Below are 111924 nucleotides of genomic sequence, written 5' to 3'. Positions count from 1 at the left end.
CAGGGCAGCGTCCCGCACCGGGTTGGACGCACCGAGCAGCAGCTGGTCGCCCTCGCACAGCGCGTCCATCACCACCTTGGCCACGTGCAGACCGGTCGGCTTCGGATGCGCCGAGAGCTGTTGCCGCACAGCCTTGTCCGCATGCTCGGTGAGGTGCCGGCAACGCTCGAGCCAGGCCGCGTCGGGGGCGCCGGACACGACGGCGCGGGTGCCGGTGGCCAGCACGTTGCCGGACACGTCGGGCCAGCGCGGGCCGGTGGTGAGCGCGAACACCGACACCCGGGGGTCGGCGAGCAGCTTGGCCACCGGACGGTGCAGCGTCGGCCTGCCGGTGATCACCGCCTGCCGGGGCTTGAGCTGGGGCAGCGCAAGCGGGTGCAGCGGGATGCCGTGCATCGGCGCGGTCGGCTCGGCGACCGTCGGCAGACCGGCGAGCTCCGGCCGATGACCCGAACCGTGGCCGGAGATCACCACGGTGTCCGGCGTCAGGTCCAGCTCGAGCGGCACGTCGAGGGTCGCGTGCGTTGTGGTCGTCCACGGGGCGCCGTCGGGCCTGCCCTCCGGCACGGGGCCCTGGACGTGCGCGCCGGGCACCAGCGGTTCCCGCAGCGGCACGTCGAAATGCACAGGTCCCGCGTTGCCGGACCGTGCACCCCTGGCAGCGGCGAGGACCCGGCAGACCGCCGACCGCCACTGACTGTTCTGGTCGACGCCCTCCTCGGCGAGGCCGAGGCTGATGGTGGCCCGCACCTGGCTACCGAACAGGCCCAGCTGCTCGATGGTCTGGTTGGCGCCCGTCCCGAGGAGTTCGTAGGGGCGGTTCGCGCTGAGCACCACGAGCGGGACCCGGGCGTAGTTCGCCTCCAGCACCGCGGGGCCGAGATTCGCCACGGCGGTGCCGGAGGTCATCACGATCGGCACCGGATGTCCGCTGCCGATGGCAAGGCCGACCGCGAGGAATCCGGCGGTGCGCTCGTCGATCCGCATGTGCAGCCGCAGCCGTCCGGCCGTGTCCGCGGCCTGCAGCGCGAAGGCCAACGGCGCGTTGCGCGAACCCGGGCAGAGCACCACGTCGCGCACCCCGCCGCGGATCAATTCGTCGACGACGGCGGTGGCCTGGGCTGTGGACGGATTCACGGTTCCAGGGTGTCAGACGGCCGCCCGCCGACGGGCGGCGGTCCGGGCACACCGTCAGTTAGGATTGCCTGAGCTAACCACCCCGCGAGGAACGAGACCATGGCCAAGCGCAGCAAGTTCGTCAAACCCGAGGACCGGCACATCACCAGGGCCCGGGTGCTCGGCAGCAAACAGGTGAGCCCCAACTTCATCCGCGTCACCATCGGCGGCGAGGAGCTGCGCAGCTTCACCCCCATGGGGTTCGATCAGTGGTTCCGCATGTTCATCCCGCAGGATGGCCAGACCACGCTGCGGGTGCCGAGCGCGACCAACAACCTGTGGTACGCCCAGTACCTGGCGATGTCGAAGAGCACCCGGCCGGTGGTCAGGAACTACACGGTCCGCGGATTCCGCGGCGCGGACGAGGCGGTGTTCGGTGAGAACATCCCCGAACTGGACATCGATTTCGTCTCGCACGGCGACACCGGACCGGCGTCGGCGTGGGCCGGGTCGGCGACGCCGGGGGACGAGGTCGCGCTGCTCGACGAGGGCCTGATCTACAACCCGACCCCGGAAGCGCAGTGGCAGCTGTTGGTAGGCGACGAGAGCGCGCTGCCCGCCATCATGGGCGTCCTGGGCTCGGCGCCTGCCGATCTGCGCGCCGAGGTCTTCGTGGAGATCCCGCACGCCGAGGACGCCCAGCAGGTGACGACGCCCGAGGACGTGAACCTGCACTGGCTCGTCCGCTCCGACCCGCACGATCGGCCCGGGGTCCTCGCCCTGGAGACGGTGCGGGAGGCGGAGCTGCCCACGGGGCCGTCCTACACGTTCGTCGCGGGCGAGAGCGATCTGTCGACGGGCCTGCGACGGCATCTGGTCAACGACCGCAAGGTGCCCAAGTCCGATATCGCCTTCACCGGCTACTGGCGCCACGGGAAGTCCGCACCCTAGGCGGCTGCGCCGCCTGTGAGTCTTTCTGGCCCCGTGAAGGACCAGAAAGACTCACAGGGGTGGCTACGGACGCCCGGTCAGGTACATCCCGCTGTGGTCCTGCCCCGCCGTGTTGCGGCAGGTGAAGTTGCCACTCGGCTTGGCGTACAGCAGGTCGATGCAGCGGCCGAGCGCGAGCTGGCCGAAGTAGTTCGGGTGCATCGACTCCTGACGGTTGCCCTGCGTGGTCCATCCCATGTCCAGCCAGCGCATCCACTCGCTGGTCGCCCCTGACGGCGCCGACGAGGCGCTCACCTGCTTGGCCGCCTTGGCGCAGACCTCATGCCCGTCGAAGGCATCGCCGAGGTCGAGGAACTGCACACCCTTCGCGGCAGCGACACCGGCGAGGCGGTTGGAAATCTGCGGCACCAAGGAATCTCGGGCCCAGTTGGCGTCGCCGTCCCAGAGCGGGCAGCCGCCGGTGTTCGCCCGCGCCCAGCCGCTTTCCGAGTACCGGTTATCCGCCGCGCGGGGGGTCGGCGAGGGCGCCGACTGCAGCACCACGCGATAGTCGGCGGCCGCGTAACCGGCACCGGACATCACGGCACGGATCTCGTCGATGGACTTGGCGACACCGTCCATCGCGGCATTCATCTTGCCGTCCACCGCCGCCTGCTGGTCGTCGTTGCAGTAGGAGTACCAGACCAGGTAGTCCTGAACGCAGGTCGAGATGACGTCGGCGAATCCGAGGTCGTTCCCGCCGATCGAGAGGGTGATCAGCTTGACCTTGTTGGCCGCGGCGACCGCGGCCAACTGATCGGCCTGCGGCGCCTCACCCTTGAAGGCCTGGCCGCCGTTGGCGGCCCGGAAGATGTTGGCGGTGACGGCGCCCGAGCAGGCCAGGTTGATCCTGGTCTGCGCGACGGACGCGGCACTGTTCACCTCGGCCGAATCGGAGCGGTCGCAGCCGTTGGCGTAGGTGCTGCCGTACACACGGGTGGGGTCGTAACCGCTGCCCGTCCAGGCCCGGTCGGTGCCGTCGCGGCTGCCGGAGGTGGTGAGGCTGTTGCCCTTCCACCGTCCCGCCTCGCCGGACATGTAGCTGTCGCCCATCGACACGCTCGCCGTCGGCCCGGCGGGAGCAGCAACCGCGGGTGTGGCGAGCACCGACAGACCGGCGGCGGCCAGGGGTACCGCCAGCAGGGCGGCGAGCAGACTCCTGGCGCTGCGGCCGGCGGCAGATTTGTTGCATGTTTCGACCAACACGGGCTCCTGGGGATGGGCACACCTGTCCTACGAGGACAGGCACGCATTCGTACGTGGGGAGGTCGCCGGCCGGTGACGCGAGGGAGTCTGGCACGGGCCAGCTTGCTACCGCCGGGTAATCGCAATTTTTGCGTTAAACACTTCGGCGACGACCCGACGGCGCCGAGCCCACATACGACAGGTGGGCCGGATCCCCCAGGGATCCGGCCCACCGTCTACCACTGTGGCGTGGTGACTAGCTTGCGTGCTTCTCCACGAGCGCACCGAGACGCGGGAGCGCCTCGATGACGTTCTTCTTCGCCGACGGGCGCATCGTCGAGTAGACCTTCTTGATGGCGGACTTGCTGGTGCCCTCGATCTTCTCGTCGGTCACGCCGAGGAGCGCGTCCGCAACCTGCTCGCTTCGCGCGCTGAGGAAGTCGCCGAAGCCGGCGCCACCGGCCGCGCCGAAGTCCTGCCAGAACGGCTCGAGGCGGGAGATGAATCCGGGCAGCAGTCCCTCGACGGCCTCCGGCACGATCGACGGTCCGACCTTCTTCACGGCTCCGTAGCCGCCCTTGACCGCGAGGCCCGAGGCGCCCGTCTTCTCCGAAACCTCGGCGTCGATCAGCTCCTGCACGTCCGCGACCACGGCGGGCAGCCGGGACGGGTCGAGAAGGGTGTCATTCAGTGCTGCAACCACTTTCAATGCCTCCGATGTTGACTTGGGTGTCGCGCCAGACCTTATACGACGCGGAGCCCAACCGGCTTACTCAGCATCCGCCGAGAGCAGCTCGTGACACCGCTCGAGCCTCGCGAGCCACCACCGTGTGCGCTCCGGTGAGGCTGACAGCCCGGCCACCCGCTCCGGGTCCGGCACGACCGCAGAGGCAGGCAGCGCCCCGTCCACCATCGCGCGTGGCGCCGCGACATCGGCCTCGAACAGTCCGCCGGTGCCGAGCCCGCAGGCGTACTCCAGCTCGGGCAGCGCGGCCGCCGCCGCCAGCCCCGCACCCATCCCCACCGCGGAGTCCAGCGCGCTCGAGACCACCACCGGCACACCGTGCTCCGCCAATTCGGCGGCGAGACTCAGCAGTGCCCGCATGCCGCCGAGGGGCGCGACCTTGACCACCGCCACGTCGGCACCGCCCGCGCGCACGACCCTCATCGGATCCTCCGCCCGGCGGATGCTCTCGTCCGCGGCGATCCGCACCCGCGCGCGACCGGACGCCGCCGCGTGATCGGCCAGGCGCCTACGCAATTCGACCAGTTCGGGGACGGAGGCGCACGGCTGCTCCGCGTACTGGAGCGGTCCATCCGAGGACAGCGCCAGCAATGCCTCCTCCGCCTCGTCGAGACCCCACCCACCGTTCGCGTCGACCCGCACGTGCTCGATCTGCGCACGGACCGCCTCGACCCGCGCGAGGTCCTCGGCGAGCGACCGCCCCCGCTCGGCGACCTTCACCTTCGCCGTCCCCGCGCCGGGGAACCGGGACAGGATCTCGGGCACCCGCGCCGCCTCCACCGCGGGCACGGTCGCGTTGACGGGCACCATCGCGCGCAGCGGCGCGGGCGGGCCCAGCCAGGCGGCCTCGATCGCGGAGCGGAGCCAGGAGGCGGCCTCGGCGTCGGCGTATTCGGGGAATGGGGCGAACTCGCCGAAGCCTGCGGGCCCGCGCAACAACAGCACCTCGCGAGTGGTGATGCCGCGGAAGCGGACTCGCATCGGAAGGCTCACCACGACGGCGCCCTCGCGAAGCTCGGACAGTGGCGGCAGCGGCACCGGTTCGCCGCTCATGACGCGGCGTCCACGAACGCCTCGCCCCGCAGCAGCGGGACCACGGCGCTGGTGTCGAGCTCGGCGGCGATGTCGACGTCCTCGCCGAATCCCTTGTCGACGAGCTCCCGGCCGCTCGCGCAGTCACGCAGCCTGTCCCTCAGGTCGCCCTCGGCCGCGGCGAAGGCCTCGGCGGCCGCGCGGGCCTCCGGAGACGCCGCCCCCGCACCCAACGCCCCGAGCGCACGGAGCACCGCGCCCGCACCCCACAGATCCTCCAGGCCAGGGCGGATGTCCCCATCCGGCCAGCGCTCCCCCGCCGCGATCACCGCCACCCGCGGCGGCCGGGCCGCTCCGCCCCGAGCCGAGAGCCAGTGCGCCACGGCGGTGGCGTTGCGCAGCGAGGCCCCCACCACCTCGACCCCGGCCTCGGCCAGCCCGAAGGACAGCGCGGATCCGTTCGGGGACGGCAGCACCAGCCTGTGCCCGCGCGTATCCGGCAGCCGACCAGGGCCGAAGGCGGCCCGGACCGAACCGGGCGAGAGGCTCACGTCGCCCGGCACCGCCCGTGATCGGCCGACCGCAACGGTCGCACCGCGTTCGGCGGCGTAGCCGGCGGCGGACGCGGGGTCCCATCGATAGGGGTACACGCCCACGCCGCCGTCCAGCGCGACGGTCAGCGTGGTGGTGAACGACAGCACGTCGACGACGACCGCGACGTCGCAGTCCTCGATCAGGGCAGCGGCGCCCGCCGGTCCCCAGTCGAACCGGAGTCGGTACGCACCCTGACGGTGAGCGGGAAGCATGCCGTCATCCTCGCACCTGACCTCATGGCCGGCCCGGCAGCAACACCACCATCGGCGCCTCGCGGTCGGGCGGGGCCTATCCTTGGCGATCGTGACCTTCAATCCGCAGCTGTGGCGTCCGGTTCCCGGGTTCGAGAACCTCACCGATATCACCTATCACCGGCACATCACGCAGGGCACCGTCCGCGTCGCCTTCAACCGTCCGGAGGTGCGCAATGCGTTCCGGCCGCACACGGTCGACGAGCTGTACGCCGCCCTCGACCATGCCCGGATGACCTCCGATGTGGGCGCGGTGCTGCTGACCGGCAACGGTCCCAGCCCCAAGGACGGCGGCTGGGCGTTCTGCTCGGGAGGCGACCAGCGCATCCGCGGACGCAGCGGCTACCAGTACGCCGCGGGCGAGACCGCCGACACCGTGGACAAGGCGCGCGCGGGCCGGCTGCACATCCTGGAGGTGCAGCGCCTGATCCGTTTCATGCCGAAGGTGGTGATCTGCCTCGTCAACGGCTGGGCCGCGGGCGGCGGGCACTCGCTGCACGTGGTCTGCGACCTGACACTGGCCAGCCGCGAACACGCACGGTTCAAGCAGACCGATGCGGACGTCGGCAGCTTCGACGGCGGATACGGCAGCGCCTATCTCGCGAAGATGGTGGGGCAGAAGTTCGCCCGCGAGATCTTCTTCCTCGGTGATGCGTACACCGCCGAGCAGATGCATCAGATGGGCGCGGTCAACAAGGTCGTCGACCACGCCGAGCTCGAGGACGTCGCGCTGGAGTGGGCCGAGAAGATCAACGGCAAGTCCCCGCAGGCGCAGCGGATGCTCAAGTACGCGTTCAACCTGGCCGACGACGGCCTGGTCGGCCAGCAGCTGTTCGCCGGCGAGGCCACCCGGATGGCCTACATGACCGACGAGGCCGTCGAGGGCCGGGATGCGTTCCTGGAGAAGCGCGATCCCGACTGGTCGCCGTACCCCTGGTACTTCTAGGCGGCCTACAGCCCGAGCGCCTGACGCAACGTGGGCCATGCCTTGGGCAGCTGGTCCTTCCAGTACGCCCAGGCGTGGACGCCGGTGGGCTCGTAGTCGACGGTGGCCGGGATGCCCAACTCCCGCAGCTTTCGGTCGAGCCGCTTGGTGCACTGGTTCGCCGCCGCCTCGATGGCCCCGCCGACCACGATCCGCTCGGCATCGGTGCCTGGGCCCTCGTGCCTGCCTGCGATACCCGTGGCGACCGACATGTAGATGGGCTTGCCGCGCAACGCCTCCGCGTGACGCACCGTGTCGTGCGCTTCCCACTCGGGACCACCAGGAACACCCCACAGGTTGGCCGGGTCCCCGCCACGCGAGGACACCGTGACCTGCGTGCTCAGCCGACCGATGTCGTCGGTGGTCGAGTAGCAGCCGCTGAAGACCGCGATGCCGCGGTACAGGTCGGGGTGCCGGTGCGCGAGCATCATCGCACCCTGGGCGCCCATCGAGTTGCCCGCGATCGCGTTGACGCCGTTGGTCTTCAGCCGGGCGTTGATCAGTGGCGGCAGCTCCTTGGTGATGAAGGTCTCCCACTTGTGCAGCCCGATCTTCGGATCGCGCTTGTCCCAGTCGGTGTAGAGGCTGGCCACCCCGCCGTTGGTCATGACCACGTTGGCGTTCTTGTCGGCGAAGAACTTCGGGGCATCGGTCATGTACATCCACCCGCTCTGGTTCTCGTCGGCACCGACGCCCTCGAGCATGTACAGGGTGGGCCGCGGGACGCTGCCGTCCGCGGGGAGCAGCACGTCCACGCCGACCTCGCGGTGCAGCGCGGGCGAGGCGATGAGGAACCGCGCGACCCGTTCCGAGGTGAACTTCTCCGAGACGATCGACGGGGTGACGATGTCGTCGCGCAGCGGGGGTATCGGCCCCGGATCGTCGCGCCCCCACTCGGGCATCGTCGATCCGGAGGTGACGCTGCCCGAGTCCGAGCTGCCGCCCGCGCTGCCCGAATCCGAGCTGCCCGAACTGCCCGCGCTACCCGAGTCACTGCCCGTGCCCGGTGCCGCGACGGCCTCGCCCGAGCCTGCCAACACCGCGATCGCGACCAGGGCCACACCCATTGCCCGGCCCAACGCAGGACGACGACACGCGAAATTCATGGACTCCCCCAGCCTCGACGTTGTCGATCGGATGCGGGCACCAGACGGCCCGGACCGCCGGCCTCCTTGGCGGCGGCACCGATCGCCGAGACGGTACCGCGTTCGGGTGGGCCGCGCAGGGGAATTCGTTCGCCACTGTCACGAATCTCGCGCCCGCGACCGACACCGGATCGGGCACACTGAACGCATGGGCGTCGACCGCGAAGAGCCTGCACCCGAACACCGTCGGCCCGACGGTGTCACCGACGCCGAGATCGCCGCCGCCGGGCGGGTCTCCGAGGCCCTCGAGACGGTCGAGCGGGCCCGCGGGCACCTGTACGGGTTCCACCAACTCATCGGGCACGCGCACCTGCAGCTCGCCGAGGCGGTCGATATGCTGCGCGCGGCCGGCCACGGTGAGCGGGCCGACAAGCTCCTCGAGGAGCTGGTCGGCCGGAACGTGCTGGCGGGCCGCTGGACCTTTCAGGTGGTGGAGGAGTTCGACGACGGGTACTGGTCGGAATTCCGCGAGCACGAGCAGGCGGTGCGCGAGGAGCTGCTCGGCGGGCGCAGGCACCTGTACGAGGCGGAGATGAAGCAGCGCAGACGGACACCGGGCAGGCCCGGGCACGAGGCCCGACCCGCGGAGCAGGAGTGAGCATGGAGATTCTGAGCAGCCGGACGATCCTGCGGCCGGCCGACTATCCGACCACCCTGGCGTTTTACGCGCAGACCCTGGAGCTCGCGGTCGCGCGCGAGTATCCGGGCGGCACGGTGTTCTTCGCCGGGCAGGGATTGATCGAGGTCGCCGCCCACGGCGCATCCGGGGTGAGCACCCGCTTCGACGGTGCCCTCTGGTTTCAGGTTCGCGACCTCACGGCCACGCAGACGGAACTGGTGCTCAAGGGCGTGCAGATCATCCGGGAGGCGCGGCAGGAACCGTGGGGCCTGCACGAGTTGTGGATAGCCGACCCCGACGGCGTCCCGATCGTGTTGGTGCAGATCCCGGCGGACCACCCGATCCGGAGGGACGGCCGCCCGGCCCCCTAGCCGGTTGCGGCACCGATTCTCTCGGCGCGGCGCCGTTGACGACCGAGGCCCTCGCAGCGGACGATTCGTGCACGCGGAACCCATCGACCCCGAGGTCACCGATGAGCACAGCTGCTCGGCACACGTCCTCCACCCGAACCGGCAGCGGCCTGGTGCTCGCGGTGCTGGCCTCCGGCCAGTTCCTGATGACGCTGGACAGCTCCGTCATGAACGTCTCGATGGCCACCGTGGCCGCAGACCTGAACACCACGATCACCGGGATCCAGACGGCGATCACGCTGTACACCCTCGTCATGGCCACGCTGATGATCACGGGCGGCAAGGTGGGCAGCATCCTGGGCCGTCGCCGCGCCTTCGGCATCGGGCTGGTCATCTATGCAGCAGGGTCCTTCACCACGGCCGTGGCACCGAACCTGGCCGTGCTGCTGATCGGCTGGTCACTCCTGGAGGGCATCGGCGCCGCGCTGATCATGCCCGCGATCGTCGCCCTGGTGGCGAGCAACTTCCCGGCGGAACGTCGCCCTGCGGCCTACGGCCTGGTCGCCGCGGCCGGGGCGATGGCCGTCGCCGCGGGCCCCCTCATCGGCGGCGCGGTCACCACGTACGCGTCCTGGCGCTACGTCTTCCTCGGCGAGGTCGTCATCGTCGTGTTGATCCTGTTGGTGCTCAGGAGGATCGAGGACACCCCGCCGGCCAAGGTGCACCTCGACCTGGTGGGATCGGCCCTGTCGGTGCTGGGGTTGGGCATGCTCGTGTTCGGGGTGCTCCGCTCGAGCGAATGGGGCTGGATCCGGCCAACGCCCGACGGCGTCCAGTTGATGGGAGTGTCCGCGACCCTGTGGTTGATCCTCGCCGGATTGCTGGTCGCCTATGTGTTCCTGCTCTGGGAAACCCGGCTGTCCAAGGCGGGCGCCGAGCCACTGCTCGATCCACGGCTCCTGCAGAACCGTCAGCTCAGCGGCGGCCTGACGATGTTCTTCGCGCAGTTCATGGTGCAGGCCGGGATCTTCTTCGCGGTCCCGCTGTTCCTCTCGGTGGTCCTCGAACTCGACTCGCTGCAGACCGGTCTGCGGCTGCTCCCGCTCTCGGTGGCTCTCCTGCTCGCCGCAGCGGGCATACCCAAGCTCTGGCCTCGTGCGGCTCCCCGCCGGGTGGTGCGGTGCGGTCTCGGTTCGATGATCGTCGGGATCCTGGTCCTCGTCGCCGGGTTGGACCCCGGCGCCAATGCCGCGATCGTCGCCGTCCCGATGCTCCTGATGGGACTCGGGCTTGGTGCGTTGGCGTCCCAGCTCGGCGCGGTCACCGTGTCCGCGGTGCCGGACTCGCAGAGCGCCGAGGTCGGCGGGCTGCAGAACACGGCGACCAACCTCGGCGCGTCACTGGGGACAGCACTGATCGGTGCGGTGCTCATCACGACGTTGAGCGCCGCGACCGTCGACGGGATCCAGGACAACCCCGACGTGCCCGTCGCCGTGCAGCAGCAGGCCACCACCGAGCTGGCCGCCGGGGTCCCGTTCCTGTCCGACACCCAGCTGACCGCGGCGATGGACGAGGCCGGGGTGAGCGGCCCGACCGCCGACGCCGTTCTCGCGGTCAACGCGGACGCACGACTGGAGGCGCTGCGGGTGGCATGCGGCCTCGCCGCGCTCCTCGCCGTCCTCGCGCTGTTCTTCACCGCGAACATCCCCCGCGAACCGGTCGGGTCGAGCGGCCCATCGCGGCGCGAGGAGTGACGGGTCCTGGCCCGGTGAGCTTCGACACATTTCGTTCCTGACCCTGACGGTTCGCATGGCGACAGGGCGGTGCGCACGCCGTTCGGGGCCCGCCCGAACCGCCAGGACCTGGCCCGACGGGCGGCGGCGCGGCGTGCTCGAAAGCACGCGCGAACAGCGGGTACAGACTCGACTTTTACGCGTTCGTAACGGAGGATCGAGGCCGTGAACGCGGAACTCATCGTTCTTCTTGTCGTAGTTGTCACAGCCCTCGGGTTCGACTTCACCAACGGCTTCCATGACACCGGCAACGCGATGGCGACGTCGATTGCGACCGGGGCACTCAAACCCAAAGTCGCGGTTGCGCTTTCCGCAATCCTCAATCTGGTGGGCGCGTTCCTCTCGGTGGAGGTCGCGGCCACCGTCGCGAAGGGCGTGGTCAACCTCAACTCCGTCGGCGGCGAGGATCTGCTGTTCATCGTCTTCGCCGGACTTGTCGGCGGAATCATCTGGAACCTGGCCACCTGGCTGTTCGGCATCCCCTCGAGTTCCTCGCACGCGCTGTTCGGCGGCCTGATCGGCGCGGCCCTCGCCTCCCTCGGGATGAACGGCGTGGAGTGGGGCGGCGTGCTGAGCAAGGTGGTCATCCCGGCACTGCTGGCGCCGGTCGTCGCCGGCCTCGTCGCCACGGCAGGAACCTGGATGATCTACCGGATCACCCGCGGCGTCAGCGACGAGACCAAGGATTCCGGGTTCCGGCTCGGCCAGGTCGGCTCCGCGTCGCTGGTGTCCCTCGCTCACGGCACCAACGACGCGCAGAAGACGATGGGCGTGATCTTCCTGGCCCTGGTCGCCCACGGCACCCTCAACGCCGACTCCGACATGCCGTTCTGGGTGAAGCTGAGCTGCGCGGTCGCGATCGCCCTCGGTACCTACCTCGGCGGCTGGCGCGTGATCCGCACCCTCGGCAAGGGTCTGGTGGAGATCGCGGCGCCGCAGGGCATGGCCGCGGAGGCGTCCTCGGCCGCCATCATCCTGACCTCCAGCCACCTCGGGCTGCCGCTGTCCACGACGCACGTCGCCACCGGCTCGATCATGGGTACCGGCGTCGGCCGCCGCGGCGCCGAGGTGCGCTGGGGCGTCGCGGGCCGGATGGCGGTCGCCTGGCTGATCACCCTGCCGTCGGCCGCGCTTGTCGGCGCCGTGTGCTGGGGCATCGCGCAGCTGATCGGCGGCCTGCCCGGCGTGCTGGCGGTCTTCGCGATCCTGCTGCTGCTGGCGGGCTGGATGTATGCGCGTTCGCGCAGGCAGCCGATCGACTCGAGCAACGTCAACGCGGAATGGGACGGCGGCCTGATCCCCGCCGAGGACATCCCCGGCCCGCCGGCGAACCCGACCCCCGCGCCCGCACCGGCCGCGGAGCCTGCCCCGCGCGACAACGTGACAGCCTGAGGAATACAGCACCATGGATCTTCTCTCGAAAACCGTCGATTCGCTGTGGCAGGTCGTCGCGGTGGGGCTACTGCTCGGGGCAGGCCTGCCCGCGATCTTCGCGCTCGGCCTGCGGGCACTGGACTCCGGTTCGACCACCGATCCCGCCGCGGCGACGACCACCCGCAAGCCGGCTGCCGTCATCGCAGCCGGTACATGCTTCGCCGTGGTGGTCGTGGCGATCATCACCGGCATCCTGTTCGTCATGCAGGGCTTCCTCAGCCACACCTTCGGCATCGAGATCTTCTAGCGTCGGCCCACGAGTCGAGAGGCAACAGTTCGTGTCCTCAGCAAAATCAACGTTCCCACTATCCGTGCTGACCTGGCTGCAGGACGGGTACCCGCAGGGCGTCCCGCCGAAGGACCGCATCCCCTTGGTGGCCCTGCTCCACCACGAGCTGACCGCCGAGCAGATCAAGGACGTGGCCGTCGCGCTCGCCGAATCGCGGGGCGAGGGCGAGGACCCGACCGTCACCCACGCCGAGATCGGCGAGCTGATCGAACAGATCACCCACGAGGCCCCGTCGGATCACGACATCGCCCGGGTCCGGTCCGTGCTCGCCGCGGCCGGGTGGCCGCTCGGCGACGAGCCGTAGGGACGCACCGTCGTGGCCCTTCCACCGTTCCTCACCTCGATACTCGGGTGGCTGCGTGCCGGGTATCCCAACGGTGTGCCCGAACAGGACTACATCCCGTTGATCGCCCTGCTCCGCAGGCGCCTGTCCGACGAAGAGGTCCATGCGGTCACCGACGCACTGGTCGAGCAGTTCCCGCCGCCGATCGACAAGATCGACATCCAGGTGCTCATCACCAAGGTCACGGACGAGATGCCCGTCGAGTCCGATGTGGAGCGGGTGCGCGCACACCTCGCGGCCGGGGGCTGGCCGCTCGCCGACGAACCCGGTGACGGGCCGAACGGGGCGACGACCCTGCGCGCGCTCGACCGTGACGCCGAGTCGGCCACCGGCGACGGGGCATCGGCGGACGGGGACACTCCCCCGGAATCCGGCTAGGCGATCAGCCCATCGATGATCCCGCGGGCGATCGGCGCCGCCTCCGATTCCCCCATCTGTAGGGCGGTGTTGACCGCACTCATCAGCGCCTCGATCTCGAAGGCCAGCGCCGCGGCGTCCCTCCCCTCCGCCGCGCCCTGATCCTTGGCCCGCCGGATCTCGCGGGTGAGCAGTTCGCGCAAGTCCCGCTGATCGGCCGCGATCGCGTCACGCACCGGCCCCGGCCTGCTGTCGAACTCGGATACGGTCGCGACCCGGAAGCAGCCGCCGGGGAACACCGGCGCCGACACGAAGTCGAACCAACGGTCGATCAGGGCCCGTAGCCGGGGCAGCCCGCCGGGCTCCTTCAGGCTCGGCCGGACGACGTGCTCGATGAACACCTCCCTGGCCGACTGCACCGCGGCGACCTGAAGGTTCTCCTTGGTGCCGAAGAGAGTCGCGACGCCACTCTTGCTCAGCCCGAGATCGGTGGCGAGCCTGCCGATGCTCAGACCGGTCAGTCCCTCGACCGAGGCGACGTCCGCCGCGTGCCGGGCGATCGAGGCGCGGGCCAGCGCCCCCTTGATCAACCGCTGATCGGAAGTCTGAGCCGTATCCACCATCGCTTCATTCTCTACGAGATCTTGCGATTGCACGAACGGTCGTACGTTCGACATGACGGCCTGAGGCCCACACCTGGCGATCGTCGTCGCAACCGCGCTGCGGGGGGACGTGACACCTCAGTCGTGGTTCGCGCCGTGATCGGCGAACTCGGCAAAGCTCCCCACCTGGTCTACGTCCGGATCGAGGGCGCGGGCTAGCCAGAGTTCGTACCAGTCGAGGAACGTCAGCGGCTCGCGGGTGTCTGGGTGAAGCACCGGCAGCGCGGCGGCGTGCTCGTAGCTGTGCCACCACACCTGCCCCGCGGCCGGGCCGCGCAGGATCAGGAGGTCGTACATGCCGCACCCCTCGTTCGCGAGGAAGGTCGCGCCTCGGTGGATCCGGCCGATGTTCTCTGACCACTGGAACTCGGAGTCCTCAGCGGCGGGCGCGCAGGGTCGCTCGGCGGTGAAGGGGAAGTCCGCGGCGTAGTCGATCGCGGCGTCTTCGGCCTCCTGCGCCAGCGGGAGCAGTCCGAGCATCGGTCCGGCTCCGCCGTCGCCCACCCGGGTGATCCACTCGAAATAGTCGGCAGGAAGGCCGACGCCGAGCCGGTTCTCGAATGCCGCCAGAACGTCCGGGTCCGCGGGAGCAGCGTGCTCGTAGCGATGCACGGCTGCCCCGTGGATGCCGCATCTGTAGCCGATGACCTCCCGGTCGCCGAGCGAGACGACCGTGGTCCTCAGATCGGCTACTCGAAGTCGGTCGAGGCCGGTCAGGATCCCGGCGATCCGGTCCGCGTGCATTTGCGCGTGTTTCATAGTCACATCCTGACGGATGCGACGACGTGTCTCTGGGTTCGGTGACACACCTACATTGACAGGCGCGACCTACACGCCCGACCTCGGTCAAAGTAGCCAGGCGCGTCCTGTCGATCTTCGCTGCAACTCGACACGGCCGGACGCTACGGGAGACCGTCTGAGGCCGATCCTTCGCCCCGCGCATCTCCCCACGGCCATGACCCATCCCGCCTGCGCATGCCGGTCTCCCTGCGGGCGTTGGCCTTTCGTCGGGCGCGGTCGAGGAGCTCTTTCGGGTGGTGGCGGTGGTTGACGCGGGGTTTCTGTTCGGGGTCGATGTGCGTTGGTGGGCTCCATTCGGTGCGTCCGGCGTATTCGGAGTCTTTGGGTGCGGTGCGGGTTTTCCAGTCGCCGGGCCCGTCGTGGATGAGGGCGTGGCAGCCATCGCATCCGAGGGTCAGCGCGCCGATGTCGGTGGTGCCGCCCTTGGACCAGTCGTGGACGTGGTGGACGGCGGTCATGGTGGCGGGGGCGTCGCAGCCGGGTCTGGTGCAGCCGCGATCGGCGGCGATCAGAGCCAGTCGTTGGTCGGCGGTGGCGAGGCGTTTGCTCCGTCCGAGGTGCAGTGGTCGGCCGTTGTGGTCGAAGAGCACCAGCACCGGATGTGACCGTTCGGCGAGCTTGAGGGCGTCCTTGATGGGGACGATCCTGCCGGAGGCGGTGGTGACCACACCTGTCTGTTGTTCGAGTTGATCTATCGTCATCGTCAGGATCGTCGTCACCGGCAACCCGCGGTGCGAGCCGAGGACTCCGGAACCGAGGAGGGCGCGCAGCGCTTCCTTGACGGCGTCGTGGTTGCGTTGCGCGGCGGTGCGGGTGTCGCGGCCCGCGGCGGCGGCAAGCTGGTCGCGGTCGACACCGGGGTGTTCGGCGGCGCCGGTGGGTGATTCGGGGTCGTCGGGATTGTTCATCCCTGGCCGCGCCCATTTCGCGAGGATCGGGTCGAGCAACGCGCGGGCCTGGGGGTCGAGGTGCCCGGAGATCGGTGTCGTCAAATTCTGATCCTGCCGGCCGAGGCGGATCCCGCGAAGACGCTTGCGGTCCTTGTCGTCTGTGAGGTTGCCGTCAGGGTTCAGGTGCGCCAGCAACTCGTGCCCGGCTTTCTCGACGTCCTCGGGCGTGGCCGAGCGCGCCAGTTCCGCGAGGATCTGCTCCGCGACTGCGACGTCGGAACTGCTGACGGTGTGGGGGATCTTGCGGATGACTTCGCGTATCGCGCGTGCGTGGTCGGCGCCGATGTCTCCGTCGCGTTGCGCGGTAGCGGTTTCGGGCAGGTCCACGGGAAGCGGCTGGCCGGAGAGCGCATGCCAGGTGCCGAGCGATTTCGCCGCGGTGATCCGCGCGGAGGCGTCGGCCGCGGAGATCCGCAGCACTCCGATGAGTAGCTTGTTGAAGGTTTTGTGGCCGAGCTTCCCGGGTAGGGAACGTTCGGCCGTTTCGACGATCAGGTTGTGGCCGACCGCCGAGGCCCGGCGCAGCGTTTTCTCCAACCGGCGCATGGTGTCGGTCAGCTCGGCGTCGGAGAGCCCGGTCAGATCGCTGTCGCACAGTCCCTCGATGGCATCGGCGATCGTGGACAGGTGTTCCTGCACTTGTCCCGAAGCCCCGACCTTGTCGATCGAACTCATGTTCGAATTCTACCGCCGGGGTCCGACACACTCCCCGGGCCGAGGATCGCACCTCACACAGAGGTAATACGGAGCACCGCCGCGGCGACTGCCGCCAGTCCCAGCACGACCGCCGGCGCGATCGCATAGTCGCGGGCTCGCACGTGCGCGACGACGGCGCCGAGAAAGTACAGGGCGACACCGATCGCCGCCGCTACGCCGATCACCGGCACCACGAGCCCGATCAGCAACCCGGCGGCGCCTGCAGCCTTGGCGAGGGCTAGACGCGGCAGCCACGCATCGGGAACACCGAGTTCCGCGAAGCCCCCGACCAACTTCTCGTTGCGAGTGAAGGTGAGAAATGCCGAGGTACCGAGGGCCAGGGCGAGGACCACAGCGATGGCGGCATAGGCGATGAACATGAGCGACCTCCAATGGTTAATAAGGCAAGATCGTTGAAGCGTAACAATGATTGACGAGGCTCCAAAATGTAGGTGCTGATACGGTGACTGAATGGCTGCAGAACGGGTCGACGGCGCCCCCACCGACCGCCTCGGGTTCCTCCTCGCCTGGCGCGGCGAGGCCACCAGCGCCCGGATTCGCGGTGCCCTCGGGGTAACCGGACTGCACCCGCGCCACGCGATGACCCTGATGCACCTCGGCACCGGCCCGGTGAGCCAGCGAGCGCTCGCCGACATGCTCGAGGTCGACCCCAGCCAACTCGTCGCGATCCTCAACGAACTGGAGAGCGACGGCCTGGCCGAGCGGCGCCGCGATCCGGCCGACCGGCGGCGACACATCGTGGAGATCACCGAGGCAGGCACGGCGGCGCTCCGGAAGGTCGACTCCGCACTGAACGAGGCCGAACGCGAACTGTTTGCCGCCTTCTCCGAGCGCGACCTCGTGTCACTGAGGACCATGCTCGACCGGGTCGACGTGGCGTCCGTGCAGCACGAGTGCTCGGAAGACTGAGACGGTGACCGGCACGCTCGAGGTCCTACCCGTCCGATCCGGCCCGGCCACCCGAGAGACACTCCCCCAGCTCGAACGCGCGCTCGCGGGCGACGGCCCGGCGCTGCTCCCCGTGCCCGCCGACGACGACCGCGAGATCCGGCGCCTGACCGATGCCCTGCACCCGGGTGAGCCGATCGACGGATCAACCGCTCTGGTCGTCGCGACATCGGGGACCACCGGGACCCCCAAGGGCGCTCTGCTCACCGCCGCCGCGCTGCGCGCCAGCGGCGAGGCCACCCACGCCCGCCTCGGCGGTCCCGGGTCGTGGTTGCTGGCGCTCCCCGCACACCACATCGCGGGGATCCAGGTGCTGCTGCGCAGCCTGCTCGCCGGCACCGAGCCAGTAATAGTCGACGTCGCAACGGGTTTCGACCCCACCCTGCTGCCGGGCGCGATCGCGGCGATGACCGGACCGCGCCGCTACACCTCGCTGGTGCCGACCCAGTTGATCAAGGCGCTCGAGCACCCGGCGGCGACGGCCGCGCTGGCCGAGCTCGACGCGGTACTGCTCGGGGGTGCCGCGACCCCGGCGCCGGTGCTCGAACGGGCACGCACCGCGGGCATCAACGTCGTCCGTACCTACGGAATGAGCGAGACCTGCGGCGGCTGCGTGTACGACGGGGTACCGCTCGACGGGGTACTGGTGCGGATCGAGAACTCCCGCGTGCTGTTGGGTGGACCGGTGCTGGCCTCGGGGTACCGCGGACTGCCCGACCATCCGGCGTTCGCGGAACCGGGATGGTTCCGCACCGACGACGCGGGCCTGTTGTCGGACGGCGTGCTCTCGATCACGGGCCGGCTGGACGAGGCGATCTCGACGGGCGGGCTGACGGTCGTCCCGCAGGTGGTGGAGGCGGCATTGTCCGCCCATCCCGCGGTTGCCGAATGCGCGGTGTTCGGGGTTCCCGACGCGCGGCTCGGCCAGCGCGTGGTGGCGGCGGTCGTGCCTGCCGCGGGCACCGCGCCCACCCTCGTGGATCTGCGCGCCCACGTGGAGCGGACCGTGGACTCGACCGCGGCACCCCGCGAACTGCACCTGATGCCGGCGCTGCCGCTACGCGGACCCGGCAAGGTGGACCGCCGGGCACTGGCCGAGCAGTTCACCGGCCCCGCGACGGTATAGCGCTCTCACTCGGCGCGCTCCGATCCCGTCGAGGACTGCTCGCACCAGCTCGTCGACCAGGGTTGAGTCACCGGCCTTGCACCGCGACAGCAACGACTGTCGCGCCCCGGCAGTCCCCGCATGCGCGACGCAAGGCCCGTGCAAGGGCGGCCCCGCACTGTTGTGTCATTCGAATTCCACGAAAGGACACCGCATGAACCTCTCGGTTCCCCCCGCCATCGAAGCGGTTGGGTTGGTCAAACGATTCGGAGACGCCACGGCCGTCGACGGCGTCAGCCTCACCGTCCCGACCGGTTCCGTCTACGGCGTGCTCGGACCCAACGGCGCAGGCAAGACCACCACCGTCCGGATGCTCGCCACCCTGCTGCGACCCGACGGCGGGCAGGCCCGGGTCTTCGGCCACGACGTGGTGCGCGAACCCACCGCCGTCCGCTCCCTGGTGGGGGTCACCGGCCAGTACGCCTCCGTCGACGAGGACCTCACCGCCACCGAGAACCTGATGATCTTCTCCAGGCTGCTCGGACTCTCCCGATCGGACGCCCGCCGCAAGTCCGCCGAACTGCTGGAGGAGTTCGACCTCGTCGAGGCCGCAACCAAGCCACTGAAGAACTTCTCCGGCGGCATGCGCAGGCGTCTCGACCTGGCCGCCAGCCTGATCGCACACCCGCCGCTGCTGTTCCTCGACGAGCCCACCACCGGCCTCGACCCGCGCACCCGCGCCCAGATGTGGGAGACCATCCGCCGGCTCGTCGCGGAGGGCTCCACCGTCCTGCTCACCACGCAGTACCTCGACGAGGCCGACCAACTGGCCGACCGGATCGCGGTCATCGACCGCGGCAAGGTCATCGCCGACGGCACCGCCGACGAACTCAAGGCCTCGGTCGGGATGTCCGCGCTGCAACTCAAGCTCGTCGACAAGACGCGCGTCGAGCAGACCCGATCGCTGCTCGCCGAATCGCTCGGCGTCGAGGTCGCGATCACCCCGGAGGCGGGCAGGCTCACAGCCCCGCTGACCGACCCGTCGGTCATCCCCGAACTGCTGATCAGGCTGCGCGAGCACGGGATCGCGGTCGACGAGATCACGGTCAGCAAGCCCAGCCTCGACGAGGTCTTCCTCACCATCACCGGCCACGGAACCGACGAATCCGATTCCGCCGCAGCCGAGTCCGACACCGAACGGAGCGTCGCATGACCACCGCCACCCTCGCGCCCGACACCAGGAGCACCCATCCCGGACCGCCGCCCGCGGCTCGGTCGATCAGCCTGAGCGAGACCGTCGCACAGTCGATCACCATGGCCCACCGTGGCCTGATCAAGCTCAAGCACAATCCCGAGCAGCTGTTCGACGTGGTGATCCAGCCGCTGATCTTCACGGTGATGTTCACCTACATCTTCGGCGGCGCCATCTCCGGCGACGTCAAGTCCTACCTGCCGATCATCATTCCAGGCATCCTCGTGCAGACCGTCATCACGGCCTCGATCGTCACCGGCACCCAACTGCGCGAGGACATGGACAAGGGTGTGTTCGACCGGTTCAAATCCCTTCCCATCGCCCGCATCTCACCGCTCGCGGGCGCGCTGCTCTCGGACATGGTCCGCTACTTCATCGCCACCACCATCACCTTCGCCATGGGCCTGGCGATGGGCTACCGACCGGGCGGCGGCGTGATCGGCGTCGTCACGGCCGGACTGCTGGTGATGGTGTGCGCCTTCGCCATCAGCTGGATCTTCGCACTGATGGGCGTGCTGATGAACAAGGCCTCGTCGGTGCAGGGCATCTCGATGCTCATCCTGTTCCCGCTGACCTTCATGTCCAACGCGTTCGTGCCCTCCCACACCATGCCCGGCTGGATGCAGGCCTTCGTGAACGTGAACCCGGTCTCGCACCTGGTGACCGCGGTGCGCGATCTGGCCAACGACGGCCACTTCGGCATCCAGGTCGTATGGGCCCTGCTCGGTGCCGCGATCATCGTCGCGGTGATGGCACCGCTGACCGTCCGGACCTACATGCGCAAGACCTAGCCGCGGCGGTCGCCGCTCGAGAGATCCGTATCCCGTTCGGGGTACGGATCTCTCGTGTCGCGGCTACTCCGAATCGCTCGCCTCGGCGGTTCCCGAGCTCCCCGGGCGCGGCCACGGCCGCCCGGCCAGTCGCTCGATGTCGGTGTTGAACCGCTTGAGCCACCCGGCGAACGCCTCGACGTCCTCCGGAGCCCAGTCGGCCATCACGCTCCCCAGCGCCCGGACGTTGTAGGACCGTTCCGCCTCGAGGCGGCGCTCCCCCTCGGCGGTGATGGCGAATTTGCGGGCCATGCCGCCGTCGGGGTCCGGGATGCGTTCGACGAGTCCGGAATTCAGCATGGCAGAGGTCTGGCGATGCAGGGTCGAGGTATTGAGCCCGAAGGCATCGCTGAGCTCCCCGATGGACATCGGTCCGCCCATGCTGATCCTGCTGAGCAGCGTGTAGGCGCTGCGGTCGAGCTGATATTCGTCGCGCCGGGGCCGCGGGTTGTGCAGATTGAGATGCCGCCCGAGCAGCATCGTCTCGAACTCGATCAAGTGCGTGGGCTTGTCCATGCGGCCTTCCGTCGATCCCCGTGTCGCCCGCCGGTCCGGGCTTCCAGAGCGGGAGTCGCCTCGGTTGCACGATACCCATCGCATGCACGGTGCAGGGGATTTGCATAATGCAATTGATATGTATTGTGCATACTCTGTGTATCGAGCACATCCAGTGCTTTCGCGAAGTCGAGGAGATGGTCCGTGTCAGGTCCGAGCCCCACCGTCAACCCGAATGGCCTGGTCGGGGTGCTTGCCTTCACCGGCATCGTCGCCGCGCTCATGCAGACACTGGTCGTCCCCCTGATCGGGGACCTGCCGCGCCTGCTCGACACCACCGCGTCCAACGCATCCTGGGTGATCACCGCGACACTGCTGGCGGGCGCGGTCGCGACCCCGGTCACCGGACGACTCGGAGACCTGTACGGCAAGCGCCGCATGCTGCTGGTCTGCTCGGTACCGCTGATCGCCGGCTCGATGCTGTGCGCGGTGGCGTCGTCGGTACTGCCGATGATCGCCGGACGGGCCCTACAGGGCATCGGGATGGGCATGATCCCGCTGGGCATCAGCGCCCTGCGGGACCTGGTGCCGCCCGCGCGCCTGAACTCCTCGATCGCCCTGATGAGCGCGTCCATGGGAATCGGTGGCGCGGTGGGCCTGCCGCTCGCCGCGGCCGTTGCCGAGGGCACCAGCTGGCGCGTGCTGTTCTGGGGTGCCACCGCGTTGAGTGTCCTGGTCGCCGTGGCGATCTGGCGGTTCGTGCCGGGCACACCGGTGCTGGGCGCGGGCGGCCGCTTCGACCTGCTCGGCGCACTCGGGCTCGGCGTCGGCCTGGTGTGCCTGCTCACCGCTGTCTCCAAGGGCGCCATCTGGGGCTGGACCAGCGGCACCACCATCGGCCTCTTCGTCGCCGCCGTCCTGGTGCTGCTCGCCTGGGGCTGGTGGGAGCTGCGCACCGTGGATCCGTTGGTCGACCTTCGGGTGACCGCTCGGCGGCAGGTGCTGCTGACCAATATCGTCGGCGTGGTGATCGGCTTCGCGATGTACGCGCAGTCGCTGATCATCCCGCAGTTGCTGCAGCTGCCCGAGTCCACCGGGTTCGGCCTGGGTCAGTCGATGCTGGCGATGGGCCTGTGGATGGCGCCCGGCGGCCTGGTGATGATGCTGGTCGCCGCCCTCGGTGCCCGGCTCTCCACTGCGCGCGGACCGAAGATCACCCTGCTGGCGGGCAGCCTGGTCATCGCCACGGGCTACGGGTCCTCGATGCTGCTGATGGGCTCGACCTGGGGCCTACTGATTGTGGTCTGCATCTGCAGCGCAGGCATCGGCCTCGCCTACGGGGCGATGCCCGCGCTGATCATGGGTGCGGTACCGCTGTCCGAGACCGCATCCGCCAACAGTTTCAACACCCTGATGCGCTCCCTCGGCACCTCGATGGCCGCGGCCGTCGTCGGCGTGGTGCTCGCCCAGATGAGCGTCCAGGTCGGGGATTACACCCTGCCCACCGAGAACGGGTTCCGGACCGGACTGCTGATCGGCTGCGGGGTCGCCCTCGTCGCCGCCGCCGTCACCGTGGCCATCCCCGCACGCCGCGCGAGCACCCCGGTGCCGAGCCCCACCGCCGCCGAACCACACGAGCTGTCGAAGGCCTGATAGTCATCGGCTGCCCGCGCCCAGGCGCGGGCAGCCGATTCACAGTGGCGTTCTCTCCCCATCCGTACGGTCACGCAGCGCCACCAGGATCTCGTCACGCGCGACCCTCCGCGGCATCCGCTCGACCCGTGCCAGTTCCGCGTCCACCCGTTCCACGCCGAGCGCCTCGCGTGCCACGCCCAGGTGTCGCGACGACTGCATCGACGGAAAGTCCTGTCGGGCGGCGACCCTGGTCGACAGGGCGATCATCCGCAACCCGCCCGCGGGGTCCCGCCCGGTCGCGATGTCGAAGCTGCCCACCGCACACGCAACCCCGCCGGTCTGCGGAAGATCCGGGTAGCCGTCCGGCCCGAGATGTGTCATGACCATCCCCGCGTAGGTGTCGACCAGGTCCGCGATCTCGTCGCCGCGACCCGCCAGCGCGTGCGCGGCCACCGTCGCCGCCAGCAGCATGAAGCCGAACGGATCCGGGGTCACCCCCGTGTTCTCCCAGCCGACCAACTCCAGCGCGTGCCGGTACCCGCGCAGCCCCGCATCCACCGAGCCCTCGGCCAGGTCCACCTCCGCCATCGCCGCCGCGATCGCGCCCGCGCTCTGCCTGGCATCGCCAAGGCCGAACGTCGACCGGTCCCCCGCAATGGACAGTTCCACCTGCTCAACGGCCGACCCGCCCGCCACCAGTTCCCGTCGGGCCTCCTCGACACGGCCGGCACCGACCAGCGCGGCCCCGATATAGCTGCGCAGCGTGGTGCTCTCCTCGTACGCGTGCAGGTCCCAGAGCAGTTCGGCGGCCCGCCGGTAGTACCCGACCGCCTCCCCGTATCGCGCGGACTGCCCGGCGAGGCTGCCGAGGTGCTGCAGCACCATCGCCAGGCCCCAGACGTCTCCGCCTGCCTCCGCGATTTCCCTGGCCGCCATGGCGTCGGACCAGGAGCCGTACAGGTCGCCGCTGTTCTCCCGCAGGTTGGCCCGGGCCATGTAGGCCGAAGACCGTGCCGACGGGTTCTCGGACCGGATCGCACGAGCGAGCTTGCGGGCCAGACCCTTTCCCGATACGGGCATGGTCACCAGCGAGGCGTTCATCCGTACCGCCTCGTCGATGTCCGTCCGAGAGGCCAGGATCGCCCGGAGCCGCAGCCGGGTCACGGCCAGCGCCCTGCTGACACCGACGAACGCGGTGTGACCGACGATGACCAGGTAGGTCAGCGCCAGGCAGTTCCCCGACAGCGACTCCGGGCTGTACCGCCTGGGGTCGATCTCGAGGACCCGGGGCGCGAGTGCGATCACCTCGGAATGGGCCCCGCGGAAGGACCACGTGACACCCAGCACCGGGAACACGGTCAACGCGCCCACCCCGTCGCCGACGGACAGCGTGTGGCGCAGCACGGCGAGCAGGTTGTCGTGCTCGGCCTCGATCCGGAGGGCGGTGGCGACCTGATCGCCATCGAGGAAGTCCCGCACCGCATCCAGACAGAACGATTGTGCCCAGGCGACTGTGCGGGCAGCGACCTCGTCCGACTCGTCCGCGCCGGCCAACTCCCCGTCGCCGAATTCCCGCACCGTCTCGAGCATGTGGTAGCGCAGCGCCGAGGAATCCGCCCCCTCGACGACCGAGAGCATCGACTGGTTCACCAAACCGTCGAGGGCATCGGCGATATCGGACACCTCGCCCCACTGCGCCACCTCGACGGCCGCGGCGAGAGTGAAACCCGCAGGGAACCTGCACAATCGGCGCAGCGCAGCCTGCTGATCCGCTTCGAGCAGATTCCAACTCCACTCGATCACCGCCCGCAGGGTGCGGTGTCGCTCCGGCGAGGTCCGGTCACCGGAGCGCAGCAGCGCGAACCTGTCGTCGAGCCTGGCGTTGATCTCCGCGACGCTCATCGTGCGGACCCGGGCGGCAGCCAGCTCGATGGCGAGCGGTAGACCATCGAGCGTCCGGCACAGCCGCGCGACCTCCACCGGATCGAGCCGAGCCGCCGGACGCACGGCCAGCGCACGAGCCCGAAACAGATCCGTTGCGGGCGAACCGGACTCGTCGATCAGCAGGGGCGGCAACGGGTACACCGCCTCGGCGGTGATCGCCATCGGGGCCCGGCTGGTGGCCAGCACGGTCAGGTTCACGCTTGCCGCCACCAGGTCGGCCACCACCTCCGCGACATCGTCGATCAGGTGCTCGCAGTTGTCCAGGATCAACAGCGTCGGCCGGGCCGACAACGCCTCCCGGAGCCGGTCGCGAGCGTCGTAGATGCGAGCCCTGTTCAACGCGGTGCCGGGGGTGAGTTCGGCCTCACTGAGCCCGAGCGTGCCGCTGATCGCCGTGACCACGTCCTCGCCGCTGCGCAGCGACGCGAGCTCGACGAGGGCGACCGGAACCCGCTCCGCGGCCCGCGAGCCGAGCGCGTGCGCGACTCGGGTCTTTCCGGTTCCACCGGGACCGAGCACGGTCACCACCCGGGAGGTCGTCAGCAGGTCCTCGATCACGTCCAGGTCCGCCTGGCGTCCCAGCAGCGCGTTCGGCGCCGCGCGCAGGCCGACCGCCATCAGGGCAGGCCGGGGCGCGGCGCGGGCGGGCTCCGGCGCCGAGTCCGCCGGGAGCGCACGTACCGGCAGTTCCCCGCTCAGCACAGCGGCATTGAGCCGCACCAGTCGCGGCGACGGGTCGGTGCCGAGTCGGTCCGCGAGCCGGCGGCGGAGTCCGGCGAACACCTCCAGCGCGTCGTTCGCGCGGCCGAGTCCGTTCAGCACCACCATCAGCTGTTCGTGCGCGCGCTCGTCGAGCGGGGCGCGCGCTGCCATCTTCTCGGCCAGCGGCAGCGCCTCACCCAGTTCACCTCCCTCGATGAGGGCGACGACCTCCACCGCATCCAACGCGGCCAGTCGCGCCTGACCCTCGTCGACCAGCTCCCGCGCCAGCTCGCCTGCCGGCAGGTCCGCGCCGGGTTCGCCGCGCCACAGCGCCTTGGCCCGGCGGATCGTGTCGATGGCCCCGCGCGGGTCACCCTCGGAGATCAGCTGCTGCGCCTGTTGCTCCCACATCCGCGCGAGCGTGAGGTCGACCTGCGCACGGGTGAGGTCGAGCCGATACCCGGCGGGCCCCATCTCGATCGCACCCTCGGGCAGTGCCCCACGCAACCGCGAGATCTGGGTGTGCAGCGCATTGATCGGCGAACGCGGCGGCGTGTCTCCCCACACGTCCTCGATCAGGGCCTGGGCACTGCGGCTGCGGCCGGGCCTGCAGGCCAACGCCACCAGCAGGCTGCGCGCCCGTGCCCCCGGCAACGGCACCAGCTCACCGCCTCGGCGCGTCGAGATATCACCCAAAAGGGACACGACAATCAGTGGCCGGGGATCAGCGGTCACTGCGGAGTCGCTCGTATCGGGTTGCACCGGCGACAATGCTAATCGGAGCGGCGGTCCGCATGCGGAATGTGGGTAGGTGCAAGGATCGCTTCATGGCTTCTGTCTCGCAGTGGATCGAGGGTGCCCGACCGCGCACCCTGCCGAACGCGATTGCCCCGGTGCTGGTCGGTACCGGCGCCGCGGCCTCCCTGGGCGGCGCGGTGTGGTGGAAGGCCGTGCTGGCCCTGGTGGTCTCGGTGGCGCTCATCGTCGGGGTGAACTACGCCAATGACTACTCCGACGGAATCCGCGGCACCGATGACGTCCGGGTCGGGCCGCTGCGGCTGGTCGGCTCGAAGCTCGCCTCGCCCGCCGCCGTGAAGCGGGCGGCCTTCGCCTGTTTCGCGCTCGCCGGGGTGGTCGGGGTGGTGCTCGCCCTGACGTCCGCCTGGTGGTTGATCCTGGTCGGTGCGCTGTGCATCGCCGGCGCCTGGTACTACACCGGAGGCAGGAATCCGTACGGGTACAGCGGGTTCGGCGAGGTCGCGGTGTTCGTCTTCTTCGGACTGATCGCCGTGCTGGGCACCCAGTTCGTCCAGGCGGAGCGGATCGACTGGGCGGGCGCGGTCTCGGCCGTCGCGGTCGGGTCGTTCTCGAGCGCGGTGCTGGTGGCGAACAACCTGCGCGACATCCCGACCGACACCGAGTCCGGCAAGCGCACCCTCGCGGTGCGGCTCGGCGACCGGGGCACCCGCACCCTGCATCTGGCACTGCTGGTGGTGCCGTTCGTGGTGACCCTGGTCCTGGTGGCCCGCACCCCGTGGGCGCTGGTCGGATTGGTCGCACTTCCGTTGGCGGTCAAGGCCAATGCCCCCGTGCGTTCCGGCGGACAGGGCCTGGCCCTGATCCCGGCGCTGGCCGGAACCGGGCTGGCGATGCTGGTGTGGGGCGCGACGACCGCGCTTGCACTCGGCCTTGGCTGAGCTGAGCTGAGCTGAGGGGGCACCCTAGAGCGCCGAGCAGACGAACGGCGCGGCACCCGCGTACAGGTTGTCGAACGGGTTCGCGTCGAGCCCGACTCCGAAGGCGGACGCGCCGACGGGGTTGAGGATGAGCGCGGTGGAGAAGGTGTCGTTGTCGTAGACCACGGTCTTGCCCGGCGCGATCTCGGCGGCATGGTTCGTCACCGCGTACGTCAGCGGAATCCACACCGAGGTCCCGACCCCGCGCACCGGCGCCGACCCGACATTGGTGACCGTCGTGAAGACGTGCGCGGAGGTACGCCAGTCCGCGGGGCCGGTGCCCGTCGTGCGGCAGCCGTAACCGACGCTGACCGGCTGCCTCAGCGTTTCGCCGAGGGCACCACCGCGGTGAGCACGAAGTTCACGATCGAGATGATCAGGGCACCCCAGACCGCCGTCCAGAACCCGTCCACGGAGATACCGAACTCGGTCGTCTCGGTGATCCACGAGGTGAGCATGAGCATCAGCGCGTTGATCACCAGGGTGAACAGGCCGAGGGTGAGGATCAACAGGGGCAGCGACAGCAGCTGCACCAGCGGCTTGATGAAGGCATTGATGACAGTGAACACGAACGCGATGAACAGGATCACCAGGATGTCGTTGCCCGTCCCCCCGTCGGAGGTGGCGATGTCGATGCCGGTCACCCAGGAGGAGGCCAGCCAGATCGCGATCGCGTTGATCGCCAGACGAATCAGCAAAGTCATGCGTGCATGCTGGCACACCGGAGAGAAGCAGGCGGCGCGGCGGCGGCCCAGCGGCTAGAAAGGACGGGTGATCCGTTCGGCCACCGCCACAGACCTCGTCCGCCTGCCCGCCATCGAGATCGCCGCGGGCGTGCCGTTCCGCTCGGTCGGGATGGACGCGGTGGCCGACGACGCCCCGCCCACGGTGAGCGAGTTGGCCGAGTATCAGCGCGCGGGCCGGGCCTGGGTCGCGACGACGGACGACGACAGCCCGATCGGTTACGCGCTCGCCCTGGTGGTCGACGGCGCCGCCCACATCGAGCAGGTGTCCGTCGACCCCGCCCACGCCGGGCGTCGACTGGGGGCGGCGCTGATCGACGAGGTCGAGCGCTGGGCCGCCGAGAGACGCCTCCCCTGGCTGACCCTCACGACGTTCACCGAGGTGCCCTGGAATGCCCCGTACTACGAGCGGCTGGGGTTCCGGGTGGTGCCCGCCGACGAGCTGACGTCCGGGCTGAGGTCCATCCGCGAGCACGAGGCGGAACACGGCCTCGACGCCTGGCCGCGGGTGACCATGCGGCGCATCGTGGGATCGACACTTCCCCCGCAACCGAACCGGCGCGATACTGACTGAGGGAGGGCCCCGGCCGGGTTCGAGCACGCGGACGACCCGGGCGGCGCAACGCCGGGGGCACGAGGAGCCATCATGAGCGTGGTCGTCATCCTGCATTTCGACGTCGCGGATGTATCCGCGGCCAAGCAGTCACTCGCCGACAACGCCGCCTTGCTCGACGAGATCGGCGGCGACGCCAAAGGCCACGGTGCTCGACATCACCGGTTCGCGGCGAACTCGGGCGGACTGGTCGCGGTCGACGAGTGGGACAGCGCGGAGGGCTTCCAGAAATTCTTCGACGGTAACGACAAGGTCGCACGGGTCACGGCGGCGGCGGGCGTCCAGGGCCCACCGACGATCGAGGTCCTGGAACCGGTCGAGGCGGCGGGCACCTTCTGACCGAGCGGGCCGCCCCCCCAAGGCCCTAGGCCGCGCGGTCGAGCAGTTCGAGAATCTTCCCGCGCAGTTCGTCCGGGTCGACCTGCGCAGCCATCACGTCGCGGGCGCCCGCGTCGTCGCCGCGGAGAAGGCCGAGCAGGATGTGTTCGGCACCGATGTGATCGTCCTTGCGTGCCAGCGCTTCACGGAGCGAGAGCTCGAGGGCCTTCTTCGATGCCGCCGCGAACGGGGTGTGCCCGCCGACCAGCCGGCCGAACCAGCCGCGCCGCTCGCCCGGTTCCGCACGATCGAGGGCGTTCTCACCGAAGCCCGCCTCGAGGCTCTCCCGCACCGCATCGAGATCGATGCCGATCGACCTGAGCGCCTCGGCGTCCTCCGCGCCGAGCGCCTGGCCGCCCCGAGCCTCGGCTGCCGCGGCACGCGTCGCCTCGAGGGTGAGTCCGGCATCGTCGAGCGTGCGCCCCAGCGGGGTGCCTACCGCTGCCGCGACCACGCCGAGCAGCAGGTGCTCGGTGCCGATCTGCGGGGCCTTGAGCGCCTTGGCCTCCGCCTGCGCCCCGATCACCGCGGTGCGCGCCTCGGTCGTGAACCGTTCGAACATCCCGCTACCTGCCCTTCCTGTTGTGTTTCTGGTGAACTGCCTGCCTGCTGACCTCGAGCGAGTCGGCGATGGCCTGCCAGGACCAGCCCTGCCTGCGGGCGTTCTGGACCTGGATCGTCTCCAGTCGTTCGAGCAGCCTGCGCAGCGCGAGCACCGCCCGCAGGCCCACCTTGGGGTCGGGGCTGCCCGCCGCGGCCGCCAGATCCGTTGCTTCGGTCATGTTTGTCAATTTAAATTGACATCTCGAACCTGTCAAGCGGGGTTGACACGAAGGGCCGCGACCGGACAGCGGCTACCTTGGTGATGAGTTGACGTCGACCCGAGGAGCATCACCGATGGCATTGCCCAAGACCGCCGTATCCGCGCTCGCCGCAGGAGGACTCGTCGGCGGTTTCGCCGTCGCCCAGCAGACCGGCAACCGCCCGCTCGGCGGCGCCGTGCTGGCCGCGGTCGGCGCAGTGTGCACCACCAGCTGGGTGCAGGGATCGGGACCCGCACGGGGTGCCGCGCTGCTCGCCACCTACCTCGGCGCGTTCGGCGCCTCACATCCGCTGGCGAAGAAGATCGGCGCGTGGCCGTCGGTGGGAGCGGTGGCGGCGGGCACCGCCCTCGCCTCTCAGCTGATCAGCAAGAGCTAGGTCGGGCTCAGCCCGCCTGTCGCCCGCTCAGAAGAGCGACTTCGGCTTGATGTGCGCGACGATGGCGTGGATGGTTCCGTCCGGTACCTCGAAGGTCTCGGTGATCTCGACGGTCATCAGGCGCAGATCGCCGACGCCCGCGTCCAGCAGGTACGTGGTGGTGACGACGTCGCCGGACTCGGACATCCGCAGGTCCCTGATGCCCCGGATCACCCGGTACTGCGGGCCGTGCTCGAGGTCCCTGGCCATCTGCGGGCCGTTGAAGCCGGTCTTGAGCCCGGCCTCGACCCGGGTCGCGTCGGGGGCAAACTTCACGGCGGACGCATCGTGCGAGATCAGCGCATCGATGTAGGCCCTGGCCACCGCCTCGCGCTCGGTATCGACCCGCGCCGGGTCGGCCGATACGGCCGGGCCGGCGGTCGCGGGTCCGGCCGCGATCACCGCGACTGCCACCGCAGTGGCGATTCCGGCGGCCGACAGGGCGAGAATTCGACGAGTGCGCATGCGCGAATCCTAGCTAGAACCTGTTCCAGATGCGACGAGTTCCGGCCGCACGCCAGACGATCGACCCGACCGTTCCGTCGCGGAATCGGCCGGACTGCGGGACGATCGACACAGGCGAGAGCCGTGCCGCGGGCAATCCCGCCCCGCCACCGCCCCGGTTCTCCGAACCGAACGGATCCGGACATGACTGCCGTGACCAAGTTCGCCCGACTGGCCGTACCCGCCGCCCTCGCCACACTGTGCGCGGTGAGTGTCGGCGCGCCCGCACTGGCCACGCCGCCGTCGGGCGTGACCGCGGAGGATCTCGCCGAGCTCGAACTCAACCCGTCGTTGCTCCCCCCTCCGCCGCCAGGGCACCCGCCGGTCCCCGGCGAGGTGGAGGGCACCCTGCGCCGGATCGTGATCGCCCCCGGCGGCAGCACGGGATGGCACCACCACAACGGCCACGTCCAGGGGATCGTCGCCGCGGGCACGCTGACCCGCGTGTTCGCCGACTGCTCCCGCCAGGTCTCCCCCGCCGGCTCGTGGGTCACCGAGGACCCCGGCGGGGACCACGTCGGACTGAACCTGGGAACCGAGCCGGTGGTCCTGCTCGTGACGTATCTGCTCCCCGACGACGAACCCTTCGCCGAGGACGCGCCCGCGCACTGCCCATGAGGACCATCGAGCGGTGACCGGCACACCGGGCTTGACCTCAAGTTCACTCGAGGTTCTACGGTCGGTGCAGACGGGCGGGCAATCCGGGTATGTCGGACCCCCTCCGTAGCGTTGCACCGGTCACACCAACCCGAGAGGTCCACCATGAGCATGGAATCCGTCGCGTGGAGCTCGATGTACCGCATGATGAACTCCCACGACGAGAAGCGGCCGTTCTCGATGGCGACGGTCCGTCGAATCCTCGGCTTCGCCAAGCCACACCACCGCAAGCTCGCAAAGTTCCTGCTGATCAGCGTCGTGACGGCCGCCCTCGCCGTCGCCACGCCCGTGCTGGCGGGACGCGTGGTCGACGGCATCGTCAACGGCTCCGACGCAAGCGTCGTGATCAGACTCGCGGTGTTGATCGCGCTGATCGCGATCGTCGAGGCGGGCCTCGCGCTGTACAACCGCTTCCTGTCCGCGAGCATCGGCGAGGGCCTGATCCTCGACCTGCGCACCGCGGTCTTCGACCACGTGCAGAAGATGCCGATCGCGTTCTTCACCCGCACCAGGACCGGGGCGCTGGTCAGCCGCCTCAACAACGACGTCATCGGCGCCCAGCGGGCGTTCAGCGACACCCTCTCCGGGGTCGTCGCAAACCTGGTCACCCTCACCCTGACACTCGTCGTGATGCTCAGCATCTCCTGGCAGATCACCGTGCTCTCGCTGCTGCTGCTGCCGGTCTTCGTGTTGCCCGCCCGCCGGATCGGATCCCGGATGGCGCACCTGCAGCGCGAGGCGGCGAACCACAACGCGACCATGAGCACGCAGATGACGGAGCGGTTCTCCGCTCCCGGCGCGACGCTGGTCAAGCTGTTCGGCCGTCCCGCCGAGGAGTCCGCCGAGTTCGCCACCCGCGCAGGACGGGTGCGCGACATCGGGGTGCGCACCGCGATGGTGCAGTCCGCCTTCGTCACCGCGCTGACCCTCGTCTCCGCCCTGGCCCTCGCGCTGGTCTACGGGCTCGGCGGCTTCTACGCACTCAAGGGTCAGCTCGACGCGGGTTCGGTTGTGGCCCTGGCGCTGCTGCTGACCAGGCTGTACGCACCGCTGACCGCCCTCGCGAGCGCACGGGTCGAGGTGATGAGCGCGCTGGTCAGCTTCGAGCGGGTCTTCGAGGTGCTCGACCTCGAGCCGCTGATAGCCGAGAAGCCGAACCCGGTTCCGGTGCCGGACGGACCGGTGTCGGTGGAGTTCGACAAGGTGCGCTTCGCGTACCCGTCCGCGGACAAGGTGTCGCTGGCCTCGCTCGAGGAGGTCGCGCAGCTCGACAACCGCGGCGGTGTCGAGGTCCTGCACGAGCTGTCGTTCCGCGTGGAGCCCGGCCAGATGGTCGCGCTGGTCGGCTCGTCCGGCGCGGGCAAGTCGACCATCGCGCAACTCGTGCCCCGGCTCTACGACGCCGACTCCGGCGCCGTCCGGCTGTCGGGGGTGGACGTGCGGGACCTGTCCGCGGCGTCGATCCGCGGCGCGGTCGGGATGGTCACCCAGGACGGGCACCTGTTCCACGAGTCGATCCGGGCGAATCTGCTCCTGGCCCGGCCGGGAGCGACCGAGGAGGAGCTGTGGGAGGTGCTCGGTCGGGCCCGCCTGACCGAACTGATCGCGGCCCTGCCCGACGGACTGGACACCGTCGTCGGTGAGCGGGGATACCGCCTCTCGGGCGGCGAGCGTCAGCGACTGACCATCGCCCGCCTGCTGCTCGCGCACCCGCGGGTGGTGATCCTCGACGAGGCCACCGCACACCTGGACTCCACCTCGGAGGCCGCGGTGCAGGCTGCACTCGGCGAGGCACTGGCCGGCCGGACCTCGGTGGTGATCGCGCACCGACTGTCCACGATCCGGGCCGCGGACCAGATCCTGGTCATCGAGGAAGGCCGGGTCCTCGAGCGCGGCACCCACAACGAGCTGCTCGCCGCCGGCGGACGGTACGAGGAGCTGTACCGCACCCAGTTCGCGGACACCGACGCCGACGCGAAGGTCACCGCGAGCTGAGAGTCCGGGCAGGCCGCGGTCGACGATCGCGGCCTGCCCGGTCACGGCGCTCGGATCGGGCCGGACCTATCCGGTCGCGGTGACCGCGGCCAGCACCGACTCGAGCGCCGACGCGGTGACCGAGGAGTCCAGCCCGACGCCCCACCGTGTGGTCCCGTCGATTCGGCACTGCGCGAACGTGATCGCCCGGCCGTCGCCGCCCTCGCCCACCGACTGCGCCGCCAGGCTCAGCACCTCCACCTCCCACCCGCGCTCGGACAGGATCCTGGTCAGCGCATCGACGGGTCCGCTCGCAGTCGCAGCCCCCACGACGGGTGCGCCGCCCACCGCGGCCTCGATCCGCAGCTCATCACCGGCCTCCCGGTGCTCGACCGTCCACCGCGCGAGCTCACCGCGGTTCCCGTACTCGGCGAGCAGCAGGTCCCACAGCTGCTGCGCGGTCACCTCGACCCCACTGTCGTCGGCGGTGCGCTGCACCCGACGCGCGAAGTCGATCTGCAGACCCCTTGGCAGGTCGATGCCGTACCCGCTCTGCAACAGGTACGCGATGCCACCCTTGCCGGACTGGCTGTTCACCCGGATCACGGCCTCGTAGTCGCGGCCGACGTCGCGGGGGTCGATCGGCAGATAGGGCACGTCCCATGACGCCCGGTCCGGATCCGTCCCCGCAGCCCGTGCCGCGGCGTGATGGTGGGCGAAGCCCTTCTTGATCGCGTCCTGATGAGTGCCCGAGAACGCGGTGTACACCAGGTCGCCGCCGTAGGGATGGCGCTCGTGCACGTCGATCCTGTTGCAGTGCTCCACCGTTCGGCGCACCGCGTCGAGGTCGGAGAAGTCGATCATCGGGTCGACGCCCTGGGCGTGCAGGTTCAGGCCCAGCGTCACCAGGTCCACGTTCCCGGTCCGCTCGCCGTTGCCGAACAGGCAGCCCTCCACCCGCTGCGCGCCCGCCAGCACCGCCAGTTCCGCGGCCGCGACGCCGGTGCCGCGATCGTTGTGCGGGTGCACCGAGAGGATCACCGAGTCCCGCCTGGCCAGGTGTCGGTGCATGTACTCGATCTGATCCGCATAGACGTTCGGGGTGGCGATCTCCACCGTCGCGGGCAAGTTGTGGATCACCGGCCGGTCCGGGTCGGCGTCCCACAGTTCGGTGAGGCTGTTGCACACCTCGAGGACGAAGTCCGGCTCGGTCAGGTTGAACACCTCGGGCGAGAACTCGAAGCGCGTGCCGGTCGCGGTGTCGCCACACCGGGCCACGTCCTGCGCCGCGTCGAAGATCAAGCGGTGTAGCTCATCTCGATCGCGTCCGAGCACGACCGACCGCCAGGTCGGCGCTGTCGCGGTGTACATGTGCAGCACCACGTTCGGCAACCCGCGCACCGATTCGAAGGTTCGCTCGATCAGGTCGGTGCGGGCGGCGGTGAACACCACGATGGTCACGTCGTCGGGCACCAGCCCGAGCGTCGCGAGGTCGCGGACGAAATCGAAGTCGGTCTGGCTGGCGGAGGGGTAGCCGACCTCGATCTCCTTGTAGCCCATGGCGATCAGTTGCTCGAAGAAGCGGCGCTTGCGCGCCGGGTCCATCGGCTCGGCCAGCGCCTGATTGCCGTCGCGCAGGTCGACGGGCACCCAGAGAGGCGCGATGGTGGTCCGGTTCGATGGCCACGTGCGTTCGGTCAGCGGCACCGGCACCCGGTCGATGTACGGCCGGTAGCGGTGCGAGGGCATCGGGGACGGGGCTTGGGGGTTCCAGTTCACGGTGGGTCTCCTGTGCGGATCGAGATCGATCGACCGGCACGGCCGAACCCCGCGGCGGGGAGCCGGTCCGGTCAGACCCCGCCGCGGCGTCCGAGGAGCAGTCCGCGAATGGCCACGTCGGCTAAGCTAGACGAAACCAACTTGTCTGACAACCTGAGGAGTTTGTGTGGTCGCAGCGCCCCTTCGAAATCTGCTCGCCGACCAGACCGCCGAGCTGCTGCTGGCGCGACTGAGCGCGGGCGAATGGGCGGTCGGCGCCAAACTGCCGGGCGAGACCACCCTCGCAGCCGAACTCGGCGTCGGCCGATCCACCGTCCGTGAGGCGCTCCGGATGCTCTCCGGACAGGGATTGCTGCGGTCGCGGCAGGGCGCGGGCGTGTTCGTCGAGCGCACCGAACCGGTGCCCGCCGACGGCTGGGACGGCGTGCTCCGCGCCGAGGCCATCGCCGCGGTCGTCGAGGTACGCAACGCGATCGAGGTGGAGGCCGCCCGATTGGCCGCGCAGCGCGCCACCGCGCGGGACGTGACGGCGATGCGGCGTGCACTCGGGCTGCGCTCGGCCGCCGTGACGTCGGACCATCACGCCTTCGTCGAGGCCGACATCGCGGTCCACCGCGCGGTGGTCGCGGCTGCACACAACCGGGTTCTCAGCGAACTGTTCGAAACCTTCGTGCCACGGCTGACCGAGGCGCTGGTCGAGATGATCGAGCTGTTGGACCTCCGCGAGACGGACCAGGAACCGAACTCGGACGAGCACCTCGCCCTGGTGGAGGCGATCGCGGCGGGCGACGAGGAGGCCGCCGTCCGGGTCAGCCGCGCGCACCTCGGCGCGATGCTCGCGGCGGTCCGGACGCCCCGCTGACGGCGGCGATCGGCACCACCCGGCGAGGGGGCGTCAGGCGGACCAGCGCCCGGTGGCCGCGAAGGCCTCCAGCACCGCGGTCGGCTCGGTCAGGTCCATCCCCTCGCCGCGCACCCACTCGTCGTTGAAGTACGTTCCCGCGTACCGTTCCCCGCCGTCGCAGAGCAGGGTCACCACGCTGCCCGTGCGGCCGGCGGCCAGCATCTCCGCGATCACGCCGAACGCGCCCCACACGTTGGTCCCGGTGGACCCGCCGACCCGTCGGCCGAGGACCTCGCTCACGTGCCGGGCGGCCGCGATCGACCCCGCGTCCGGCACCGGCACCATCCGGTCCACGACCTGCCCGACGAACGAGGGCTCGACCCGCGGCCTGCCGATGCCCTCGATCCGCGACGGCATCCCGGTCTCGTAGGCGGCGGACGCGGTCTCATAACCACCGATGAACGCGGAGTTCTCTGGATCGACCACCAGCAGCCGGGTGGCGTGCCTGCGGTACCGGATGTATCGCCCGATGGTGGCGCTGGTGCCGCCGGTGCCCGCACCGACCACGACCCAGTCCGGGATCGGGTGCTGCTCGAGCGTCATCTGCTGGAAGATCGACTCGGCGATGTTGTTGTTCCCGCGCCAGTCGGTGGCCCGCTCCGCGTGGGTGAACTGGTCCATGTAGTGGCCGTTGCACTGGGACGCGAGCCTGCTCGCCTCCGCGTAGATCTCCGAGGGGCGATCGATGAAGTGGCAGCTGCCGCCCTGCGCCTCGATGAGCGCGATCTTCGCGGGGCTGGTGCTCCGCGGCATCACGGCGACGAAGTCCAGGCCGAGCAGCTTCGCGAAGTAGGCCTCGCTGACCGCGGTCGACCCCGACGACGCCTCGATCACCGTGGTGCCCTCGGTCACCCACCCGTTGCAGATGGCATACAGGAACAGCGACCGCGCGAGCCGATGCTTGAGGCTTCCGGTGATGTGGGTGGACTCATCCTTGAGATAGAGCTGGATGTTCCACTCGGCCGGCAGCGGATAGCGCAGCAGGTGGGTGTCCGCACTCCGCTGGGAATCGGCGTCGATCAGCCGAACCGCGTTGTCCACCCAGTCCCTGGGCGCGCTGTGGTCGACGACCCCCATCGCGGCGGTCACTTGCGGCCGTCTGCGTCACCGGATCCGTCGCCGCGCAGCTTGGCCCGCAGATCGTCGCGGTCCGCCCGGCGCTGGGCATCCACCGCGGAGATCTCCTCGTTGACCCGGGTACGCAGCTTGCCGAACAGCACGAGCGAGAGCGGCAGCGCGATGATCACCGCGAAGATCAGTGCCACCAGCAGCGGCACGTCCACGTTCAGCAGCGCACTGACCCCGAGGATGATCGCCGCGATCAGGACGACGAGACCCAGTCGGGCCACGGTGTACAGACCGAGGTCCCGCGCCAGCGAGCGTTTGGCGTTCGACGGGGCGGGGTTCTGCGAGGAATCAGTCACCCTCCCAGGTTACCGACCCGCCGATCACCGGCCCCGGGTGCCGGACTTATCCGATTTGCGAATTACCTCCGCTTTACCAAATCGGGATCGTTCGAGTACCCGGGGCACCGGGTGCCAGGATGTCCGCACGTTCGTACCGCACAAGCGCATGGAGGATTCTCGATGAGCGCCCCGTCGTTCCGCGCCGCCCAGGAATCGCTGCTGACCCCAGGTCAGGTTGCCGCCCTGTTCCACGTCGACCCGAAGACGGTCACCCGATGGGCTCACGCCGGACGCCTCGGCTCCCTGCGCACCCCCGGCGGTCACCGCCGATTCCGCGAGTCCGAGGTGATGGAGCTGCTGCAGTCGCTGACCACCGAGGCCACCACCCGCTGACAGAGCCCGGCCCGCCGCCTCACGTCCGCTCGGGTTCCGGCGGCACGGCCGCACCCTCGCGTGCATCGCGCTCGGCCCACTCGAGCAGCGGCGCTATGTCGAACGTCGCGTCGTCGATCCCCTTGTGCAGGTCGCCGAGCTCCGCGAATCGAGCGGGCATCGTGCCGATGGTGAAGTCCTCGGGCCGCGCATCGTCGACCTCGTCCCAGCGCAGCGGCGCCGACACCCGCGCGTCCGGGACACCGCGCACCGAGTACGCCGCGGCCATCGTGTGGTCGCGGGCGTTCTGGTTGTAGTCGACGAACAGCGCCGCCGGGTCCCGATCCTTGCGCCACCAGGCGGTGGTCACCTCCTCGGGCGCGCGCCGCTCGACCTCCCGCGCGAACGCAAGCGCCGCCAGCCGGACGTCGCCGAAATCGTGCTCCGGCGCGATCCGGACGTAGACGTGCAAGCCGCGCCCGCCGGACGTCTTCGGCCACCCGGTCGCGCCGATCTCGTCGAGCACCTCGTGGACGACGGCCGCGACGCGGCGCACCCGACCGAAGTCGCACTCCGGCATCGGATCCAGGTCGATCCGCCATTCGTCGGGCTTCTCGGTGTCACCGCGACGGCTGTTCCATGGATGGAACTCGACCGTACTCATCTGCACCGCCCAGGCAACGGCTGCCAGTTCGGTGACGCACAGCTCGTCGGCATACCTGTCATAGCGCGGGAAATGCAGGCGGACCGTCTCCAGCCAGGACGGCGCGCCGCGCGGGATCCGCTTCTGGTGCACCTTCTCCCCCGCCAATCCCTCGGGGAACCTGTGCAGCATGCACGGCCGCTCGTAGAGCGCGCGCACGATGCCGTCGCCTACGGACAGGTAGTACTCGACGAGGTCGAGCTTTGTCGCCCCGGTTGCGGGAAAATAGACGCGATCCGGGTTCGAGACACGCACCACCCGGCCGTCGACCTCGATCTCGACGGCCGGACTCCCGCCCTTGCCGGCAGCCATGGTTCACAACGTATCCGGATCCGACGCCCGCTGGGCGGGATCTCGCCCTCGACATCGCCGATCCCGTGCGATACTGCAACACGTTCTACTTCGGGACACCGGTCCCGACCGTCCGATCAGGCTCGACAGCAGATGAGGTTTGCATGAGCGACACCGCCACACAGGCCGCCGGCGACAGCGTCACACCAGCAGTAGCGGGCTGGTTCACCACCGGCCCGGCACCGGCCCTGATCGGCACCTCGTGCCAGTCGTGCGGCACGATCTCGTTCCCGCGGGAGACCACCTTCTGCAAGAACCCCGCCTGCTCGGGCGAGGAATTCGAGGACGTCGAGCTCTCCCGCCACGGCAAAGTGTGGTCGTACACCGACGCCCAGTACCAGCCGCCGGCCCCGTACATCCCGACCACCGACCCGTACGTGCCGTTCGCACTTGCCGCGGTCGAGCTGCCGGAGGGCCTCGTCGTGCTCGGACAGGTGGCCGACGGCTTCGGCGTCGACGACCTGAAGGTCGGCGACGACGTCGAGTTGGTCGTCGAACCCCTCTACACGGACGAGACCGGCGTGCGCACCATCTGGCGCTGGAAGCCGACCACCACCGACACGAACGCGAACGGAGCACAGGCATGAGCGGCGCAGGATCCAACAATGACGTCGCGATCCTCGGCGTCGGCATGCACCCCTGGGGCAAGTGGGGCCAGTCGTTCGTCAAGTACGGCGTCGCGGCGGCCCGTGCCGCCCTCGCCGACTCCGGCGTGAACTGGCAGGACGTCGACTTCATCGTCGGCGGCGAGACCGTCCGCAACGGCTACGGCGGATACGTCGCGGGCGCGACCTTCGCCCAGGCCCTCGGCTGGAACGGCGCCCGCGTCGCCACCTCGTATGCCGCGTGCGCCACCGGCGCCCAGGCCCTGGACACCGCCCGGGCGCGGATCCTCGCCGGCCTGAGCGAGGTCGCCCTTGTCGTCGGGGCCGACACCACCCCGAAGGGCTTCCTTGCCCCCGTCGCAGGCGAGCGCTGGGACGACCCGGACTGGCTGCGGTTCCGCTTGATGGGCATGACCAACCCGGCGTACTTCGCGCTCAATGCGCGCCGCCGCATCGACCTGTACGGCGCGACCGCGGAGGACTTCGCCGCGGTCAAGGTCAAGAACGCCAAGCACGGCCTGAACAACCCGAACGCCCGCTACCGCAAGGAGGTCACGGCGGCCGACGTGCTGGCCTCCCCCGTGGTGTCCAACCCCCTCCATCTGCTGGACATCTGCGCGACCTCCGACGGCGGCGCGGCGATCATCCTCACCTCGATGGAGTACGCCCGCAAGATGGGCATCGCGGAACCGGTTCGGATCAAGGCGATCTCGACCGTCACGCCGACGTTCCCGCAGACCATCATGGACATGCCGAACTTCTCCACCGACTCGGCCTCCGCGGTGCCCGCTCCTGAGCGGACCTTCAAGGAGTCGATCGGCTACGCGGCCTACGAGGAGGCAGGCATCTCGCCGGAGGACGTCGACGTCGCCGAGGTCTACGACCTGGCCACCTCGGTCGAGCTGGACTGGATCGAGGACCTCGCGCTGTGCAAGCGCGGCGAGGCCGAGCACCTGCTGCGCGCGGGCGAGACCACCATCGGCGGCCGGATCCCGGTCAACCCGTCCGGCGGCCTGGCCTGCTTCGGCGAGGCCGTGCCCGCCCAGGCGCTGGCGCAGGTCTGCGAGCTCACCTGGCAGCTGCGCGGGCAGGCGGAGGGCCGTCAGGTCGAGGGTGCCCGCATCGGCATCACGGCGAACCAGGGCCTGTTCGGCCACGGCTCCTCGGTGATCGTCTCGGCCTGACATCACACGCCTGTCACGAACGGGCGGTCATCGGAGCATCGGTCGACAGACCTGCCCGAAGACCGCCCGTTCGTGTGTTCAGACAATGGTGCCGCCGCGCCGTGACGCGGCTACGCTCGAATCAAGGAGGTGCGTCGTGATCTATCTGGTGACGCTGATAGCGCTGGTGATACTGGCGGTGCTGTTGTGGAAGGCCTTCGGCCCCGACACCTCCGCGCCGCCCGCGGGACGTGTTCTCGGTCCGGACGACGACCCGGAATTCCTGTGGCGGATGAACCGCCGGGCCCACCCCACCACGGGCGAGAACCCCGAGAGCGGCCCGGTCGACCCCAAGGAGTGAGCGGCACGCCAGGTGATCAGGACGGCGTGATCAGGACGGCGGCGATCAGGGAGTCGGCGGCTTCGCCATCTCCTTGAACAGCTTGCTCGTCATCTTCACGGCCTGGTCCGAGCCGTCCGCGTCCTTGACGAAGACCGCGAACGCCAGATCGCCCTTCGACCCGTAGAACCACCGGTCGTCCTCGAACGAGCCGGTCATCCCGATCAGGTCGCCGTGCTCGGCCAGCATCGAGGCGGGCCCGCGGTGCACGTTCTCCCACATCATCGTGCGCAGCCGGTCGTTCACCTCCCGTGGCATCGGTGCGGGCGACTCATCGGTGGTGGCTGGCTGACCTGCGGCGATCACCGGCACTGCGGTCGATCCGCGAGCGACCGAGGCCGCGACGAGGGTCATCCCGAGGGGGCTGACCTTCACCTGCTTGTCCGTGTCGGGTCCCGACTCCGTCCGCATGAGGTTGGCGCCCTTACCGTCGAGGTCGTCGGTCCGCTGTTCCAGGCCGGGCATCTTGTAGTCCATACCGAGGCCGAGCTGGCGGGCGGCGTGCTGGATGTCGGTGTTCTGCGCGGTCGCCGCGGCGCCGACGAGATCGAGGGCCGACCCGGCCGGGAACTGCCCGGTGAACGCCACCGGACCCATCTCCGCAGCCTGATTGTTCTGGGTGACCGCCAGCACCGCTCCGGTGGAGGGCTGCATCATCACGATGACGGCGGGCGTGCCGACGCTGACCACCGCCTCCTCTGCGGCCAGCTGCACCCGCGGGTCGAGGGTGGACCGGATGTCGGGCCCGGGCGGCCCCTGGAATCCGGTCTGCCGGATCAGCGTGCCGTCGGGGTCGACCGCGTGCACCGCCCAGCCCGCGGTCTCGTCTCGGTTGAGCTGCCAGACGTTGCGCATGGCGTCGACCATCGGCCCGGACACCCGGCGGTCGTTGCTGATCAGCTTGAGTCTCTGATCGATAACGACGCCGGGAACGGCCCGCAGGTCGTCCTCGAGCACCGCGAAGTCGTCGTCGCGCAGGCTCACCGCGGTGATCCGCTGGCCCGGCGTCGCGGCCAGTTCCTGCATCAACGTGGGCCCGGTGATGAGCGGCGCGACCGGCTCGATGACCTTGGCCAGCCTGTTCGTGCTGAGCACCGGGTCGGGCATGGCGCCGGGGTCGAGGGTGACCGTGTTGATGCGCTGCTCGGTCATCATCAGGTTCCCGGCGATGTCGAACACCCGCGGGGGCGCGGCATCCGTGCGGTCGTAGCGGAGGGTCCGGCCGTGCCCCAGCCCCGGCGCGAGGGTCTGCGGTTGCCACGAGACCCGCCAGCCGATGCTGAGCTTCCTGACGCGGCCATCGATGTTGTACTGCCAGTTCTTTCCGTCGCCGAAGCTCCAGTCCGCGGTCGCGTTGAAGATCCCGGCGTCGTCACCGAGCGGGATGTACTGGTTGACGTCGAACGTGGCCTTCTCGGCGTGCAGGCCGTCGAAGGCCTGGGTGATGGCCGCCTCGGCCGCCGCCGGGTACGAGGTCAACTCGGCTGCCTCGCCGATGTCGCCCTCGGTGAGGGCGGCGGCGAAGCGCTCGACCACGGATTCGGGGTCGGTCTTGGGCCCATCGAAGAACCCGCTCACCACCCCGACCGCAAGCGAGAGTGCCGTGGCCAAGGCAATGCCGTTCCACATCCGAAGCTTGTGCCGGACCGCGCGCATGTTCCGATCATCCGCCCGAAGACCGTTATCGCAGCGAACACGGGGTCACAAGTCCGCCACAGTTGGGTGACGTTGCGCGAACGCTGAGGCTGACCTTCAGGGTCGGGTCACGCGATGCTCACGGCCCGATCACGAGCAAATCGCTTGCGTCAGAGCCGATCTTGCATCGCAAAACTCGACGTCGGGAAGTCCGCGGCGACCGCCGCGGCCAGCTCGAGCAGGGCGTTCCTGGTCTGCGGGCGGAGCCGGTCGAGGTCGATCTCGGCGCCCTCCTCCAGGTGCGGGTCGAACGGGATCAGGCGAACCGCCCGGCAGCGCTGCTCGAAGTGCTCGACGACCTTCGCGAGGTCCACCTTGCCCGACCGCGGGCGCACGGCATTGACCACCGCCACCGACTTGCTCACCAGGTCCGCGTAGCCGTGCGCGTCGAGCCAGTCCAGCGTCGCCGACGCGCTGCGGGCGCCGTCGACGGACCCCGAGCTCACCACGACCAGCGAGTCGGCCTCCTCGAGGATGGTCTGCATCGCCGAGTGCATGAGTCCGGTGCCGCAATCGGTCAGCACGATCGAGTAGAACTTCTCGAGCATGTCGATGGTCGTCGAGTAGTCCTCGGCACTGAAGGCCTCGGAGACGGCCGGGTCGCTGTCCGAGGCGAGCACCTCGAGGCGATGCGCGCTCTGCGAGGTGTACCCGCGCACGTCGCTGTACTTCTCGATGCTGTCGGCGTCGCGCAGCAGGTTACGCACGGTCGCGGGCGTCTCGAGCGGGATCTTCTGGCTCAGGGTGCCGCGGTCCGGGTTCGCGTCGACCGCGATCACCCGGTCGCCGCGCAGCGAGGAGAAGGTGGACCCGAGCGTCGCGGTCGTCGTGGTCTTGCCGACGCCGCCCTTGAGGCTGAGCAGCGCGATCTTGTAGCAGCCCTGCAGCGGCTGGTTGACCTGTTTGGTCAGCTCCAGGCGGCGCTGTTCCTTGGCGCTGTTGCCGACGTTGATGTACCGGCCCGACAGTTGGTAGAGCGCCTTGCGCCACCCCGCGGTCGGGGCCGGCTTGACCTGCTTGAGCAGCAGCGACGTCGACAGGTCGCGGGCCGAGACGACGTGGTGTCGCTCGGGTGCTTGCTGGGCGGCCGCGGGTCCGGCCTGCGCGGACGGCTGTGCCGCCTCCGGACTCACGGACTCCCACGAACCGACGTTGTTCTGCGCCACGGCGGCACTCCCCCTGTTGCTGACACTTCCCCCAGGACTCGCCCCAGCGCCGAGTCCGCGCTGGACAATAGCAGGCCGCGCGGTCTGGTTCCTATCGGAGAATCAGTTGAGACCGGCGTAGGAGTGCAGGCCGGAGACCACCATGTTGATGATGAACAGATTGAACAGCATCGCGACGAACCCGGCGATGTTGATCCACGCGGCCCTGGTGTCGCGCCAGCCGGAGGTCGCCCTCGCGTGCAGGTAGGCGGCGTAGATCACCCAGGCGATGAAGGACACGGTCTCCTTGGGGTCCCAGCCCCAGAACCGGCCCCAGGCCGCTTCGGCCCAGATGGCGCCGAGGATCACGCCCGCACCGAACAGCGGGAAGGCGATGATGGTGGTCTTGTAGGCCAGCCGGTCGAGGGTCTGCGCGTCGGGCAGCCGCTCCGCGACCTTGCCCCAGAAGCCGTCGCCCTCCTCGCCCTTCGGCTGCCGCATCCGGAGCAGGAACATCAGGCTGGCGACGCCGGAGACCAGGAAGATGCCGCTGCCGGTGGCCACGATGGTGACGTGGATGGGCAGCCAGTACGAGCGCAGCGCGGGCACGACCGGGGCGGCGTCGGCGTAGAGCACGGTGGCCGCGAGGAACATCAGCGGGATCACCACGACGAGCACGAACACCCACAGCGAGCGGTAGGTCTGCTTGCGCAACAGCACCAACCCGATCAGCATCGCGGCCGCGGTCGCCATCGTGACGAACTCGTACATGTTGCCGAGCGGGAACCGTTCGGTGGCGAAGCCGCGGAGCACGATCGAGCCGATGTGCAGCGCGACGCCGACCACCAGCAGCGAAAGTGCCATGTTGCCGAGCCGCTCGGACCACGGCTTACGTGGCGCCTCGACCACCTTGCCGGGCACGGACGGCGCCGCGGGAGCGGTGACGCCACCCGCGGCCACCAGCTCGCGCGCCTCGCGAGCCTGGACCTCGTTCGCCCGCGCTGTCGCGTACTGGGCGATCAGCAGCACGAAGGCCAGGACGTAGATCGCGAACGCAGACTCGAACGCCCAGTCGCTGTACTGGGCAATGGTCTCGTTGATCGGCATGGTTTTCTCCTGCGCCTCAGGCGCGGTTCTCCGAGGTGATCTTCGTGTTCAGGTCCGCGAGCAGACGGCTGCTCAACCGGTCGAACTCGTCGCCCCAACCGGCCTGGTCGGTGCGGGCGAGCCCGCCCAGCTCTACTACGGTACGTCGTCGATGCGGATCCAATGTATCCGACACCGTGTCGGCATCCGGATCGGCGGGGTACACACGCACCCAGATCCGGCGCCGCTTGATCAGCAGCGACACCAACAGGCCCGCCATCATCGAGATCGCGAACACCAGCACCCACTGCTGCGCGGGGTCGTGCGAGACCTGGAGGTTGACGAATTCCTTGGCCCCGTCGAACTGCACCTTGGTGCCGTCCGCCAGGGTCGCGCTCTCGCCCGGCCGCAGGTTGACGCGGTCCTGCTTGGCCATCCGGCCCTGGTTGACGAGCTCCTTGCTGAGTGAGAACAGCGACTGGGGGTTGCCGGTGTCGAGCCCGGTGTCGCCCTTGTAGATGTCGATCGCGACGGCCGGGTCGGTCATCGCCGGGTAGCTCGAGGCCAGCAGGTTGCCGTGGAACAGCGCGGTCGGCGCGAACAGCCCCTCGATGCCGATCTGGTTCTTGCGACGCTCGGTGGAATCGGGGTACATCCCGCCAGGCGGGTCGAACCGCATCGCCCCACTCGAGAGGAAGGTGGTCGCGTCGTCGGGACGCCACTGCAGCGTCTCGGTGCGCGTCTCCCCGTTCGGGAAGGTCACGGTGAACGTCGGCGCGTAGCCGTGGCCCTGCAGGTACACCCGGTCGCCCGCGACCCGCAGGGGGTGGTTCACCTGCAGCCGCTCCTCGCGCCAGGTGTTGTTCGCCAGGTCGTCGCCTGCCTGGTACTCGATGTTGGAGGTGAACATCTCGGCCTGGCCGTTGTCCAGGTAGTCGGCCTTGAAGTCCTTGACCTTCACGCACAACGGCGTCAGACCGGTGCCGTCCTCGGAATAGCCGGCCCGGAACCCATCGAACGCGGCTGGCGAGGTGGTGCAGAAGCCCGGGCCGCCGTCGGCGATCACCACGACGTTGCCCTCGTAGCTCATCAGCTTGCCGATGGCTATCGCGGCGAGCAGGCCGACCAGCGAAAGGTGGAAGAGCAGGTTGCCCGCCTCGCGCAGGTAGCCCTTCTCCGCCGACACCGTGACCTCGCCCGGCTTGCCCGCCCGCAGCTCGTCGCCAGTGCGGGTGACCGTGCGCCAGCCGCGCAGCTGCCCGCGGACCAGGGCCGCGACGGCCTCCGGCTCGTCGGCGACGGTGACCTCGGTGTGGTGCGGGAGCCGGGCCAGGTTGCGCGGCGCCGCGACCGGCTTGGTGCGCAGCGCCTTGTAGTGCTCCCAGCAACGGGGCGTGATGCAGCCGACCAGCGAGATGAACAGCAACGCGTACACGGCGGTGAACCAGAAGCTGCCGAACACGTCGAACAGTTCCAGCTTGTCCATCAGCGGACCGAGGGTGGGCCGGTTCGCGATGTACTCGTCGACCTTGCCCGCGTTCAGGCTGCGCTGCGGCAGCAGCGCGCCGGGGATGGCCGCGAATGCCAGCAGGAACAGCAGCACCAGCGCGGTCCGCATGGAGGTGAGGCCGCGCCAGGTGTTGCGCACCAGCGCGACACCTCGTCCGGCGAGGGACTGGCGCCGCGGCGGCGTCGAGGCCGGCCTGTCTTCTGTCACCGTCATATCGGCAACGTCACCTCCGAGATGAACGCGTCACGAACCCAACCAACGAAGACGTCCCAGGCGCCGGTGACCAGGGCGATGCCCACCGCCACCAGCATCAGGCCGCCGAAAATCTGAATGGCGCGCGCATTGCGGCGCAGCCAGCCGACCCCACGCAGCGCGCTCACCGAGCCGAACGCCAGGATCACGAACGGCAGCCCGAGGCCGATGCAATACGCCACGATCAGGGCCACGCCCCTCGCGGCGGTCGCACCCTCGGTGCCCGCCGCCACGGACAGCACCCCGGCGAGGGTCGGTCCGAGGCACGGCGTCCACCCGAGCCCGAACACCGCCCCGAGCAGCGGCGCGCCGATCAGCCCGGACACCCGACGCGGCTCGAAGCGCACGTCCCGCTGCAGCGCGGGCACCAGCCCGATGAACACCAGGCCCATCGCGATGGTGATCACGCCGCCGACCCGCTGCAGCACCTCCCGGTTGACGGTGAGGGCGGAGATCAGGCCGAACACCGAGGCGGTCGCCAGCACGAAGACCACGGTGAACCCGAGCACGAACAGCCCGGCGGCGCCTGCGACCCGCAGGCGCGCGGCGGACCGGGTGTCGGCCTCGGTCTTGAGGGCACCCGCCTCGGCCGCGGTCACCGCGGGTGCGTCCGCGCCGACGATTCCGGCGAGGTAGGACAGGTAACCAGGCACCAGCGGCACCACACACGGCGAGGCGAAGGACACCAGTCCCGCGAGCATGCAGGCGCCGAAGGCGAGCAGCAGCGGCCCGGAGGCCGCGGTGTTGCCGAAGGTCTCACCGATCCCGGCGGCCAGGACGGCGTCGTTCATGGTGCTCACTGTTCCCGCGCAACCCTCTCCACCACCGGCTGGAGATCCTCCGCCAGCAACGCCTTGAGGTACACCGCGGCGACCCGGTGCTCCTTGTCGAGCACCAGGGTGGACGGGATGACGCTCGTCGGGAACTTGCCGCCGAGCGCGGTCAGCGTGCGCATCGACGGGTCGTAGACCGACGGATAGCCGACGTTGTTGTCGGTGACGAAGTCCTTGGCCTTGTCCTGCTGCAGATCCCGGACGTTGATGCCGAGGAAGGCGACGCCGAGATCCTTGGTGTTCTCGTAGACCTTCTCGAGGTCGTCGGCCTCACCGCGGCACGGTCCGCACCACTGGCCCCAGAGGTTGATGACCACCGGCTGACCCTCGAAATCGGACAGCGACGTGGTCTTGCCCTCGACCATGAGGTCGGGCCCGGAGATGTTGCCGATGGTCCCGCGTTCGCTGGGCGGGTCGTAGAAGATCTCCGTCTGCCCGCCGGGCGAGACGAAGTCGAACGTGCCGCCCTGCGCGACGGCGTCGGTGCCGGTGCCGCAGCCGGCGGTGACGGCGGCGACCGCCAGCACCGCGGCTGCCACCCGGGCGACCCGCCTCATGCCCCGGTCACCCTCGGATCGGATGCGCCCGCGGGCTCCGAGTAGACGATGTCGACCAGGGTGTCGCCCTCGTAGACCAGCGAGGTCAGCGAGGCCAGTCCGCACTGGCGGTGCCGCGGGTCGTGCCAGAGCCGCTCGCCCTGCAGGAAGCGGCGCAGCGTCCACACCGGCAGCTGGTGGCTGACGCACACGGCCTCGTGCCCGACGGCGGCGACGCGCGCGGTGTTGACGGCGGCGAGCATGCGGTGCGCGATCTGCAGGTACGGCTCGCCCCAGGACGGGGTGAACGGGTCGCGCAGCTTCCACCAGTGCCGCGGCCTGCGCAGGGCACCGTCGCCGACCGAGACCTTGAGCCCCTCGAACTCGTTGCCCGCCTCGATCAGGTTGTCGTCGGTGACGAGGGTCAGCCCGTGCTCGCCCGCGATCGGCGACGCGGTCTCCTGCGCGCGCTGCAGCGGCGAGGCGACGACGTGGGTGATGTCGTGGTCGGCGAGCACCGAGGCGACCGTGCGGGCTTGCGCCTGGCCGGTCACGGACAGCCGGTAGCCGGGCAGCCTGCCGTACAGGATGCCCTTCGGGTTGTGCACCTCGCCGTGACGAAGGACGTGCACGATGGTGCGCGACTCGGCGGGGTCGGGCGTCGGCGTCTGCTGCAGGGTGCTCACGTGGATTGGCTCCGTGATCTAGGGGTTGCTGGATCTAGGTGGTGGGTGCCTGCGCGGCCGCGGCCGCCTTGGCTGCGGCCGGCAACGCGGCGGCGATACGGTCGAACGCGGCGTCGTCGAGGGCCGCGGAGACGAACCAGGCCTCGTAGGCGCTCGGGGGTGCGTAGACGCCGCGGGAGAGCAGCGCATGGAAGAAGGCGGGGAAGCGCCAGGTGTCGCTCGCCTTCGCCTCCGCGTAGTTGGTGACAGGGCGGTCGGCGAAGAACACGCTCACCATGGTGCCTGCAAATTGCACCTGGTGCCGCACGCCTGCCTCGGTGAGGGCGTCGCCGAGCATCCGGCCGAGGGTCGCGGAGTTGCGTTCGAGGGCGTCGTACACGCTCTGATCTGCGGCGCGGAGGCTGGCGAGGCCCGCGGCGACGGCGACGGGGTTCCCGGACAGGGTACCCGCCTGGTACACCGGGCCGGCGGGTGCGAGGTGGCCCATCACGTCGGCGCGGCCGCCGAACGCCGCGGCGGGCAGTCCCCCGCTCATCACCTTGCCGAAGGTCATCAGGTCGCCCGCGACGCCGTCGATCCCGTACCAACCGGCCGAGCTGACGCGGAAGCCGGTCATCACCTCGTCCATGATCAGCAGCGCGTCGTGCGCGGTGCACAGCCGGCGCAGGCCCTCGTTGAACCCGGGCTTCGGCGCGACGGCGCCCATGTTGCCCGCCGCGGCCTCGGTGATGACGCACGCGATCTGCTGGGGGTTCGCGGCGAAGGCCTGCGCGACCGCGTCCAGGTCGTTGTAGGGCAGCACGATCGTGTCGGAGGCCTGCGCGCCGGTGACGCCGGGCGAAGTGGGCAGCCCGAGGGTGGCGACGCCGGAACCCGCGTCGGCGAGGAGGGCGTCCACGTGGCCGTGGTAGCAGCCGGAGAACTTGATGATCTTGGAGCGGCCGGTGAACCCGCGGGCCAGCCGGACCGCGCTCATGGTGGCCTCGGTGCCGGAATTGACCAGGCGGACCTGCTCGACGGGACCGACCCGGTCGACGATCGCCTCGGCGAGCTCGATCTCACCCTCGGTGGGGGCTCCGAACGAGAGCCCGGTGGTCGCGGCCTTCTGCACGGCCTCGACGACCGCCGGGTGCGCGTGCCCGAGGATCATCGGTCCCCATGAGCAGATGAGGTCGACGTAGTCGTTGCCGTCCACGTCGGTGAGCGTGTAGCCGGACGCCTTGGCTATGAAGCGGGGTGTGCCGCCCACCGATTGGAACGCCCGCACCGGGGAGTTGACGCCCCCGGGGATGACGGCGCCCGCCCGCTCGAAGAGCTGCGCTGAGGTGCTGGCGGGCTGAAAAGAGGCGCTGGTGGGAGCAGTCACGGCCTCCAGTGTCCCAGTTCGCGAGAATTTGCCAACGACAGGGTGTAGGAGAGGAGCCTGCGGAGCGACCGAGGTCACAGCGGAGGGGACCGACATCACAGCGCAGCGGGCCCCTAAGCCGTGATGTCAGGATGTTCGGCATGGAACCCATGCTGGACGCACTGCAGGCGCACCGACACGAGCTCTACGAACACTTCCAGGCCGCCCGGGTCGCCGTGTCCTCGGACGGCAGGGAGGTCTCCTTCATGGCCCCCGTCGAGACCGGCGTCGAGGTCGGCGGGTTCGCGGTGATCGAGTTCGAGGGCGCGCGCCGGGTCGCGGTCCAGGTGCGCGAGGTCCGCATGGTCGAGCGGGAGGGTCCGCAGCTCGACTTCGCGGTGCGCGACCAGATGGCCAAGCTCGGCGTCGTCGCGGCCAGCGCCCGTCCGATGATGCGATCGCTCAGCGGCAATGCGACCACGCTCGGCGAGTTCGACGGCGACTTCTTCCTCGAGCGGCATGCGGTCGAGCCGTTCGGCGAGCGCCCGATCCGGCCCGCGACAGAGGACGAGGTCGGCCTGATCGCCGGCGGCCTGACCGGGACCGCCGCCGCCATCGAGATCGGGGTGCTGCGGCAGGCGTCGAGCGTCCCGGCCCGGCTGCGATCGACGGGGTTCGCGCGTCACACCTTCATGTGCGGGCAGTCCGGCTCCGGCAAGACCTACACCACCGGGGGCCTGCTCGAACGACTGCTGGGCTCGACCGAGCTGCCGATCATGGTGCTCGACCCGAACTCCGATCACGTCTTCCTCGGATCCTGTGACCCCGAGGACTGCTCGCCCGCCGCCGCCCGTCACCGTGAGGTCGCGGCCGGGGTGCACGTGGCGCGGGCCCGTGGCTACGGCGCCGCGCACACGCTGTGCCTGGACTTCAGCGACCTCGACCTCGACGTCCAGGCGCTGCTGCTTCGGATGGACCCGATCCGCGACCTCGACGATTTCCGTGCGCTGCGACAGGTCACCGAAACGTTGACGGCGCCGTACTCCGTCGATGACCTGGAGGCCGCTGCCGCCGCCCACCACGACACCGAGCGACTGGCCGCCCGGATCGGCAACCTCCGGATCGGCGAGTGGGACCTGTGGCGGCGCGGCGACGAGCGCTCCGCGATCGAGTACGACGTGAGCCTCGCACGCTGCATCGTCGTCGACATCGGGAGCCTGTCGCGTCCGGACGAGCGGACCGCGGTCGCGCTGGCGATCCTGGGCAGGCGGTGGGCGGGCCGCCGTGACCGCGAGCCGGTGCTGCTCGTCATCGACGAGGCGCACAACGTGCTGCCCGCCACCACCGAGGACCCGCTGCTGGCGGCGACCGCCGAACTCGGCGCGCTGATCGCAGGCGAGGGCCGCAAGTTCGGGCTGCACCTGTTCGTCGCCACCCAGCGGCCGGGCAAGGTGCACCCCAACGTGGTCTCGCAGTGCGACAACCTGGTGCTGATGCGGATGAACGGCGCCGCCGACATCGAGGACCTGAGCACCCTGTTCTCACACGTGCCCGCGCCGATGCTGCACCGCGCGACCGGATTCGGGCTCGGTCAGGCGCTGTTCGCCGGGCCGATCGCGCCGGTGCCGCTGCTCGCCCAGGTGGGTACCCGGGTCAGTCCCGAGGGCGGCGGCGACGTGCCGACGACCTGGGCGGGCTGAGGCCCCGCCTCAGAGGACCGGGCTGGGGCTGTCCACGATCAGGCCGTGGCAGACGCCGGTCGGCAGGCAGACCTCGTTGATCCGGACCATCCCGATCCGGGCGCCGTCGACGAGCCGGTAGAAGGAGAAGTTCCGGCCGTCGATGCTGTGCGCGCGGACGCCGGGCACCGAGGTGAAGTCCTTGTTGGTGTTCAGCACGTCGTCCTCGGTGAGCACCGGGTTGACCTGGTACTCGGTGTGACTGCCGTCGACGAGCAGGGTGTACGGGGCGGCGGACGCCGCGGGGGCTGCCGTGGCCGTCGCGGCCGTACCGGCGGCGATGGCGATTGCTCCGAGTGTTCCGGCGACGATGCGGGTGACTGAGCTCATAAGTAGTCGATAGAACACGACTCGTGCACGGTTCGCCAGCGCAACGAGTACCGATCCGGTCACGGCAATGGCGTCAGAGGTTTCCGCGTGCCGCCTGCTCGCGCTCGATCGACTCGAACAGGGCCCGGAAGTTGCCCTTGCCGAAGCCGAGCGAGCCGTGCCGCTCGATCAGCTCGAAGAACACCGTCGGCCGGTCGCCGAGCGGCCTGGTGAAGATCTGCAGCAGGTAGCCGTCCTCGTCCCGGTCCACCAGCACCCCGCGGCGTTTGAGCTCGGCGACGGGCACCCGCACCCGACCGATCCGGGCCCGTAGCTCGGGGTCGTCGTAGTAGGCGTCGGGGGTGTCAAGGAACTCGACGCCCTCCGCGCGCAGCGCGTCGACGGTGCGCAGGATGTCGCTGGTGGCAAGCGCGAGGTGCTGGCAGCCGGGTTCTCCGTAGAACTCGAGGTACTCGTCGATCTGCGACTTCTTCTTTCCGGGCGCCGGCTCGTTGAGCGGGAACTTGACCCGGTGGTTGCCGTTCGCGACGACCTTGGACATCAGCGCCGAGTACTCGGTGGCGATGTCGCCCCCGACGAACTCGGCCATGTTGGTGAAGCCCATGACCCGGTTGTAGAAGCGCACCCAGTGATCCATCCGGCCCATCTCGACGTTGCCGACGGCGTGGTCGAGCGCCTGGACGAGGCGCTCGGGCGCACCGGGGCGGCGGACGAATCCCGAACTGCGCGGGGCGAATCCGGGCAGGTACACCCCGCCGTAGCGGCTGCGGTCGACGAGCGTGTGCCTGGTGCTGCCGTAGGTGGCGATGGCGGCGCGGCGCACCGTGCCGAAGTCGTCGGTGAGGTCGTGCGGTTCCTCGAGGACCGTGGCGCCCTGCGACCGCGCCCGCTCGATGCAGCGGTCCACGTCGAGCACCTCCAGCGCCAGGTCCACCACGCCGTCGCCGTTTCGGCGGTGCCGGTCGGCGAGCGGGCTGTCGGGGCTGACCGCCCCCTCGAGGACGAACCGGACGGAGCCGGACTCGAGCACGAACGACTTGTGGTCGCGCTGACCGGTTTCCGGCCCCGCGTACGCGACCAGGGTCATGCCCCAGGTGGAGACGAAGTAGTGGGCGCTCTGGGTGGCGTTGCCGCAGACGAACACCACCGCGTCGATCCCGACCACCGGGAAGGGGTCGGCCGCGTCGTCGTGTTCGACCAGCCCGACGAGCCGGTGCAGATCGTTCGCGCGCAGGTGCGCGGCGCGCTCGCGCGGGGTCAACCGAATGTCCGCGATCGTCATGAATTCACTGTGACCTCGGCCCCCAGGCTGCGCAACGATGAGGATTGACGCTGCTCAATATGTACAGAATGCTGGAGCGCGACGGTGAATTGTTGGACAAAGTGACCAGGAGCGCACCGATGAGCATCGATCGCCTCGACGCCGACCTGCTGGAGCTCCTGCACGCCGAGCCGCGCGTGGGGGTGCTGGAGGCGTCCCGCCGGCTGGGCGTCGCCCGTGGCACCGTGCAGGCCCGCCTGACCCGCCTCGAACGCGAGGGCGTGATCGAGAGCCTGGCCCCGACCCTCAATGCCGAGGCCCTTGGCTTTCCTGTCACCGCGTTCGCGACCCTGGAGATCGTCCAGGGCAGGGGGCACCGCGCGGTCGTCGAGCACCTCGCCGCGATTCCCGAGGTGCTCGAGGCGCACACCACCACCGGCGCGGGCGACGTGCTGATCCGGGTGGTGGCGCGGACGCATTCGGACCTGCAGCGCGTGATCAACCAGATCGTGGACGGGCTGAACGTGCTGCGGTCGTCCACGGTGATCGCCCTGGAGAACCAGATCCCGCTTCGCCACCTGCCCCTGGTGCGGGCCGCGGTGCACTGACCGTCGAGTGTGCAGTTGCGGTCGCCCGCACTCGGGCGATGCCCCGGCAACTGCACACTCGACGGACGCCCCGGCCGCCACCGCTCGCTAAAATATGTAGACCGGTCTATATTGAGCCTCATGAAAAAGGGCGAGGAGACCAGGCTGCGGATGATCACGGTCATGGCGGCCGCAGTCGAGGAGAAGGGCGTGGCCGCGACCGGCGTCACCGAGGTACTCGAACGAAGCGGGGCGCCGCGCGGCTCGCTCTACTTCCACTTCCCCGGCGGCAAGGACGAGCTGGTCGAGGCCGCGCTCCGGCAGAGCGCGGGCACCCTCGACGACCTGATGGCCGGCTCCCTCGGCGGCTCCCCCGCGGATGTCATCGCCCGGATCCTGGAGGCGCTCGCCGACCGGCAGGTCGCCTCCGACTTCACCAAGGGCTGCCCGATCGCGACGGTCGCCCTCGAGACGGCGGGCACCGACCCGCTCGGCGGGGTGTGCGCCGAGATCTACGCCGACTGGGAGGCCTCCCTCACGGACCTCATCGGCGACGCCGCGCTGGCCACCGAGGTCTTCGCCCTCATCGAGGGCGCACTCCTGGTCGGCCGGGTCCGGCGGTCCCGCGAACCCATCGACGCCGCGGTCCGCGCGGTCCGCAAGTTACTGGAGGCCTCATGAGCACACCCGACACCCTCGTCATCGGCTCCACCGGACTGATCGGCCGATGGCTGATCCCCGAACTCACCCGCCAGGGCAGGCACGTCGCCGCCATGGTCAGGAACGCGGCCGAACGCGGCGACGAGCTCCGCGGCTGGGTGGCCGCCCACGGCGGGAACACCGAGCTGCTGACCATCGTCGACGGGGACCTGACCGCGCCGGGTCTCGGTCTGGACCCGTTGCCCACCGTGCGCGACGTCTACAACCTGGGCGGCCGGTTCGCCTTCGGGCTCACCGAGACCGAGGCCCGCGCGGTCAACGTCGACGGGGCCGTGGCCGCGCTGCGCTGGGCGCAGGAACTGCCGCGGCTGCGACGGTTCGTGCACATCAGCGGGTACCGCGTGGCGGGCGCCACCGTGAACTCCACGCTCTACCGCGACAAGGGCGCCTACGAGGCCAGCAAGGTCGAGGCCGACCACGCAGTGCGCGATCACGCCGAGGCCAACGGCATCGCATACGCGATCGTCAACCCGTCGACGGTCATCGGCGACTCCGTGACCGGCGAGACCACGCAGTTCATCGGGCTGGCCGACATGGTCCGCGACCTCCACCGCGGCAAGCTCCATGTGATCCCCTGCGGCAAGGACGTCTGGGTCCCCGTGGTCACCGCGGACTACTTCGCCCGGTTCCTCGCCGCCGTACCCGAGCACGCGGAACCCGGTGCGGCGCTGTGGGTTCTCGACGAGGACACGCCGCTGCTGGGCGACCTGCTCCGCGACGTCGCGCAGACACTCGGCGTGCGACCCCCTCGATTCCACGTGCCGGTCGGGCTGATCCGGCGGCTGCCCGCGCGGCTGACCGGCGCGGATCCGGAGACGCTCGGCTTCCTCTCCGCCGACCGGTACCCGACCGAATCCGCACGGGCACTCGCCGAGCGGGCGGGACTGGCGGCGCCTCCCCTGCCGCAGGCCATCCGGGCCTGGGTCGGCTACCTGGTCGCGAGCGACTTCGGGAAGCGCATCCCGGCTCCGACGCCGGTTCGCTAGTCCACCAACCACTCCCGCCGGGTCAGCGGCATCCCGCGGACACCGGTGGCGTCGGCGCGGACCGCGAGGACCTGGTGGATGGTGATCCGGCCCCGCTCGAAGGACAGCGCGCTCGCCGCCAGGTACAGCAGCCAGGTCCGCGCCCGCGCCGCGCCGACCAGGCGCACCGCCTCGTCCCAGTCGCGGCGCAGGTTGTCGACCCACTGGCGCAGGGTGCGCGCGTAGTGCTCGCGCAGCGCCTCGGAGTCCCGAACCTCGAGACCTGCCCGCTCCAGCGCGCCCGCAACGTGACTGAGCGGCAACAGTTCCCCGTCCGGGAAGATGTAGCGGTCGACGAAGGTCGGCTTCGGGTGTTTCTCGGTGACCAGCGGCGCGACGGAGGCGATCGCGTGGTTGAGCAGGCGTCCGCCTGGCCGCAGCAGGCTCGTCAACCGGTTCGCGTACTCGTCCAGCCGGGAGTCGCCAACGTGCTCGGACATCCCGATGCTGGAGATCGCGTCGTACGGGCCGTCGTCCACGTCCCGGTAGTCCTGGAGCCGGATCTGCACCCGGTCGGACAGCCCCGCCTCCGCGACGCGGGCGGTTGCGCGCTCGCACTGCTCCCTGCTGATCGTCACGCCGACCACGCTCACCCCGTGCTCGCGTGCGGCGTGGATGGCCATCGAGCCCCAGCCGCAGCCGACGTCGAGCAGGCGCATGCCCGGGGCCAGCTCGAGTTTGCGGCAGATCAGCTCCAGCTTCGCCCACTGCGCCTGCTCCAGGGTGCCGGAGTCGCGGTCGGTCCAGTAGGCGCAGGAATAGACCATGCTCGGGCCGAGAAACAGTCGGTAGAAGTCGTTTCCGACGTCGTAGTGATGCGAGACGACTGCGGCGTCGCGCGCCTTGCTGTGCTTGGACCCGCGCCGCCTGCCGATCTCCTCGGCGGGTGGAGCAGGCGGCGGCCCCACCGCACCGAGCCGCAGGAAGCTCGACACCACCCGCCGGATTCCGGCCCGGTCGAGCGTGCGCAAGTCACGGCGGGCGACCCGCTCGATCACCTCCGGACCATCGAGCAGCGCGAAGATGTCCCCGTCGATCTCCATGTCGCCCGCGACATAGGACCGGCCGAGCCCCAGTTCGTTGGGGGACCACAGGATTCGGCGCAGCGCCCTGCGGTTCCGGAAGGCGACCGTGACCTCGGCGTCCGCCGAGCCCGCGACGGACCCGTCCCAGCACCGCACCCGCACCGGGAGCTGGCCACCCGCGATCGTCTCAAATGCCGACAGCAGCCGCGCGGCAGCGGTTCTCGAGCCCGGTTCGGTACGCGTTGCACTCATCGAGCCTCCAATGAGGTGTGCACTCCGGTCCCGTTCACCCTAAAACGCCCGCCGAGTGTGCGCCTCCCGACACTCCCACTCGGCCGATGCCCCAGCAGATGCACACTCGGCGGCCACGGCTCAGCGGCGGCGGGCCAGCTGACCGCAGAGCCAGGCGGTGTAGGCGAACAGGCCGACCGAGCCGAGGACCCGGGTCCGGCGGTAGACGATCGCCAGTCCGAGCAGCAGCTCCGTCGCGCCGTTGCGGTAGGTCCACTGCCGCGTCTCGCGGGGGAAGGCCTTCGCGGTCAGCCCGTCGAAGGCGCGTGGTGCGGTGAAGTGCGCAGCACCGGTGCCCGCCAGGGCCACACCGAGCACCCGCGCGGGAATGCTGTCCGCGCTGCGGGCCCGGATGACGACCGGGTTCTTCGGCTCCCTTCCTGCCACCAGAGCCTGTGCTGCCCTGCGCTTTCTGCGACTCATCTGTCCTCCTGGGTGTGTGGATGGGGCTAGAGCAACTGGACGTTGGCGAACTTCCACTCGCCGCCGTCGCGGACGAGGGAGAGCTGCATGCGGTTTCGGTCCACCCACGGTTCCTGCGAGTTGGAATTGGTGACGGTCTGGTCGAGGAACACGACCACCTCCGCACTGTCAGGGCCGGTCTCCGCGAGTCCGGCCGCGATGATCTCGGCCGACGAGGTGGCCTTGTACTGCACGATCATGTCCTTGAGGTTCGACGCCACCTGCGTGTACTGCCCGGCGAACTCGCCCACCGAGTTCCCCCGGACCACGGACAGGCTGTTGTCGAGGTTCTCGAAGCTGTACGTCGCCAGGTCGGTGGCGAATCGCCGACCCGCGTCGAGGGCCTCCATCCTGGCCTGCTCCTGCTGGTGGTCCGCCCAGATCGTGTACGAACCCCAGCCGAGAAGGCCGAGCAGGACCACCCCGGCGGCGATCGCCGCCAGCGCGCGTCGGGTGAGGCGCCTGCCCTTTCCGAGTGTGCACCTGCCGGCGCATCGCCCGAGAGCGAGCGCCGGCAGGTGCACACTCGGCGATCAGCGCGGGGTCAGGCGGCAGGCAGATGCGGTTCCAGCGCCCGCATGATCGCCGCGCGGGGCTTGGCGCCGACCATCGTCGTGACCACGTCTCCGCCGATGAACAAGGCCATGGTCGGCATGCTCATCACCTGATACTCCCTGGCGATCCCGGGATTCTCGTCGACATCCAAGGCGATGACGGCGAGGCGACCGGCCTCCTCGTCGGCGATCTGCTCGAGGACCGGCGCGACCATCTTGCACGGCGGGCACCAGCTCGCGGTGAACTCGACGAGGACTGGCGTCTCGGACGAGAGCACGTCGGCGGCGAAGGCGGCATCGGTGGTGGTGGCCAGGGACATGGAGCACTCCTTTGTCTCGGTACTTGCTGAACTCGGTACGTGCTGACTCGGTACTTGCTGTCTCGATATCTGCTGCGGGGTCGAGCGTCGAACTCAGCGGTTGACCTGGGCGATGACTCGGTCGTGCACGTCCGCGTCCCCGCCGCATTCACACACCAGGCGCGCGGTCACCCGGCCGCCGCAGCCCGTGTGCCGGTAGACCACCTCGGGCACCCCGCCGTCGGCGAGGTGCTTCTCCCCCCAGTCGGAGAACGCGGCCAGCACCGGCAGCAGGTCCAGCCCCGCATCGGTGAGGACGTACTCCTGCCTGGCCCGGCTGCCCGGGACCCGGTAGTCCCTGGTGGCCAGCACGCCCGCGGCGATGAGCCGCTGCAGGCGGTCCGACAGCACCCCGCGCGGCGCGCCGGTGGCGGCCCGGAGCTCGTCGAAGCGGCGGAGGCCGAGCGCGACCTCGCGCACGATCAGCAGGGCCCACCGCTCGCCGACCACGGCGAGGGTTTCGGAGAGGGTGCACGTCACAGTGCTGAGTCTAGACCCAGGACTTAGCTATCTGCCAGGCCAGCGGCGATATAGTGGCGACTGATGTGATCCGCATCACATCACGGGGCCGAGGGGGCGGTCCGAAGCGCGACGCCGGGAGGAACGCCATGCCCTTCTACCGCCAGGTCGGCCAGGTGCCACCGAAGCGACACACGCAATTCCGCGCGCCCGGCGGCGACCTCTATCGCGAGGAACTCATGGGCGAGGAGGGCTTCTCCTCCGACTCCGCGCTGCTGTACCACCTCGGCACCCCCTCGGCGATCGTCGACTCGACGGCATGGGAACTCCCCGACCAGTCGCTGACGCCCAATCACCCCCTCCGGTCGCGGCACCTCAAGCTCCACGAGCTGGCGCGGAGCCCGGGGGACACCGACCCCGTGACCGGTCGACGGCTAGTGCTCGGCAACGACGACGTCCGGATCTCCTACGTCGCGGCGCAGCAGGATTCGCCCCTGTACCGGAACGCCGTCGGCGACGAGTGCGTCTTCGTCGAGTCCGGATCCGCCACCGTCGAGACCGTGTTCGGAGCGTTCGGCGCCCACCGCGGCGATTACGTCCTGCTCCCGCGCGGCACCACCCATCGGTGGCTGCCGAACCCCGGTGAACCGTTGTGCGCGTACGCGATCGAATCGAGCAGCCACATCGGGCCCGTCCACCGCTACCTGTCACGATTCGGACAGCTGCTCGAGCACTCACCCTATTGCGAACGCGACCTGCACGCACCGACCGAGCCGCTGCTGCGCGACGGCACCGACGTCGAGGTGCTGGTCAAGCACCGCGGCAACACCGGGCTGGTCGGCACCCGCCTGGTCTGCCCCACCCACCCGTTCGATGTGGTCGGGTGGGACGGCTGCCTCTACCCGTACACCTTCAACGTCGCCGATTTCGAACCGATCACCGGACGGGTGCACCAGCCCCCGCCCGCCCATCAGGTGTTCGAGGGAGCGGGGTTCGTGATCTGTAACTTCGTGCCGCGTAAGGTCGACTATCACCCGCTCGCCATCCCGGTGCCGTACTACCACTCCAACGTGGACTCCGACGAGGTCATGTTCTACGTCGACGGCGACTACGAGGCGCGCAAGGGCTCTGGCATCGGTCGCGGCTCGATCTCCTTGCACCCCGGGGGAATCGCGCACGGACCGCAGCCGGGGGCGGCCGAGGCCAGCATCGGCGCCGAGTATTTCGACGAGCTCGCCGTCATGGTCGACACGTTCCGGCCGCTCGCGCTGGGCGAGGGCGGGCTGGCGGTCGAGGATCCCTCGTATGCCTGGTCCTGGTCGGGTCGGGGGCCGTCGTCATGACCGCCCTACTCGCGCACCTGGTCGACGACGCAGGCCTGTTCGAACCCGCCGGGCTCGACATGGCGGCGGCGGTGACCCGCCACCGCCGCGACCTCGCGTCCGGTCAACCGATGCTCACGCACCGGTTCGTGTGCCCCGCGTCGCGGATCCCCGAGCTGCTCGGCCACCTCGATGCCGACGACCGGTTCGCGGTGCTGATCACCGCGGACGTGCCGGTACTCGCGGATGCCCTTGCGGCACTACACCACTCCCCCTGCACCGAGCTGGTGGGCATCGAGTCGAGGCTGATGGCGGGACACGGGGACCTGGCTGCGTTGATCGATGCCGCCGGGGGCGCGAAAGCGGCGGTGCCCTTGTTCGTGGAGCCAGCGACGTTCGCCGACACCGCCGGGGTGATCTCCGCGCTGGCCGAGCGCCGGGCCGGAGACGGGGCGCCGCTCGGGGTGAAGCTGCGCTGCGGCGGGACCGACGCCGAACTGTTCCCGACGCCGGCCGCGCTGGCCGTCGCGCTGGTCGCGGCCGCGGGCGCGGGGGTGCCCGCCAAGGCCACGGCCGGGCTGCACCACGCGATCCGGCAGATCGACCCGGCGACCGGCCTCACCCATCACGGGTTCCTCAACCTGGTGCTGGCCGCGGACGCCGCGCGATCCGGATCGGCCGCGGCGACCGCCGCGATGCTGGCCGACGAGGACCGGGACCGGCTGCGCGGGGTCGCCCGCGCGCTGCACGACCCGGTGCCTGCCCGGGCGGTGCTGACCTGTTTCGGGTCGTGCGACACCGAGACCCCGATGCTCGAGGCGGTCCGGCTCGGCCTCGCGCCCACCCGATCGGGCGGCGGCCCTGCCACTTTCGGACTGGGAGGGGCCCAGGAATGACCGACGGTGTTGTTTCGAGCGACCTGCAAGCAGTCGCAAGCGGGGCTGAACTCCCGTACGGCGTGTTCTCCACCGGCGCCCTGCACCGGCACATCGGCGTCGCGATCGACGACCAGGTGCTCGACCTCACCTCCGTCATCGACGAGGCCGCGCTGCGGTCGACCACCCTCAACGCCTTCCTCGCCCTCGGTCGCGCCCGCTGGGCGGAGGTACGCGCCGAGATCACCGCGCTGGTGACGGACCCGGCGAACCGGCAGCGGATCCGGCCGTATCTGCACCCGCTGTCCGAGGTGCAGATGCACCTGCCGTTCGACGTCGCCGATTATGTGGACTTCTACGCGTCCGAGCAGCACGCCACCAACCTGGGCCGGATGTTCCGTCCCGGCGAGCCGCCGCTACCGCCGAACTGGAAGCACCTGCCGATCGGCTATCACGGCCGCGCCGGCACGGTCGTACCGTCCGGCACCGCCATCGTGCGGCCGACCGGCCAGCGCAAGGCCCCGGACGAGTCGTCGCCAACCGACGGTCCGACCCGCAGGCTCGACATCGAGGTCGAGCTGGCTTTCGTGGTCGGTACCCCGAGCGATCTCGGAACTTGCATCCGGACAGCGGACTTCGCCGATCACGTCTTCGGCGTCGTCCTGCTCAACGACTGGTCCGCCCGCGACCTGCAGTCCTGGGAGTACGTGCCGCTCGGCCCCTTCCTCGGCAAGTCCTTCGCCACCTCGATCTCGCCGTGGGTGGTACCCCTGGCCGCGCTGGAGGCAGCCCGGCTGCCCATCGGGCCGCAGCACCCGGAGCCGCTCGAATACCTGCGCGACACCGAGAACTGGGGCCTGGACATCGATTTCGAGGTCCAGCTGAACGGGCAGGTCGTCTCCCGGCCCCGCTACCGCGGGATGTACTGGTCGCCCGCACAGATGTTGGCGCACCTGACCGCCAACGGCGCCCGCCTGCGCACCGGTGACCTGTTCGCCTCGGGGACCGTCTCCGGGCCCGGACGCGACCAGGTCGGGTCGCTGATCGAGCTGACCGACGCGGGCCGGGCACCGATCACCCTGGCCGACGGCAGCACCCGCGCCTTCCTCGAGGACGGCGACGTGGTGACCATCGCGGCCACCGCGCCCTCCCCCGCAGGCGGACGGTTCGGGCTCGGCGCGGTGACCGGGACGATCCTGCCCGCGGTGCCGCGCAGGAGGTGAACCGCTACCCGTCGCCCTCGACTCGTTGACCGACGGTGTGTTGCACCACCACGGCCGGATTCCAGGGGACGATCTCGTCCACCGAGGCTTGGAGGTCGTCGATCGGTGGTAGGTCGGCCGGGCTCGTGACATCGACGAGGACGGTGTCCGACTGGACCGTGACCGTGCCGACCTCGGCGGACGGGGTCCCGCTGAGCCACTGCTCCGTGGCATCGCGCACCTGGCTCGCCCAGAGACTCGAGAGCGAATTGAGCACCATCGGGACGGCCACGACGACGGACGCCGCGGCGATGGCGAGGTAGGCGCGAGTGCGCCGAACCGTCCCGGGGGTTTCGGCCGCATCACGCGCGTAGCCCGCGAGCATGAGGACCATCGTGCAGGCGGTGACGAGGGCCAGCATGTTCGACAGGAACAGCACCAGCGCCCCGGCGGCGAGGGACGGCGCCCCCGACCCGAGGCAGACCCCGACCACTCCCAGCGGCGGCACGAGCGAGATCGCGATCGCCACGCCGGGGAGCACGTCACCGACGTCGCGCCGGGCGATGGCGATCGATCCGGCGAACCCGGTCGCGATCGCGGCCAGCAGATCCATCAGGGTCGGCGAGGTCCGCCCGGTCACCTGCGAATTGGTCAGCACATTGGTGGGATTCGGGAGAAGCTGCGCGATCAACGCGCCGAGCGCGACGACGGCGATGGCACTGACGAGGACGTACAGCAGGCTCCGGCCCACCGCCCCGGCCCGCGCGGTGACGATGCCGAGCCCGATGCCCAGGATCGGCGTCGAGAGCGGGGCCACGATCATCGCTCCGATGACGGTGGCGGTGGAGTCGCTGATCACGCCTGCGACGGCGATCGTCGCGGACAGCAGCAACATCAGCCAGTAGGCCGACCGTTTCGCGGTGACATCGCCGACCTCGAGGTCCAGGCGATCGCCGAGCTCGTCGAGGGTGCGGCGTTGGTTGTCGGGTATCAGCGTGATCATCGTCGTCCTCGCGCATCGGCATCTCGACCCTGACCTGGCGAGGTCAGCATAGGACTGTGGGCACCCTCCGAGCGGCACCGTCGACCCGCGCGCCGGAACGCGCCGCGACGCCGGCGCACGGCGGCCATCGCTGCGCTACCGTCGGACTCATGGCCACCACAGCGGACCACCTGCGGACCACACTCGACGGGCAGTGGCGGGAGGTGCGCGAGAAGGTCCGGGTGGACCTGACCCGCGAGGAATTCGCCCCGCACTTCACCCCCGACCTCAAGGCCGCCAGGGCCACGGCGCTCGAGCAGATGCGGATTCTCGCCGAATCCGGCTACGCGGCCAACGGCTTCGCGGCCGCGCACGGCGGTACCGGCGACGTCGGCGCCGCGGTGACGAGCATCGAGATGCTCGCCATGTCGGACCTCTCGCTGATGGTCAAGGCGGGCGTCCAGTGGGGTCTGTTCGGCGGCGCCATCGAGAACCTGGGCACCGCACGCCATCACGCGGCCTACGTCAAGCCGCTGATCGATCTCGACCTGCTCGGCTGCTTCGCGATGACCGAGACCGGCCACGGCAGCGACGTCCAGGCACTGGAGACCACCGCGACCTACGACCCGGCCACGCAGGAATTCGTGATCGACTCCCCCACACCGTCGTCCCGCAAGGACTACATCGGCGGCGCGGCCCAACACGCCCGGATGGCAGCGGTATTCGCCCAGTTGATCACCGCGGCACCGGGCGAGGAGGCGACGTCACGGGGCGTGCACTGCTTCGTGGTGCCGATCCGCGGCGAGGACGGCGCCGACCTGCCGGGGGTCACCACCTCCGACTGCGGCCACAAGGGCGGTCTGCCCGGGGTCGACAACGGCCGGATCGTCTTCGACCAGGTGCGGGTGCCGCGGGAGAACCTGCTCAACAAATACGCCGACGTGGCTGAGGACGGGACGTACTCCTCCCCGATCGAGAACCCGAACCGGCGCTTCTTCACCATGGTGGGCACCCTGATCCGCGGCCGCGTCACCGTCGGCGGGGCCGCGGGCGCCGCCGCCCGGGTGGCGCTGAGCATCGCGACCCGATACGCGTTGCAGCGCAGGCAGTTCGACAAGCCCAAGAATGATGACGAGGTCCTCATCATGGACTACCTGGTACACCAGCGCCGGCTGCTGCCGCTGATCGCGAAGTCCTACGCCCTGCACTTCGCGCAGAACCAGCTGGTGACCCGGCTGCACGACATCCAGACCGCGGACGAGGTGGACCCGCAGGAGCAGCGCGAGCTGGAGGCAAGGGCCGCCGGGCTCAAGGCCGCAAACACCTGGCACGCCACCCGCGCTATCCAGGAATGCCGCGAGGCCTGCGGCGGCGCCGGGTATCTCACCGAGAACCGGCTCGTCGCGCTCAAGGCCGACACCGACGTGTTCACCACCTTCGAGGGCGACAACCACGTGCTCACCCAGCTGGTCGCGAAGGAGCTGCTCACCGCGTATGCCGACGAGGTGCGCGGCATGAGTCCCGTCGACTGGATGCGCTTCGCCGCCACCACCGTCTCCGACGTGGTCAAGAAGCGCACCGCGGCCCAGCAGATCATCCAGACCATCCTCGACACCCGGCAGGACAACGAGGAGGACGGCAGCCTGTTCAACCGGGGCACGCAGCTGAAGATGTTCGAGGATCGCGAGGAATACCTGCTGTCCACGGCGGCCCGGCGGCTGCAGGGCGCGCAGAAGCGCGAGGACGACCCGTTCGACGCCTTCAACTCCGTGCAGGACCATGTGCTGCGCGCGGCCGAGGCGCACATCGACCGGGTGGTGCTGGAGGCGTTCGTCGCGGGCATCGACTCGTGCGAGGACGAGGAGGCCGCCGACCTGCTCGGTGACCTGTGTGACCTGTACGCGCTCACGGTCATCGAGGACGACAAGGCCTGGTTCATGGAGCACCGGCACCTGTCCGTCGAGCGCGCGAAGGCGGTGACCCGCGGCGTCAACGAACGCTGTCGGACCCTGCGCCCGCACGCCCTGACCCTGATCGAGGGGTTCGCGGTGCCGGAGTCCACGCTCGGCGCGGCGATGCTGGGCGGCTGATCGGCGGCCCGCCCGCGGCGTCTCGTCACGGACACAGCGTCGTCACCTCGCCGCCGATCGATGCGGCCACGCAGCCCGGCTGCACCGCGCCGAGGTCGGCATCCTCGAAAGCGCGGTCGCCGAAGTTCGCCGTGACCTCGAGCGTTCCGTCGCCAAAGGTGGTGCGCTGCACCGTGCGATCCTCGGTCAGCCGGCGGAAGTCGGTCATCGGCTCGGTTCCGGCGGCCTCCTGGATGGTGGCGAAGAACTTCTGCATGGTCGCCATCCGCGGACCCTCCTCCGCGATGGTCTGTGCGTTCAGCGCGTAGTTCAACGGCGTGTTGTAGAGCATCGCGAGCAGCGCGCGGGTGGTCTGCTCGGACGGCAGCTTGTTGAAGGAGAGCTCCCACCGATCCGTGCTGACCACCGAATCGTGCAGCACCGTCTCGTACAGCGGCACACGGTACTTCGGGTCGAACATCCCGGTTCGCAGCTTCGCCGGCAACTCGACCGGCTTGAAGAAGGCCGCCGGTCCGTTCTTCCCCCAGTACGCACCCCACGTCGCCTTGTCCCGTTCCACCTTCCAGAGGTCGTTCAGCACCGGGGTGCTCGAGCCGTGACTGAAAGCCACGACGCCGTTGGCCCACGACCCGACCGTCTCCGATCCCAGCACCAGGTCCTCGCCGATCACCCCCATGCGATCGAGGCGGTTCTGCCGGTCCCCGGACTGGGTCATCCGATGATCGGGGCTGTGGTCGTCGAACACCTCACCCGTCGCATCGACGTCGAGGAAATAGCTGTTCGCACCGTTGTCCACCTTTGCGGCGACCCGACTCGCAAACAGGTCCGGACGCGCGGCCAGCGCCTGCGAGCTCAGGTAGCAGCCCCTGCCGCCGAATCCGCCCACCCGCTCGCCGTTCTCGTCGACGACGCAGTCCCCCGGCCATACCCCGTCGGGCCATCGGGACGACGGATTGTCGACCTCGCCCGCCGGGTCCTGCGCGTTGCCGAAGGTGTCGTACGGGCCGACGAGATAGCCCGCGGCCGTTGCCGTCTCGACGGCCTCTCTGCTCATCGGCTGCTCGTCCGAGTCGTAGCCCAGCCACATTCTCGAGAGGCCGAGCTCCTCGAGCCTGCGCATCGACTCGGGGGTGCGGCCGTCGCCCCACAGGTAGGCGTGGAAGGCGCCGACGAGCTTCTCGGTGTCCGGGTTCTCGGCGATCTTCTCCTTCAGGGTGCGCAGGCCGCCCTGCTGCAGCAGCAGCGCGCGGTAGTCCTTCGCCGCTGCCACCGGCGATCCGTCGGTGACCGACAGTGCCACGGTGTACGTGCCGGTGCCCCTGGCCTCACTGAACTCGTGCACGGACGTGCCGCGCAGCCGGCCATCGACCGAGCTGAACCCGAGGGTGGTGCCGATGTCGGTCGGGACCAGGTAGCTCGCACCGAGCGCGCCTGCGCTGTATCCCCAGAACGGCATGGTCAGGTCCTGCAGCCGTTCGCCCTCCTCCCCGACCAGGCCGGTGTCGGGGTCGTTCCAGAAGACGTCGTCGACCGGGATGCTCAGCCCCTCACCCCGCGGCAACTGCAGGTCCCGCGCACCCGCGCCCGTCACCGGCCACGCCAGCTCCTGATCGCCGCCGCCGGTCATGTCGACGACGAGCCGACCGTCCCGCACGCTCGCCGTGACGTCGAGACCGCGTTCGGGATACGACCAGTGCGCGCGGTCGGCGTCCACCGAGATCTTCCCTGGTGCTCCCAGGTCCGTCGCAGCGGCGGCGGACAGCTCGACGGGGCCGCGAACGGTCAGGTCGTTCACGTCAACCCGCGCCTCACCGCCCGCAATCGGCACGATCACCGAGCTCCCGTCCACGCGTATCGCCGAATCAGACTGCCCTGCAGAACATCCCGTTGCCGCGAGCGCCAATGCCACGGCGCCCACCGTTGCCGTGGCGACAGCTCGAGTCGATTTCAGTGCTCTCATGATCAGCGAAAGTAGGCGCCGAACGTTAGAGAAAGATCAGAGCAGCCCGCCGAGCGGCAGACGGGCTCACCGGGAGGGTGGCAACCGCACCGCGAAGAGCGCACCGCCGTCGGATGCGTTTGCCGCGGTGATCATCGCCCCGTGTGCTCGGGCGATCTGCTGCGCCATGGCGAGACCGAGCCCGGACCCCGCGGTGCCCCTCGAGCGCGCCGATCGGTAGAAGCGCTCGAAGACCAGACCCAGGTCCGCCTCGTCGATGCCGGGGCCGTGATCGCGCACCGTGAGGACGCCCTCCGCAAGGGCGATGTCGACCGCGCCGCCTGCCGCGCTGAACTTGGCCGCGTTGTCGACCAGGTTCGAGACGAGCTTCGCCAGCCGCGCGCGGGTTCCGTGCACGGTGTGCGCGCTGACCGAAACCCGGAAGTCGATCTCCGGCCAGTGCGCGCGGGCGGCCTCGACGACCTCCGCCACGACGTCGTCGAACGCCACGTCCTCGGCCGCGATATCCGGTTCGGATCCCTGTGCGAGGTCGACGATGTCGTCGATCAGCGTGCGCATGTCCGCGGTGCTGCGTGCCAGCGCCGCCCGCACCCTTGTCTGCTGCTCGTCGGTCAACCCGTCGCCTCTCGCCAGCAGTTCGGCGTTCGCGATGATCCCAGTCAACGGTGTCCTCAGCTCGTGCGAGGCGTCGGAGACGAGCTGACGCTGCGCGCGGAGAGCGTCGTCGAGGGCCCGCAGCATGGTGTTGATCGATTCGCCGAGCTGCGCCAGTTCGTCGGAGCCGTCCACGACGATCTCCCGACTCGGGTCGCGTTCCTTCGCGACCCACTGCGCCTCGCGGGAGAGTCGGGCGACCGGCCGGAGCGTGTAGCGCGCCACCGCGTAGCCGAGCGCAGCGCTGATCACGATGCCGACGCCGCACAGCAACGCAAGGAACCTGGCGATCCGGTCCAGCGCCCGGAATTGCTGATCGGCGCGGACGGCGACCAACAGCGCACCGCCGTCCAGCAGCGGGGTCACGTACATCCGACCGGGAAGGCCAACGAGATCGATGTTCGTCAGGAATGGATCCGACTCGCCTCTGATGACGGCGTCGACGCCCTCCGGTTCCGGCAGCACGACGGGCCGCTCGTCCACGGTCTCGAGCACCTCGAAGCACGCAGGCGAGGCGAGCGTCGCGCATTCGGTCCCATCGCCCAGGTCCTTGCCCGCGTGCAGTTGCAGCTGCAGCGCGGTCGCCTCCCGGATCAGTCCGAGATCCAGGCTCCGGTACACCTCGCGGGAGGAGATCCAGTAGGCCCCGGCCGCGCAGGCGAGCACCACCGCCGCCACGGCGAGCGACGTGACGATCGCCATGCGCGTCCGGATGGGCAGGCGGCCCCGCCTCACGGCGGCGCCAACCGATAGCCGAGGCCGCGGACGGTCTGGATGATGCGCGGCTCGCCGCCCGATTCCAGCTTCGTGCGGAGATAGCTGACGTAGACGGCCAGCGAATTGGACTGGGGTCCGAAGTCGTGCCCCCAGACCCGGTCGGTGATGACCTCCCGCGTCAGCGTCTGACCTGCATTGGCCAGCAGCAGCTCGAGCAGCGCGAACTCGGTCTGCGTGAATTCGATGCTCCGACCCGAACGGACACCGCGCCGGGTCTCCGGGTCGATCGTGAGGTCCCCGAATTCCACCGCCTCGGGGGGCGCCGCCCGGCGCAGCAGCGCCCGCACCCTGGCCGCCAGTTCATCGATGTCGAAGGGCTTCGGCAGGTAGTCGTCCGCGCCGGCGTCGAGCCCGGCGATCCTGTCGCCCACCTCGGAGCGGGCCGTCAGCACCAGGATCGGGATCCGATCGCCCTGCCCCCGCAGCAGCCGGCACACCGACAGCCCGTCGACACCCGGCATCATGACGTCGAGCACCATCGCCGCAAAGGTGTCCTGCGCGATCGCCGCCAGCGCCGCGCTCCCGTCGCCCACCGACCGCACCTCGTGTCCATCGAGTTCGAGCGCGGTCACGACGGCCTCCCGCACCGAGGGATCGTCGTCGACGACAAGGATCATCTCCCCATCGTGCCCGACATCGGTCCGCCCCGGCCACGACTGTCGCCGGTCGACCTCAGAGGAGATGGTGGTCGCGCCTGCTCACCCGCCGGGTCCGCAACCAGTACTGCCACGAGAATCCCGGCCACACAGAGTGGTTGGTTCCGTTGGCGTCGACGTACCAGCTCGAGCACCCACCCGTGCTCCAGACCGCGGTGCCCAGGCGCGCGTGCAGGTCATCGTGGAAGGCGGCCTGCGCGTCCGCGCGGACGTCGAGGGCGCTCACACGCTCGCGGTCGACCAGTTCCATCGCCCGCAGCGCGTACCGCACCTGTGACTCGATCATGAACACCACCGAGTTGTGCCCCAGCCCGGTGTTGGGCCCGGTGAGGAAGAACGCGTTGGGCAGGCCCGAGACCGAGATGCCCAGATGGGTTCGGATCCCGTCCCGCATCCACCGCTCCTGCAGGGTCACCCCGTCGCGGCCGGCGAGGGGTAGCCGGGCCAGCGAGCCGGCCACCCGGAAACCGGTCGCGTACACGATGACGTCCGCCGCGCGGGTCGTCCCGTCCGCGGTGACGATGCCGTCCGGCGTGATCTCGGCGATCCGGTCCGCGATCAGCTCCGTGCCCGGCCGGGCCACCGCCGGGAAGTAGTTGTCGGAGCGCAGTATTCGCTTGCAGCCGATCCGGTAGTCCGGGGTGAGCTTCGCCCGCAGAGCGGGGTCCGGGATCTGGCGGCGGAGGTGCCGCTCGGCCCGCCACTCCATCGGCCGGGTCAGGGCTGGGCGCCCGTTGAGGCCGATGGCAAGCAGTTCGGCGTTCCAGTAGGTCAGGCTCCTGACGAGTCCGCGGAGGACCGGTACCCGCCCGACCGCGCGCGTGAGCCGCCCGGCCTCCCGGCGCGGCAACACCCAGGGCGGCGTGCGCTGGTACAGCTGGACCGAGCCGGCCACGGCCGCGAGCTCGGGCACCATCTGGATCGCGCTCGCGCCGGTTCCGATGACCGCGACCCGCTTGCCGGTGAGGTCGACGCTGTGGTCCCATCGCGCCGAATGAAACGCGGGCCCACCGAAGGACGCGGCCCCCGGTGTCTTCGGCACCTTGGGCAGATGGAGGGCTCCGGTGCCGACCACCAGGTATTGCGCCACGAACTCCAGGCCGGTGGTGGTGAACAGGTGCCACCGCCCGTCGACCTCGTCCCAATGACCGCGCTCGACCTCGACGCCGAACTCGATCTTGTCCCGGAGGCCGTACTTGACGCTCACCTTGCGGAGGTAGCGGAGGATCTCCGGCTGCGATGCCCGGACTCCGCCCCACGCCTGCTGTTCGAAGGAATACGAGTAAAGGGCGGACGGCACGTCGCACTCGCAGCCGGGGTACGTGTTCTCCCGCCAGGTGCCGCCGACGTCCTCGGCCTTCTCGAGCACGATGAAGTCGTCATGACCCGCTCGGGTCAGGCCTGCCGCCATGCCGAGCCCGGCGAAGCCCGCCCCGATGACCACCACCCGGGTGTGCCGGACCTCTCCACGACCTGTCACTGCCTGCTTCACCGATCTCCCTGCCCTCACGTCAACTTGAACAGTGTTCAAGTTGACGTGAGGTCAGCGCAAATCGGCAGGGCTGGGTGTCAGCGGAATCTCCGCAACCGCAGACTGTTCCCCACCACGAACACCGAGGACAGCGCCATCGCCGCGCCCGCGATCATCGGGTTCAGCAGGCCGAGCGCGGCCAGCGGGATGGCCGCGACGTTGTAGGCGAACGCCCAGAACAGGTTCGCCCTGATGGTGCCGAGCGTGGCCCGCGAGAGCCGGATCGCCTGCGGCACCGAGCGCAGGTCGCCGCGCACCAGGGTCAGATCGCCCGCCTCGATCGCGGCGTCCGTCCCGGTTCCCATCGCCAGCCCGACGTCCGCGGTGGCGAGCGCCGCCGCGTCGTTCACGCCGTCGCCGACCATGGCGACGACGGCGCCGTCGCGCTGCAGGCCCGCCACATGCGCGACCTTGTCGGCGGGCAAGACCTCCGCGATCACCCGGTCGATGCCGACGCTCCGCGCCACCGCGTGCCCGACCTCGGCACGATCGCCGGTCAACAACACGGGGGTCATGCCGAGCGCCACGATCTGCGCGACCGCCTCCGCGCTGGTGGGCTTGACGGCGTCGGCGACCGTGATGGCGCCGCGAATCGCGCCGTCCCAGGCCACCGCGACGGTGGTGCGCCCGGCCGCGAACGCCGACCGCAGCTCCGCGGGGATCGGGCCGTCCGGCCGCCCGACACTGACCCGGACCCCGTCGACCAGTCCGACGACGCCGATCCCGGGGCGGTTCTCGAACTCCGTCACCGACGGCGCCGGGCCGCCCGCGACGGCGATCGACCGGGCCACCGGATGTTCCGACGCGCCCTCCACCGCGGCCGCAAGCGCCAGCACTCGATCGGGGCTCTCGCCGTGCGCCGCGACCACCTCGTCGAGCGTCATCCGGCCCGTGGTGACGGTGCCGGTCTTGTCCAGCACGACGGTGTCGATCCGCTTGGTCTGCTCGAGCACCTCGGGCCCCCTGATCAGGATTCCGAGCTGGGCGCCGCGACCTGTGCCAACCAGAAGCGCCGTGGGCGTGGCCAATCCGAGCGCACAGGGGCAGGCCACGATGAGCACCGCGACCGCGGCGGTGAAGGCCTCCGTCGCTGCGTGCCCGGTGACCAGCCAGCCCGTCAGTGTCGCCGCCGCGATGACCAGCACCACCGGGACGAACACCGCCGACACCCGGTCCGCGAGCCGCGCCACCGCGGCCTTGCCGTTCTGCGCCTCGGTGACGAGCGCGGCGATGTGGGCCAGCTGGGTGTCGGCGCCGACCCTCTCGGCTCGCACCACGAGCCGCCCGTTGGTGTTCACGGTGCCGCCGACGACGGCGTCACCGCCGGACACCTCGATCGGCACCGACTCACCGGTGACCATCGACGCGTCCACGGCCGCGGCGCCCTCGAGCACCCGCCCATCGGTGGCGATCTTCTCCCCCGGCCGCACCACGAACCGGTCCCCGACCCGCAACTCGCCCACCGGGATTCGTCGCTCGGCGTCGGCTCGCAGCACCGCCACGTCCTTGGCACCGACCTCGATCAGCGCCCGCAGCGCGGCGCCGGCGCGGCGCTTGGCCCGTGACTCCGCGCACCTGCCCGCGAGCAGGAAGACGGTGACCGCGGCGGAGACCTCGAGATAGATCTGTCCCGACGGATCGTGCGCGCCCAACCGCAGCGCGAACTCGTGGGTCATCCCGATATGCCCAGCGGTGCCGAACACCAACGCCCACACCGACCATCCGTATGCGGCGAGGGTGCCGATTGAGACGAGCGTGTCCATCGTCGAGCTGCCGTGACGGGCGTTCGTCAGCGCCGCCCGGTGGAACGGGTAACCGCCCCAGAACACCACAAGGGTGGTCAGCGCCAGCGCCACCCATTGCCAGTAGTCGAACTGAAGCGCCGGGATCATCGAGAGCGCGACGACCGGGACGGCGGCCACCGCCGAGATCGCCAGGCGCCTGCCGAGGTGATCCGGCGGCGGTTCCGCGGGTCCGGCAGCGGCGGGGCCCGCGGGGACCGACACGGCCGCGGAGTAGCCCGCAGACTCGACCGCGGACACCAGTTCGGCGGGCTGTACGCCCGCCGGATAGCGAACGTGGGCCCGCTCGGTGGCGAAATTGACGGTGGCGCGGACGCCGTCGATCTTCGCCAGCTTGCGCTCGATCCGGTTCGCGCAGGAGGCGCACGTCATCCCGCCGAGATCGAGGTCGAGCTCGCGCTCCGCGACGTCGACGGTGTCCAGCGCGTCACGACCCGCGGCGGCGGTCATGACGCCAGCTCGTAGCCCGCCTCTTCGACCGCCTCCGCGACGGCCCGCGGGTCGAGCTCGGACTCACTGGTCACGTGGACCTCCCCGCTGGCCAGGTCCACGAGCACCTCGGTGACACCGGCGATGGCGCCGACCTCCTCGGTGACCGAGGCGACGCAATGCCCGCAGGTCATGCCCGTGACGGTGTATGTGCTCTGCATCAGAATTTCTCCTACGAGCGGACGAGACGGGCGATCGCGTCCGAGGCCTCTTTGACCTTGGCGTCGGCCTCCGGGCCGCCCTTCTTGGCCGCCTCGACGACGCAGCCCGCGAGGTGCGCGTCCATCAGTTTCAGCGAGACCGACTGCAGTGCCTTCGTCGCCGCGGACACCTGGGTCAGGATGTCGATGCAGTAGCGGTCGTCGTCGACCATGCGCGAGATGCCCGCGACCTGTCCCTCGATGCGGCGAAGCCGCTTGAGGAGGTCGTCCTTCTCCGGGGAGTATCCGTTCATGCCCCTACCATACCCCCCGTGGGTACTAGCCGCCAGGGCGGGCCGCTGTTCGACCGGTCACTGCGGACCGCCGCGGTGCCGCCTCCTGACCACGTCGATCACCAACAAGCCGGCCACGATCACCAGCGCGGTCGCCGCCCCGATCCAGGTGCCCGAGTAGTGCGTGCCGGTGAACGCGGGCGCGCCGTCCATCGCGGGCGCGAAGTCCGAGGTCTGCACGCCCCTGCACCAGCACCAGACCGCGGCCGCGGTAGCGAGCACCGCCAGGACCAGCTCCAGGATCCGCGTCATCCGTTCGCTCACCGCTCACCGTCCTCCGCCTCGTCCGCCACCAGCCGCTCCAATTCGGTCCGCAACCCGTCACCGTCCCGCGCCCACGCCCGCACCACCGAACCGTCCCGCAGCCGCAGGCCGATCGCGGTACGGCGTCGCGGCACCCCGGACAGCTCCCCGAGCGACGGGGCGCTCTCCCACGGCTCCAGATCCTCGGCGAACGGATCCGCCTCGGGCAGGACCTGGGCGATATCGGCCACCCCGAGGGTCTCGGCGCCGTTGCGCAACACCGCCGGGGTGAGCAGCACGCTCGCGTGCCGCCGCGCCGCCACCACCTGAAGGGCGACCAGTCCCGCGAGCAGCACCGAGAACAGCGCCAACCCGAGCCAGTGGACACCCGAACCGATGATCGCGTCCGCGACGAGCACGACCAGGCACAGCGCGGGGCCGAGCGCGACCAGCCACCACCGTCCGCCCGGTTCCTCGAACAGGATCCGCTCGGCCGCGTCACTCACCGGCAAACCACTCCGCCGAGGACCTCAGGTAGACGAGCACGCTGGCCACCAGCGCGAGCAGCGAGACCAGCAGCGTCGGCACCTGACCCAGACCGGTCGCCAGCAGCCCGAGCTGCAGCACGAAGAACACCGCCGACAGCGCGACGACCGCCCGCCGAAAACGCGGATCCCCCGCCCTCGTCGGCCCCGCCATCAGCCCGACGCCGAGCCCGGTGAGTAGCGAGACGGCGCCGGAGCCACGCAGCAGCACGATGAACTCGTCCACGCTGTCGGGGTTTGCACCGTGCTCCACCAGCTGCTCACGTATCGCGGTGCCGGGCGACGTCAGGGCCAACAACCCGAAGAGCACCAGCAGCGCCGCACAGACCAGCCACAGCCCGTACGCGACATCGACAGGGCGAGGACGGGCCCGCGCGTCACCCATGACGGCTACTGCGCCTTCGGTCCGGGCACGAAGTACCGGTTCGACTCGCTCCGGTGCATCAGGATCACCGCACCGACGGACAGCACCGCCTGCAGGATCCCCGCCCCGCCCGCGACCATCCCGGCCACGCCGCCACCGGCGCCGAGCCCGAACAGCGCGGGGATCGCGAAGAAGACCATCGTCACGCCGATCATGGTGACCAGCATCCGGGCCCAGTTCCTGCCGCTGCGCATCTTGAACACGAACAGCAGGTACAGGCCGGTCAGCGCCAGCCCGAGCAGCGCGGTGACGCCGAGCCCGACCAGCAGCAGACCCTCGGCCGCCGAGGTGCTGATCTCCACCGTCGGATCCTGGGCGTGCACGTCCTTGATCAGCTGATCGGCAAAGGTCTTCCGATCCGCGGCCACCATCGCCAGGGTGGCGAACAGGTTCACCACACCGAGAGCGGCGACCCCGCACAGCAACTGGAAGGCGGTACCCACGTCGACGGGCGCCGCGGGTCGCTGGTCCTGCGCGGCGGGGCCGGTCGGGGGCGCTGGCGGCCATGGGGCGGTCATGACACCACCGTAACCATCACAACCGGGCTGCGAACTCGGCGGCCCAGTAGGTCAGCACGATGTCCGCACCCGCGCGGCGGATGCCGAGCAGCGACTCCAGCACAGCGGCGTCGCGGTCGATCCAGCCGTTCTGCGCGGCGGCGGTGATCATCGAGTACTCACCCGAGATCTGGTAGGCCGCAACGGGAACCGTGGACATGTCGGCGACCTCCCGCAGCACGTCGAGGTACGACATGGCCGGCTTCACCATCACCATGTCCGCGCCCTCGTCCAGGTCCAGGTCGACCTCGCGCAGCGACTCGCGCCGGTTGGCGGCGTCCTGCTGGTAGGTGCGGCGATCCCCGGACAGCGACGACCCGACGGCCTCGCGGAAGGGGCCGTAGAAGGCGGACGCGTACTTGGCGGAGTACGCCAGGATGCCCGTCTGCTGATGGCCCGCGTCGTCGAGACCCTCGCGGATCGCGGCGATCTGTCCGTCCATCATTCCGCTTGGCCCGAGCAGGTGCGCCCCGGACTCGGCCTGCGCAACCGCCATGTCGACGTAGCGGGTCAGTGTCGCGTCGTTGTCGACCCGACCGTCCGCCGCGAGCACCCCGCAGTGGCCGTGATCGGTGAACTCGTCGAGGCAGGTGTCCGCCATGATCACGGTGGAGTCGCCGAGCTCGGCGCGGAGCACGCGCAGGGCCCGGTTCAGGATGCCGTCGGGATCGGTCGCACCCGAACCGTTGGCGTCCTTGTCCTCGGTCCTGGGGACGCCGAAGAGCATCAGCCCGCCGACACCCGCCTCGACCGCCTCGGCGGCGGCGCGGGTCAGTGAGTCGAGGGTGTGCTGGAAGACGCCGGGCATCGAACTGATCTCGCGCGGCTCGCCGATGCCGTCCGCGACGAACATCGGCAGCACCAGATGCCGTGGTTCCAGCGAGGTCTCGGCGACAAGGCGACGCAGCGCCGGGGTGGCGCGCAGGCGTCGGGGACGTTCGGCGGGAAAGATGGATGCCCTCCTTCGTCGGCTGTGAGCGGTTGGCGAGTCCCTGGACTCGTCAACCGCTCACGGGCGCGTCAGCGCCTACGGGACTTCTTGCGCGGGGGCGGCAGCGCACCCTCGGCACGCAGCCGGGCGGCGTGCTCGGCGAGCGCCTCCACCAGGGGGCCGACCTGAGCGGTCTCGGGCTGCACGTCGACCCGGAGGCCGAACTCGATCGCGGTCTCCGCGGTCTTCGGCCCGATGCACGCCACCAGCGTGCGGGCGTGCGGCTTGCCGGCGATGCCGACCAGGTTGCGCACGGTCGAGGACGAGGTGAAGCAGACCGCGTCGAACCCACCGGTCTTGATCATCTCGCGGGTCTCGGCCGGCGGCGGCGCCGCCCGGACGGTGCGGTAGGCCGTGACGTCGTCGATCTCCCAGCCGCGCTGGCGTAGGCCCTCGGCCAGGGTCTCGGTGGCGATGTCGGCGCGGGGCAGCAGCACCCGGTTGACCGGATCGAAGACGTCGTCGTACGGCGCGAACTCGGCCAGCAGACCCTCGCTGGACTGCTCACCGGACGGCACCAACTCGGGGTTGATACCGAACGAGCGCACCTTGTCCGCGGTGGCCTCGCCGACGCAGGCGATCTTGACGCCGGAGAACGCGCGGGCATCGAGCCCGAACTCCTCGAACTTCTCCCAGACCGCGCGCACCGCGTTGGTGGAGGTGAAGACCACCCACTGGTAGCGGCCGTCGACCAGGCCCTTGACCGAGCGCTCCATCTGCGCGGGGCTGCGCGGCGGCTCGACCGCGATCGTGGGCACCTCGATGGGGATGGCGCCGTGCGTGACGAGGCGATCGCTCATCTCGCTGGCCTGCTCCTTGGTGCGCGGCACCAGGACGGTCCAGCCGTACAGGGCGCGCGACTCCCACCAGGACATCTTGCTGCGCTGGCTGACCACCTTGCCGACGGTCACGATCAGCGAACCGACCAGCTCGGAGCCTGCCTCGTTCAGCGTCGCGAGGGTGGCCTCGACGGTGCGCTGCTGGCAGGTGGTGCCTCGGACGGTGATCGCGGCGGGCGTCTGCGGGGCCAGGCCGTTCTCGACCAGCTCGCTCGCGGTCTCCGCGAGGTGGCCCGCGGTGGCGTGCAGCACCAGCGGTCCCGGCGCCGCGGCCAGCGCGGCCCAGTCGACCTCGCCGCGGACGTCGACCTCGGTGTGACCGGAGCCCAGCGGCATGCCCGCGTAGCTCGGCACCGCGGATCCGGCGGGCAGGCCCGGCAGGATCTCGAACTGCACCTGGGTCCGCGCCACCGCGGTGACCTCGGCGATCACCGAATCGGTTGTGAGTGGGTCGCCGGAGACCAGACGGACCACGTCGTGCCCGTTCTTGGCCTCGGCCACCAGGGTCTTGGCGACCTCGGCCGGCTCGCCGAGCGCGGGGCGCACCTCGAACGGCGGGTTCTCGGGGTCGATCTCCTCACCCTTGACCAGCAGTCCGGTGCCGACCAGCGCGGTCACGCCCTTGTCGACGTCGGGATCCGTGAACGCCAGGGTGGCGGCCGCGAGGACGTCGCGCGCCCGGACGGTGAGCAACGCCGGGTCGCCCGGGCCGGCGCCCACGAACAGGATCCGTCCGGGGGTGTTCTTGCGGACTCGGCTCATCGGTTGTTCTCCAGTGCGTTCATGTGTCTAGCAATGTCAGGGACATGGGAATGGGCGCGCGGTTTCGATGAGCGCGCCGACGGCAATGGCTCACTCATCGGTCGGTCCGCCCTCCGGATCGCTTTCGGTCGCCTTGCCCATCAGGGCGCGGGCGCCCAGGTCGAGCAGTTCGCGGGCCACCTCGCGACCGAGTTCCTCGGCGCGATCCGGCGGTCCGACGGTCGAGGCCCTGATCGAATCGGAGCCGTCCAGCGCGGCCGCACAGCCGCGCACCGACAGCTCGTCGAACACCCGGCCGTCGTCGTCGATGGACTCCACGATCTCCGCGATCGTGCCGACCGGGGCCGTGCATCCGGCCTCGAGCTCGGCCAGCAGCGCGCGCTCCGCCGTGACGGCGGCGCGGGCGCTCGCGTCGTCCAGCTCGGCGAGGATGGCGATCAGCGCGGTGTCACCCGCGCGGCATTCGACGGCCAGCGCGCCCTGCGCTGGGGCGGGCAGCATCTGCACCGGCTCCAGCGACTCGGTGATCACGTCGAGCCTGCCGATCCGCGAGAGCCCCGCCCGCGCGACGACGACCGCGTCGAGCTCGCCGTTGGCGACCTTGCCGATCCTGGTGTCGAGGTTGCCGCGCAACGGCTGGATGTCCAGGCCGAGGCCGAGGGCCCGCAGCTGGGCGATGCGCCGCGGCGCGGAGGTTCCGATCCGGGAGCCGGCAGGCAGCTCACCGAGCACCATCCCGTCGCGCGCCACCAGCGCATCGCGCGGATCCTCGCGTTCTGGCACGGCGGCGATGACCACGCGCTCGTCGGGCGCGGTTGGCAGGTCCTTGAAGGAGTGCACGGCGATGTCGACGTGCCCGGCGGCGAGCTCCTCGCGCAGCGCGGCGGTGAACACGCCGACGCCGATCTTCTCGACCGGTCCGGAGAACTGGTCGCCCGCGGTCTTGACGATCACCAGCTCGGCGGGGTGGCCCGCGGCGATCAGCGCGTCCCGGACGGTGCCGGCCTGAGTGGTGGCCAGCAGGCTGCCCCTCGTGCCGATGCGCAGGGTGGCCGTGGGGGCCTGCTCCGCGGTGGTGTCCCTGGTGGATGCGGCGGTTGCACTCATGACTGCATCCCCTTCCATACGTCCATCGCCTCGGCCTCGTGGCCTGCCGTGAAATCGTCCGCGAGCTCGACCGCGCGGATCTCCATCGGCGTCGCGACGGCCTCGACGGACCCGGGGGTCAGCTCGAACAGCTCACGCAGCGCGGCCGCGTAGGAGTCGCCGCCTGGGGCGCTGGCCAGCTGCTTGACCCGGACGGTCGGCGCGTGCAGCAGCTTGTCGACGACGCGGCGCACGGTGCGCGCGACCTCGTCGCGTTGCGGATCCTCGAGCCCGGGCAGGCGCGAGTCCAGCCGCAGCAGCTCGGCCTCCACCACGTCGGCGGCGCGTTGACGGAGGGCGGTCACGGTCGGGGTGACCTCGGCCAGACGCTGTCCGGCCAGGTAGGTGGCCAGCTCGCCTGCGACGATCTCGCGGGCCGCCTCGGTGTCCGCGGCGGCCGCGCCAGCCGCCGGATCGCGCTGCAGGGCCGCCATGTCGAAGATGCTCACGCCGGGCAGTCCGGCGATCGCGGGCTCCACGTCGCGGGGCAGCCCCAGGTCGCAGATCACCAGCGGTCGCTGCGCGGAGTCCCGCTTCGCCAGCGCGAGGTGCGCGTCGGCGAGGGTGACCACCGCACCGACCGCGCCGGTACAGGTCACCATCACGTCCGCCTCGGCCAGCGCGGACGGCAGGTCGGCCAGGTCGACGGTCGTGCCGTCCACCCCGGCGGCCCGCACGGTCTCGGCGAGGCGCTCGGCCCGCTCCCTGGTGCGGTTGGCGACGATGACGCGGCCGATCCCGGCCCGCGTCAGGTGCGCGACGGACAGGCCGCCCATCGAGCCCGCGCCAACCACGACGGCGGTACGCCCGGCGAGCCCGTCACCGAGCAGGTCCGAGGCGCGGTCGAGGGCGACCGACACCACCGAGGCGCCCGCGCGGTCGATCCCGGTCTCGGAGTGCACCCGCTTGCCGACCCGCAGCGCCTGCTGAGCCAGCTCGTGCAGCACCCGGCCCGCGGCCTGCTGGTTGTCGGAGATCGCGTAGGCGGTCCGGATCTGGCCGAGGATCTGCTGCTCGCCGACGACCATCGAGTCGAGGCCGCTGGCCACCGCGAACAGGTGCTCGGCCGCCGCCTCGCTGTAGCGCACGTATGCGTGCTTGGTCAGGTCCGGCAGCTCCATGCCGGAGTGCCCGGCGAGCAACTCGCCCACGTCGGAAAGCGCGCCGTGGAAGGCGTCCACCACCGCATAGATCTCCACCCGGTTACAGGAGGAGACGATCATGACCTCCGAGACATGGTCCGAGCTCATCATCTTGTCGATCAGCTTCGGCCGATCGGTGTCGCCGATGGCGACCCGCTCGAGGACGGAGACGGGAGCGCTGCGATGCGAGATCCCGACCAGGAGAACACTCACGGTGCCATCACCGATCCATTCGTTGTCGAACCAGAGCCTGACGAAGCCGAGCGTGCCGTGCGGAGCCCCACCGCCGCCGAGGCCGCAGCGGGCTCGGTTTCGGCGTTGCGGGCGCTGTGGAAGGACAGCACCTGCATCTCCACGGCGAGATCCACTCGGCGGATCTCGACGTGTTTCGGGACATCGAGCGGCGAGGCCGCAAAGCTCAGGATGCAGCGCACACCGGCATTCACCAGCAGGTCGCACACCTCCTGGGCAGATTCGTCCGGGGTCGCGATGACCCCGATGGTGGCGTCCAGCTCGCGGCACGCGGCCTCGAGCTCGGCGACGTCGCGAACGGTCAGCGCGTCGACGGTACTGCCGATCCGGTCGGGATTTCGGTCGAACAGGCCGACCATCGTGAATCCGCGACGGCCGAACCCGCCGTAACGGGCCAGGGCCTGCCCCAGGCTGCCGACGCCGACCAGCACCACCTGGTGGCCGCGGTCCAGTCCGAGCGCGGCCTCGATCCGGGCGCGCAGCTTGGTGACGTCGTATCCGACGCCGCGGACCCCGTTCGGGCCGAGGAACGAGAGGTCCTTGCGCAGCTTCGCGGAGCCGACACCGGCCGCGGTCGCGAGTTCCTCGCTGGAGACGATGAGCGTGCCGTCGTCGGCCATCACACCGAGCACCCGCAGATAGGTGGCGAGCCGGGTGACGGTGGCCTGCGGCAGGTCCCGCACCGTTGTGTCCGCGCGGGCGACGTCGGTTCCGGAACGAGACGCGTTCTCAGCCCCTGCGACGCCACGGGCAGAGAACCCATGCGGCTGGTGCTGTTCGGTCACGTTGGTGGCTCCTCGTCCGGCCATGCACATGGCCGGTTCTCACGCTGATCCGGGGGGACTGTTCACACCACGGTAACTGCTTGTGAACCCATGCACAAAGTCGCCGGATTCCGGATTCACCCGCTGCGACCTGCGCGGCGTCCGGATGCGAGGGGTGTCAGGTCGGCCTCAGATTGTCAAATCCGATCGCAGCCGAGGCTCGTCGACCTCCCAGTAACTGTGCTCACGGCCGTCGAGCAGGACGACCGGCAGCCGGTCGCCGTACTCGGCGCGCAGCTCGGGATCGGTCGCCGCGGCCACGTCGACGTCGACCGATTCGAGTTCGAGGCCGAATTCCCCACACAACCGCAGCAGCTGAGTGCGCGCTACGTCACAGGAGCCGCAGCCGGCCCGGGTCAGCAGGGTGATGGTGTGTGCGGGGTCGGTCATGGCTCCACTGTGCCACCGCCACCTGCGCCTTCCGCGGGCCGCCCGCGGAGACGCAAGTCACAGCGGCCACGCGGCGGCGATCCACCCGGTGCGCCCCCGAGGCTGGGGATAGGGTGGGCCGCAGTTGGACGAACACAGGAGGTATGAGTGCCTGGTCGATCTGGTCCGACCGGCTCGGGAGTGGGCGCCGGCTGGCTCGACGCCAAGCGTCCCCGCCGACGCGGCAGGAACCCCTTGGGGCCCAGCGACGCCCAGCTGCGGGCCAGTCTCGCAGGTGAGGCCAGCGCGGACGCCGCCATCGCCTTGCACGAGGCGGCGACGAGCGAGGCCGAGGCGGGCGGCGAACTCGGTGCCCGAGGGACCGAGGGCGGCGTGCCGCTCGACCTGACCGCGGCGGCGTTCTTCGACGTGGACAACACCATGGTCCAGGGCGCCTCGATCATCCACTTCGCCCGCGGCCTCGCCGCCCGCAAGTACATCTCGCTCGCCGACATGGCCAGGTTCGGCTGGCAGCAGCTCAAGTTCCGGGTGACCGGCAAGGAGAACAGCGACGACGTCGCCAGCGGCAAGGAACGGGCGCTGGCCTTCATCGCGGGCCGCGAGACCGCGGAGTTCTCCCGCCTCGGCGAGGAGATCTACGACGAGCTGATCGCCGACAAGATCTGGCCGGGCACCAGGGCGCTGGCGCAGATGCACCTCGACGCCGGTCAGCAGGTGTGGCTGGTGACCGCGACCCCGGTGGAACTGGCCCAGGTCATCGCGAAGCGGCTGGGGCTGACGGGCGCGCTGGGGACCGTCGTCGAGAGCGAGGACGGCAAGTTCACCGGCCGACTGGTCGGCGACATCCTGCACGGCGCGGGCAAGGCACACGCGGTCCGGACCCTGGCCGTGCGCGAGGGCCTGAACCTCAAGCGCTGCACGGCGTACTCGGACAGCCACAACGACGTGCCGATGCTCTCACTCGTCGGCACCGCCGTGGCCATCAACCCGGACGCCGACCTCAAGGAGGTCGCGCGCAACCGCGGGTGGGAGATCCGCGACTACCGCACCGGACGGAAGGCCGCGAAGATCGGCGTCCCGACCGCGCTCGCGCTCGGCGCGGTCGGCGGCGCGCTGGCCGCCGTGATCAGCCGCCGCAAGCACTGACGCAACCGTGCGCGAGTCGTACCCCGGCCGGGGTACGACTCGCGCACGGGCGGCGGAGCCGCTACTCCCTCGACAGCATCGCCGCGGCCGTGTGCTCGAGGTCGATGTAGGCCTCGCCGCTGACGTCCACGACCACCCGGTTCAGCGCGCCGCCGGTGAAGGCCCACGGGGCTTCGCCCGGGTAATCGTCGGTGACCGGTTCGCCGACGTCACGGCCGATGGTGAGCCCGGTGCCGCCCAGGCCGAACACGCCCGGCTGGGTCCGGATCCGGCCCTCCCCGACCTGGTGATCTCCGTAATAAAGGCGGAGCAGTCCTCGCGCGGTGCCCGGCGGGTCCTCGCCGTCCTTGTCGAACGAGGCGCCGAGGACCATCCGGTCGCCGGTGGGCAGCTCCTCGGTTGCGCTGATCCGCTGCTGCTCGCTGCCGAGGAAGTTGTAGACGTAGTGCAGCCGGTTGTCCCGGACGTACAGCGCGTGCCCGCCGAAGCGGCCGCCCTGCGCGAACAGCACCCCGGATACGCCGGGGGACGGCAGGCCGACGAGCGCCCCCAGCGAGTACGAGCGGTTGCGCACGGCCACCGCCACCGACTCGGGCACGGCGGCGCCGCCGGGCCGGTACACATACCGGGTGCGGAGCGGGGCAGGCCGCGGGCGCGGCGTCATGAGGATCTCGACCGGATAGCGGTCGTCGAGCGGCAGCGCCCCGTTGGCGCCCGCCTCGTGGAACCACAGCCCGACCAGTTCCGCGAGCCTGCCCGGCTCGGCGTCGGCGAGGTCGTGCAGCTCGGTGCGATCGACGTCGGTGTTGTAGAGCTCCCAGGTGTCGTCCTGGAAACGACCCCAACCGCTGATCGCCGGATGGGTGGTGACGGCCTTCCAGCCGTCGTGCCAGATGCCGCGGGTGCCGAGCATCGAATAGAACTGGGTGTGCCGAGCGCTGGGGATGCCTGCGGTGTCGAAGCTGTAGCGCATGCTCACGCCCTGGATCGGGTGCTGGGTGTACCCCTTGACCGTCTCCGGCATCTCGACGCCGAGACAGTCGAGCACCGTCGGCATCACGTCGATGGCATGGTGGTACTGATCTCGGATCTCGCCGCGGGCGGCGATCCCCTCCGGCCACGAGATGATGCACGGATCGCACGTGCCGCCGTTGAACGAGTAGCGCTTCCACATCTTGAACGGGGTGTCGAATGCCATCGCCCAGCCGTTCGGATAGTGGTTATAGGTCCGGTACCCGCCCAGTTCGTCGAGCATGGCCATGTTCTCGGCCAGGTCGTCGGGCACGCCGTTGAAGAATTTGTTCTCGTTGACCGAGCCGTCGGGGCCGCCCTCGCCGCTGGCGCCGTTGTCGGAGACCAGCACCACCATGGTGTTGTCGCGCTGCCCGATGTCCTCGAGGTAGTCCAGCAGGCGCCCGATCTGGTCGTCGCAATGCGAGACGAAGCCGGCGTACACCTCGGCCATCCTCGCGAACAGCCGCTTCTCGTCGTCGGAGAGCGTGTCCCAGCGCCGGGTGTGATCCAGCATCGGGAACGGCTGGCCGTCGGGTCCGCGGCGGGACTCCGGGGTGCCGATCGGGTTCAGCGGCGGCAGCTCGGCCTCCGGCGGGATCAGGCCCATCTCCTTCTGCCGGGCCAGGATCTCGTCACGCATCGCCTCATAGCCTGCGTCGAACCGGCCGCGGTAGCGGTCCGCCCACTCGCGCGGCACATGGTGCGGTGCGTGCGCGCAGCCGGGCGCGTAGTAGAGGAACACCGGCCGGTCCGGCGCGATCGTCTTCACGTCGTCGAGGAACTCGATCGCCCGGTCGGTGATGTCGACGCCGAGGTGGTAGCCCTCCTCCGGCCGGGAGGGCGGATCGACCGGGTGGTTGTCGTGGACCAGATCCGGGTGCCACTGGTTGGTCTCGCCGCCGAGGAATCCGTAGAACCGCTCGAAGCCCCGGCCGATCGGCCAGCTCGCCTTGCTGGAGGCCAGGTTCATCTCGTCGGCCGCGCACAGGTGCCACTTGCCGACCATCGCGGTGCTGTAGCCGCGTTCGACGAGTACCTCGGCGAGGGTGGCGCACTCACCTGGAACATGGGCGTTGGCGCCGGGGAACCCGATCGACGCCTCGCTGATGCAGCCCATGCCGTTGACGGTGTGGTTACGGCCGGTGAGCAGACAGGAGCGGGTCGGCGAGCACAGGGCGGTGGTGTGCCACTGGCTGTAGCGCAGCCCGCCGGCCGCGATCCGGTCGATGTTCGGCGTCTCGATCGGACCGCCGTAGCAGCTCAGCGCCCCGAAACCCAGGTCGTCCAGCACGATGTACAGCACATTCGGGGCGCCCTGCGGCGCCCTCGGCTGCTCGTACGGGCCCCAGTCGGGAACCGAGTCACGAATGTCGAGGTTGGTGATCCCGCGGAATGACCTGGCCATGGTGTGGCTCCCTGTCGAGCCCCCCGTCCCACCAAAGCACAACGACGGGGCGATCACCAGGTCCGCCAGGGGACCCGGCGATCGCAACGCGGGCTCGCTTGTCGGACAACCGATCCCGGACGAGACTCCCCGATTCAGCCCAGGAACACGTTGCGCCGCTGGGCGAGCAGCCGGTACAGGGTCTGCTGAATGGTCTCCCGAACGTGGTCGGTCAGCTCGAAGGTCACCATCGGGTCCTCCGCGCACACCGCGTCGTAGGAGTCGGTCTGGATCGGCTCACCGAACTCGATGTACCACTTCGACGGCAACGGGATCAGTCCCAGCGGACCCAGGTGCGGGAAGAACGGCGTCACCGGGAAGTAGGGCATCCCGAGCAGCCGCGCCAGGGACTTGAGGTCGCCGATCTTCGGGTAGATCTCCTCCGAGCCGACGATCGAGCACGGGATGATCGGGGCGCCGGTGCGCAGCGCGGCGCTGACGAACCCGCCCCTGCCGAAGCGCTGCAGCTTGTACCGCTCGCTGAACGGTTTGCCGATCCCCTTGAATCCCTCGGGGAAGACCGCCGCCACCTCGCCGGTCCGCAGCAACCGCTCGGCATCCGGGTTGCAGGCCAGGGTGTGTCCGGCCTTGCGTGCGATGTTGCCGACGACCGGCATCTCGAAGGCGAGATCGGCGGCGAGCATCCGCAACGGGCGATGCGCCGGATGGTGGTCGAACATCGCCACCGAGGTCATCAGCCCGTCGATGGGGACCACGCCTGCGTGGTTCGCGACCACCAGCGCACCACCCTCGGAGGGCACGTTCTCGATCCCGCGCACCTCGACCCGAAACCAGCTGTCGAACAGCGGTCGGAGTATCGGCAGCCAGACGTTCTCGGTGAAGTGCGGGTCGAAGCCGAATTCGTCGACCTGGTAGTCGCCGGTGAGCCTGCGGCGGAGGAACTCCGCGATCGCGACCACCGGGTCGGCGACCAGGTCCCTGGCCGACTCGAGCACCACACCGGGCAGCGACGGCGACGCCTGCTGCGGAACACCGAACAGCGGGCGCGGCTCGGGCAGTGATTCGCCGCCCTGCGGCACGCCAGGCGCGGGCCGAGCCCGCCGCCCGGCGGCGTCGTGCAACGGGATCACCTTGGCCACATCACTCATTGCTGCTCTCCCCCGACTCCGACCAACTGCTGTACCCGTGATTCGACCGACCGAAGCCAGTCCTCGCTGATCATCGGGCTGATCCCGGCCCCGTTGATCAGATCGTCCAGTCCCTGCATCGTCGTCCACCGCGGCTCGAAGCCCAGTTCCGCCCGCATCCGGCCGGTGTCGAACCCACAGCCGAAATGGAAGTAGTCGAGCTGCTCCTTGGTGAAGTCACGCATCGAGGGTCCCATCAGTGCCCGCCCGAGGGTCCTGAACAGCTGTGAGGGCACCGGCACCGCGAGGCCACCCGCCCGCCGGACCGCCTGGGAGAGCATCACGACGCCGTCCGCCGCGATGTTGAAGGTTCCCGCTGGACCGGAGACCGTGGCGAGCTCGAGTGCGGCCAGCGCGTCCTCCTCGTGCAGGAGTTGCATCCGGGGATCCCGGCCGAGGACCGTCGGCACCACCGGCGAGTTCAGGTACCGCGACACGGGCCCGCTCATCCGCGGACCGATCAGCGGCGCCATCCTGAGCAACGAGACCGCGATCTCCGGCCGTCTGCGCCCGAGGCTGCGCGCGTATCCCTCGATCTCGATGATGTCGCGGGCGAACGCGCCGCGCGGGGGCGTGCGGGCACTCATCTCCTCGGTGAACTTCGCCGGGTCCCGCGCGCTGCCGCCGTAGACCGCACCGGACGAGCGCACCACCACCTTGCGGACGTCAGGAGACTTCTGGCACACCGCGAACAACTGCATGGCCCCGAGGACGTTCATGTCCTTCATGGCGGCCCGGCTGCCGGACTTCGGGGCCTTGGGGATCGAGGAGGCGTGCACCACGGTGTCGACCCTGGCGTTGCGGATCACCTTGCCGATGAGCGGGTTCCTGATGTCGGCCCGTACGAACTCCGCGCGCCCCATCCGCCGCAGCATGTCCTTGCTCGGCGACACGGCGTCAACGGCGATGACCCGCTCGATGTTCGGATTCTGCGCCAGCCTGGCCACCAGGTACCCACCGAGGAACCGGCTGGCGCCGGTCACCAGCACCACACCGGGCGGCTGCACTCCGCGGTCGCTCATTACCTCCACACCCCACCCCTGCCTCTCGGGCCACACCTGCGAGCCTAGCCACACCCGGCCGGAACCGCACGGCTCTTAACGAGTCCGAAACACCTGTTTACCTGCAATTTTACGACCCCGAAGGAGGAATATTCATCCTCCCGATGCTGGACGTACGCCTAGTCGCCCCCGAATGCAGCGATGCCCGCCACCTCTCGGTGACGGGCATCGGAGGGACTGGGTCCCACACCTGCGAACTCGGCGATCTACTTACCGAGCTTCCTACGCTGCACTCGCGTCCTACGAAGCAGCTTGCGGTGCTTCTTCTTCGACATGCGCTTGCGTCGCTTCTTGATCACTGAACCCATGGCGGGTATCCCTCACGTTCTTCTCTAGCGGTCCTGCGCACGCCGGTGACGTACGCGTGCGTTACGAATCTGGCGCTCGGCCTCGTATCTGCTAACCCAGCGCCTGATGACACCGGCTGGCTGGCACGACAAGTGATCATCGTACCGGTGCGGCCTCGCTCCGCAGAAACCGAGCTTCCGTTATCCCCCGGATACCGCATCCGGGGGACATCAGGACCGGTTCAGCCCGCGTCGAAATACGAGGTTTCCAGGTAGTCGTGCACCGCCTTCGCATGCACTCGAAATGACCGGCCCACCCGCACCGCGGGCAGCTCGCCGTTGTGCACCAATCGGTACACCGTCATCTTGGAGACCCGCATCAGCGCCGCCACCTCGGCGACGGTGAGAAACTGCGTGCCGCCGACCATGGGTTGACCGTCGGGGTTGGACCCCTTCGACTTACTTGTAGACACCATTAATCCACATACCTCCGGCACGTCTCGCGCCGCCGGCTTCCCCTCCGGCGGAACAGACACGCACGTGCTGTAATCAGCTTAGCGGGACGGATGGGGTTACAGCGACGGGTGTGGAGTACCAATATCTATTCGGTACCTCCACCGAGAGCGGCGGACCTGCTCTTCGCCGCCACCAACGCTTCGTAGAACGCGGTCCGGACCCCGCCCCGCTCGAGCTCGCGCAATGCGGCCGCGGTGGTGCCACCCGGCGACGTCACGGCGGCACGCAGATCCGCGGCGGACTCGCCGGACCGGTCGAGCATGGCCGCCGAGCCGAGCATCGTCTGCACGACCAACTCGGTCGCGGTGGCCCTGGTCAGGCCGATGCCGACACCGGCGTCGACCATCGCCTCGGCGATCAGGAAGAAGTAGGCGGGCCCGGACCCGGACACCGCTGTGACCGCGTCCATCTGCGATTCCGCGACCGCGATCACCTTGCCGACCGACGCGAGGATGTCGGTGACCAGCGCGAGGTGCTCCGCCTTCGCGTACCGCCCACCGGCGATCGCGCTGACCCCCTCGCCCACCAGCATCGGCGTGTTGGCCATCACGCGCACGACAGGGAAGCCGGCGGGCAGCTTGGCCTCGTACCGGGACGTCGGCAGGCCTGCCGCCAGCGTGACCACCAGCTGTTCGCGGTCGCCGTCCAGCTCGACCGACGTCAGCTCGGCCATCACGGAATCGACGTCGTTCGGCTTGACCGCGATGACCACGACATCGGCACCCTCGGCGGCATCCGCGATCGTGGTCGCCCTGATCCCGAACAGGGCGGTCAGCTCGGCCGCCCGCGCGGGGAAGGACTCCGCGACGACCAGATCCTTCGGCGCGCGACCCGACTGAAGCAGACCCGCGATCAGCGCCTCGCCGATCCTGCCGCCACCGATCACTGCAATTCTCGTCATGCCCGCAAGCCTGCCATGTAGCCGTCGGGGGGCCGCGACGGAGGTCCGGCCCCGGTCAGCCCTTCGGGATCATGGCCAGCTGACGGCTCTGCACCACGGCGTGCCCGGCCTCGTCGAGGACGAGATGGTCCTCCTCGAACCAGGTGTCGCCCAGCACGGTGGCGCTGGCCATCACCCGCAGCCATCCCGGCGCGGGGAGCCGGCGCAGGTAGGTGGTCAGCTGGACGGTCGGCGCCCACCCGAACATGCCGCGGTTCATCGTCACCGGGGCGCTGATGTCGCCGGTCATCAACGCGAACAGCACCGCGACGTCGGTGTCGACCTCGTCCTCGGCGAACGGGCGCACCCACATCCGGTTCACCGGGTCACCCTGCTGCCCGGACAGGAACAGCGCGGCGGACGGATCGACCCGCAGGTCGCAGCCCTTCGCGACGTGCACGATCTGCCCCATCGGATGGTCGGGGGTGATGTGGACGGCGTCGGCGGGCGGCACGGCGGGCAGATCGGCCAGCGCGAGGGGCTCCTGATGCCGCGGGTCGGCGATGTCCGGCACACCGAGCGTCACCGCCGCGGACACCGCGACCTTCTCACCCTGCATCAGGTCCACGTCGACCAGGCACACCTGCCTGCCGCGCTTGCGCACGGTGGTGATCAGCCGCACCTCGCCGGGGTCGGGTGCGTTGAGGTAGCTGGCGCTGACCGCGATCGGCTGCATGGCACTCGTGTCGACGGGCCGGGCCGCGCCTGCCTCCTCGCGCGGCGCCCGGATCACCTCGCGCGCGGCAGCGGCGCACAGCGCCATCATGCAGCCGCCGTGCACCTTCGGCCCGATGGTCCAGATCGGGTCGATCAACGCGGCGAAGGCGCCGCCGCCCAGGTCCGTCAGCGTGGTCAGGTCCGCGAAGGGGCGGGTCGAGGTGAGGGTGGCGGGCGGGGTCATCGGGTTTCCTCTCGGGGGTCCTGTGCGCTCGGCGGAGCGATTCCGGCCGGCGGGAAGCTTCTGGAAGCGATGTCCTGGTGGGCGAGCCTGCGCATCGCGGCGATCACCGGCTCGTAGATCGCGGTGCCGAGCACGGCGTACTCGACGGCCGCCTGGGTGGATCCGGTCGGCATCAGCGCGAGGTCGACCTCCGCGATCCCCATGATGTGCCTGCCATAGGCGTCGATGCGTTCGTCGGTCATCGGGATGCCGACGTCCTCGACCGCCTTCAGCGCCCGCTCGAGCTGTCCGACCGCAGGGAAGGCCGGGTCGTAGACCTGCCCCAGCCGTTCGAGCAGGCGACGGGCGCGAGGCTGCTCGCGCGCCTCGGCATCCGCGGCCTCGTCCGGGTATGGCGGCAGCGTGGCCACCGCCCGCCCGAGGGTGTCGTAGAGCCCGTCGACGGGCTCGTCGGTCAGGCGGATGATCGCGCGGATCTTGTGAATCGGCAGCCCCGCCCCCGCCAGCGCCTTGATCAGCGCGAGCCGCCGCAGGTGCTCGGGACCGTAGCTGGACTGGGTCGCGCTGGTCGGTTCGCCCGACATCAGGACGCCCTCGCGCAGGTAGTACTTGATCGTCGCCAGCGGGAGACCCGACCGCTCGACGAGCTCGGAGACGCGCATCGGTCCTCCCGGTTGACGGAAAGTTTGGATACTTCTACTATCCAACTACTGGATAGTAACGCTATCCAGGCAATCCCGAGAGTACCCCCCGACCCAGGAGACCCGCTATGGACCCCATCCTCACGATCGTCGTCGGCGTCACCCTCCTCACTGTCGTCGGTATCGCCTTCGGGGGCACGTTCATGCTCCGGATCGTCACCGGGAAACAGGGCGCCAACGCCCTGCAGAAGTCGATGTTCCGCGCCGGGCACGCACACGCAGGGGTCCTGGTGACCCTCGGTCTCGTGGTCGCCCTGCTCACCCAGGCCGCGGGCGTCTCGCCTGGGTGGTCGGCCTCGGGTTCGATCCTCGTGCTGTCAGCGGCGATCTTCGTCCCCGCCGGGTTCTTCTTCTCCGTGATCGGCACTGATCCCGTCCGCCCGAACGCCTGGATGCGATCGGTGTGGGTCGGCTTCGGGGTGCTGGTCGCCGGGCTCATCGTCGCGGGGATCGCGGTGATCACCGCGGGCGTCGGCGCGCTCTGACGACCGTCGCTAGGACCGGGCGCCCACCGACAGGTGTTCGCGGGCGAAGGCGAGCGACTGCGCGAGCATCGACGACCGCTCGGCCTGGGTGCGCGCGTTCTGGGTGTTGATCTCCAGCACGGCCTGTCCGTCGAAGCCGCTGTCGACGAGGTGCCTGCACAACTGCGCACACGGCTGATTGCCGTGCCCGGGGATCAGGTGCTCGTCGACCGACGCGCCCCGCCCGTCCGCCAGGTGCAGGTGGGTCAGGCCCGAACCCATCCGCCGAGCCAGGTCGAGGGCGTCCATGCCCGCCGTCGCGGTGTGCGAGAGGTCGAGCGTGTAGTGCGCGTGATCGCTGTCGGTGGGGTCATAGCTCGGCGCGAAGGCGGACACCCCCGGGCCGGGCCCGCCCCGCTTCTCGAGCCGTTCGGCCGACTTCGCGCGCTTGCCCCAGAAGCGATCCGCTCGCATCGGGAACATGTTCTCCACCGCGACCGCGACGTCGCTGCGCTCCTCGAGCTCGCGCACCTGGTCGGCGAAACCCTCGGAGTACTTGCGCTGCCAGCGGAACGGCGGGTGCACGACCACGGTGCGCGCGCCGAGTGCTTCGGCGGCGCGGACCGACTTCTCCAGCTTGGCGGCCGGGTCAGCGCCCCACACCCGCTGCGAGATCAACAGGCACGGGGCGTGCACGGCCTGCACGAGAACGGCGTACTTGCGGACCAGCGCCTTGACCGCGTCCAGGTCCTGGCTCACCGATTCCGCCCAGACCATCAATTCGATGCCGTCGTAGCCCAGTTCGGCGGCGTACTCGAACGCCGCCTCGGTGTTCTGCGGATAGACCGAGGCAGTCGAGAGTCCGACGAGGATCTTGCGTGTCCCGGTTCGAGTGCCGTCCATCGCCACCCTCGGTCAGGTCGTGAGCAGGAAGGCGAGCGGACCGATCGTCACGAACACACCGACGATGATCGCGATCAGCAGGCTCACCATGTCGTCGGTCTGTCGCAGGATCCGGACCACCGCCACCAGGCCGGCGATCACCAGCACCGCGAGGACCAGCGCCACCCAGGGCAGCACGTCCCACAGCTTCTCGAAGCCCTTGAACAGCAGCCCACCGACCAGCAGGGCGACGATGCCCTGACCGATCAGTACCGCCCACTCGCGGGCCGCGTGCTTGTCGTCTCGATCGGAGGGCGCGTCCTCGACCGCTTCGTCCGGCTCCCGATCCGCGAGGTCCTCCGGCTCCGCGGAGCCGGGCACCGAGTCCTTGCGCGCCGCGCCGTCGCGCACCGGGACCTCGGGCGCCGATTCCCTGAGCGCCTGTTCCTTGAACGTGGACGTCTTCGGCACCACGATCCTCGGGATCTCGCCGGTGACGTGCACCAGCGCCCTGGCCTCCTCCAGCGTCTCCCGACGGGCGGTGCCCGCGGCCCTGGCCTGTCGCATGAGGTCGCCCTCGAGGCTGGACCCGGACAGCATCGCGGGCTCTCGGATGGGGGTGTATGGGACGAACCCGGGGCGCGGGGCGGGCGGAGCCTCCGCGACCGGCATGGCCGCGGTCTTCGGCTGCTCGGCGATCGGGGCGCGCATGGAGGTCTTCGGCTTCTCGGCCTGCGCGGGCTGGGCGTCGACCTGGGTGAGGGCGCCGGACCGGTATTGCGGGGGCAGGGCGGCCGCGGTGGCCGCGGGCGTGACATCGGGAGCCGCGGTCACCCGGTACTGCGACGGCATCACGGGGGCCGGAGGAGCGGGGGGCGCAGGCGCGGGGGTCGGTGTGACGGAGCCGGATGGGGGCGCGACTCGTTCGTACTTCGGAGCCTCGAACTTCGGTGCCTCGACCCTCGGCTCCTCGAACTTCGGTGCCTCGACCCTCGGCTCCTCGAACTTCGGTGCCTCGACCCTCGGCTCCTCGGCCTTCGGCGGCTCGGGAACCGGCGGGATCGTGCGGCGTTCCCTTTCGGGGACGGTGTACCGCGCGACGACCGACGGCACCGGAGTCCGGTCAGCGCGCCGGGACCGGGGCTGAGCGGGAGGCGACGGGGTGACGGCCGGTGCGGGGGCGGGCGCAGGCGCAGGCGGCGTGACCGGCGCGGGCGCGGGAGCGGGCGGCGTGACGGATACCTCGGGCACCTCGGGGATCGTGTGCCGCGAATCCTCGGGAGGCCTGACGACGGGGATCTCGCCGGTCAGTTCGGCGACGCTGATCCCGCCGCCTGCCACTCCCCTACGCCGACGTCCACCGCGGGACTCGACCTGCTGGCCGTTCCTGGCGAGCAGCTCGGCAACTGAGACCTGCCCGGTGTCCTCGGATCCTTCGCTCATCGCGCACTCACCACCAGTTCTCCGCCCATCTCGGTATCCAGCTTCCGCAGGATCAGCCCCTCACGCAGAGCCCAGGGGCAGATCTCCAGCGAGTCCACCGACAGTGCCCGCATGCTTGCCTCCGCAATAAGTGCGCCCGCCACGATCTGCTGGGATCGGTCCGAGCTCACACCCTCCAATTCTGCGCGGTCCGACGTCGTCATCCTAGAAATGAAGGCGATCAGTTGGCGCAGACCGCTGGCAGTCAGTGTCCTCTGTACCCGGGGTCCGGCGGCGGAGGGCGCGGCCCCGGTGAGTCGTGCCAGGGACCGGAACGTCTTGGAGGTCCCGACCACCCGATCCGGTGCGCCCGCGGCACGCAGGGCCTTGGCCGGCTCGACCAGCTCGGCGTCGAGCCAATCGCGCAACACCGCCACCCTGCGCTTGCCGGGCGGGTCGGCCTGCAACCAGTCCCGGGTCAACCGTCCGGCACCGAGCTGGAGGGAGAACGCGACGTCCGGGTCCTCGTCGCCGCCGGAGGCCAGCTCCAGCGAGCCGCCGCCGATGTCGAAGTTCATGATCCGGCCTGCGCTCCAGCCGTACCAGCGCCGCACCGCGAGAAAGGTCAGCCGGGCCTCGTCGACGCCGGACAGCACCTCGAGCGCCACCCCCGTCTCGTCCCGGACGCGGGCCAGCACCGCCTCGGAGTTGGTCGCGTCGCGGACCGCCGAGGTCGCGAAGGCCATCAGCTCGCCGCATCCGGAGGTCGAGGCGATGCTCGCGAAATCCCGCACCGCCGCGACCAGCTTGTCGGCCCCGCCCGCGGTGATGTCGCCGCGGTCGTCGGTGTTCTCGGCGAGCCGCAGCGTCGACTTGGTGGAGCTCATCGGCGTCGGGTGAGCGCCCCTGTGGGCATCCACCACGAGTAGATGAACCGTGTTGCTTCCGACGTCGAGTACCCCTAACCGCACGTGACCACGGTACTGGGTCTACCGTCGAGACTTGTGACAGCAGGCAACACCACGCCCGATTCGAAGATGGAGCCGACGCCGGAAGTCGACCCCGACTTCCCTCGCGAGTGGATCGAATTCGTGGACCCCGCCAACGCCGAACATCTCGTGGTGGCGGACCTGACCTGGCTGCTTTCGCGCTGGACCTGCGTGTTCGGCACCCCCGCGTGCCAGGGCACCGTGCCGGGACGTCCGGACGACGGCTGTTGCTCGCACGGCGCCTTCCTCTCCGACTCCGACGACAAGGCCAAGCTCGACCGGTCAGTGAAGCTGCTCACAAAGCGCGACTGGCAGTTCATGGAGAAGGGCCTTGGCAAGAAGGGCTACGTCGAGGAGGACGACCTCGACGACGAGCCCGCGCTGCGCACCAGGCGGTACCAGGGCGCCTGCATCTTCCTCAACCGGCCGGGATTCGAGGGCGGGATCGGCTGCGCGCTGCATTCGATGGCGCTGCGCAAGGGCATCGAGCCGCTCGAGGTCAAGCCTGACGTCTGCTGGCAGCTGCCCGTCCGTCGCACCCAAGACTGGGTGGAGCGGCCGGACGGCTCGCAGATCCTCAAGACCGTGATCACCGAGTACGACCGACGCGGCTGGGGCGAGGGCGGCGAGGACCTGCACTGGTACTGCTCCGGATCGCCCGACGCACACGTCGGTTCGAAGCCGGTGTGGCAGAGCTACGCCCCCGAGCTGACGGAGCTGCTCGGCAAGCCCGCCTACGAGGAGCTGGCCAAGCATTGCCGTCGCCGCGCGGGGCTTGGCCTGATCGCCGTGCACCCGGCGACCACCGCCGCGCAGGAGAAGGCCGACCAGCCCCGACCGTAACGGCCGGTCTGCGTTGTCCCGATAACGGATCAGGAGGGTGCATCGGCCCTCCCCGTCGTAGGGGGATGCTCATGTTCACTCGCACACTCGCAACGGCCGCGCTGGTCGTCGGCGCCGCACTGACACTGGCCCCTGGCGCGTCGGCCGCCGAGCCCGACGACCCGTACGGCTTCAACGCGGTCCGCGACCGGACCGACTATTTCGTCGCGCCCCTCGACGCCGGTGCGCTGATCGGCCCGAACACCTATAAGCCGATCATCCTCAGTCCGTACGGCGCCACCCGCAAGATCGAGTGCCGCGGCGACGGTCACTACGTCCAGATCCACGAGTGCAAGCAGTACGACACGAACAACGTCGCGCACGACCTCCAGCTGGTCGCCAACCCGATCCGCCCGGTCTACGTCTACAACCCGTTCTAGCCCCCGAGTCCTCTGGCGCCAGGAACTGTGCCGTGCGCCGCGATCCGCGGCGCACGGCCCGGTGTCAGCCCTCCAGCTTGTATCCCAGCCCGCGCACGGTGACCAGATGCTCCGGCTTGGCCGGATCGGCCTCGATCTTCGACCGCAGGCGCTTGACGTGCACGTCGAGGGTCTTGGTGTCGCCGACATAGTCCGCGCCCCACACCCGGTCGATGAGCTGGCCGCGGGTGAGCACCCGGCCGGAATTCCGCAGCAGGTACTCGAGGAGGTCGAACTCCTTGAGCGGGAGCATGACCGTGTCGCCGTTGACCTGGACGATGTGGCGCTCGACGTCCATCCGCACCGGGCCCGCCTCGAGCACGCCGTCGTCGGCGTCGTTGTCGGAGTCGTTGTCGGCGCCGCGCCGCAGCACCGCCCGGATCCGGGCGATCAGTTCCCTTGCCGAGTAGGGCTTGGTGACGTAGTCGTCAGCGCCCAGTTCCAGTCCGACGACCTTGTCGATCTCGCTGTCGCGGGCGGTGACCATGATGACAGGAACGCCGGAGCGCGCCCGGAGTTGCTTGCACACGTCGGTGCCGCTCATCCCGGGGAGCATCAGGTCCAGCAGGACGATGTCCGCGCCGGACCGGTCGAACTCGGCGAGGGCGGACGGTCCGTCCCCCACCACCGTCGCCTCGAACCCCTCCTTGCGGAGCAGGAACGCGAGCGGGTCGGCCAACGACTCCTCGTCCTCCACGATCAACACATTCGTCACCGGTTTGCCTCCAGACTCGGCGCAGCCTCGTGCTGCGTCACTTCGTGATCGATCGATGCGGTCTTGTTCGCTGCGGACGTCTCGTCCGCAGCCGAGGGTGCGTCCGCGATGGGCGCTGACCTGAGCTGGGCCACTGGGCCCGAGATCGCGCTCCTCACCGGGGCGTCATCGGCTTCGTCGGAGAGTTCCTCGTGCCACGGAATGTGCAGCGTGAAGGTGGACCCGGTGCCGACCTTGCTCCACAGCGTGATGGAGCCGTTGTGGTTCGCGGCCACGTGCTTGGCGATCGCGAGACCGAGCCCGGTGCCGCCGGTGGACCGGGACCGCGCCTTGTCGACGCGGAAGAAGCGTTCGAACACCCGCTCCTGGTCCTCGCTCGCGATGCCGATCCCACGGTCGGTGACGGCGATCGCGACCTTGTCCCCTCGCCTGGACCGGCTCACCGACACCGGCGATCCCTGCGGCGAGTACGCGATCGCGTTCTCGACCAGGTTCGACAGCGCGGTGATGAGCAGGGTCCGGTCACCCCGCACCTCGAGTCCGCTCGGCCGGTCGGCGGTGACCGTGATCCCGGCCGCCTCGGCGGTGAGCCGCGAACGGCGCATGGCCTCCTCGACCACCTCGTCCACGTCGACCACCTCGAGGTCGGGCAGCTTCTCCGCGCCCTGCAGGCGGGAGAGCGCGATGAGTTCGCTGACCATGTTCCCCAGCCGCTTCGATTCGCTGAGCACCCGCTCGCCGAAGTGCCGCACGGATTCCGGGTCGTCGGCGGACTCGAGGAGCGCCTCGGCCAGCAGGCCCATCGCACCGACCGGGGTCTTGAGTTCGTGGCTGACGTTGGCGACGAAGTCGCGGCGAGTGGCCTCCATGCGGACCTGCTCGGAGTCGTCGTCCGCGAACAGCACGACGAACCGGCGGTCCTGCTCGCTGAGCAGACGGGCCACCCCACGCACCGCGATCTTGTTCCTGCCGCGCGCCGGGTTCTTGATGCTGAGATCCATCTCGACCGGCACCCCGGTCGTCAGCACCTGATTCGCCGCCTGCCATGCCCGTTCCTCGACGGTGCGGTTGCGCACCAGGCCCAGCTCCTCGGCGCGCGGGTTGAAGAGCACCACGTCGTGGAACCGGTCCACCACCGCGATGCCGCTGTGCGAGGCGAGCACGATGAGGTCGAGGACCTGAGACATGGTCAGGCCGGCCTGTTCGGCTTCGCGCCTGGAGAATCGATTCTTCAGGAACGGGACCAGTACCCCGCCGACCAGGTATCCGCCGAACGCGGCGACCACGGCCAGGAGTACGGCCTGAACAACACTCACAGCGCAATCGTACGGTCGGGTAAAGCCAGACGGACGCAGGGTGGAGGCATTTCACCGCACGTCATGGCCCCGCGGCGCCCCGTTCTCCGGCTGTTCACCCGGTGTTGGCCCGAGATCCCGCCGTGGTGGCGGCGGGGTCCCGGGCCGACATCGGAACTGCTACTTCGCGCCCTGGCTGGCGACCGCGGCAGCGCCTGCGGCGGCGGCCTCGGGGTCGAGGTAGGTGCCACCCCGGTTGAGCGGGGTGAGGCTGCCGTCCGCCGCGACCTCGAGGTCGTAGCGCAGCGGGATGCCGGTGGGGATGTTCAGCCCGGCGATGTCCTCGTCGGAGATGCCGTCCAGGTGCTTGACCAGCGCGCGCAGCGAGTTGCCGTGCGCGGTGACCAGGACGGTCTTGCCCGCCTTGAGGTCCGCGGAGATCGTCTCCTCCCAGTACGGGATGAGGCGCTTGACCACGTCGAGCAGGCACTCCGTCAACGGGACCTCGTCGAGGCCCGCATAGCGCGGGTCGGCGTCCTGGCTGTACTCGGTGCCCGCCTCGATCGGCGGCGGCGGGGTGTCGTAGCTGCGACGCCACAGCATGAACTGGTCGTCGCCGTACTCGGCCTTGGTCTGAGCCTTGTTCTTGCCCTGCAGCGCGCCGTAGTGCCGCTCGTTCAGACGCCAGTCGCGCACGACCGGGATCCAGTGCCGGTCGGCGGCGTCGAGGGCGATGTTCGCGGTGCTGATCGCCCGGCGGAGCAGGGACGTGTACAGCACGTCGGGCAGCACGTCGTGCTCCTTGAGGAGCTGACCCGCCCGCTTGCCCTCACCGATGCCCTTGTCGGTGAGCGGCACGTCCACCCAGCCGGTGAACAGGTTCATGGCGTTCCATTCGCTCTCGCCGTGGCGGAGCAGCACAAGGGTTCCGGTACTCATGCCCACAATCCTGGCATGACGGCCGACGGCCGACGGCCACCGCCCGCGGCGCCGCCCCCGCAGGGTCGATTGGGCAGTCGGGGTTGACTCCTATCGCAACTAATGTAGCTTTAAGAAACCGGCAATCACCGAACCAACGCAGCAGGAGTTGTCTTTGGAGCCCCAGAAGCGCCCCGGCGGCCGCAGCGCACGGGTCCGCGACACCGTCCGCACGGCCACCCTCGCCGAGCTCGCCCTCCACGGCTACCAGGGCTTGACGATCGACAACGTCGCCCAACGCTCCGGCGTCCACAAGACCACCGTCTATCGCCGTTGGGGCACCCCCGAAGGCCTGATCGCCGATGCCCTCGAACTCGCCGAGTCCGAACCGTGGCCCATCCCCGACTCCGGCTCCATCGAAGGCGATCTCCGTGGAATCACCGACCTCGTCCGCACCGGTTTCGCCGACCCCGAAGCCGGCCCCATCGCGTCCGCCTTCATCGCCGCGGCCACCCAGAATTCGGCCGCCGCGCAGGCCCTCCGCCGCTTCTACGCCGCCCGCCACACCCAATCCGCCGAGGTGGTCCGCCGCGCAGTCGCCCGCGGCGAACTCCCGGCCACCGTCGCCGCCGAGGACCTGATCAGATTCGCGGTGGCCCCGGTCTACTACCGACTCTTCATCGCCCACGAGCCGGTGACGGAACAAGACGCGCACCGCGCTGCTGACGCTGCGCTGGCGGCCGCACGGGCAGGCGTCATCTGACGGCTGCCCTCGCGGCCGCGACCATTCCAACCCCGACACGCACGTCGAGTCCGATCGCCGCAGCAACTCAACTCAACTCAGGAGAAACGTATGACTGACCAGCAGATCGGCCGCACGATCGACGCCTCTTTCGAGATCACCGATTGGGACGAGACCGTCTACGAAGAGCCGGACGAGGGACCCAAACTGACCAGGGTCCGAATTCGCAAGCGCTACCACGGTGCGATCGAGGGCTCGGGCGTGGTGTCGGTTCTCACGGCCCAGGGAGCTGCCGGTGCAGGCTATGTGGCCTCCGAACGGGTCGAGGGCACACTCGACGGCCGTGCCGGCACCTTTGTCATCCAACACGGCGGTCTGGCCAACGGCACCGAGCAGAGCAGCTTCGGGTCCATTGTCCCTGGTTCCGGCACCGGAGAGCTCGCGGGGATCTCGGGCCACGCGAAAGAGGCTCAGCAGGAGGTCCTCTCCCTGGTGTACACGCTCTAGTTCGCTCGACATCCGCGGCCGTTCAGCTGCGCACCATCCCGACCCGCCGACACCGAAGGACCCAGCGTTGTCACCTGATCCGACCACTGTTCACCCGCTGCCTGCCCACGACCGCGTGGTGTTCCTCAAACCGCTGGTCAGCTCGCCGCAGATCGTCGTGGGCGAGTACACCTACTACGACGACCCGGACGGCGCGACGGACTTCGAGCGTCGCAACGTGCTCTACGCATACGGACAGGAGCGCCTGATCATCGGCAAGTACTGCGCGATCGCCGCGGGGACGAGGTTCCTGATGGCAGGCGCCGAGCATCCGACGATGGGTGTGTCCACGTTTCCGTTCACCATGTTCGGCGGCCCGTGGGCCGAGCAGACTCTCGACATCGTCACCGCCATGCCCAGTCGCGGCGACACAGTCGTCGGCAACGATGTGTGGTTCGGCCACCAGGCGACCGTGATGCCCGGTGTGCGAATCGGCGACGGCGCCATCATCGCGGCCGGCGCGGTGGTCACCGTCGACGTTCCGCCGTACACGATCGTCGGTGGCAATCCGGCCAGACCGATCCGGCGACGCTATGCCGACGCGGACATCGACCGGCTGCTGCACGCCGCATGGTGGGACTGGCCTGCCGAACTCGTCACCGAACACGCCCGCACCGTCATGGCCGGAACGCCGGCCGACATCGAGCGCATCGCCCTCGACCACCAGGAGAAGGCATGACGACCCACGTCAGCATCGACGAGCACGCGGTATCCGGCGGCGGCCCGTACGCGATCACTGTCGGCCCGGACCGCGCGCTCTGGTTCACGCTGGTCCACAGCGGTCAGATCGGCCGCCTCGTGCCCGGCGAGCGGCCCACGAACCACCAGCTCGACCCGGACAGCGGGCCGACGATCATCGTCACCGGACCCGACGGTGCACTCTGGTTCACCGAATACCGGTCCCACCGCATCGGACGGATCACCACCGACGGCGTACTCGACGAGTTCGCACCGCCCACACCGAACTGCGGGCCGTTCGGCATCGCCGCGGGACCCGACGGTGCGCTCTGGTTCACCGAAACCGCAACCGACCGAATCGGACGGATCACCACCGACGGCCAGGTCACCGAGTTTCCCCTCCCGACCGCCGGCGCGTTTCCCTCCGCGATCACCGCCGGCACCGACGGCGGAATGTGGTTCACCATGAACCAGGCCAACGCGATCGGCCGCATCGGCACGGACGGCGACGTCACCATCCACCCGCTCCCCACCGAAGCCGCAGGACCCGTGGGGATCACCACGGGCCGCGACGGAACCCTCTGGTTCGTCGAGATCAACGCCGGCCAGATCGGCCGGATCACCCCGGACGGAACGATCGACGAGTTCCCGCTGCCCGACCGCGCCGCTCGACCGCACGCCATCGCCAGCGACGACAACGGCGGGTACTGGTTCACCGAGTGGGGCGCCAACCGCATCGGCACAATCAGCCCGGACGGTGCGATCTCGGTACACGAGCTGCCCACCCCGGGATCCGAGCCACACGGGATCACCCTCGGCCCGGAGGGTGCACTGTGGACAGCCCTCGAAACCGGCGCCCTCGCTCGCATCACCAGGTCGACCCACACCAACGCCTAGACAACGAGCCTGCCTGCGATCGGATCGGGGCGTGGCGCGCCGGCAGCGGACATCCTCGGCCCGCACACTGGGTGAATGAGTACCGCGCCGCGCGACCGGTGGGTGCTGCACGTTGACCTCGACCAGTTCGTCGCAGCCGTCGAGGTCCTGCGACGGCCGGAACTACGTGGCAGGCCGGTGATCGTCGGCGGGCGCGGCGACCCCACCGAACGCGGCGTGGTCTCCACGGCCTCGTATGAGGCCCGCGAGTACGGGATCGGATCGGGGATGCCGCTGCGGGTCGCCGCGCGCAAGCTCGCCACGCGCGAGATCACCGACGCGGTTTTCCTCCCCGTCGACGGCGAGGCCTACTCCGCCGCATCGCAGCGGGTGATGGACACCCTGCGCGGGCTGGACGCGGTGGTCGAGGTGCTGGGCTGGGACGAGGCGTTCCTCGGCGTCGCCACCGAGGATCCGGTCGGCTTCGCCCGCGCCGCCCAGTCCGCCGTGCTCGCGGCGACCGACCTGCACTGCTCGGTCGGCATCGGCGACAACAAGCTGCGCGCCAAGATCGCGACCGGCTTCGGCAAGCCGCGGGGCGTGTACCTGCTCACCGCGGACAATTGGTTCGACGTGATGGGCGACCGCGCCACCGACGCGCTGTGGGGAATCGGGAGCAAGACCGCGAAAAAGCTTGCCGCCCTCGGCATCCACACCGTCCGCGAGCTGGCCGACGCCACCGACGGCGAGCTCGCCGCGGCCTTGGGTCCGACCACCGGGCCGTGGCTGCACCGGCTCGGCCGTGGCCTCGGCGGCGAGACGGTCACCGCCGAGCCATGGGTGGCCCGCGGCCACGGCCGGGAGACGACATTTCAGCACAACCTCACCGACCCCGAGCAGGTGGCGGCCGAGGTGCGCCTGCTCGCCGAGCGGGTCACCGAGGACCTGCGGGCGGAGGGGCGAGCGGCGGTCCGGATCACGCTGAAGGTTCGGTACGCACCGTTCGACACCCACACCACCGGTGCGCCGCTGGCCGAGCCGACGCTGGACCCGGCGGTCATCGCGGACGCCGCCGCGGCGCTGACCGGGCGACTCGATCCGGGCCGCGAGGTCCGGCTCCTCGGCGTCCGGCTCGAGATGACCCCGCCCTCCACCGAGAGCTAGCCGGACCCGAGACGCGGCATGCGCGCGGCCGCACCGAGTGCCACCGCGCGCATGCCGCGACGATGTGAGTCCCTGACCTCCCGACGCCAGGCTCGCGCTGCGCCTAACCCCTCGTCGCTTCGCTCGCACGAAGGTCCTTGCGGAGGATCTTGCCCGCCGCCGACTTCGGCACCGCGTCGATGAATTCCACGATCCGGACCTTCTTGTGGGGCGAGACCCGCTCGGCGACGAACGCGATGACCTCGTCGCCGGCGAGCTCGGCATCGGGCTGACGGACGACGAATGCCTTCGGGACCTCCTCGCCTTCGTCGTCGAGCACGCCGATCACCGCCGCGTCGGCGATCTGCGGGTGGGTGAGCAGCAGCGCCTCCAGCTCGGCGGGCGGCACCTGGTAGCCCTTGTACTTGATCAGCTCCTTGAGCCGGTCGACGATGTACACGACGCCCTCCGCATCGACGGTGGCGATGTCACCGGTGTGCAGGTAGCCGTCCGCGTCGAGGGTCTCGGCGGTCGCGGCGTCGTTGCCGAGGTAGCCGACCATCACGTTCGGGCCCTTGACCCACAGCTCGCCCGGCGCGCTGACGCCCGTCGTCGGGAGCTCGACCTCCTCTCCGGTGGCCGGGTCGACGAGCTTGTTCTCGGTGTTGGCGATCGGCTTGCCTACCGAGCTGAGCGGGACGTGGTCGTCCTCGAGCGCGATCGCGTGGCTGACGGGGCTCAGCTCGCTCATGCCGTAGCCCTGGCGGACGCGGCAGTTCAGCCGGTTCGCCACCGCCTTGCCCAGCTCCTCGTCGAGCGGCGCCGCACCGGAGAAGATGGTGTGCACGGAGGAGAGGTCGTACTGGTCGACGAGCGGGTGCTTGGCCAGCGCGACCGCCACCGGCGGCGCCACGAAGATGTAGGTGCACTTGCGCTCGGAGGCGTTGCGCAGGAACTCGACGAGGTCGAACTTCGGCATCGTGACCAGCGTGGCACGCTCGAACAGCGCCGCGTTGAGCAGCACGGTGAGCCCGTAGATGTGGAAGAAGGGCAACACTGCCAGGATCCGGTCGTCGGCGCTGATGCCCATCCGCGGGTGGATCTGGCAGACGTTCGCCACCAGGTTCCGGTGGGTCAGCATCACGCCCTTGGGGCGGCCGGTGGTGCCCGACGAGTACGGCAACACCGCGAGGTGGGTGGCCGGGTCGAAGCTGACCTCGGGGGCCGGGGCGCCCTGGGTGAGCAGGTCCCGCAGCGACGGGTGCCCCTCGGCGCCGTCGAGCACGATCACCCGGTCGGCGGGGATGCCGACCTGCTCGGCGGCCGCCCGCGCCTGAGGCAGCAGCGGCGACACGGTGAAGAGGAAGGTCGCCTTGGAGTCGGTGAGCTGCTTGGCGATGTCCTCGGCGTTGTAGAGGGCGTTGATCGTGGTGGCCGTGCCGCCCGCACGCAGGATGCCGTGCAACACGGACGCGAACGCCGGGACGTTCGGCGAGTGCAGCGCGGCGACGTCGCCGACGGCCAGACCGCGCGCCGCCAGCGCGCCCGCGACGGCGTCGACCTGACCGATGAGCGCGCGGTAGGTGGTCTCCGCGCCCGAGCCGCCGTCGATGAGCGCGGGTCGGTCCAGGTCGGCGTCCGAGACCTGACCGAAAAGGAAGTCGTAGACGCTCAGGTTCGGGATCTCGACGTCGGGATAGGGGCTCTTGAAGCTCACGGGGGCCTCTCCTCGAGTGGTGCGGCGACAGGGTGGACGAACCAGGTAACTGTCACAGATGGAAACAGTTAAATCACCTGTGACAGCCGTCACAGGATCGCCGAAACCCTACCCCGAACCGCGGCGCCCCGCCTCAGTCAGCTTTGGCAGCCCTGACCTGGTCAGCGGACATCAGGTGCACGAACGGCTGCAGGTTCACGAGCGACTCACCGCGCGAGACCCGCCAGTCCCACTCCCGCCGAATCGATGTGGCGAAACCGAGCTCGAGCAGGGTGTTGAAGTCGCCGTCCGCGGCCTCGAGCACCTGACCGAGCACCCGGTCCAGTTCCGACCCGGTGACGGCGTGGGTGGAGATCTGTCCGAGCAGGTAGATGTCGCCGATCTTGTCGATCGTGTAGCTCACCCCGTACAGCCGGCGGTTGCGACGGAGCAGGAACCGGTAGACACCCTCGAAGTTCTCGTCGGGCTTGCGGCAGACGAAGGCCTCCACCCGGACGCCGTGCGCGCCGACGGTCAGCAGGCAGGTGGTCTTGAGCTTGCGCTCGCCGGGCAACTCCACGACGAACTGGCCCTCGCCCTTGCGGGTGTACTCGAGCTCCCGCTCGGCCAGTTCGGCGTCGATCAGCTTCGCGATGTCGGTCACGCTCGCACTCCCCCCATTCGGCGCAGCTTCCACAATCCCCTGCCGCGGCGCGGCGCGTGTTCGGGCTGCCTGCGGTAGCTGGCGTTCGCCCGCTTGTAGCTCTCGAGCAGGCCGTCGGCGGTGTGCTCCCAGGAAAAGTCCTCCGCGTGCAGCGGCGCGCGGCGCGCCATCTCGGCCAGCCGGCCGGGATCGGCGAGCAGCGAGTGCAGGGCATCGGCCCAGTCGTCGGTGCGGTGACCGGGCACCAACAGCCCGGTCTCTCCGGACCGCACGGCGACCCCCAGTCCCCCGACATCGGCCGCGACGACCGGTGTCCCGCAGGCCTGCGCCTCGATCGCGACCAGTCCGAAGGACTCCGAATAACTCGGCACCGCAACCAGATCCGCCGCGCGGTACACCTGTGCGAGCCGATCGGGCGGCTGCGGCGGCAGGAAGGTGACCCTGGCGGTGATGCCAAGCGAGGCGGCCAGGTCGATCAGCGAATCGGGCCGGTCCAGCCCGGTGCCCGATGGCCCGCCGACGACCACGATCCGCAGCGGCAGCGCCGGCTCGCGCTCGATCAGGGCGGCCGCGGCGCGCAGCAGCACGTCCGGCGCCTTGAGCGGCTGGATCCTGCCGACGAAGGTCACGATCAGCTCGTTCGGATTCAGCCCCAGCTCGGCCCGCGCCGCCGCGCGATCACCCGGCCGGTACCTGGACAGGTCCGCGCCGGGGGCCACCACGTCGATCCTGCCTGCGTCCGCGCCGTAGATGTCGATCAGCTGCTTGGATTCGTCGGCGGTGTTGGTGATCAGGCGATCGGCCTCGGCCACCACCTGCTGCTCGCCGATCTGGCGCGCGGCCGGCTCCGGGACGTCCCCCTCCGCCAGGGCGGCGTTCTTGACCGCGGCGAGGGTGTGCGCGGTGTGCACCAGCGGGACGCCCCAGCGGTCGCGGGCCAGCCAGCCGACCTGGCCGGAGAGCCAGTAGTGCGAGTGCACCAGGTCGTAGTGCCCCGGCTCGTGGTGCGCCTCCTCGCGCAGCACCCCGGCCGCGAACGCGCACAGCTGGGTGGGCAAGTCGTGCTTGTCGAGACCCTCGAACGGGCCCGCGACGACGTTGCGGACCAGCACCCCCGGCGCGGCCTCGACGACCGGCGCGTCCGACGAGGAGGTGGCCCTGGTGAAGATCTCCACCTCCACCCCGCGGCGGGCGAGCTGCAGCGCGGTCTGGAGCACGTACACATTCATGCCGCCCGCGTCACCGGTCCCCGGCTGCGCCAATGGAGAGGTGTGGACCGAGAGAACGGCCACCCTCCGCAACCGGTGGTTCTGCGCTGGGGTCACGGCTCCATCTTGCCCTGTGGCGATCACGCGGGGCGAAGCCGACCTGAGGACGTCGGCGGCGACCCGGCCGTCAGCGCCCTCGGTCGCGCCCCCTTGCCGCGTCACAGCCCGTCGACGAACTCGCTGACCTCGGCGACGAAGCGTTGCGGGTCCTCGACGAACGGGCCGTGGTCGCAGCCTTCCCAGTACGACGCGGTGGCCGCCGGGATCAGCCCGGCCGCATGCCTGGCGGCGGAGACGTCGACAACGGTGTCCGCGGTGCCGTGCAGGATCAGCGCGGGGACGGTGAGGCCCGCGAGCAACTCGTCGTGCCCGACCGCGCGGTTGAACAGCGCCGCGCGCACGCGAGGCGGCGTCGACAGGCTGGCCCCGAACAGCGCCTGCGAGGCGACGCCCTTGCCCTCGGCCGGGCCGGTCAGGGCGGTGCCGAAGCTGCCGAGCGCGCGGATCGACTCGCGCGGATCCTCGGACATCGCGGCCGGGATGGCCGCGCGCATCGACGATCCGACGCGGCCGCCCTTCTGCCCGGGCCCGATGCTGGTGATGGCGCCGACCAGCACGATCGCGTCCACCGCGGCCGCACCGAACTCGGCGAGGTAGTCGCAGATCACCAGGCCGCCGTAGGACCAGCCCAGCAGCACCGCGCCGGACTCGATGCGCTCGGCGGCAAGCACCGCCTCGATGTCAGACGCCCAGATCTTCGGGTCGTCGTATCCCTCGGCCGGCGCGCCGGAGTAGCCGTGACCGCGCAGGTCGACGGCGATCACGCGGTACTTGGCGGACAGCGCGTCGAGCACGCCGTCGCCCCAGCACCGCAGCGACTGCGCCCAGCCGTGCAACAGCACCAGCGGACGCGCGGCGGCGTCGCCCTCGACGCGGTAGACGATGGACGTGCCGTCGACGCTGACGGTTTCCCGGATAGCCATGCCGGCCATTCTGCGCCCCCGGCGCCTGTGAGTGAATTTCACCCCGGTCGGGGTGAAATTCGCTCACAGGTGCGAAGCGCATACTCAGTTCATGTGCCGCTTGTTCGGGATGACCAGCGCACCGTCACGGGTCACGGCCACGTTCTGGCTGCTCGATGCCGCGGACAGTCTGGCCGTGCAGAGCCGACGCGATCCCGACGGCACCGGCCTCGGCACCTTCACCGCCGACGGCGAACCCCTCGTCGAGAAGCAGCCGCTGCCCGCCTACGCGGACGTGAGCTTCGCGACGGAGGCGAGGGAACGCAGATCCGAGACCTTCGTCGCCCACATCCGGCACGCCTCCACCGGCGGGCTCGCGATGGTCAACACCCACCCGTTCAGCATGAGTGGGCGCATCTTCGCGCACAACGGCGTGATCGAGGACCTGCCCCGGTTGGACGAGGAGCTCGGACCGTACCGATCGGCGGTAGCCGGTGAGACCGACTCCGAGCGCTTCTTCGCGCTGATCACCAAGCACATCGACGGCCACGGCGGCGACGTCACCGCAGGCATCACCGAGGCCGCCCACTGGGTCGCCGAGCACCTGCCGATCTTCGCCGTCAACATCGTGCTGACCACCCCGACGGAGCTGTGGGCGCTGCGCTACCCCGACACCCACCAGCTGCTGGTGCTCAGCCGCGCGCCGGACACCGGCCGCCACCTCGAGCACGCCAGCCTGGCCGGCACCGTCCGGGTCCGGTCGGGTGAACTGGCCTCGGCACCCGCGGTGGTGGTGGCCAGCGAGCGGATGGACGAGAACCCCGCGTGGCGGCCGCTCGCGTCCGGCGAACTGCTGCACGTCGATGCGGAGCTCAACGTCGACAGCTCCGTGATCCTCGACGGCCCGCCCGCGCATCCGCTCACGCTGGCCGACCTCGGCGCCACCGCCGCCGCGTCGCAGGCGAGCCGCTGATCGACCTCAGCCCAGCGCCGCGACGATCTCCGCCGCCGTGGCGTGCACCGCGCCGATCCGCCCGGCCTCCTCGAGGTGGCGGTCGTCGACGCCCGAGATCGCGTCGGCCGCGATGAGCACCCGGAGGTCGCGTTCGCTCGCGTCGACGATGGTGGCCCGCGGGCAGTTCGGGTAGTTGCAGCCCGCCACCACCACGGTGTCGATGCCGCACTCGCGCAGGTGCGACTCGAGCTCCGTCCGGTGGAACGCGCTCCAGCGCGGCTTGAACAGCACGACCTCGGTCGGCGTGACCTGCTGCAGCCCGCCGCCCAGGAGCAGGTCCGGGTCGAGGTCCGGGGTGCCGAACTCGGGGACGATCTGCGACCCGACGGTGCCCGGTCTCGCCGTCTGCGCGCCCGCGGCGATCGCGGACCGCCGCACGAGGTCGACGTCGTCGCCCGCGTAGAGCCGGACGATGTGCACGATCGGGCGCCCCGCGGCCCGGTACGCCTCGAGCAGGCGCGCAATCGCGGGCAACACCTGCGTGGTGCCGGGGATCGGGCTCGATCCGCCGTCGACGAAGTCGCGTTGCGTGTCGACCACGAGCAGGGCGGAGGTAGCCGGATGCGGGGCTATCCAGGGGTCGAGACGCTCCTCGAGGGTGCTCACGGCATCACCGTATCGCCACCTCGACGGTGGACGGCGGGTCTAGCATCGAGCCATGGAGCTTGACGAGCTGCTGGCAACCATGCCGTTCGCGGTGAAGTCGGGAATCGAGCTGGTCTCGGCGACCCCTGGCGAGGTCGTCGGCCGACTGGCGTGGAGCGAGGACCTCACCACCGCGGACCACATCATGCACGGCGGGGCACTGACCACCCTCGCGGACAGCGTCGGCGCCGTGTCCGCGTTCCTCAACATCCCGTCGGGCGCCGCGCGGGTCACGACGGCCTCGAACGCGGTCTACGCGCGCCAGGTACGCCGCGGCATCGTGACCGCCGCGGCCCGCCCGTTGCACGTCGGCCGCAAGACGATCCTGGTCTCGATCGACCTCACCGACGACGACGGCAGGCTCGTCTCACAGGTCACCCAGTCGCACGCCGTCGTGGGCGACTCCGGCTTCTGAGCCGCAACCCGCCCATTGATCGGGTTGGTCCCGGCTACCGTTGGGCGATGTCGCGCTTGCTCGACGCCTACCGCGCCACCGGGGCCGACCTGCCTTTCGGTGATCCCCTGGCCGCCCACGGCGTCGCCATGGAGGGTTACTTCTGGCGGTTCACCCAGCCGGAGTCGGGCCGGGTCGTGATCGCACTGTGCGGGATCAACCGGGCAGCCGACGGCAGCTGGGCCACCCTGGGCCTGGCCGCGCATCCGAGCGGTTTCCTGCGGACCGCCGCGCATCCGGTCGCGGCCGCCGACCCCCATCGGCTCGGGGTAGTCGCCGGGGAGTCGTTCCGCGGCGAACCCGACCGGCTGCGGGTGGACCTCGGTCCCGACGCCAGGCTCGACGTGCGGATCACACATCCGATGCCCTGGCCGCGACGCGCATTCGGCGGTTCGGGTGTCCTCCAGACGATCCCGGCGCTCAACCAGTATTGGCACCCCTGGCTGCTCGGCGGGCGCGCCGAGGGAACCGCGGTGCTCGGCGGCGAGAACTGGGACCTCACCGGGGGCCAGGTGTACGCCGAGAAGAACTGGGGCCGAGGTGGATTCCCCGATTCCTGGTGGTGGGGCCAGGCTCAGGGCTTCGCCGACCCGGCAGCCTGCGTGGCGTTCGGCGGCGCCGTGGTCCACGCCGGAGCGCTGCGCACCGAGATCACCCTGATCGTCGTGCGACTGCCGGACGGACGGGTGCTGCGCCTCGGCGATCCGGTGGTCTCCCCCGTCCGGGCCCAGGTGACCGACGAGCACTGGACGCTCCGCGGCCGGAGCCCACGCTGGAGCGTGGACATCGAGGGTCACGGGGCGATCGGCGACGCCCACGTCCTACCGGTGCCGCTGCCGGCCGAGCGGCGCAACGTCCCCGGCGCGCTGGAACACCTGGGTGCGCGGATGTCGGTGACGGTCCGGCGGGGGCACCGGACGGTCTGGTCCGGCGAGTCGGCCGTGGCGGCGCTGGAGCACGGCGGGCTGGCGCGCGCCAGGGCCGAGGCGGACCGGCGCGGCGCCGCGCCGGAGGCCACCGACGCGCCACCGTGCGCCCGGTGACCGGCGATCGCGCGACTCAGCTGGCCGCCGACAACGCCTGCACCGGCCGCGGGCCGGACGCCACCCGGTCTTCCCGGCGGCGACGCTGCTCCACCGGGTCCGGAACCGGCACCGCGCCGAGCAGCCCGCGGGTGTAGTCCTGCTGGGGATCGCCGAACACGCTTGCGGTGGAGCCGATCTCGACCATTTCACCACCACGGAGCACGGCAACCCTGTCCGCCACCCGGTTCACGACAGCGAGGTCGTGACTGATGAACAGGCAGGCGAACCGGAACTCCTCGCGCAGGTCCGCGAAGAGGTCGAGAATCTCCGACTGCACGGACACGTCGAGGGCACTGGTCGGCTCGTCAGCGACCAGCAGCCGCGGCGCCAGCACCAGGGCCCTCGCTAACGCCACCCGCTGCCGCTGCCCGCCGGACAGCTCGGCAGGCCGCCGCTCCGCAAACGAGCGCGGCAGTCGCACCGCCTCGAGCAGATCGCCCACCCGGGCGCGTAGCAAGGCGCCGGAGGCCGCTCGATGCACGACCAGCGGCTCCGCGACCGAGTCCCCGATGCTCCGGCGTGGGTCCAGCGATGCCGCCGGGTCCTGGTGCACCAGCGCCACCCCCTTTCGCAGGCCACGGAGGTCCCTGCGGGACACCGTGCCGAGATCCGTCCCGTCGAACACGACCGACCCCGAGGTCGCCCGCACCACGCCCAGCGCCGCGCGCCCCAGGGTCGTCTTGCCAGAGCCCGACTCGCCGACCAGGCCAAGCACCTCACCCGCGCCGACCTCGAACCCCACACCGCGCAGCGCGTGGAACTCCTTGTTGCCCAGCCTCGCCGGGTACACCACATCCAGGTCGCGCACCACCAGGACCGGCTCGGCGGGCACCGGGCCGACCGGGCCCGCGTTGTCCCCGAGCCGCGGCACCGCCGCGAGCAGCTGCGTCGTGTACTTCTCCCGCGGCGCCGAGAACAGCTCGTGCACACCGCTCTCCTCGACCAGCTCGCCGCGGCGCATCACCGCCACCCGGTCCGCGATGTCGGCGACCACCCCCATGTTGTGGGTGATGAGCAGGATCGCCGCACCCCGCTCTGTCCGCAAGCCGCGCAGCAGGGTGAGGATCTCCGCCTGCACCGTCACGTCCAGCGCGGTCGTCGGCTCGTCCGCGATCAGGAGGTCCGGGTCCCCGGACAGCGCCAGGGCGATCACGACCCGCTGCTTCTGACCGCCGGACAGCTGGTGCGGATACCAGTCAACCCGCCGTTCCGGATCCGGGATCTCCACCAGGCGAAGCAGTTCGACGGCCCGCGCCCTGGCCTCCGCCCGGCCGACCTTTCCGTGCGCCCGCAGGGCCTGCGCGATCTGCCAGCCCACCTTCTGCACCGGGTTCAGCGCGGTCTGCGGTTCCTGGAACACCA

General features: G+C 70.1%; 119 protein-coding genes (2 of these 119 running past the window's edge). 45 read left to right on the top strand and 74 right to left on the bottom strand.

Translation table 11 applies throughout. From position 1 onward, the window contains the following. Positions 1-1137 carry the 5' portion of a 2-succinyl-5-enolpyruvyl-6-hydroxy-3-cyclohexene-1-carboxylic-acid synthase gene (gene menD, locus JOE46_RS23520; RefSeq protein WP_097210942.1) on the bottom strand. It extends 486 nt beyond the left edge of the window, so only the first 1137 of its 1623 coding nucleotides appear in the window; the start codon lies at positions 1135-1137; its stop codon lies off the left edge, out of view. A gap of 99 nt (positions 1138-1236) precedes the next feature. Between menD and JOE46_RS23515 the strand changes: the two genes are divergently transcribed. Further along, the gene (locus JOE46_RS23515) at positions 1237-2067 is read left to right on the top strand and encodes a siderophore-interacting protein (protein ID WP_097210941.1); all 831 of its coding nucleotides are present in this window, start codon (positions 1237-1239) and stop codon (positions 2065-2067) included. Between the two features lie 63 nt (positions 2068-2130). On the opposite strand, the gene JOE46_RS23510 is transcribed toward JOE46_RS23515, so the two are convergent. The 4 genes from JOE46_RS23510 to JOE46_RS23495 form a co-directional block, all read right to left on the bottom strand. Further along, positions 2131-3312, bottom strand: a complete 1182-nt coding sequence (locus JOE46_RS23510) for a GDSL-type esterase/lipase family protein (protein ID WP_097210940.1) — start codon at positions 3310-3312, stop codon at positions 2131-2133. A 235-nt stretch (positions 3313-3547) separates the two neighbouring features. Beyond that, positions 3548-3994, bottom strand: coding sequence for a hypothetical protein (locus JOE46_RS23505; RefSeq protein ID WP_077040721.1), 447 nt, complete (start codon positions 3992-3994; stop codon positions 3548-3550). A gap of 66 nt (positions 3995-4060) precedes the next feature. Next, positions 4061-5089: an o-succinylbenzoate synthase gene (locus JOE46_RS23500; RefSeq protein WP_097210939.1), complete on the bottom strand. Its 1029-nt coding sequence runs from the start codon at positions 5087-5089 to the stop codon at positions 4061-4063. After that, positions 5086-5874 (bottom strand): 2-phosphosulfolactate phosphatase, encoded by a 789-nt coding sequence (locus JOE46_RS23495; RefSeq protein WP_209928649.1) that lies wholly within the window; start codon positions 5872-5874, stop codon positions 5086-5088. Before JOE46_RS23495 ends, JOE46_RS23500 begins: the two co-directional genes overlap by 4 nt. A 91-nt stretch (positions 5875-5965) precedes the next feature. Between JOE46_RS23495 and JOE46_RS23490 the strand changes: the two genes are divergently transcribed. After that, positions 5966-6859, top strand: coding sequence for a 1,4-dihydroxy-2-naphthoyl-CoA synthase (locus JOE46_RS23490; RefSeq protein WP_027500684.1), 894 nt, complete (start codon positions 5966-5968; stop codon positions 6857-6859). 5 nt (positions 6860-6864) lie between these two features. Here the strand turns inward: JOE46_RS23490 and JOE46_RS23485 are convergent, their stop codons facing one another. Then, entirely contained in the window at positions 6865-7965 is a 1101-nt protein-coding gene (locus tag JOE46_RS23485) for an alpha/beta hydrolase family protein (RefSeq protein ID WP_245221154.1), read from the bottom strand. 226 nt (positions 7966-8191) lie between these two features. On the opposite strand from JOE46_RS23485, the gene JOE46_RS23480 reads away from it, so the two are divergent. The 7 genes from JOE46_RS23480 (at position 8192) to JOE46_RS26635 (ending at position 13249) form a co-directional block, all read left to right on the top strand. Further along, positions 8192-8641: a hypothetical protein gene (locus JOE46_RS23480; RefSeq protein ID WP_097210936.1), complete on the top strand. Its 450-nt coding sequence runs from the start codon at positions 8192-8194 to the stop codon at positions 8639-8641. 2 nt (positions 8642-8643) lie between these two features. After that, the gene (locus JOE46_RS23475; RefSeq protein WP_097210935.1) at positions 8644-9033 is read left to right on the top strand and encodes a VOC family protein; all 390 of its coding nucleotides are present in this window, start codon (positions 8644-8646) and stop codon (positions 9031-9033) included. A gap of 101 nt (positions 9034-9134) precedes the next feature. After that, positions 9135-10766 (top strand): MFS transporter, encoded by a 1632-nt coding sequence (locus JOE46_RS23470; RefSeq protein WP_097210934.1) that lies wholly within the window; start codon positions 9135-9137, stop codon positions 10764-10766. A 204-nt stretch (positions 10767-10970) separates the two neighbouring features. Further along, positions 10971-12197 (top strand): inorganic phosphate transporter, encoded by a 1227-nt coding sequence (locus JOE46_RS23465; RefSeq protein ID WP_097210933.1) that lies wholly within the window; start codon positions 10971-10973, stop codon positions 12195-12197. Positions 12198-12210: 13 nt separating this feature from the next. Next, positions 12211-12486, top strand: a complete 276-nt coding sequence (locus tag JOE46_RS23460) for a hypothetical protein (RefSeq protein WP_097210932.1) — start codon at positions 12211-12213, stop codon at positions 12484-12486. Between the two features lie 31 nt (positions 12487-12517). Continuing rightward, positions 12518-12832 carry a DUF3349 domain-containing protein gene (locus JOE46_RS26640; protein ID WP_307861328.1) on the top strand — a complete coding sequence of 105 codons (315 nt, stop codon included), beginning with the start codon at positions 12518-12520 and terminating at the stop codon, positions 12830-12832. Positions 12833-12844: 12 nt separating this feature from the next. Beyond that, complete coding sequence (locus tag JOE46_RS26635; RefSeq protein WP_257017235.1) at positions 12845-13249, top strand: DUF3349 domain-containing protein; 405 nt, start codon at positions 12845-12847, stop codon at positions 13247-13249. Here JOE46_RS26635 and JOE46_RS23450 read toward each other — a convergent pair. The 4 genes from JOE46_RS23450 to JOE46_RS23435 all read right to left on the bottom strand — a co-directional run bounded on the left by JOE46_RS23450 (position 13246) and on the right by JOE46_RS23435 (position 16717). Further along, complete coding sequence (locus JOE46_RS23450; protein WP_097210931.1) at positions 13246-13851, bottom strand: TetR/AcrR family transcriptional regulator; 606 nt, start codon at positions 13849-13851, stop codon at positions 13246-13248. The genes JOE46_RS26635 and JOE46_RS23450 overlap by 4 nt on opposite strands. A gap of 117 nt (positions 13852-13968) precedes the next feature. After that, positions 13969-14649 (bottom strand): SMI1/KNR4 family protein, encoded by a 681-nt coding sequence (locus tag JOE46_RS23445; RefSeq protein WP_209928648.1) that lies wholly within the window; start codon positions 14647-14649, stop codon positions 13969-13971. Positions 14650-14792: 143 nt separating this feature from the next. After that, positions 14793-16316, bottom strand: a complete 1524-nt coding sequence (locus tag JOE46_RS23440) for an HNH endonuclease signature motif containing protein (protein WP_209928647.1) — start codon at positions 16314-16316, stop codon at positions 14793-14795. A gap of 53 nt (positions 16317-16369) precedes the next feature. Continuing rightward, positions 16370-16717, bottom strand: a complete 348-nt coding sequence (locus tag JOE46_RS23435) for a DoxX family protein (RefSeq protein ID WP_209928645.1) — start codon at positions 16715-16717, stop codon at positions 16370-16372. A gap of 91 nt (positions 16718-16808) precedes the next feature. Between JOE46_RS23435 and JOE46_RS23430 the strand changes: the two genes are divergently transcribed. The 4 genes from JOE46_RS23430 (at position 16809) to JOE46_RS23415 (ending at position 20454) form a co-directional block, all read left to right on the top strand. After that, positions 16809-17267 carry a MarR family winged helix-turn-helix transcriptional regulator gene (locus tag JOE46_RS23430; RefSeq protein ID WP_209928643.1) on the top strand — a complete coding sequence of 153 codons (459 nt, stop codon included), beginning with the start codon at positions 16809-16811 and terminating at the stop codon, positions 17265-17267. Positions 17268-17271: 4 nt separating this feature from the next. Then, positions 17272-18432 (top strand): o-succinylbenzoate--CoA ligase, encoded by a 1161-nt coding sequence (gene menE, locus JOE46_RS23425; protein WP_097210314.1) that lies wholly within the window; start codon positions 17272-17274, stop codon positions 18430-18432. Positions 18433-18625: 193 nt separating this feature from the next. After that, the gene (locus JOE46_RS23420) at positions 18626-19624 is read left to right on the top strand and encodes an ATP-binding cassette domain-containing protein (protein ID WP_209928641.1); all 999 of its coding nucleotides are present in this window, start codon (positions 18626-18628) and stop codon (positions 19622-19624) included. Continuing rightward, positions 19621-20454, top strand: a complete 834-nt coding sequence (locus JOE46_RS23415) for an ABC transporter permease (RefSeq protein ID WP_077040709.1) — start codon at positions 19621-19623, stop codon at positions 20452-20454. The genes JOE46_RS23420 and JOE46_RS23415 overlap by 4 nt, the downstream gene beginning before the upstream one ends. Positions 20455-20517: 63 nt before the next feature. On the opposite strand, the gene JOE46_RS23410 is transcribed toward JOE46_RS23415, so the two are convergent. Beyond that, positions 20518-21009, bottom strand: a complete 492-nt coding sequence (locus JOE46_RS23410) for a MarR family winged helix-turn-helix transcriptional regulator (RefSeq protein WP_097210312.1) — start codon at positions 21007-21009, stop codon at positions 20518-20520. Positions 21010-21192: 183 nt separating this feature from the next. Here JOE46_RS23410 and JOE46_RS23405 point away from each other — a divergent pair, with 183 nt between their 5' ends. Then, a complete protein-coding gene (locus tag JOE46_RS23405) occupies positions 21193-22641 on the top strand; it encodes an MFS transporter (RefSeq protein WP_097210311.1) in 1449 nt (482 codons plus the stop codon). 39 nt (positions 22642-22680) lie between these two features. Here the strand turns inward: JOE46_RS23405 and JOE46_RS23400 are convergent, their stop codons facing one another. Next, on the bottom strand, positions 22681-25974 hold the full coding sequence (locus tag JOE46_RS23400; protein WP_269588582.1) for a BTAD domain-containing putative transcriptional regulator: 3294 nt from the start codon (positions 25972-25974) through the stop codon (positions 22681-22683). A gap of 122 nt (positions 25975-26096) precedes the next feature. On the opposite strand from JOE46_RS23400, the gene JOE46_RS23395 reads away from it, so the two are divergent. Then, complete coding sequence (locus tag JOE46_RS23395; RefSeq protein WP_209928639.1) at positions 26097-26966, top strand: 1,4-dihydroxy-2-naphthoate polyprenyltransferase; 870 nt, start codon at positions 26097-26099, stop codon at positions 26964-26966. 24 nt (positions 26967-26990) lie between these two features. Here the strand turns inward: JOE46_RS23395 and JOE46_RS23390 are convergent, their stop codons facing one another. Continuing rightward, a complete protein-coding gene (locus JOE46_RS23390; RefSeq protein WP_209928637.1) occupies positions 26991-27215 on the bottom strand; it encodes a hypothetical protein in 225 nt (74 codons plus the stop codon). A 110-nt stretch (positions 27216-27325) separates the two neighbouring features. Beyond that, a complete protein-coding gene (locus JOE46_RS23385; protein WP_097210309.1) occupies positions 27326-27709 on the bottom strand; it encodes a phage holin family protein in 384 nt (127 codons plus the stop codon). 67 nt (positions 27710-27776) lie between these two features. Between JOE46_RS23385 and JOE46_RS23380 the strand changes: the two genes are divergently transcribed. Together JOE46_RS23380 and JOE46_RS23375 are read left to right on the top strand one after the other, a co-directional pair. Further along, positions 27777-28322 carry a GNAT family N-acetyltransferase gene (locus tag JOE46_RS23380; protein WP_097210308.1) on the top strand — a complete coding sequence of 182 codons (546 nt, stop codon included), beginning with the start codon at positions 27777-27779 and terminating at the stop codon, positions 28320-28322. 72 nt (positions 28323-28394) lie between these two features. Next, on the top strand, positions 28395-28700 hold the full coding sequence (locus JOE46_RS23375; RefSeq protein WP_097210307.1) for a hypothetical protein: 306 nt from the start codon (positions 28395-28397) through the stop codon (positions 28698-28700). A 25-nt stretch (positions 28701-28725) separates the two neighbouring features. On the opposite strand, the gene JOE46_RS23370 is transcribed toward JOE46_RS23375, so the two are convergent. Together JOE46_RS23370 and JOE46_RS23365 are read right to left on the bottom strand one after the other, a co-directional pair. Continuing rightward, positions 28726-29301 (bottom strand): Clp protease N-terminal domain-containing protein, encoded by a 576-nt coding sequence (locus JOE46_RS23370; RefSeq protein ID WP_097210306.1) that lies wholly within the window; start codon positions 29299-29301, stop codon positions 28726-28728. Between the two features lie 4 nt (positions 29302-29305). Beyond that, the gene (locus JOE46_RS23365; protein ID WP_027500706.1) at positions 29306-29521 is read right to left on the bottom strand and encodes a hypothetical protein; all 216 of its coding nucleotides are present in this window, start codon (positions 29519-29521) and stop codon (positions 29306-29308) included. A 115-nt stretch (positions 29522-29636) separates the two neighbouring features. On the opposite strand from JOE46_RS23365, the gene JOE46_RS23360 reads away from it, so the two are divergent. Further along, entirely contained in the window at positions 29637-29939 is a 303-nt protein-coding gene (locus JOE46_RS23360) for a hypothetical protein (protein ID WP_097210305.1), read from the top strand. A gap of 27 nt (positions 29940-29966) precedes the next feature. On the opposite strand, the gene JOE46_RS23355 is transcribed toward JOE46_RS23360, so the two are convergent. Beyond that, positions 29967-30443 carry a hypothetical protein gene (locus JOE46_RS23355; protein ID WP_097210304.1) on the bottom strand — a complete coding sequence of 159 codons (477 nt, stop codon included), beginning with the start codon at positions 30441-30443 and terminating at the stop codon, positions 29967-29969. 183 nt (positions 30444-30626) lie between these two features. Between JOE46_RS23355 and JOE46_RS23350 the strand changes: the two genes are divergently transcribed. Both JOE46_RS23350 and JOE46_RS23345 read left to right on the top strand, forming a co-directional pair. Further along, complete coding sequence (locus tag JOE46_RS23350) at positions 30627-31100, top strand: cupin domain-containing protein (RefSeq protein WP_245221153.1); 474 nt, start codon at positions 30627-30629, stop codon at positions 31098-31100. A gap of 144 nt (positions 31101-31244) precedes the next feature. Then, a complete protein-coding gene (locus tag JOE46_RS23345) occupies positions 31245-33134 on the top strand; it encodes an ABC transporter ATP-binding protein (RefSeq protein WP_097210302.1) in 1890 nt (629 codons plus the stop codon). Positions 33135-33200: 66 nt separating this feature from the next. On the opposite strand, the gene JOE46_RS23340 is transcribed toward JOE46_RS23345, so the two are convergent. Beyond that, positions 33201-34862 carry a 2-isopropylmalate synthase gene (locus JOE46_RS23340; RefSeq protein ID WP_179800452.1) on the bottom strand — a complete coding sequence of 554 codons (1662 nt, stop codon included), beginning with the start codon at positions 34860-34862 and terminating at the stop codon, positions 33201-33203. A 196-nt stretch (positions 34863-35058) separates the two neighbouring features. On the opposite strand from JOE46_RS23340, the gene JOE46_RS23335 reads away from it, so the two are divergent. Beyond that, positions 35059-35754, top strand: a complete 696-nt coding sequence (locus JOE46_RS23335; protein WP_097210300.1) for a FadR/GntR family transcriptional regulator — start codon at positions 35059-35061, stop codon at positions 35752-35754. A gap of 33 nt (positions 35755-35787) precedes the next feature. On the opposite strand, the gene JOE46_RS23330 is transcribed toward JOE46_RS23335, so the two are convergent. Continuing rightward, positions 35788-36873: a PLP-dependent cysteine synthase family protein gene (locus JOE46_RS23330; protein ID WP_097210367.1), complete on the bottom strand. Its 1086-nt coding sequence runs from the start codon at positions 36871-36873 to the stop codon at positions 35788-35790. An 8-nt stretch (positions 36874-36881) separates the two neighbouring features. Then, positions 36882-37220: a DUF4229 domain-containing protein gene (locus tag JOE46_RS23325; protein WP_077040696.1), complete on the bottom strand. Its 339-nt coding sequence runs from the start codon at positions 37218-37220 to the stop codon at positions 36882-36884. A gap of 162 nt (positions 37221-37382) precedes the next feature. Here JOE46_RS23325 and JOE46_RS23320 point away from each other — a divergent pair, with 162 nt between their 5' ends. Next, complete coding sequence (locus tag JOE46_RS23320; protein ID WP_077040695.1) at positions 37383-37595, top strand: BldC family transcriptional regulator; 213 nt, start codon at positions 37383-37385, stop codon at positions 37593-37595. A gap of 19 nt (positions 37596-37614) precedes the next feature. Here JOE46_RS23320 and ligD read toward each other — a convergent pair whose 3' ends face one another. Continuing rightward, positions 37615-38589 (bottom strand): non-homologous end-joining DNA ligase, encoded by a 975-nt coding sequence (gene ligD, locus JOE46_RS23315; RefSeq protein ID WP_097210299.1) that lies wholly within the window; start codon positions 38587-38589, stop codon positions 37615-37617. A gap of 143 nt (positions 38590-38732) precedes the next feature. Here ligD and JOE46_RS23310 point away from each other — a divergent pair, with 143 nt between their 5' ends. From JOE46_RS23310 to JOE46_RS23300, 3 genes are all read left to right on the top strand, one after another. Further along, complete coding sequence (locus JOE46_RS23310; RefSeq protein ID WP_097210298.1) at positions 38733-39215, top strand: Zn-ribbon domain-containing OB-fold protein; 483 nt, start codon at positions 38733-38735, stop codon at positions 39213-39215. Beyond that, complete coding sequence (locus JOE46_RS23305) at positions 39212-40417, top strand: lipid-transfer protein (RefSeq protein WP_097210297.1); 1206 nt, start codon at positions 39212-39214, stop codon at positions 40415-40417. The genes JOE46_RS23310 and JOE46_RS23305 overlap by 4 nt, the downstream gene beginning before the upstream one ends. A gap of 136 nt (positions 40418-40553) precedes the next feature. Then, on the top strand, positions 40554-40757 hold the full coding sequence (locus JOE46_RS23300; protein ID WP_077040692.1) for a hypothetical protein: 204 nt from the start codon (positions 40554-40556) through the stop codon (positions 40755-40757). 45 nt (positions 40758-40802) lie between these two features. On the opposite strand, the gene JOE46_RS23295 is transcribed toward JOE46_RS23300, so the two are convergent. The 8 genes from JOE46_RS23295 to hemL all read right to left on the bottom strand — a co-directional run bounded on the left by JOE46_RS23295 (position 40803) and on the right by hemL (position 49905). Continuing rightward, positions 40803-42452, bottom strand: coding sequence for an NTF2-like N-terminal transpeptidase domain-containing protein (locus JOE46_RS23295; RefSeq protein WP_097210296.1), 1650 nt, complete (start codon positions 42450-42452; stop codon positions 40803-40805). A 149-nt stretch (positions 42453-42601) separates the two neighbouring features. Next, entirely contained in the window at positions 42602-43726 is a 1125-nt protein-coding gene (locus JOE46_RS23290; RefSeq protein ID WP_373560226.1) for a MinD/ParA family protein, read from the bottom strand. Positions 43727-43759: 33 nt separating this feature from the next. Then, the gene (gene ccsB, locus JOE46_RS23285) at positions 43760-44743 is read right to left on the bottom strand and encodes a c-type cytochrome biogenesis protein CcsB (RefSeq protein ID WP_097210294.1); all 984 of its coding nucleotides are present in this window, start codon (positions 44741-44743) and stop codon (positions 43760-43762) included. A 16-nt stretch (positions 44744-44759) separates the two neighbouring features. Next, positions 44760-46445, bottom strand: a complete 1686-nt coding sequence (locus JOE46_RS23280; protein ID WP_097210293.1) for a cytochrome c biogenesis protein ResB — start codon at positions 46443-46445, stop codon at positions 44760-44762. Continuing rightward, complete coding sequence (locus JOE46_RS23275) at positions 46442-47275, bottom strand: cytochrome c biogenesis CcdA family protein (RefSeq protein WP_097210365.1); 834 nt, start codon at positions 47273-47275, stop codon at positions 46442-46444. Before JOE46_RS23275 ends, JOE46_RS23280 begins: the two co-directional genes overlap by 4 nt. A gap of 5 nt (positions 47276-47280) precedes the next feature. Further along, a complete protein-coding gene (locus tag JOE46_RS23270) occupies positions 47281-47874 on the bottom strand; it encodes a TlpA disulfide reductase family protein (protein WP_097210292.1) in 594 nt (197 codons plus the stop codon). Further along, the gene (locus tag JOE46_RS23265) at positions 47871-48539 is read right to left on the bottom strand and encodes a histidine phosphatase family protein (protein WP_179800445.1); all 669 of its coding nucleotides are present in this window, start codon (positions 48537-48539) and stop codon (positions 47871-47873) included. Before JOE46_RS23265 ends, JOE46_RS23270 begins: the two co-directional genes overlap by 4 nt. A gap of 34 nt (positions 48540-48573) precedes the next feature. Beyond that, entirely contained in the window at positions 48574-49905 is a 1332-nt protein-coding gene (gene hemL, locus JOE46_RS23260; RefSeq protein ID WP_307861327.1) for a glutamate-1-semialdehyde 2,1-aminomutase, read from the bottom strand. 140 nt (positions 49906-50045) lie between these two features. On the opposite strand from hemL, the gene JOE46_RS23255 reads away from it, so the two are divergent. Beyond that, a complete protein-coding gene (locus tag JOE46_RS23255; RefSeq protein ID WP_245221152.1) occupies positions 50046-51584 on the top strand; it encodes an ATP-binding protein in 1539 nt (512 codons plus the stop codon). 9 nt (positions 51585-51593) lie between these two features. On the opposite strand, the gene JOE46_RS23250 is transcribed toward JOE46_RS23255, so the two are convergent. Beyond that, positions 51594-51953 carry a hypothetical protein gene (locus JOE46_RS23250; RefSeq protein ID WP_209928634.1) on the bottom strand — a complete coding sequence of 120 codons (360 nt, stop codon included), beginning with the start codon at positions 51951-51953 and terminating at the stop codon, positions 51594-51596. A gap of 73 nt (positions 51954-52026) precedes the next feature. Beyond that, on the bottom strand, positions 52027-53235 hold the full coding sequence (gene hppD / locus JOE46_RS23245) for a 4-hydroxyphenylpyruvate dioxygenase (RefSeq protein WP_097210289.1): 1209 nt from the start codon (positions 53233-53235) through the stop codon (positions 52027-52029). A 119-nt stretch (positions 53236-53354) separates the two neighbouring features. Here hppD and JOE46_RS23240 point away from each other — a divergent pair, with 119 nt between their 5' ends. The 3 genes from JOE46_RS23240 (at position 53355) to JOE46_RS23230 (ending at position 55507) form a co-directional block, all read left to right on the top strand. Beyond that, complete coding sequence (locus tag JOE46_RS23240) at positions 53355-53822, top strand: Lrp/AsnC family transcriptional regulator (RefSeq protein ID WP_179800444.1); 468 nt, start codon at positions 53355-53357, stop codon at positions 53820-53822. Between the two features lie 120 nt (positions 53823-53942). Beyond that, a complete protein-coding gene (locus JOE46_RS23235; protein ID WP_209928633.1) occupies positions 53943-54482 on the top strand; it encodes a TetR/AcrR family transcriptional regulator in 540 nt (179 codons plus the stop codon). After that, entirely contained in the window at positions 54479-55507 is a 1029-nt protein-coding gene (locus tag JOE46_RS23230) for an SDR family oxidoreductase (RefSeq protein WP_209928632.1), read from the top strand. Before JOE46_RS23235 ends, JOE46_RS23230 begins: the two co-directional genes overlap by 4 nt. Here JOE46_RS23230 and JOE46_RS23225 read toward each other — a convergent pair. The 5 genes from JOE46_RS23225 to JOE46_RS23205 form a co-directional block, all read right to left on the bottom strand. Further along, positions 55504-56823, bottom strand: a complete 1320-nt coding sequence (locus tag JOE46_RS23225; protein ID WP_209928630.1) for a cyclopropane-fatty-acyl-phospholipid synthase family protein — start codon at positions 56821-56823, stop codon at positions 55504-55506. The two genes, JOE46_RS23230 and JOE46_RS23225, sit on opposite strands and share 4 nt — an antisense overlap. A gap of 120 nt (positions 56824-56943) precedes the next feature. After that, on the bottom strand, positions 56944-57285 hold the full coding sequence (locus JOE46_RS23220; protein ID WP_245221151.1) for a hypothetical protein: 342 nt from the start codon (positions 57283-57285) through the stop codon (positions 56944-56946). Between the two features lie 26 nt (positions 57286-57311). Then, positions 57312-57848, bottom strand: a complete 537-nt coding sequence (locus tag JOE46_RS23215; RefSeq protein ID WP_307861326.1) for a hypothetical protein — start codon at positions 57846-57848, stop codon at positions 57312-57314. A gap of 20 nt (positions 57849-57868) precedes the next feature. After that, entirely contained in the window at positions 57869-58198 is a 330-nt protein-coding gene (trxA, locus tag JOE46_RS23210) for a thioredoxin (RefSeq protein WP_097210284.1), read from the bottom strand. Between the two features lie 93 nt (positions 58199-58291). Continuing rightward, positions 58292-58717: a helix-turn-helix domain-containing protein gene (locus tag JOE46_RS23205; protein ID WP_077040672.1), complete on the bottom strand. Its 426-nt coding sequence runs from the start codon at positions 58715-58717 to the stop codon at positions 58292-58294. Positions 58718-58845: 128 nt separating this feature from the next. Between JOE46_RS23205 and JOE46_RS23200 the strand changes: the two genes are divergently transcribed. The 3 genes from JOE46_RS23200 to fahA are packed head-to-tail and all read left to right on the top strand — an operon-like array spanning position 58846 to position 62116. Next, on the top strand, positions 58846-60039 hold the full coding sequence (locus JOE46_RS23200; RefSeq protein ID WP_097210283.1) for a homogentisate 1,2-dioxygenase: 1194 nt from the start codon (positions 58846-58848) through the stop codon (positions 60037-60039). Further along, positions 60036-60914 carry a hypothetical protein gene (locus JOE46_RS23195; protein WP_097210282.1) on the top strand — a complete coding sequence of 293 codons (879 nt, stop codon included), beginning with the start codon at positions 60036-60038 and terminating at the stop codon, positions 60912-60914. Before JOE46_RS23200 ends, JOE46_RS23195 begins: the two co-directional genes overlap by 4 nt. Continuing rightward, the gene (gene fahA, locus JOE46_RS23190) at positions 60911-62116 is read left to right on the top strand and encodes a fumarylacetoacetase (protein ID WP_097210281.1); all 1206 of its coding nucleotides are present in this window, start codon (positions 60911-60913) and stop codon (positions 62114-62116) included. Before JOE46_RS23195 ends, fahA begins: the two co-directional genes overlap by 4 nt. A 4-nt stretch (positions 62117-62120) precedes the next feature. Here the strand turns inward: fahA and JOE46_RS23185 are convergent, their stop codons facing one another. Next, on the bottom strand, positions 62121-63098 hold the full coding sequence (locus JOE46_RS23185; protein WP_097210280.1) for a DUF389 domain-containing protein: 978 nt from the start codon (positions 63096-63098) through the stop codon (positions 62121-62123). Between the two features lie 149 nt (positions 63099-63247). Here JOE46_RS23185 and JOE46_RS23180 point away from each other — a divergent pair, with 149 nt between their 5' ends. Then, positions 63248-65167: an acyl-CoA dehydrogenase gene (locus JOE46_RS23180; RefSeq protein WP_209928628.1), complete on the top strand. Its 1920-nt coding sequence runs from the start codon at positions 63248-63250 to the stop codon at positions 65165-65167. A gap of 25 nt (positions 65168-65192) precedes the next feature. Here JOE46_RS23180 and JOE46_RS27025 read toward each other — a convergent pair whose 3' ends face one another. The 17 genes from JOE46_RS27025 to JOE46_RS23095 form a co-directional block, all read right to left on the bottom strand. After that, positions 65193-67001, bottom strand: a complete 1809-nt coding sequence (locus tag JOE46_RS27025; protein ID WP_209928626.1) for a glycoside hydrolase — start codon at positions 66999-67001, stop codon at positions 65193-65195. Between the two features lie 192 nt (positions 67002-67193). Further along, a complete protein-coding gene (locus JOE46_RS23170; protein WP_097210278.1) occupies positions 67194-68483 on the bottom strand; it encodes a HAMP domain-containing sensor histidine kinase in 1290 nt (429 codons plus the stop codon). 29 nt (positions 68484-68512) lie between these two features. Beyond that, positions 68513-69175 (bottom strand): response regulator transcription factor, encoded by a 663-nt coding sequence (locus JOE46_RS23165; protein WP_097210277.1) that lies wholly within the window; start codon positions 69173-69175, stop codon positions 68513-68515. A 55-nt stretch (positions 69176-69230) separates the two neighbouring features. Next, positions 69231-70706 (bottom strand): NAD(P)/FAD-dependent oxidoreductase, encoded by a 1476-nt coding sequence (locus JOE46_RS23160; protein ID WP_257017043.1) that lies wholly within the window; start codon positions 70704-70706, stop codon positions 69231-69233. Positions 70707-70783: 77 nt separating this feature from the next. Next, positions 70784-72997, bottom strand: a complete 2214-nt coding sequence (locus tag JOE46_RS23155) for a cation-translocating P-type ATPase (RefSeq protein ID WP_209928625.1) — start codon at positions 72995-72997, stop codon at positions 70784-70786. Continuing rightward, complete coding sequence (locus tag JOE46_RS23150) at positions 72994-73197, bottom strand: cation transporter (RefSeq protein WP_209928624.1); 204 nt, start codon at positions 73195-73197, stop codon at positions 72994-72996. Before JOE46_RS23150 ends, JOE46_RS23155 begins: the two co-directional genes overlap by 4 nt. Positions 73198-73208: 11 nt before the next feature. Continuing rightward, positions 73209-73490: a metal-sensitive transcriptional regulator gene (locus JOE46_RS23145; protein ID WP_072842629.1), complete on the bottom strand. Its 282-nt coding sequence runs from the start codon at positions 73488-73490 to the stop codon at positions 73209-73211. A gap of 57 nt (positions 73491-73547) precedes the next feature. Continuing rightward, the gene (locus tag JOE46_RS23140) at positions 73548-73793 is read right to left on the bottom strand and encodes a hypothetical protein (protein ID WP_257017042.1); all 246 of its coding nucleotides are present in this window, start codon (positions 73791-73793) and stop codon (positions 73548-73550) included. Further along, positions 73790-74278: a hypothetical protein gene (locus JOE46_RS23135; RefSeq protein ID WP_097210273.1), complete on the bottom strand. Its 489-nt coding sequence runs from the start codon at positions 74276-74278 to the stop codon at positions 73790-73792. The genes JOE46_RS23140 and JOE46_RS23135 overlap by 4 nt, the downstream gene beginning before the upstream one ends. Then, on the bottom strand, positions 74271-74702 hold the full coding sequence (locus JOE46_RS23130; protein WP_097210272.1) for a hypothetical protein: 432 nt from the start codon (positions 74700-74702) through the stop codon (positions 74271-74273). The genes JOE46_RS23135 and JOE46_RS23130 overlap by 8 nt, the downstream gene beginning before the upstream one ends. Positions 74703-74707: 5 nt before the next feature. After that, on the bottom strand, positions 74708-75259 hold the full coding sequence (locus JOE46_RS23125; RefSeq protein WP_245221150.1) for a hypothetical protein: 552 nt from the start codon (positions 75257-75259) through the stop codon (positions 74708-74710). A 16-nt stretch (positions 75260-75275) separates the two neighbouring features. Beyond that, entirely contained in the window at positions 75276-76250 is a 975-nt protein-coding gene (hemB, locus tag JOE46_RS23120) for a porphobilinogen synthase (RefSeq protein ID WP_209929236.1), read from the bottom strand. Between the two features lie 68 nt (positions 76251-76318). After that, entirely contained in the window at positions 76319-77890 is a 1572-nt protein-coding gene (locus JOE46_RS23115; RefSeq protein ID WP_097210271.1) for a bifunctional uroporphyrinogen-III C-methyltransferase/uroporphyrinogen-III synthase, read from the bottom strand. Positions 77891-77980: 90 nt separating this feature from the next. Continuing rightward, positions 77981-78997 (bottom strand): hydroxymethylbilane synthase, encoded by a 1017-nt coding sequence (gene hemC, locus JOE46_RS23110; protein ID WP_209928622.1) that lies wholly within the window; start codon positions 78995-78997, stop codon positions 77981-77983. Further along, positions 78994-80391, bottom strand: a complete 1398-nt coding sequence (locus JOE46_RS23105; RefSeq protein WP_209928621.1) for a glutamyl-tRNA reductase — start codon at positions 80389-80391, stop codon at positions 78994-78996. Before JOE46_RS23105 ends, hemC begins: the two co-directional genes overlap by 4 nt. Then, a complete protein-coding gene (locus JOE46_RS23100) occupies positions 80388-81215 on the bottom strand; it encodes a redox-sensing transcriptional repressor Rex (RefSeq protein WP_373560219.1) in 828 nt (275 codons plus the stop codon). Before JOE46_RS23100 ends, JOE46_RS23105 begins: the two co-directional genes overlap by 4 nt. A 168-nt stretch (positions 81216-81383) precedes the next feature. Continuing rightward, positions 81384-81644, bottom strand: a complete 261-nt coding sequence (locus JOE46_RS23095) for a glutaredoxin family protein (RefSeq protein WP_097210268.1) — start codon at positions 81642-81644, stop codon at positions 81384-81386. 147 nt (positions 81645-81791) lie between these two features. Between JOE46_RS23095 and JOE46_RS23090 the strand changes: the two genes are divergently transcribed. Next, on the top strand, positions 81792-82790 hold the full coding sequence (locus JOE46_RS23090) for an HAD family phosphatase (protein ID WP_097210267.1): 999 nt from the start codon (positions 81792-81794) through the stop codon (positions 82788-82790). Positions 82791-82851: 61 nt separating this feature from the next. Here JOE46_RS23090 and JOE46_RS23085 read toward each other — a convergent pair whose 3' ends face one another. The 8 genes from JOE46_RS23085 to JOE46_RS23050 form a co-directional block, all read right to left on the bottom strand. Continuing rightward, positions 82852-85209 (bottom strand): arylsulfatase, encoded by a 2358-nt coding sequence (locus JOE46_RS23085; protein ID WP_209928620.1) that lies wholly within the window; start codon positions 85207-85209, stop codon positions 82852-82854. Positions 85210-85343: 134 nt separating this feature from the next. Continuing rightward, positions 85344-86357, bottom strand: a complete 1014-nt coding sequence (locus tag JOE46_RS23080; protein WP_097210265.1) for a lysophospholipid acyltransferase family protein — start codon at positions 86355-86357, stop codon at positions 85344-85346. Beyond that, positions 86354-87418: an NAD-dependent epimerase/dehydratase family protein gene (locus JOE46_RS23075; protein ID WP_097210264.1), complete on the bottom strand. Its 1065-nt coding sequence runs from the start codon at positions 87416-87418 to the stop codon at positions 86354-86356. Before JOE46_RS23075 ends, JOE46_RS23080 begins: the two co-directional genes overlap by 4 nt. Positions 87419-87663: 245 nt before the next feature. Then, positions 87664-87765 (bottom strand): 30S ribosomal protein bS22, encoded by a 102-nt coding sequence (locus tag JOE46_RS23070; RefSeq protein ID WP_003402602.1) that lies wholly within the window; start codon positions 87763-87765, stop codon positions 87664-87666. A 221-nt stretch (positions 87766-87986) separates the two neighbouring features. Beyond that, complete coding sequence (locus tag JOE46_RS23065) at positions 87987-88220, bottom strand: helix-turn-helix domain-containing protein (protein WP_077040650.1); 234 nt, start codon at positions 88218-88220, stop codon at positions 87987-87989. 125 nt (positions 88221-88345) lie between these two features. After that, entirely contained in the window at positions 88346-89161 is an 816-nt protein-coding gene (gene proC, locus JOE46_RS23060) for a pyrroline-5-carboxylate reductase (RefSeq protein WP_209928619.1), read from the bottom strand. Between the two features lie 55 nt (positions 89162-89216). Continuing rightward, positions 89217-90101, bottom strand: coding sequence for a thioesterase family protein (locus JOE46_RS23055; RefSeq protein WP_209928617.1), 885 nt, complete (start codon positions 90099-90101; stop codon positions 89217-89219). Then, positions 90098-90763: a MerR family transcriptional regulator gene (locus JOE46_RS23050; RefSeq protein ID WP_097210261.1), complete on the bottom strand. Its 666-nt coding sequence runs from the start codon at positions 90761-90763 to the stop codon at positions 90098-90100. The genes JOE46_RS23055 and JOE46_RS23050 overlap by 4 nt, the downstream gene beginning before the upstream one ends. 107 nt (positions 90764-90870) lie before the next feature. Between JOE46_RS23050 and JOE46_RS23045 the strand changes: the two genes are divergently transcribed. Next, a complete protein-coding gene (locus JOE46_RS23045) occupies positions 90871-91287 on the top strand; it encodes a hypothetical protein (RefSeq protein WP_097210260.1) in 417 nt (138 codons plus the stop codon). Positions 91288-91296: 9 nt separating this feature from the next. Here the strand turns inward: JOE46_RS23045 and JOE46_RS23040 are convergent, their stop codons facing one another. Genes JOE46_RS23040 through JOE46_RS23030 form a run of 3 tightly spaced genes read right to left on the bottom strand, consistent with a single transcriptional unit; the run spans position 91297 to position 94541 of the window. Next, positions 91297-92169, bottom strand: coding sequence for a sugar phosphate isomerase/epimerase (locus JOE46_RS23040; protein ID WP_209928614.1), 873 nt, complete (start codon positions 92167-92169; stop codon positions 91297-91299). Positions 92170-92181: 12 nt separating this feature from the next. Continuing rightward, positions 92182-93591: a hypothetical protein gene (locus tag JOE46_RS23035; protein ID WP_209928613.1), complete on the bottom strand. Its 1410-nt coding sequence runs from the start codon at positions 93589-93591 to the stop codon at positions 92182-92184. After that, on the bottom strand, positions 93588-94541 hold the full coding sequence (locus JOE46_RS23030) for a Ppx/GppA phosphatase family protein (RefSeq protein WP_077040644.1): 954 nt from the start codon (positions 94539-94541) through the stop codon (positions 93588-93590). Before JOE46_RS23030 ends, JOE46_RS23035 begins: the two co-directional genes overlap by 4 nt. Before the next feature lie 66 nt (positions 94542-94607). On the opposite strand from JOE46_RS23030, the gene JOE46_RS23025 reads away from it, so the two are divergent. Further along, the gene (locus tag JOE46_RS23025; RefSeq protein ID WP_097210257.1) at positions 94608-95402 is read left to right on the top strand and encodes a hypothetical protein; all 795 of its coding nucleotides are present in this window, start codon (positions 94608-94610) and stop codon (positions 95400-95402) included. Positions 95403-95473: 71 nt separating this feature from the next. Further along, positions 95474-95821 carry a hypothetical protein gene (locus JOE46_RS23020; RefSeq protein ID WP_143548379.1) on the top strand — a complete coding sequence of 116 codons (348 nt, stop codon included), beginning with the start codon at positions 95474-95476 and terminating at the stop codon, positions 95819-95821. Positions 95822-95885: 64 nt separating this feature from the next. Here the strand turns inward: JOE46_RS23020 and JOE46_RS23015 are convergent, their stop codons facing one another. The 3 genes from JOE46_RS23015 to JOE46_RS23005 all read right to left on the bottom strand — a co-directional run bounded on the left by JOE46_RS23015 (position 95886) and on the right by JOE46_RS23005 (position 98818). Beyond that, entirely contained in the window at positions 95886-96575 is a 690-nt protein-coding gene (locus tag JOE46_RS23015) for a response regulator transcription factor (protein ID WP_097210255.1), read from the bottom strand. After that, entirely contained in the window at positions 96572-97891 is a 1320-nt protein-coding gene (locus JOE46_RS23010) for a cell wall metabolism sensor histidine kinase WalK (protein ID WP_209928612.1), read from the bottom strand. Before JOE46_RS23010 ends, JOE46_RS23015 begins: the two co-directional genes overlap by 4 nt. Positions 97892-98050: 159 nt before the next feature. Then, positions 98051-98818, bottom strand: a complete 768-nt coding sequence (locus JOE46_RS23005; protein WP_179800450.1) for a phosphoglyceromutase — start codon at positions 98816-98818, stop codon at positions 98051-98053. A 145-nt stretch (positions 98819-98963) separates the two neighbouring features. Here JOE46_RS23005 and JOE46_RS23000 point away from each other — a divergent pair, with 145 nt between their 5' ends. From JOE46_RS23000 to JOE46_RS22980, 5 genes are all read left to right on the top strand, one after another. Beyond that, positions 98964-99551, top strand: a complete 588-nt coding sequence (locus JOE46_RS23000; RefSeq protein WP_209928609.1) for a TetR/AcrR family transcriptional regulator — start codon at positions 98964-98966, stop codon at positions 99549-99551. A gap of 90 nt (positions 99552-99641) precedes the next feature. Beyond that, positions 99642-100037: a DUF3224 domain-containing protein gene (locus JOE46_RS22995; protein ID WP_097210252.1), complete on the top strand. Its 396-nt coding sequence runs from the start codon at positions 99642-99644 to the stop codon at positions 100035-100037. Positions 100038-100104: 67 nt separating this feature from the next. After that, the gene (locus JOE46_RS22990) at positions 100105-100755 is read left to right on the top strand and encodes a CatB-related O-acetyltransferase (RefSeq protein ID WP_209928608.1); all 651 of its coding nucleotides are present in this window, start codon (positions 100105-100107) and stop codon (positions 100753-100755) included. Continuing rightward, positions 100752-101651, top strand: a complete 900-nt coding sequence (locus tag JOE46_RS22985) for a virginiamycin B lyase (RefSeq protein ID WP_209928607.1) — start codon at positions 100752-100754, stop codon at positions 101649-101651. The genes JOE46_RS22990 and JOE46_RS22985 overlap by 4 nt, the downstream gene beginning before the upstream one ends. Positions 101652-101726: 75 nt before the next feature. After that, complete coding sequence (locus tag JOE46_RS22980) at positions 101727-102794, top strand: DNA polymerase IV (RefSeq protein ID WP_209928606.1); 1068 nt, start codon at positions 101727-101729, stop codon at positions 102792-102794. Between the two features lie 103 nt (positions 102795-102897). Here JOE46_RS22980 and JOE46_RS22975 read toward each other — a convergent pair whose 3' ends face one another. The 4 genes from JOE46_RS22975 to JOE46_RS22960 all read right to left on the bottom strand — a co-directional run bounded on the left by JOE46_RS22975 (position 102898) and on the right by JOE46_RS22960 (position 107384). After that, positions 102898-104490, bottom strand: coding sequence for an AMP-binding protein (locus JOE46_RS22975; protein ID WP_209928604.1), 1593 nt, complete (start codon positions 104488-104490; stop codon positions 102898-102900). 133 nt (positions 104491-104623) lie between these two features. After that, the gene (locus JOE46_RS22970) at positions 104624-105133 is read right to left on the bottom strand and encodes a YbjN domain-containing protein (RefSeq protein WP_097210248.1); all 510 of its coding nucleotides are present in this window, start codon (positions 105131-105133) and stop codon (positions 104624-104626) included. Next, entirely contained in the window at positions 105130-106458 is a 1329-nt protein-coding gene (gene mshA / locus JOE46_RS22965) for a D-inositol-3-phosphate glycosyltransferase (protein WP_097210247.1), read from the bottom strand. Before mshA ends, JOE46_RS22970 begins: the two co-directional genes overlap by 4 nt. A gap of 101 nt (positions 106459-106559) precedes the next feature. Next, positions 106560-107384: an alpha/beta fold hydrolase gene (locus JOE46_RS22960; RefSeq protein ID WP_209928602.1), complete on the bottom strand. Its 825-nt coding sequence runs from the start codon at positions 107382-107384 to the stop codon at positions 106560-106562. A gap of 91 nt (positions 107385-107475) precedes the next feature. Between JOE46_RS22960 and JOE46_RS22955 the strand changes: the two genes are divergently transcribed. Next, positions 107476-108336 (top strand): class II glutamine amidotransferase, encoded by an 861-nt coding sequence (locus JOE46_RS22955; protein ID WP_209928600.1) that lies wholly within the window; start codon positions 107476-107478, stop codon positions 108334-108336. Positions 108337-108342: 6 nt separating this feature from the next. Here JOE46_RS22955 and JOE46_RS22950 read toward each other — a convergent pair whose 3' ends face one another. Continuing rightward, a complete protein-coding gene (locus JOE46_RS22950; protein ID WP_097210245.1) occupies positions 108343-108984 on the bottom strand; it encodes a cysteine hydrolase family protein in 642 nt (213 codons plus the stop codon). 52 nt (positions 108985-109036) lie between these two features. Between JOE46_RS22950 and JOE46_RS22945 the strand changes: the two genes are divergently transcribed. Further along, on the top strand, positions 109037-109438 hold the full coding sequence (locus tag JOE46_RS22945) for a PaaI family thioesterase (RefSeq protein ID WP_097210244.1): 402 nt from the start codon (positions 109037-109039) through the stop codon (positions 109436-109438). Between the two features lie 47 nt (positions 109439-109485). Further along, the gene (locus tag JOE46_RS22940) at positions 109486-110520 is read left to right on the top strand and encodes a tocopherol cyclase family protein (protein ID WP_209928599.1); all 1035 of its coding nucleotides are present in this window, start codon (positions 109486-109488) and stop codon (positions 110518-110520) included. A 16-nt stretch (positions 110521-110536) separates the two neighbouring features. Here JOE46_RS22940 and JOE46_RS22935 read toward each other — a convergent pair whose 3' ends face one another. Further along, positions 110537-111924: the 3' portion of an ABC transporter ATP-binding protein gene (locus JOE46_RS22935; protein ID WP_209928598.1), read on the bottom strand. It continues 280 nt past the right edge of the window; the window shows 1388 of its 1668 coding nt (coding positions 281-1668); the start codon falls outside the window, past its right edge; its stop codon occupies positions 110537-110539.

The organism is Rhodococcus sp. PvR099, from assembly GCF_017833315.1.
In the GTDB taxonomy this organism is placed as follows: Bacteria; Actinomycetota; Actinomycetes; order Mycobacteriales; family Mycobacteriaceae; genus Rhodococcus_G; species Rhodococcus_G oryzae.
Note: the sequence above shows the minus strand (reverse complement) of the source record. Positions and strands in the feature narration are given on the sequence as shown.

Bases quoted from the DNA above. Each gene is read 5' to 3' on its own strand.
- JOE46_RS23165 (WP_097210277.1), bottom strand. From the start codon at position 69,175: ATGATCCTTGTCGTCGACGACGATCCCTCGGTGCGGGAGGCCGTCGTG.
- JOE46_RS23235 (WP_209928633.1), top strand. From the start codon at position 53,943: ATGAAAAAGGGCGAGGAGACCAGGCTGCGGATGATCACGGTCATGGCG.
- JOE46_RS23355 (WP_097210304.1), bottom strand. From the start codon at position 30,443: ATGCGCACTCGTCGAATTCTCGCCCTGTCGGCCGCCGGAATCGCCACT.
- proC (WP_209928619.1), bottom strand. From the start codon at position 89,161: ATGACGAGAATTGCAGTGATCGGTGGCGGCAGGATCGGCGAGGCGCTG.
- JOE46_RS23485 (WP_245221154.1), bottom strand. From the start codon at position 7,965: ATGGGTGTGGCCCTGGTCGCGATCGCGGTGTTGGCAGGCTCGGGCGAG.
- ligD (WP_097210299.1), bottom strand. From the start codon at position 38,589: ATGGCTGCCGGCAAGGGCGGGAGTCCGGCCGTCGAGATCGAGGTCGAC.
- hppD (WP_097210289.1), bottom strand. From the start codon at position 53,235: ATGACGATCGCGGACATTCGGTTGACCCCGCGCGAGCGCGCCGCGCAC.
- JOE46_RS23410 (WP_097210312.1), bottom strand. From the start codon at position 21,009: ATGGACAAGCCCACGCACTTGATCGAGTTCGAGACGATGCTGCTCGGG.
- JOE46_RS23440 (WP_209928647.1), bottom strand. From the start codon at position 16,316: ATGAGTTCGATCGACAAGGTCGGGGCTTCGGGACAAGTGCAGGAACAC.
- JOE46_RS23350 (WP_245221153.1), top strand. From the start codon at position 30,627: ATGACTGCCGTGACCAAGTTCGCCCGACTGGCCGTACCCGCCGCCCTC.
- JOE46_RS23075 (WP_097210264.1), bottom strand. From the start codon at position 87,418: ATGAGCGACCGCGGAGTGCAGCCGCCCGGTGTGGTGCTGGTGACCGGC.
- JOE46_RS23170 (WP_097210278.1), bottom strand. From the start codon at position 68,483: ATGGCGATCGTCACGTCGCTCGCCGTGGCGGCGGTGGTGCTCGCCTGC.
- JOE46_RS23320 (WP_077040695.1), top strand. From the start codon at position 37,383: ATGAGCGCCCCGTCGTTCCGCGCCGCCCAGGAATCGCTGCTGACCCCA.
- JOE46_RS23255 (WP_245221152.1), top strand. From the start codon at position 50,046: ATGGAACCCATGCTGGACGCACTGCAGGCGCACCGACACGAGCTCTAC.
- JOE46_RS23385 (WP_097210309.1), bottom strand. From the start codon at position 27,709: ATGACTTTGCTGATTCGTCTGGCGATCAACGCGATCGCGATCTGGCTG.
- JOE46_RS23310 (WP_097210298.1), top strand. From the start codon at position 38,733: ATGAGCGACACCGCCACACAGGCCGCCGGCGACAGCGTCACACCAGCA.
- JOE46_RS23095 (WP_097210268.1), bottom strand. From the start codon at position 81,644: ATGACCGACCCCGCACACACCATCACCCTGCTGACCCGGGCCGGCTGC.
- JOE46_RS23055 (WP_209928617.1), bottom strand. From the start codon at position 90,101: ATGACCCCGCCCGCCACCCTCACCTCGACCCGCCCCTTCGCGGACCTG.
- JOE46_RS23280 (WP_097210293.1), bottom strand. From the start codon at position 46,445: ATGACGGTGACAGAAGACAGGCCGGCCTCGACGCCGCCGCGGCGCCAG.
- JOE46_RS23115 (WP_097210271.1), bottom strand. From the start codon at position 77,890: ATGAGCCGAGTCCGCAAGAACACCCCCGGACGGATCCTGTTCGTGGGC.
- JOE46_RS23020 (WP_143548379.1), top strand. From the start codon at position 95,474: ATGTTCACTCGCACACTCGCAACGGCCGCGCTGGTCGTCGGCGCCGCA.
- JOE46_RS23200 (WP_097210283.1), top strand. From the start codon at position 58,846: ATGCCCTTCTACCGCCAGGTCGGCCAGGTGCCACCGAAGCGACACACG.
- JOE46_RS23065 (WP_077040650.1), bottom strand. From the start codon at position 88,220: ATGGTGTCTACAAGTAAGTCGAAGGGGTCCAACCCCGACGGTCAACCC.
- JOE46_RS23045 (WP_097210260.1), top strand. From the start codon at position 90,871: ATGGACCCCATCCTCACGATCGTCGTCGGCGTCACCCTCCTCACTGTC.
- JOE46_RS23225 (WP_209928630.1), bottom strand. From the start codon at position 56,823: ATGAGTGCAACGCGTACCGAACCGGGCTCGAGAACCGCTGCCGCGCGG.
- JOE46_RS23085 (WP_209928620.1), bottom strand. From the start codon at position 85,209: ATGGCCAGGTCATTCCGCGGGATCACCAACCTCGACATTCGTGACTCG.
- hemC (WP_209928622.1), bottom strand. From the start codon at position 78,997: ATGAGTGCAACCGCCGCATCCACCAGGGACACCACCGCGGAGCAGGCC.
- JOE46_RS23345 (WP_097210302.1), top strand. From the start codon at position 31,245: ATGAGCATGGAATCCGTCGCGTGGAGCTCGATGTACCGCATGATGAAC.
- JOE46_RS22995 (WP_097210252.1), top strand. From the start codon at position 99,642: ATGACTGACCAGCAGATCGGCCGCACGATCGACGCCTCTTTCGAGATC.
- JOE46_RS23395 (WP_209928639.1), top strand. From the start codon at position 26,097: ATGGCTTCTGTCTCGCAGTGGATCGAGGGTGCCCGACCGCGCACCCTG.
- JOE46_RS23415 (WP_077040709.1), top strand. From the start codon at position 19,621: ATGACCACCGCCACCCTCGCGCCCGACACCAGGAGCACCCATCCCGGA.
- JOE46_RS23375 (WP_097210307.1), top strand. From the start codon at position 28,395: ATGAGCGTGGTCGTCATCCTGCATTTCGACGTCGCGGATGTATCCGCG.
- JOE46_RS23130 (WP_097210272.1), bottom strand. From the start codon at position 74,702: ATGGGTGACGCGCGGGCCCGTCCTCGCCCTGTCGATGTCGCGTACGGG.
- JOE46_RS23180 (WP_209928628.1), top strand. From the start codon at position 63,248: ATGGCCACCACAGCGGACCACCTGCGGACCACACTCGACGGGCAGTGG.
- JOE46_RS23080 (WP_097210265.1), bottom strand. From the start codon at position 86,357: ATGAGTGATGTGGCCAAGGTGATCCCGTTGCACGACGCCGCCGGGCGG.
- JOE46_RS23270 (WP_097210292.1), bottom strand. From the start codon at position 47,874: ATGAGGCGGGTCGCCCGGGTGGCAGCCGCGGTGCTGGCGGTCGCCGCC.
- JOE46_RS22940 (WP_209928599.1), top strand. From the start codon at position 109,486: ATGTCGCGCTTGCTCGACGCCTACCGCGCCACCGGGGCCGACCTGCCT.
- JOE46_RS23050 (WP_097210261.1), bottom strand. From the start codon at position 90,763: ATGCGCGTCTCCGAGCTCGTCGAGCGGTCGGGTCTCCCGCTGGCGACG.
- JOE46_RS23480 (WP_097210936.1), top strand. From the start codon at position 8,192: ATGGGCGTCGACCGCGAAGAGCCTGCACCCGAACACCGTCGGCCCGAC.
- JOE46_RS23445 (WP_209928648.1), bottom strand. From the start codon at position 14,649: ATGAAACACGCGCAAATGCACGCGGACCGGATCGCCGGGATCCTGACC.
- JOE46_RS23470 (WP_097210934.1), top strand. From the start codon at position 9,135: ATGAGCACAGCTGCTCGGCACACGTCCTCCACCCGAACCGGCAGCGGC.
- JOE46_RS23150 (WP_209928624.1), bottom strand. From the start codon at position 73,197: ATGCAGAGCACATACACCGTCACGGGCATGACCTGCGGGCATTGCGTC.
- JOE46_RS23070 (WP_003402602.1), bottom strand. From the start codon at position 87,765: ATGGGTTCAGTGATCAAGAAGCGACGCAAGCGCATGTCGAAGAAGAAG.
- JOE46_RS23460 (WP_097210932.1), top strand. From the start codon at position 12,211: ATGGATCTTCTCTCGAAAACCGTCGATTCGCTGTGGCAGGTCGTCGCG.
- JOE46_RS23495 (WP_209928649.1), bottom strand. From the start codon at position 5,874: ATGCTTCCCGCTCACCGTCAGGGTGCGTACCGACTCCGGTTCGACTGG.
- JOE46_RS23420 (WP_209928641.1), top strand. From the start codon at position 18,626: ATGAACCTCTCGGTTCCCCCCGCCATCGAAGCGGTTGGGTTGGTCAAA.
- trxA (WP_097210284.1), bottom strand. From the start codon at position 58,198: ATGTCCCTGGCCACCACCACCGATGCCGCCTTCGCCGCCGACGTGCTC.
- JOE46_RS23035 (WP_209928613.1), bottom strand. From the start codon at position 93,591: ATGAGCGAAGGATCCGAGGACACCGGGCAGGTCTCAGTTGCCGAGCTG.
- JOE46_RS23230 (WP_209928632.1), top strand. From the start codon at position 54,479: ATGAGCACACCCGACACCCTCGTCATCGGCTCCACCGGACTGATCGGC.
- JOE46_RS23305 (WP_097210297.1), top strand. From the start codon at position 39,212: ATGAGCGGCGCAGGATCCAACAATGACGTCGCGATCCTCGGCGTCGGC.
- JOE46_RS22945 (WP_097210244.1), top strand. From the start codon at position 109,037: ATGGAGCTTGACGAGCTGCTGGCAACCATGCCGTTCGCGGTGAAGTCG.
- JOE46_RS23040 (WP_209928614.1), bottom strand. From the start codon at position 92,169: ATGGACGGCACTCGAACCGGGACACGCAAGATCCTCGTCGGACTCTCG.
- JOE46_RS23295 (WP_097210296.1), bottom strand. From the start codon at position 42,452: ATGCGCGCGGTCCGGCACAAGCTTCGGATGTGGAACGGCATTGCCTTG.
- JOE46_RS22985 (WP_209928607.1), top strand. From the start codon at position 100,752: ATGACGACCCACGTCAGCATCGACGAGCACGCGGTATCCGGCGGCGGC.
- JOE46_RS23430 (WP_209928643.1), top strand. From the start codon at position 16,809: ATGGCTGCAGAACGGGTCGACGGCGCCCCCACCGACCGCCTCGGGTTC.
- JOE46_RS22955 (WP_209928600.1), top strand. From the start codon at position 107,476: ATGTGCCGCTTGTTCGGGATGACCAGCGCACCGTCACGGGTCACGGCC.
- JOE46_RS23515 (WP_097210941.1), top strand. From the start codon at position 1,237: ATGGCCAAGCGCAGCAAGTTCGTCAAACCCGAGGACCGGCACATCACC.
- JOE46_RS23340 (WP_179800452.1), bottom strand. From the start codon at position 34,862: ATGCCCTCGCACCGCTACCGGCCGTACATCGACCGGGTGCCGGTGCCG.
- JOE46_RS23365 (WP_027500706.1), bottom strand. From the start codon at position 29,521: ATGACCGAAGCAACGGATCTGGCGGCCGCGGCGGGCAGCCCCGACCCC.
- JOE46_RS23250 (WP_209928634.1), bottom strand. From the start codon at position 51,953: ATGAGCTCAGTCACCCGCATCGTCGCCGGAACACTCGGAGCAATCGCC.
- JOE46_RS23275 (WP_097210365.1), bottom strand. From the start codon at position 47,275: ATGAACGACGCCGTCCTGGCCGCCGGGATCGGTGAGACCTTCGGCAAC.
- JOE46_RS23240 (WP_179800444.1), top strand. From the start codon at position 53,355: ATGAGCATCGATCGCCTCGACGCCGACCTGCTGGAGCTCCTGCACGCC.
- JOE46_RS22960 (WP_209928602.1), bottom strand. From the start codon at position 107,384: ATGGCTATCCGGGAAACCGTCAGCGTCGACGGCACGTCCATCGTCTAC.
- JOE46_RS23370 (WP_097210306.1), bottom strand. From the start codon at position 29,301: ATGTTCGAACGGTTCACGACCGAGGCGCGCACCGCGGTGATCGGGGCG.
- JOE46_RS23475 (WP_097210935.1), top strand. From the start codon at position 8,644: ATGGAGATTCTGAGCAGCCGGACGATCCTGCGGCCGGCCGACTATCCG.
- JOE46_RS23435 (WP_209928645.1), bottom strand. From the start codon at position 16,717: ATGTTCATCGCCTATGCCGCCATCGCTGTGGTCCTCGCCCTGGCCCTC.
- JOE46_RS23195 (WP_097210282.1), top strand. From the start codon at position 60,036: ATGACCGCCCTACTCGCGCACCTGGTCGACGACGCAGGCCTGTTCGAA.
- JOE46_RS23185 (WP_097210280.1), bottom strand. From the start codon at position 63,098: ATGATCACGCTGATACCCGACAACCAACGCCGCACCCTCGACGAGCTC.
- ccsB (WP_097210294.1), bottom strand. From the start codon at position 44,743: ATGCCGATCAACGAGACCATTGCCCAGTACAGCGACTGGGCGTTCGAG.
- JOE46_RS23500 (WP_097210939.1), bottom strand. From the start codon at position 5,089: ATGAGCGGCGAACCGGTGCCGCTGCCGCCACTGTCCGAGCTTCGCGAG.
- JOE46_RS23360 (WP_097210305.1), top strand. From the start codon at position 29,637: ATGGCATTGCCCAAGACCGCCGTATCCGCGCTCGCCGCAGGAGGACTC.
- JOE46_RS23450 (WP_097210931.1), bottom strand. From the start codon at position 13,851: ATGGTGGATACGGCTCAGACTTCCGATCAGCGGTTGATCAAGGGGGCG.
- JOE46_RS23220 (WP_245221151.1), bottom strand. From the start codon at position 57,285: ATGAGTCGCAGAAAGCGCAGGGCAGCACAGGCTCTGGTGGCAGGAAGG.
- JOE46_RS22980 (WP_209928606.1), top strand. From the start codon at position 101,727: ATGAGTACCGCGCCGCGCGACCGGTGGGTGCTGCACGTTGACCTCGAC.
- JOE46_RS23155 (WP_209928625.1), bottom strand. From the start codon at position 72,997: ATGACCGCCGCCGCGGGTCGTGACGCGCTGGACACCGTCGACGTCGCG.
- JOE46_RS23125 (WP_245221150.1), bottom strand. From the start codon at position 75,259: ATGACCGCCCCATGGCCGCCAGCGCCCCCGACCGGCCCCGCCGCGCAG.
- JOE46_RS23330 (WP_097210367.1), bottom strand. From the start codon at position 36,873: ATGGGGGTCGTCGACCACAGCGCGCCCAGGGACTGGGTGGACAACGCG.
- JOE46_RS23025 (WP_097210257.1), top strand. From the start codon at position 94,608: ATGGAGCCGACGCCGGAAGTCGACCCCGACTTCCCTCGCGAGTGGATC.
- fahA (WP_097210281.1), top strand. From the start codon at position 60,911: ATGACCGACGGTGTTGTTTCGAGCGACCTGCAAGCAGTCGCAAGCGGG.
- JOE46_RS23145 (WP_072842629.1), bottom strand. From the start codon at position 73,490: ATGAACGGATACTCCCCGGAGAAGGACGACCTCCTCAAGCGGCTTCGC.